Origin of the sequence: Roseofilum halophilum BLCC-M91 (genome assembly GCF_030068445.1) — a bacterium.
Classification (GTDB): Bacteria; Cyanobacteriota; Cyanobacteriia; order Cyanobacteriales; family Desertifilaceae; genus Roseofilum; species Roseofilum halophilum.
Genome location: NZ_JAQPOK010000079.1, coordinates 1 through 94893 on the forward strand (window position 1 = coordinate 1; position 94893 = coordinate 94893).

A 94893-nucleotide genomic window follows, 5' to 3' on the forward strand; every position below is an offset into this window, starting at 1 on the left:
GCGCGGTAATGGGTAATGGGTAATAGGTAATGGGAAAACCATTTTTTACGCTATGCGTGCCCATTCTTCAGGCTTTTCATGGGACAACACTCTCAAGGAACATTTCGATTACTGTACCTCATAACATCGAAAAACGCTGTAATGGAGAGAATACTGTTAATGAGGGTAGAAGTGAGTCCGGCTGTAGTCATAAAGGTATGTTTAAGAGAGAATGTACAGCTTTTTATTTTGCCGGATGGGGGACTGGGAGAATGTTAAGTTAGGTCAAGAGGGTTTTGATATAGAGGCGATCGCAGCGCGGGGTTTGGACTCCGGTTGCTCTTGTATATCCCCGACGTTCATAGAGCCAAATGGCTTCTTGGAGAATGGAGGCGGTTTCGACCCAAATTTGTTGATAGCCTTGAGCTTGAATGCTGGATTCTAAGGTTTGCAGCAGGAAAGAGCCGAGTCCTTGTCCGCGCACGGAGGGTAAAAGATACATTTTGCGAATTTCTACGGCTTTCTCTCCTTTGGAGATGGGATGATAGGCTGCTGTGCCAACCAATTGGCGATCCGATTCTATCACCCAAAATTCTCCCCCGGTTTGCAGATAGGCGCTTTCTACTTCTAGAGCATCGCGATCGGTGTGTTGGGGTTCCCAAGTTAGGCCATATTCGGCTAAAACTGAGCTGATGAGGGTAGCAACGCCTTGGCGATCGCCTGGTTGCCAATCTCGAATTAAATAATTACGGTAAAGCTGTCTCACGGCTGTATAGATTGATATGTTCACCAAAATTTTAAGCGATCATGACTCCCTTAGTTGAAAACTTAATCAAGCTCTATGTTCCTTTAATTGGCTGGACACTATTAGGATGGGGGATTGGCAAATTTCTGATTGGTACTCTCTTACCCAAAAATATTAGCCCTTATCTAGGGAAAGGATTATTTCTGTTTGGTGTGCCCATTAGTATTGTGGCATTTCTGCGGAAAACGGATCTTTCAGGAGGGATTTGGATTGCACCGTTAACGGCTTGGATCGCGATCGCAGTAGGAGCAGCCTTTGCCTGGACTTGGATCGATCTGGGAGTCAGTGATGAGCGCTTGCGATCGATTGCACGGGGGTTAAATCCTGCCCTAGAAGGGCCTCAAAATGCGGCTGTAACCGAGAGTAACTGGAGTGAACCCACCCAAGGCAGTTTTATGCTGGCGATGATGTGTGGCAATACGGGTTACTTGGGATTTCCTTGTGTTTTAGGGTTGGTGGGAGAAGATTATTTTGCCTGGGCTTTATTTTACGATTTGCTGGGATCGGCGATCGCCGTTTATGTGGTTGGGGTTGCCCTTGCTTCCTATTTTGGCAACAGCGATCAGCAACAGGAATCTATTCTACAAAGAACCTTCAAAGCCACCCGCAATAATCCTGCATTTTGGAGCCTCTTATTTGGCTTAGGATTTCGCTATGTTCCCCTTCCGGATACCCTCGAAACCACGTTATATAATGCGGCTTGGACGGTTGTGCGGATTTCTTTGGTGTTAATTGGCATTAAGCTCAGTGAACTCAAAACCCTGGGTAAGCTCAAAAAAGCCTCTACTTGTTTACTCATTAAAATGCTCTTAGTTCCCCTAGTCGTGGGCACAGGATTAATGTTTTTTGGTATTGATGGGCCTCCGCGATTAGTGATGGTGCTACAGATGTCGATGCCTCCTTCGTTTGCTACTTTGGTGATTGCCCAAGCCTACCATCTAGACCAGGATTTGGCCGTTACCAGTTTAGCCCTTGGCTCTGTCGTTTTGTTATGTACCTTGCCCATTTGGGTGTGGTTGTTTGGCGCTTAGAGAGGCGGCTTCATTTGAATATTGTAGGGGAATTCGTAAGCCGAATATAATAAATTATGGACAGATTGGGCAAATTCTAAATTATCGGTTCCTTGTTGTAAATGGTTCCTAAAGTCCTCAAAAACCCTTTGATAATGGGTAACCATCCGGGGAGTTTCGGTGGCACAATCAGCAAGAATAGTGGATTTTCCTTGAGGATCGGTTAAAATGAGTCGTTGCAGATCGTGGTCTAAAAGTAGTTCATAGCCCGTTTTTGCCAACTGTAAGTGAGTCGTTTTACTCTTAATTCCTAAGCCCCAGTGGGTTTCAATCCATCCTCGACCGGCGCAGTGGCCGTCTGTTGTAGCAAATTTGAATCCGACTTGGCTATGAATATCTACATGGGGGTGAGTGAACTCTAGAGTAAAATGGGATTGGGTCAGGTCTAAAGCAGGAATCAGTTTATTGATTACGCTTAAGGCATTGACTCCAGAATCCATCCAACTCGAAATTAAACTATGGGCATGAGGCTTTAAGGCTCCGACCCAATAGGGGTCATAAAAATGGGCAAAAAATCCCGTTATGGGGCCGTAAGTTGTCTCTAATTCGGGTTGATGGTCTAGAAACCACAAGATTTCAGCGCCAAAAGCCGCATGAAAGGCGATCGCCAAGGGAACCTGAGCTTGGGATGCCTGATGGATTAAGGTTTCCCACTCCTCTCTAGAACGGGTGGCGGGTTTTTCTAAGAGGATGGGTTTACCCCAGGATAAGGCTTCTTGCGCTACGGTATAGTGACTGGGAGAACTCGTAGCAATGATAACAGCATCAGGGTGAAGTTGCTCGTACAATTCATGAAGAGTTGTAAAAGCAGGACAATAGGGATAATGATGATTCCAGGTATCGACTTTCTGGCGATCGCGATCGCTCACTCCAACTACCGTCAAGCCTTCTACCTTAGCTAAGGCCGGCCAATAATACTGGGTGACGTTACCCAATCCGATAATCGCTAACCGAAAGATAGAAACTTGAGCCATAAAAATTGAGGACTAAAGATTATGTTGTTTAAGATAGCACTAAGGATACAAAATGTCCGGAATTATTCTGAAATCAACCGTATAATTAAGCTATAATAGGCAACAAGAAACTGCATGATAGGATGGGACTCTATTTAACGCTTTCTCATTAGCCAATCCTCCCTATTTTTCCGTATAGAAACAAACTATGCTTTCCGAACCCTCGAAGCGATCGCCTACAGATATTTTAACCTCTAATCCAGCAGAGTCTTCTGATTGTCTCTCCTTGGTGGTTCTCTTCCATCTCAATCTTGCCTTCTCATCGATTGAGATAGAGCAGCGTCCCCTAGTGGTGGAACGGTGCTATTGGCCAGTTCTCAGATTAGCATCTGAATTGAATCTACCTGTAGCCATTGAAGTGACAGGTTACACTCTAGAAGTGGTGGCTGAACTCGATCCTAGATGGGTAGATCGATTAAGGGGTTTAATTCATGAAGGCAAGTGTGAATTAATTGGCAGTGGATATGCCCAAATTATTGGCCCCATCGTTCCAGATAAAGTGAATACTGCCAATCTCTATTGGGGTCATCAAGTATATCAGAAGCTCTTAGGAATTCGGCCCACAATTGCCTTAGTCAACGAACAAGCTTATTCTGCAAGTTTGGTTTCTCACTACTTAAGGGCAGGATATCAAGCGATCGTTATGGAATGGAATAATCCCTATCGATATCATAGGGAATGGAAACCAGAATGGCGTTATTATCCTCAATATGCCTGTAGTCAAATGGGAGAAAGAATTCCCGTGATTTGGAATAATTCGATCGCGTTTCAAAAATTCCAGCAATATATTCATGGAGACTTGGAAGGGTATGAATATGTGGATGAATATTTGCTTAGTCATCTAGAAGCCAAAGACCGAGTATTGATGTTATATGGAAATGATGCCGAAGTGTTTAATTTCCGTCCCGGTCGGTACGCCACTGAAGCGAGCATTAAAGTTGATGAATGGCAAAAAATCTATGATTTAGTCAACAAATTACAAGCAGATGGTCGATTTGAGTTTATTCCTGTCAGCAACGTATTAGAGCGATTATCATCCTCCCTAGGCGGTCATGATTTATCCTTGGAGTCTTCAGAAGATCCAATTCCCGTCAAGAAACAAAGAAAGTATAATATTACCCGGTGGGCAGTCACGGGGACGGATTTAGAGATTAATAGCCAATGTTGGTCAATTTACAATTATCTCAAAGGTCGAGTCAGTTATACCGATCCAGTTTGGCAGGAGTTATGTTACCTATGGAGTAGCGATTTTCGCACTCATATTACAGCTAAACGCTTGATAGATTATGAACAGAGGTTAAAAACTCTGGCGGATGAGTTAGGAGTCGTGTTTGTGACTCCTCAGTTAAAGTCTGGAAATTGGAATCGTTCTCTACCTCCTCAGCTAAAGGTAGAGCGCCGAAATCGGTGGTTAACGTTGGAGACAGAGAAGATTAAACTACGCCTGAATTGCGATCGCGGATTATGCATCGATCGATTATGGTTTAAGGGGGTTTCGTCGCACTGGTTATGTGGCACATTACACCATGGCTATTATGATGATATTGATTGGGTAGATGAGCATTTTTGTGGACATTTAATCTTTCAGTCTCCTGGAAGTCGGTGTATTGATGATTTAAAACCAGTCGATCCAATAATACAATTTGATGCAGATGAGCAAAAAATCTGGGTGACAGGTCGGATAACAACTGAATTAGGAACGATTCAAAAACAAGTGGGTATCGGGCTAACGTCTGAGCAAGTCGATTTAGGGTATGAGTTGGACTTTCCGAAGGATATCATGGGTTATTTACGCTGTGGATATGTTATGCTAAATCCCCAGGCCTTTGAATTAGACAGTTTATTTTTTGCGACTCATAATGGTGGAAACCAGCTAGAAACGTTTCGGTTAGACGATAAGTCTTTCGATCACCATCGGACAGTTTCTTCAATGGTTTCTTCCATGTGTGGGTTAGGGGTAACGGAGGGAACAGTGATTTTAGGCGATCGTTATCACCAGATCCAGGTGACTCTTGATAAAGCCGAAGCCGCTTTATTGGGTATGGTAACTGCTCAACGGATTGGCAACAGCTATTTTTTCCGTCTGGCTTTTTCGGCTAGGGAAGTAGATGAGACAGCAAAAAAAGATTTATTTTACATCATTGATCCTGATAACAATCCTTCAGTTTATCGCTTATCGATTACCGCTCAATGTTGATCATACATATTCGGATTTCACCAGTATAAAGAATAGCTAAAATTGGAGAGAAAATAGAGATCTGTATACAGACAGACCATCAGCCGTTTTGAAGCGAGCATGATACGCTATGATGGCATCGATCTTGCCTATGCATGAGTAGTGTTGGATATTAAATTATGAAACGGCGGCAGTTTACAAATTTATCTCTATTTTTACTGGGCCTGACTTTGGCAAACTGCGGTCAAAGGCCAGAGTCTCAGACGACAACCAGTAGCGGCGGGGAGAGTGTTCGGATTTGGTGGAGTCAAGGCTTTTATCCAGAGGAAACGGAAGCTATCCGTCAGTTAGTGCAGCAATGGGAGACCGATAGTGGGTTACCTGTGGAACTGACCCTTTATAGTGAAGGGGATATTCTGCAAGAGGCGGAACGGGCGATCGCTGCTGGCAATCCTCCCGATGTTCTGTATAGTCATGATGCTGATTTAACCTTTATTCCTAAACTGGCTTGGAATAATCAGTTGGCGGATGTTTCCGATGTGATTGAAGCCGCCCAATCTTTCTATACTCCCACCGTTCTGAATGCGGTTAAATACTTAAACGAAACGACGGGAGAACGGAGTTATTATTCTGCACCCATCACTCAAACCACTAATCATATCCATTATTGGCAACCGTTGCTCTCTTCTATTCGTGCAGGAGAAGAAGCGATTCCTAAAGATTGGGATGCATTTTGGGAGTTTTGGGAATCAGCCCAAGCTCCCATCAAGAATCAAGGGCAAAGTAATTTTTATAGTATGGGGTTACCCATGTCTGCTTCAGCCTCGGATACCTTCTTTGTGTTCGAGCAATTTTTGGCGGCTTTTGATGTGGAAATTGTCAATCAAGCGGGGGACTTGCAAGTAGACAGCGCCCAAGTCCGTGAGGGAATCATACAAGCACTAGAGGCTTATACCCGGTTTTATAAACAACAATATGTTCCTCCAGAAGCGATTAACTGGGGAAATGCGGATAATAATGTGACTTTTCTGAGTCGTTCCACATTGATGACCATTAATCCGACCCTCTCTATCCCTGGCTCGCAACGACAAGATAAAATCACCTATGAGGAACAACTGTTGACGACTCTTTGGCCCAATAAACCAAATGGCGATCCGATGGATTCAGTGGTTTCGATTAAACAAGTAGTGATTTTTGAATCTTCAAAATATAAGGATGAAGCGAAGCAGTTCTTATCCTATTTGATTGAACCAGACAATCTCAAACTCTATATTCAAGGGTCTCAAGGGCGCTTTTTCCCAGTGATGCCTCAACTGTTGGAAGATCCGTTTTGGCAAGATTCTACCGATCCGCACATTTCAACAGCTTCTCAACAATTTTATCGGACTCGTCCATTTGCACAAGCTTTGAATCCGGCTTATAGTGAGGTGCAAAGCCGAAATGTTTGGGGGAAAGTGATTGCTGAGATGGTGAGTGAGGATTTGTCACCTCAAGATGCCACTAATCGGGCGATCGCAGCGATTAAAACCATTTTTCAGGATTGGCAGTAACTTTCCTGGTACATAGGTACATTAATCCTACTTTTCTTTGAGGCAAGTGTTATGCTCAAGTTTCTCCGAAAAAGTCTCCTGTCTCAGTTGGTGACCTCTTTCTCTCTCTTGTCTTTAGTGACGGTTAGTGTGGTGGCGATCGCTGCCTATATTAGGGCAAGAGATTCCTTGAGAGACTCAGTATATAATCGCTTGCAAGTGGCTACGTCCCTTAAAGAATATCAACTGGATGATTGGGTGCAAACCCAGTATCAAGATGTGCTATTACTGGCTAAATCTCCCACCCTTCTCAACCAAGGGCAATATTTACTCCGTTCAAGCTCTGAAGCTCCCATCCTCATCACCGATTCAGATCCCAAGGATGTCGTTATTGCCCAAGAGCAGTTAAAAAAGTTGGGGTATTATCAAGGGGCGATCGACGGTATTTATGGCAGTGGCACAGAAGCAGCGATCGCCGAGTTTCAGAACGATCAAAACCTAGATCCGGATACCCCCTTAACCTTAAAAGCTCTCAACACCTTAATTGCCTATGAAAGTATTGCTGAAGAATTGGCAAAATTTGCTGAGGTTAAACCCAGTTTACAAGAAATTTCTTTGTTAACTACAGGAGGAATTGTCGCCTTATCGACCAATAAAACCAAAGAGAAAACCTATCAACCATTAGGGACAACCACAACCTATTTTACAGAAGATCAATCCACCAGAGTCGTTCCCACCTTTTATACCTCTCCCATTACCCGACAATCAGCCATTACCTTTGCCACCCCTATCCTCGATCGCTCCGGTCAACGTCTGGGAGTCTTAGCTGTCGATCTCGATCTCCAAGGGATTGATGATATTATTCGCGAAAAAACCGGCTTAGGTGAAACCGGTGCAACCTATCTGATTGGCCGCTTAGGAAATCGCAATGTGTTTATTTCTCAGCAAAGTCTTGAAGCAGAAGAAGAGAGTAGCAACTCGGAAAATCCAGAGCAATTAACAGAAGTCAATAGCTTTGGGATTGAGCAAGCAACTGAAGGCATTGATGGGTTAGGCCTTTATAGAAATTATAAAGGAACTCCAGTAATTGGAGCTTATGTTTGGATGGAAAATCAAAATTTAGCCTTGTTAGCAGAAATGAACCAAGCAGAAGCCTTTGCTCCCGCCCAAAGACTGTTGAAGGAAATTTTGCAAATCGGGTTAAGTGCGGCTTTATTTTTATTGATTATTATATATCTTATTTCCCGTCGCATCACTCAACCGATTTTGGGCATTACAGAAACAGCTCTTCAGGTCAGTGATGGCAATCTAAAATCTCAAGCGCCCGTGCTGACCGAAGATGAGATCGGGACTTTAGCACAAGCGTTTAACCAGATGATTAATCAACTGCAAGAATCCAAAAATGATTTAGAAAATCAGGTGGAATCTGCCACTCAATCTTTACAAGAAACCTTGGCAAACTTAACTTCAATTATTGATAATATTGCTGACGGTCTATTGGTGACGAATACAGAAGGAATAATAACGCAAACAAACCAAGCCCTATTTAAGTTGTTTGACTTAGAAACGGGAAGTTTGGTCAACAGAAAGAGTGAAGATATTTTTGGCGGTGTTTTTTCTGAATTGGGAATCAAGGTTAAACAAAATACCGACAGCATTTTTCAGTCAGAGATTGACTTATCAGAAAATCGGATTGGCAAAATTGTGGCCACAGGAGTTTCCAAAACCGATCCCCAGTTAGGCCAACAATTTTTGGGGTGTGTTTTCTTGGTGAGAGATATTACCGCAGATAAGGAAGTCGATCGGATGAAAACTGAGTTTATTTCGACGGTTTCTCATGAATTGAGAACGCCTTTGACTTCGGTCTTAGGGTTTGCCAAACTGATTAGGAAAAAACTAGAAGAGGTGCTATTACCTAGAGTAGATATCACAGATCAGAAAGTCCAACGGGCAGTCAATCAAGTAAGTACGAACTTAGATATTATTGTTTCTGAAGGCGTGCGGTTAACGGCCTTAATTAATGATGTGTTAGATCTGGCCAAAATGGAAGCTGGTAAAGTCGATTGGAAAGATCAACCGGTGGCGATCGAGAAACTGATAGAACGAGCTACGGTAGCAACGACTTCCTTGTTTAATCAGAATCAAGTTCAATTAGTGGTTGAAGTAGAAGATAATATACCGATCATTCGCGGAGATGAAGACAAATTAATGCAAGTTGTGATTAATTTGATTTCTAATGCTGTTAAGTTTACGGAGCAAGGAAGGGTCACCTGTAAGGCACGAAAACAAGGTGAAACGGTGGTGGTGCAAGTGATAGATACAGGGATTGGGATGTCCGCAGAAGATTTACCTAAAGTGTTCGAGAAGTTTAAGCAAGTGGGGGATACCCTGATTAATAAACCGAAAGGAACCGGATTAGGATTACCGATTTGTAAGGAAATTATTGAGCATCATGGCGGCCATATTTGGGTCGAAAGTGACATAGGTGTGGGGAGTACCTTTGCCTTTTGGTTGCCCATATCAGAAAGTCCTGGGGATATGGGATGGAATCAGTTAGTGCAAAAATTAACTGATTCTCCTGTTGATAACCAGGGGAATGGAGAGCAAAGACAACGGGTGATTTTGGTGGTTGATGATGATGCGAATATTCGAGAGTTCCTGACTCAACATTTGGATATGGAAGGGTATGATGTACGACAAGCGGCGAATGGACAGGAGGCGATCGCCCAAATTAAGCAGCAAAAACCCGATTTAGTGGTTTTAGATGTGATGATGCCAGAGTTGAATGGATTGGATGTGACTGCGATTCTCAAACACGATCCAGAAACCATGCATATTCCCATTCTGATGATTTCGGCTGACGATCGCTCCGAAAGAGGTTATCGTATTGGTGTGGATCAATATCTGACTAAACCTATAAGCTCGGAACAATTTTTACAGAGGGTGCAGACGCTACTGGATCAAAAATACTCATCTAAACGAGTGTTAGTCTTCGATCAACAATCTTCAAATGCACAAACCCTAGCGCAAATCCTCCAATCTCAAGGATATCAAATGAAAACTATGAATACGGAGGATGCGCTATTTGCAGCGAATCCTGATTTGGTTATTACTGATGTGAATATATCTAATACTTCTAGATTAGTAAAAACTTTAAGGTTTCAAAAAGGTAACGATCAAGTCATTGTTTTGTTATTAGAGAATCCCCCTATGCAGAATGAAAATAAAACTGAAGTCATTAATTAATAAGTCAACTCTTAAAAATATAATTCAAGAGTGGCTCGATCTGTTTCCCGGAAATGTAGGAATTTTCGATAAAAACAGAAATTTGTTAATGGGTCGTACTGCTCCTTTCTTCCCTCAAGAATATACGATAAAAGTTGAAGGAGAAGTGATTGGATGGGTGCGTGGAGATGAAGGGAGTTCTGCTGTATCTAGTTTATTAAATTATCTGGTTAATCAGAGTCTTTCTCAAAAAGCGCTGGTCAATGAAACTTTAGAGCGATACAAAGAAATTAATCTCTTATATCGTATTTCTGAGGAGATGAGTGCTTGCTTGGATATGGGAGTGATTGCCGAATTGGTACTCAAAGAAGCACGAGATATTATTGACTCTACCCAGGGTGAAGTCTTATTAGTCGATCCTGAACATCAGCGATTTACAACTCTCGCTCAATTCGGTGATTCTCCTTCACGAGATTTAGCAATTGATGATGGGATCGTCGGTTATGTGTTATCAACGGGGGTGGCTGAAGTCATTAATGATGTGGAAAATGATCCTCGATTAAGTGACACTGAACGCTTCAATCGAGCTTTGATTTGTGCCCCTCTCAAAAGTCGCCATGAGGCTTTTGGGGTGATTTGGATAGGGCATTCTCAACTCACGAGTTATCGAGCAGCAGATTTAAAACTCTTGACAGCACTAGCTTCTCAAACTGCTAATGCGATGGAAAATGCTCGCTTTCATAATTATCAGTTGCAACAGGAGCGAATTAAAAGTAATTTAGAGCGGTATATGTCTCCCCAGTTGGTTAAAGCGATTATTGATAATAAGGAAGAAAGCTTGCTAAAAACTGGGAAAAAAGATCTGGTGATTTTGTTTTCAGATATCCGCAATTTTACGACCCATTGCGAAATGCTGGAGCCGGAAAAAATTGTAGAATATTTAAATATTTATTTCACCCATATGGTCGATGTTATCTTTAGTTATGGGGGAACGGTAAATAAGTTTGTGGGGGATATGATTGTCTGTATGTTTGGCGCACCTGCTCCTTTAGAAGAGAGTGAAAAGAAAGCGATTGAAACGGCGATCGCTATGCAAGAATGTTTACAATCTATACCTGTTCCTTGGATTCGGGACAACTTTAAAACCGGTATCGGAATTAGTTCAGGGGAGGTTGTTGTCGGCAATATTGGCGCTCGCCAGCATGTCGATTATACTGCAATTGGTGATAAAGTAAATACAGGATCGCGATTGCAGGCGATCGCCAAAGGAGGGCAGATTTTAGTCGATCGCACCATTTACGATCGTACAATCGACCAGTTTGATTTTAAGGAGGTAGGATTAGTGAATGTCAAAGGAAAAATGCACACGATCGAAGTCTTTGAGGTTTTATATTAATTATGGACAAAAAAGTTTTAATTGTAGATGATGAACACCATATCAGAATCCTTCTTGAACAAACCCTAGAAGAGTTGGAGGATGAGGGAGTAGAGTTGTTATCCGCAGGAGATGGAGAAACGGCTTTGACTTTGATTGAAGCAGAACAACCGGATTTGGTTTTTTTGGATGTGATGATGCCTAAGATGAACGGTTTTGATGTCTGTTATCAAGTAAAAAAGCAACTGGACTTAAAGAGTGTCTACATTATCATGTTAACGGCAAAAGGTCAAGAGTTTGATAAGAAAAAAGGCGAAGAAGTGGGGGCAAATTTATATATGACGAAACCGTTCGATCCTGATGAGCTGTTAGAAAAAGCCATGGAAATTTTAGGCATAGAATAATCAACTAGCTATGAATTCTTGGCTCTGAATGCAAGTTCGAGAGTAAATCGCTCTCAACTTGCGCCAGAGCGTCTAGGCGCTCTTGGACGATCGCCGGATCGAAATAGGTGGTGGCTAAGATCCAGTAGACTCCATAATGGCGAGCTTCAGAAGCCATTAAAGAGCGATAAAATTGCCCCAATTCTGGATGGGGGAGATGGTTGGCGAGCAGTCCCAGACGCTCGTGGGAACGGGCTTCAATGAGGGCAGAAATCAACAAAGAATCGAGCATTCGTTCGGGTTCAGAGGGTCGAATTTGGGCTTTTAATCCGGCAGCATAGGGAGCAGCAGACAGGGGAGCCAGGGGAATATTGAGGCGCTCTAACCATTGATTGACTTGTTCAAAGTGTTCGAGTTCTTCGCGGGCGATCGCCGTTAGTTTCCTCACCAACACCTGACTGGAGGGATAGCGGAACATGAGGTTGAGAGCGACTCCGGCTGCTTTGCGCTCGCAGTGGGAATGATCGAGGAGGATCGTATTCAGGTTGGCGATCGCCTGTTCTACCCAAGCTTCAGATGTGGGTTGTTGCAGAAATTTAATTTTTGGTAGTTCTTCCATAAGCACTGATAGGATTTTTTTTTAAACTTGCTATCATCAGGGGCGAAGAGTCCTTCGCCCCTACGGGTGATTAGGCTTCGGAAAGGCTGGCGATCGCCTTTTCCACCTCCGCCACTGCCCGATCCACTTCCTCCGCAGACACAATTAACGGAGGCACAAACCGCACCACCTTGGGCCCTGCGGGAACCAATAACACCCCTTGCGCCATGGCGGTTTTGACAATTTCAATGGAAGTTAACGGAGTCTCTGGTTGCAGTTCCATACCATTAATTAAGCCCCATCCGCGCACCTCAGAAATCAGTTGGGGATATTTAGCGGCGATCGCCCGCAAGCCTTTCCGCAATTGCTCGCCCCGCTCTTGTACATTTTGAAGCAACCGATCCTGCTCCACCGTTTGACACACCGTCAGCGCTGCGGCACAAGCAAAGGGGTTACCGCCAAACGTGCTGGCATGATTTCCCGGTTCAAACACATCGCAGAACTGCTTACAGAGCAACGCACCAATGGGAATACCCCCCGCTAACCCCTTAGCTGAAGTAAAGATATCCGGTTCAATACCCAAATTCTCGTAGCCCCAAAGTTTGCCCGTGCGTCCCATTCCCACTTGCACCTCATCCAGAATCAGTAAAATTCCGGTCTGATCGCACAACTGACGCAAGCGTAGGAAATACTCCAATTCTCCCGGACGCACGCCGCCTTCACCCTGTAAGGGTTCGAGTAAAATAGCCGCTACGCGCCGTTCTGAGCTATCCAGGGAGGCGATCGCCTCTTTGACGGCTTCAAAATCGTTATAGGGCACATAGGCAAAGCCCGGAACCAGGGGACTAAACCCTTGTTGATATTTAGCTTGGCCAGTTGCGGTAATGGTGGCTAAAGTTCGACCATGGAAACTGGCTTTTGCCGTCAGGATTACCGGGTCTTCAATATTCAATACCGTATGGGCATATTTGCGGGCCAATTTAATCGCCCCTTCATTAGCTTCTGCACCCGAATTACAGAAAAAAGCGCGATCGGCACAGGAATGCTCGACTAACCATTTCGCTAACGCCCCCTGTTCTTCGATATAGTACAGATTCGATACATGATGGAGCTTGCTAATCTGCTGAGTTACTGTTTCCACCAAAGCAGGATGGCCATGACCCAAGGTACAGGTGGCAATACCGGCCACAAAATCCAAATATTCGCGACCTTGAGTATCCCAAACCAGGCAACCTTTTCCTTGTTTGAGGGCGATCGGAAACCGCCCATAAGTAGACATCACATACTGGTTAAACTCCGATGGATCGTAAGCACTCTCTGTAACCTGGGGTGCATCAGTCGGGGTTAAAGTTTCTGGACTCACAGTTGTTTCCTCTAGCTCAAAAAGACACAGGATTATCAAGGGATTTTTAGTAACATCAGTACCCTAAAGTTAATCCCAAATACTCCATGTTAGCCTTGAAATTCAGTAATCTCTAGTCTCTGTCAATACTTCTTGACAATTAATAGTTAAATTTTGTTAAGACATTGCTTAGAAGGGAGTCCTTGTGGTAGTGTGACTTCAAGTTAAAAGTTCCAAGAGTTTTTTCCTTGCATCAGGAATCCGTTGGGTTTATGCAATATTCCATTGAAAAGAAGGATATAGCTGGGATCGCAATTATTGGTATAGCTTGTCGCTTCCCTGGCGCGAAAGACTACCATCAATTCTGGCAAAACCTAGAGCAAGGAATCAATAGCATTACAGAAATTCCTGAACATCGGTGGAACATTAAAGAATATTACTCGCCTAATCCCCAAACTCCCAACAAAACCATCAGTAAATGGTTAGGGTTAACAGAAGATATAGACCAATTCGATGCTCAATTTTTCGGGATTTCCCCTAGAGAAGCAAGAAACATAGATCCTCAACAGAGAATGATGCTGGAGTTGAGCTGGTCTTGTGTCGAAGATGCGGGTTACTCGCTCTCTCAAGTTTCAGGAAAAGATATAGGTGTTTTTATCGGGGCATGTAGCTATGACTCTATTCTATTAATGAACCAAAATCAAGAGAATGTAGAAGGTCATAGTGGCACGGGAACTTGGACTTGTATGATTCCCAACCGCATCTCTTCATTTTTTAATCTACACGGCCCAAGTATTCCAATAGATACAGCTTGTTCAAGCTCACTGGTCGCTCTTCATTACGCGGTTAAATCCCTCAAAGAATCAGAATGTGAGATGGCGTTAGTCGGTGGGATCAGCGTGTTATTCACCTCAACAACCTACATCCAGATGAGTCAACTGGGAATGTTATCTCCAACCGGACAATGTAGAACCTTTAGTAGTGATGCAGATGGTTATGTTAGGGGAGAAGGAGCAGGAGTTGTTTTATTAAAGCCTTTGACAAAGGCAATAGAAGATGGCGATCGCATTTATGGTGTAATTCAAGGGAGTGCCATTAATCACGGAGGACAAGCGAGAACGATCACATCTCCCAATGTGTATGCTCAAGCTCAAGTCATTCGTTCAGCCTATAGCAGAGCCAATATTTCTCCGAATACAGTTTCTTACATAGAATCCCATGGAACGGGCACACCGTTGGGAGACCCGATAGAAATGAATGCTTTGAAAAGAGCCTACAGACAACTTTATCACCAGTATGGAGTGGAAAAAACGGAGAAACCCTACTGTGGTATAGGAGCAGTAAAAAGCAATATTGGGCACTTAGAAGGAGCAGCAGGAATTGCGGGATTAATCAAAGTCTTATTAGCAATGAAGCACAAAAAGCTTCCCAAAATTGTCAACTTCAAAGAATTAAATCCGCGCATTAGTCTGAAAGATACTCCTTTCTATATCTTAGAGGAAAATCAAGAGTGGAAAAGATTAACCAATCAATCAGGAGAAGAGATTCCTAGACGTGCCGGTTTAAGTTCTTTTGGTATCGGTGGTGTTAATGCTCATATCGTATTAGAAGAACCCCTAGAAGAAGTCAAAATTGAGAGGGTTATAAAGCGTCCGCAACAGATTTTAACCCTCTCAGCTCAGACAGAGGAAGCCCTAAGAGAACTAGCAACAAAATATCAAACTTATTTAGAGTTAAAACCTGAAGCAGCGCTACAAAATATCTGCTTCAGCGCGAATACAGGGCGGACTCATGTTGAAGAAAGACTGGCAATAGTAGCCGAATCAAACAGCGATCTACAGCAAAAATTAGCAGATTTGCTTCAGGGTAATGAGAGCAATGGAGTGGTGAGAGGAAAAGCAGAAAGTCAGGAGAAAAAGATTGCTTTTCTGTTCACAGGGCAGGGGTCTCAATATGTAGACATGGGAAGACAACTCTATGAGACTCAGCCAACGTTTCGGAAAATTCTAGATCGATGCAATGAAATTCTGAAGGAATATCTAGAAGTCCCTCTATTAGAAGCGATCTATTCTCAGCCTAGTTCTTCTTTATTAGACCAAACCGCTTATACTCAACCGGCTTTGTTTGCCCTTGAATACGCCCTAGCGCAGTTATGGGAATCTTGGGGGATGAAACCCAATGGGGTGATGGGTCATAGTGTGGGAGAATATGTGGCAGCTTGTGTGGCAGGGGTTTTTACTCTGGAGGATGGTCTGAAATTAATCGCCATGCGGGGAAGGTTGATGCAACAGTTACCCCCTGGTGGAGAGATGGTGGCAGTGATGGCATCAGCATCTCAAGTTAGGGCGGCTATAAGCGAGTCTAGTGTCCAAGTAACAATTGCAGCTATAAATGGGCCAGAGAGTCTAGTAATTTCCGGGCAAAGTGGGGCGATCGCCACCCTTTGCAGCAAATTAGAAGAACAAGGCGTTAAAACCAAGCATCTACAGGTCTCCCATGGTTTCCATTCCCCGTTGATGGAGCCAATGTTGGCAGAGTTTGAAGCAGTAGCTCAAGAAGTCACCTATAGTCAGCCTCAGATACCCATTATATCAAATGTCACCGGTCAAAAAGTGGGTTCAGACATGGCTACGGCTCAATATTGGGTCAATCATGTCCGACAACCCGTGAAATTTGCCCAGAGTATGACAACTCTCCATGAAGAAGGGTATAAAGTTTTCTTAGAAATTGGCCCCAAACCCATATTGTTAGGAATGGGAAGGCAATGTTTACCAGAAGATGTGGGAGTATGGTTGCCGTCCTTACGTCCGGGAGTAGAAGAATGGCAGCAAATGCTATTAAGCTTAGGGCAATTCTATGTCAAAGGTTTCAATGTAGATTGGTCAGGATTTGACCGCGATTATACCAATCAAAAAGTAGAATTGCCAACTTATCCATTCCAGAGAGAAAGATATTGGATAGAAAAGACTAAAAATCAAGACCGAAATACTAGCCATCAAAGTTCAAATCTACTCAATATAGGCGATCCAGAGGAATTAATTCAAGAGCTGAAGTTATCGGAAGAATTAACCGAAGAGGAAGAGAAGTTATTACCTAAGTTGTTAAATATCTTGAGAGCTAAGTATCAAAAGCATCTGCAAGATCGAGGTGATGTAGTGGGTGACTTTTATGATGAGTTAGCTGCGTTGACAGATGAAGAAGCCATTTTGAACTACATTCCTTTACCAGGGATTATCAAAGGATTTTCATGGGTTCTATTTTTCGCCAAATTAAAAACACAAGAGAAATATCACAAATTAGCATCAACAGCCCAACAAGAGATTAGAAATATAGCTTGGCAGCAAGTTGATTTTTCTGCTTGTCGTAAAGTTCTAGATATTGGTTGTGGCCATGGAACTGATTTAATGGCTTTAGGTCAGAAGTATAATCACTTAGACCTTTGTGGCTATACAATATCAGAAGGGCAAGTAGAATTAGGAAACAAAAAAATTAGTCAATTAAATTTAGAAGAACGGGTAAAAATAGTTAATGGGGATAGTTCTCAGGATGAGTTTCCAGATCGTTACGATTTGATATACGGATTTGAAGTTATTTGTCACATCAAAAAGAAAAAGGAACTCTTTTTAAATATCAAAAATCACTTAAATGATGAGGGTAATTTCGTCATATCAGACTTTATTTCTAATGCCTCATTTAACATTGATTATGATGCTCATTCATCTTATCTGATAACTGAACAAGAGTGGCTATATTTATTATCAGAAAGTCATCTCAAAATCACCCGTTATGTAGATATTAGTAACGAGATTGCTAATGGTTTAGACGATCCTAATTTCCCAGAGAATCTCGACTATGTATGTAGAAAAGGTAATTTAAACGAAAATGCCAGAGTCGGGCTGCAATCTTATGACAACCTCTACAAGATGTTGCGTAGGGGGCTAGTGAGCTATGTAGTCATGACAGCCCAAAAGCAAGACTCATTGTCAGTAGAGGAAATTTACCAGTGGAACCAAGAAATTCTCCAAACCCCCCTACGTTACTCTGATGTTTCATTACAACAGCTTTTCTATGGCATAGAATGGCAAAAGGTAGGCGCTAGAAAACAGCAGAAAAAAAGACTACAGCCCAGAACTTGGATCATCTTCAGCACTTCGGCTTCGCTCAGTGACCAGGATCAAGAGGGTGTAGGGGAAAGGCTGAGAAATATCTGGGAAGAAAGAGGCGATCGCTCTTTCATGGTATTTATGGGGGAAACATACCAGCACAAAGAAACAGGAAGTTGGGAACTGAACCCATCTAATCCAGCCGATTTTGAGCGTTTTTGCCAAGATGCAAAGGCAACTGTGGGGGAAAATCCGAGAATCATTCACTTGTGGAGCCTAGAAGCGACACCTTCTCAACAACTCAGTCAGTCTGCTTTAGAGTTAGCACAAAAGAATGGTTGTGGTAGTGTTTTGCATCTGGTGCAAGCTATGGAAAAATACTGGAAATCATCCTCACCGCAACTGTGGTTAATCACCAAAGCTTCCCAGTCTGTGTTGCCTTCAGAAGAAGTGGCAATAGCCCAAACTCCACTCTGGGGATTAGGAAAAGTCCTATCTCTGGAACATCCTCAATTATGGGGAGGATTAATAGATTTAGATCGGGAATCTTCCACGAATGAAGCGGAAATACTCCTACAGCTCCTAGAAGAAGAACAAGAAGAAGATCGACTGGCGATTCGTAATGGAGAAATCTATGTAGCTCGTTTAGAAAGACAACTCTTAGCAGAATCTAAACCCGTATCCTTGAGTAAGGAAGGAAGTTATTTAATTACTGGGGGAACAGGAGCATTAGGCTTGAATATAGCTCAATGGTTGGTAGATAAAGGATGTCAACATCTAGTATTAATCAGTCGCTCTCAGCCATCAGAGCAAGCACAATTGAGAATTGAGAGTTTACGCAAGCAAGGAGCAGAGGTGGTTGTAACTCAAGCCGATGTATCTGTGCAAAAAGATATGGAGAAGGCATTGAAGCAAGTGCAAGAAACCAGGCCACCTCTGAAAGGAGTAATTCATGCCGCAGGAGTTATCGGATCTGACCTGATTCAGGAGTTGGAACTTTCTCAATTTGAAACCATATTGCGTCCCAAAGTAGTAGGAGGATGGGTGCTACATCAGTTAACTCAGAAGCTTGAGCTAGACTTTTTTGTGAATTTCTCTTCCATTGCCTCAGTATGGGGTTCTAAAGGTCAAGCTCATTATGCAGCAGCTAACCATTTTCTGGATGGATTAACGGATTATCGGCAGTCTATGGGATTACCAACCTATAGCATCAATTGGGGGCCTTGGTCAGGAGGAGGAATGGCAGCAGGAGAGTCCATGAATTGGTTAAACCAAATGGGCGTAAAACCTCTAGAGCCTGAAAAAGCGATCGCGGCTTTGGAGCAAGTATTAGCCAGCCATAGTCCTCAAACCGTAGTCGCAGATATCAATTGGGATGTATTTAAGGAACTCTATGAACTCGGAGGGAAAGGGGCATTTCTGTCGAAAATCTCACGAGACTCAGAAGCAACAGATGGAGAAGGGGCTTCTCAACAGAGATCGGAAGTATTACAAGAACTCGATCGAGCGCCAGAAAGCGAACGGCTCGAAATACTGATCGAGCATCTGCAAACTGATGTCGCTAAGATTATAGGGTTATCGAAATCTAAACTTCCCGATCCCGAATTAGGATTTTTCAGAATGGGAATGGATTCCTTGATGGCGGTTGAGTTAAGAAATAGGTTGATTGCTACTTTTGGTTTCTCGATCAGTACAGCAACCTTGTTTGAAAAGTCTAATATTAAAGATTTAGCGGACTACTTGCTTGCAGAAATTTTCTCAGAAGAGCAAGATGAAGACATTGGGGTTGAAGAGAGTGAAAAGATAACTCCTCCCCAGAAGATGGAAACGGAGTTTGAAGGAGAAATTGATAGTGCGATCGCTTCAGAGTTAGAAGAAATTCAAGCTTTACTGGAGGAAGACTAAAATGAGCATATCCAAAGAAGTGCTTCAAACTTTGAAGGAGATGCGAGGTAAGCTTGAAGCCGTCAATAAAGCCAAAACCGAACCGATCGCCATTGTGGGAATGGCTTGTCGATTTCCTGGAGGAGCGAATGACCCCTCAAAATACTGGAGTTTGTTGCATGATGGCATAGATGCCATTAGCCCCGTTCCTGGCGATCGCTGGGATGTCAGTGCTTATTACGATCCCGATCCAGAAGTTCCAGGGAAAGCTTACACCAAACAAGGGGGCTTTATCGATCGAGTGGATCAGTTCGATCCCTTGTTTTTTGGTATTGCTCCAAGAGAAGCGGTGAGTTTAGACCCCCAGTACAGATTACTTTTGGAAGTCACCTGGGAAGCCCTGGAAAATTCTGGGCAAACCTGGACAAACCTGAAGAATAGTCAGACCAGTGTCTTCATGGGCATCTCCACAGATGACTATTCTGCTGTCATTCTCAAAGAAGCCAAAAGTTACCCGACTCTTGGCAGTAATAGGAGTATTGGTGTCGGTCGTATTTCCCATCTCTTGGGTTTGCAAGGGTCTAATATACAGGTCGATACAGCTTGTTCGAGTTCTTTAGTTGCTGCCCATTTGGCCTGTCAGAGTTTGCGATCGGGAGAATCCAACTTAGCCTTAGTGGGTGGAGTTAATTTAATCTTATCGCCCTTCAGCACGATTGGTCGTTGCCAACTGAGGGCACTATCTCCTGATGGTCGTTGCAAGACGTTTGATGCTTCTGCTAATGGTTATGGTCAGGGAGAAGGATGTGGTGTCCTAGTTTTGAAACGCTTGTCTGATGCAGTGAGTGATGGGGATCTCATTTCCGCCGTTATTCGAGGTTCTGCTATTAATCATGATGGGCCAAGTAGTGGGATGACCGTTCCCAATAGAATGGCTCAGAAAAAGGTGATTCAACAAGCTTTGACCAATGCCAAGTTAGAACCCAATCAAATTAGCTATTTGGAGGCTCACGGTACAGGAACGTCTTTAGGAGACCCCATTGAGATAGAAGCTCTGGCAGAAGTATACGGCAAAAAACGTCCGGCAGATTCCCCTTTAATTGTGGGATCGGTCAAGACCAATTTGGGGCATTTGGAAGCAGCAGCCGGTGTATCATCTTTGATGAAGGTGATTTTAGCTCTTCAGCACCAGGAAATCCCTGCTCATTTGCATTTAAAAGAACCAAATCCCCATGTAGATTGGGATCGATTACCGATCAAAATTCCGACTTCATTAATGCCTTGGTCTGACGAGGGAAAACCCAGAATAGCGGGGGTGAGTTCCTTTGGGATGGGTGGCACGAATGCTCATATAATTTTGGAAGAAGCACCAAGAGAAGGCAACAGTGAAGATGACGTAGAACGTTCAGTTCATCTCTTGACTCTCTCAGCTAAGACAGAAAAGGCTGTAGAAGATTTGGTCGATCGTTATCAAAAGCATTTAGAAACCGATCCAGATTTGGCAGTAGCCGATGTCTGTTATACGGCTAATACCGGAAGAGAACATTTTCAGCATCGACTAGCAGTGATAGCTTCTAAGCCAAAGGAATTAGCAGAAAAGCTATTGGCTTGGAAAACAGGCAAGGAAGTCGTTGGCCTATCTTGTGGGGAATTCGATCGCGGTAGCGCAAGTTCTAAAATAGCTTTCCTATTCACAGGCCAAGGTTCTCAGTATGTGAATATGGGTAAGCAATTGTATGAAACTCAGCCCACGTTCCGTCAAGCTTTAGAACGATGCGACCAAATTTTACAACCCGATCTAGAAGTCCCTCTATTAGAGGTGCTTTACCCTAAAGAGGGAAAAAAGTCAAGTTCTAATTGGTTAGACCAAACCGGTTATACGCAACCGGCTCTGTTTGCAATTGAATATGCTTTATTCAAGTTATGGGAATCTTGGGGAATTAAACCCACTGTGGTAATGGGTCACAGTGTAGGAGAATATGTGGCAGCAACTGTGGCAGGGGTGTTCAGTTTAGAAGAGGGCCTGAAATTAATGGCTATGCGGGGACGGTTGATGCAACAGTTGCCCTCTGGTGGAGAGATGGTGGCAGTAATGGCATCAGAATCTCTAGTGCAAGAGGCGATCGCAGAATATAGCTCCCAAGTAGCCATAGCAGCGATCAATGGGCCGGAAAGTACGGTGATTTCTGGTGCAGGTGAGGCGATCGCCACCATTTGCCGTAAATTAGAAGCAATGGGTATTAAAACCAAACCTCTACAGGTATCCCATGCTTTTCATTCACCCCTGATGGAGCCAATGTTGGCCGAGTTTGCAGCAGTCGCTCAGGAAGTCACCTATCGTCAACCGAAAATAAAGTTCATATCAAATGTAACTGGGCAAAAAGCAGGAAATGAAGTCACGAAGGCAGAATATTGGGTCAATCATATCCGACAACCCGTACAGTTTTATCAAAGTATAAAAACGTTACACGAGCAAGGAAACGTACTGTTCTTAGAAATCGGGCCGAAACCCGTTTTGCTCGGCATGGGCCGTCAAGGTCTACCAGAAGATGTAGGAGTATGGTTGCCCTCATTACGTCCTGGGGTAGAAGAATGGCAACAAATGCTATCGAGCTTAGGACAATTGTATGTCAAAGGGATAACCGTAAATTGGTCAGGATTTGACCAAGATTATACTCGTCAGAAAGTAGCATTGCCCACCTATCCATTCCAGCGAGAACGCTGCTGGGTAGAAATAGATCAACAGAAGGAACCTCAAAAATCAGGGAATATTACTGAGACTTCAGTCGTAAAACTCCTTACTCAAGGAAAAACAGAGGCGATCGCTCAACAACTGGAAAGAGCAGGAAAATTTTCACCAGAACAGCTTAAACTGTTACCCGAACTATTAGAGGTATTAGCTAAACAACATCAAGAACAATTAGCCGCAGTAACCCTCAGAAATGGGTTCTATGAAATTCAATGGAAACCTTTAGATCGATCTGGCTCAACAACAAACCTTCAACCCAGTCATTGGTTAATTTTTGCCGATCGCACAGGGAGAGCTGAAAAATTAGCCCAAAAACTCCAACAACAGGGTCATCAATACAGCTTAGTTTATCGGGGAGAGAGCTATCAAAAACTAGCCGCCGGAAAATATCAACTCAATCCTTCTATTCCCGAAGAATTGGACAAACTGTATCAAGAAGTTCAAGACCAGAATCAACTGCCCTTATCAAAGTTAATTCATTTGTGGAGTTTAGACACTCCAGCATCCAAAGACTTAACCCTTGACACTCTAAAAGAAACCCAAGTATGGGGATGTGGCAGCGTCATGCACCTGGTACAAACATTATTGAAAAACGCCAGCGTCTCCCCACTGTGGTTAGTAACCCGTGGCTCTCAGTCAGTCTTATCCCCAACCGAAAATAATATTACAGGACTAGCCGCTTCACCCCTATGGGGATTAGGTCGAGCAATGTCGATAGAGCATCCCCAATTATGGGGAGGATTAGTAGATTTAGATCCACAAGCGACCGCAGCAGCAGACGAAATAGAAATGCTGTGGCAATTATTAGCGAATGAACCAGAAGAAGATAATCTAGCCGTACGGGGAGAAAAGACCTATGTCGCTCGTCTAGCAAACCAAGAACCTCCAGAATTACCTCAACCCCTATCCTTATCATCAGAGGGGAGTTACTTAATAACAGGAGGATTAGGAGCGTTAGGATTACACACCGCCCAATGGTTGGCAGAAAAGGGAGCTAAAAATATTGTCTTAACTAGCCGCCGCCCGCCTTCAGAAAAAGTCCAAGAATCCATACAACACTTAGAAGAAGTAGGATGCCAAGTTAAAGTCTTGTTAGGGGATGTTTCTCGTGAAGCAGAAATAGCCAAAATTCTGGAACAGATTCAGACCTCAATGCCAAGACTCAAAGGAATCATTCATACAGCAGGAGTGCTTGATGATGGAACAATACAGCAGATGAATTGGGAGCGTTTTGCCCAAGTCATCTCGCCCAAAGTAATAGGAACTTGGAACTTACATCAATTAACTCAAAATCTGCCCTTAGATTTCTTTGTCTGTTTCTCGTCAATCGCGTCCTTAATCGGTTCCCCTGGTCAAGGAAATTATGCGGCAGCCAATGCCTTTATGGATGCTTTAGCGGGTTATCGTCAGAGCATAGGATTATCAGGACTAGCGATTAATTGGGGAGCCTGGGCATCTGAGGGCATGGCTGCGCGTTTAGCAGTGGAACATCAAAATCGCATCCAGAGCAGTGGGGTAAGTGAGATTGCCCCCAAAGAAGGAATGTATGCCTTGGATTTACTGTTAGCAAATCAATCTATCGATCCCCCTCCCGTCCCCCTTAGAAAGGGGGAAGTCAGCGGATGCTGCGCTGTTCCTGGTCAGGTAGGTGTAATAGCTGTAAACTGGTCGGTATTGGCAGAGCATTGGAGTGGTCTTCAAAAAAGTTCGTTACTACGAGAATTATTACAAAAAGAGGAATTAGTAGAACAGGATATACTGAAGCAGAAAGTCAAAGTAGAGATTTTAGCAAAATTAGAGGCAGCATCCCCAGAGGAACGTCAAGAAATTTTAATCGAACACATTCGAGGGCAAGTCGTTCAGGTATTAGGTTTAAGTTCATCCCAATTACCAGAAGTCAATGTAGGGTTTATGGAAATGGGAATGGATTCTTTAATGGCGGTGGAATTAAAAAATAGACTGCAAAATCAACTGGAAACTCATTTACCTGAGACCGTAGCGATGGAATATCCGACAATTGCCAAGCTGTCCCTATATATAGAGGAGTTAATGGAAGGGAAAGGAACAGAAAAGGGGACATTCCCCGATCAACTGAGTCCACCTGATAAATCGGAAATAGAGGGGGATATAGTCCCAGATCTTGAAGATATTTCAGAAGAAGATTTTGAAGCCCTAGCAGCTCAACAACTAGAAAAACTGAAAAATATGCTCTAAAGTTAACCCTATCAGTTAAGGCTAATATTTTATGGAACCGACTGCGAAAAAAGAGGAACTCTCATTATCGAAACAGATGTTTTTAGCTTTAAAACAAGCTGAAGCTAAATTGGAGAGGATGGAGCTATCAAAAAGTGAAGCGATCGCGATCGTCGGTATCGGTTGTCGGTTTCCAGGCAATGCCAACACACCAGAGCTATTCTGGGACTTGTTATCCAATGGTAAAGACTCGGTTAGAGAGATTCCCTTAGACCGTTGGGATATAGAATCTTACTACGACCCCAACCCTGAGACTCCGGGGAAAATGTATATCCGGCACGCAGCATTAGTGGAGCAGGTCGATCGCTTCGATCCGCAATTTTTTGGGATCTCTGGCAAAGAAGCACACAGCCTTGACCCACAGCAACGTTTTATTTTAGAAGTAACTTGGGAAGCTTTAGAAAGAGCGGGTATTAATCCCCAGGAATTAGAAAATACTCAGACCGGAGTGTTTCTGGGTATGGGTCAAAATGATTATGCGAACTTGGGTTTGAGCCAAGTTGAAAAGATTAGCCCTTATGATGCAACCGGAAATGGGTTTTGTTTTGCAGCAGGTCGGTTATCTTACTTTTTAGGATTGCAAGGCCCATCCATGGCAATAGATACAGCTTGTTCATCCTCTTTGGTTGCTATACATGAAGCTTGTCAGAGTCTGCGTCAGGGTGAGTCTAATCTAGCTTTAGCTGGAGGAGTCCAACTCATCCTTTCTCCTCAAGTGACCACTGCACTCTCAAAATTAAAGGCTCTATCACCCGATGGCAAGTGTAAAACGTTTGATGCTGCTGCTGATGGTTATGGTCGGGGAGAAGGATGTGGCATTGTAGTGCTGAAGCGTTTGTCGGATGCACTCAAGGACGGGGACAATATCCAGGCAGTCATTCGAGGTTCTGCTGTTAATCATGATGGGCCGAGTAGCGGACTGACTGTGCCCAATAAACTCGCTCAGGAAAAACTGATTGAGCAAGCTCTGAAAGCAGCCAAAGTAGAACCCGATCGCGTGAGTTATGTGGAAGCTCATGGTACGGGAACGTCCCTGGGAGACCCGATGGAAGTGAGAGCTTTAAGTAGCGTGTTTGGGCCGGGACGCGATCGCCAAAACCCATTGCACATAGCCTCAGTTAAAACGAATATCGGTCATCTAGAAGCTGCTGCTGGAATTGCCGGTGCGATCAAGGTAGTTTTGCAACTGCAACATCAAAAAATCACCCCTAATCTGCATTTTAGCAATCCTAGTCCCTATATTGATTGGGAGAATATCCCCTTAAAAGTCCCGACTCAACTCACCCCTTGGCTCTCATCAGGGGAGAAAAGAGTAGCAGGAGTAAGCTCTTTTGCCATTAGCGGCACAAATGCTCATATTGTTTTAGAAGAAGCCCCAAGAAAAGACAACAGTGAAGATGACGTAAAACGTCCTTTCCATCTCTTGACGCTCTCAGCAAAAACAGAACAAGCCTTAGAAGATTTAGTCAGTCGTTATCAAAACCATTTAGAAAATTATTCAGACTTACCCCTCGCAGATATCTGTTATACGGCTAATACAGGCAGAGCGCACTTTAATCATCGACTAGCCATTCTTGCTTCTGAGCAAAAGGAATTAACAGAAAAACTCGTTGACTGGAAAACTCAGAAAGAAGTCGTTGGCGTATTTTCTGGGCAACTTGATGGGAGTAGCCAAAGTCCGAAAATCGCTTTCCTATGCACAGGTCAAGGTTCCCAGTATGTGAATATGGGCAGGCAACTCTATGAAACTGTGCCAACGTTTCGTCAAGCTTTAGATCGATGCGACCAAATTCTACAAGCTTATCTAGAAGTTCCTCTATTAGAAGTCCTATACCCTAAAGACGCACAAAAGTCAAGTGTATTAGACCAAACCGCTTATACCCAACCGGCTTTGTTTGCCATAGAATACGCCCTAGCGAAGTTATGGGAATCTTGGGGAATTAAACCCAATGCTTTAATGGGTCATAGTGTAGGCGAATATGTGGCAGCAACTCTAGCAGGAGTTTTCAGTTTAGAAGAGGGTCTGAAATTAATCGCCATGCGGGGACGGTTGATGCAACCATTACCCCCTGGTGGTGCAATGGTGTCTTTGTTAGCATCAGAATCTCAAGTCAAAGAAGCTATAAGTGAGTATGATTCACAAGTAACAATTGCAGCTATAAATGGGCCAAAGAGTATAGTAATTTCCGGGGATGGTGGGGCGATCGCAACCCTTTGCAGCAAATTAGAAGCACAAGGCGTTAAAACCAAGCATCTACAGGTCTCCCATGCTTTCCATTCCCCACTCATGGAACCAATGTTAGCAGAATTTGAAGCAGTCGCTCAAGAAGTCACCTATAGTCAGCCTCGGATACCCATCATATCAAATGTCACCGGTCAAAAAGTAGGTTCAGACATGACTACAGCTCAATATTGGGTCAATCATGTCCGACAACCCGTAAAATTTGCCCAGAGTATGAACACTCTAAATGAGCAAGGATATGAATTATTCCTAGAAATTGGCCCAAAGCCCATATTATTAGGAATGGGTCGTCAATGTTTACCAGAAGATAACGGTATTTGGTTACCATCCCTACGTCCTGGAGTAGATGAATGGCAACAGATACTCTCAAGTTTAGGACAGTTGTATGTACGGGGCGCTAAAGTAGATTGGTCAGGGTTTGACCGAGATTATGTTCGTCAGAAAGTCATCTTGCCAACCTATCCATTTCAGAGGGAAAGATATTGGGTAGAAACTGGAAAGTATCAAGCCATCTCTACAACCAAACTTCATCCTCTAATCGATCGAAAATTTCAATCTCCGTTATCAAAAGATATCTTTTTTGAATCTGAGTTTAGCACCCATGCTCTACCCTTTTTAGCAGACCACCGAATATATGAAAAAGTTGTCGTCCCTGGTGCAAGTCACATTTCCTTATTGTTAGGAAGTGCCTCTCTAACCTTTTCTGCAACCGGATGTCAACTGGAAGATATTTTATTTCCCCAAGCCTTAGCCATTCCCGAACAAGGGGCACGAAATGTTCAGGTAGCCTTAACTCCACAGCAAAGCGACTATTCATTTCAAGTCATTAGTTTTGACAGCTCTCATGATAGTGATTCTTGGGCTGTTCATGCTACAGGAAAAATTTCTCCTACTAATGCTTCGCAAAAACAGTCTCTAGAAACCATAGAAGAAATTAAATATCGTTGTCCTGAAAAAATAGAAAGCACAGAAATTTACCAGAATCTTTGGGATAGACAAGTCCAATTACGACAAAGTTTTAGATGGATAGACCAAGTATGGTTAGGAGAGGGAGAAATTCTGTGTCAAATGAAAGTACCTGAGACAATATTAGATGCTCTTAAGTACCAAATACATCCCGCCTTACTTGACTCCTGCTTTCAGTCAGTAGCTGCACTTAACCTCAGTCTTTCTGATGACCAAAATGAAACTTTTGTTCCTTTCAGTATCGAGAAGTTTACTTTTTATCAACGCCCTGAGAATAGTTCGCTTTGGTGTTATACCCGTGGATTGAAAGAAGGATTGTCAGAAGAAAAACTGCTCAAAGCCGAAATACAATTATTTGACCAAACTGGAAAATTAGTAGCTGAGGTCAATGGTTTTGAGGGTAGGAAAGCTAATCCCGAAACTTTACTGAAGAGTCTAGATTCAGATTTAAGTGATTGGTATTATGAAATAAACTGGGAAGCTCAACCTTTAACCGAAACTACAAAATCTGATGGAAATCTCTCAGGTCAATGGTTAGTCTTTTCCCTGACTGATGAATGGGTAGAATCAGTCGGGAAGTATTTACAACAGAGAGGACTTAGCTCTATTTGGGTATCCCCAGGTTTAGAATATCAGCAGTTAGAGGCTCAACATTATCAAATTAATCCCACTGTTGCTGAACACTTCTCCAAACTGCTCCAAGATCATTCTGATATTCAGGGCATTTTGCACTTATGGAGTATCAATGAAACTGATTTATCGGGAACCGTAGATTTACAAACAGCTCAACAACTCGGTTGTGCAACAGCATTACATTTACTGCAAGCCTTGACGAAAGCTGGATTAACCCATACAACGCCGATGTGGTTAGTGACTCAAGGTACTCAGGGTGTATTGGATGCAGCAGAAGTTGTGCAACCCCAACAAGGAAGTTTATGGGGACTAGGGCGTGTGATGAGTCTAGAACACCCAGAATTAAGGTGTGGACGCATAGACTTAGACCCCAAATCTAATTTTTCCGAAATGCTCCCCAGTTTGGTAGATGAAGTATTTTCTCAAAATAATGAAGACCAAATAGCAATTCGTCAGGGAGTTCGTTATGTAGCCCGATTAATCCGACAACAAAAGCCGAAAATTAGCTCAGAAGAAACATTAGGATTAGAAAGTCAACCCGTGGAATTGAAGATGTCTGAATATGGACTGATAGACAACCTCAACTGGCAGGTCATGCAGCGCCATCCTCCACAAGCAAATGAAGTAGAAATTGAAGTCAAAGCCGCCGGTTTAAACTTCCGAGATGTCCTCAATTCCTTGGGTTTACTGAAAGACTATTATGCTCAGGTATTGGGTATTACTGACGTAGCTCAACTTAACTTTGGCTTAGAATGTGTAGGCTCTATTGCATCTGTCGGAAAAAATGTCTCTGAGTGGCAGGTGGGAGATGAAGTGATGGCTATAGTTCACAATGGCTTTAGTAGCTTTGTTACGACTCCTGCTGAGTTAGTCATGGCTAAACCGAAAAATCTGAGCTTTACGGAAGCAGCTACTTTACCCTTGACTTTTGCCACAGCTTATTATGGGTTACAACACTTGGCTAAAATTCAGCCAGGAGAGCGAGTATTAATTCATGCTGCGGCTGGGGGTGTAGGGCAAGCAGCAGTTCAAATTGCCCTCCAAGCAGGAGCCGAAGTATTCGCTACAGCAAGTCCTCCCAAGTGGGAATTTCTCAAGTCTATGGGTGTCAAACACATTATGAATTCCCGTACTTTAGAGTTTGCGGATGAAATGATGAGTCTGACTCAGGGAAAAGGTGTAGATATTGTTTTAAATAGTCTCAATGGAGAATTCATTGATAAGAGTTTTGCAGTTTTAGGGAACAAAGGACGCTTTGTAGAAATTGGCAAAATCGGAATTTGGGAAAAACAAAAGGTGATGGAGACGCGGCCAGATGTTGAATACTTGCCTTTTGATATTGGAGTGACGATCCAACAACAACCTGGTTTAATTGCGGAATTTTCAGAAGCATTGAACCAACAGTGTTCGTCAGGAAAACTTAAGCCACTGTCTTATCAAGTCTTCCCAAGTACAGAAGTGAAAGCAGCTTTCCGATATATGCAACAAGGCAAGCATATCGGGAAAGTGGTCGTTTCTTTGCCAGAGACTGGAGAAGAGCAAAAATCGATCAAACCAGACGCAAGTTATTTAATTACAGGAGGTTTAGGCGCTTTAGGTTTAGAAGTCGCCCAATGGGTGGTATCCGAGGGAGCCAAGCAAATTGTCTTAACCGGGCGTAGATCTCCCAATGAAACTGCACAAAAAATTATCGAGGAGCTAGAAACAGCAGGAGCATCAGTCAAGGTATTGTTAGGTGATGTCTCTACTGAAAAAGATGTAGCTCAAATTTTCCAGCAGATACAGACTTCCTTGTTCCCGCTCAAAGGAGTGATTCATGCTGCGGGAGTATTGGATGATGGCTTAGTGCAAAACCTCAGTTGGCAGCAGTTCACTAAAGTGATGAGACCTAAAGTGCAAGGGACTTGGCATTTGCATCAACTGACCAAAGATTTACCCTTAGATTTCTTTGTCTGTTTCTCATCAATGGCTTCGATGCTGGGGAATTCTGGTCAAGGTAATTATGCGGCTGCCAATGCTTTTATGGATGCGATCGCTCACTATCGTCGTGGCATGGGACTACCTGGGTTGAGTATCAACTGGGGAGCTTGGGCAGCAGGAGGCATGGCAGCTCGTTTAGCCAGCGAACATCAGAATCGAATGGAAACGGTTGGTATAGTTCCTATTAAACCAGAACAGGGAATGCAAGTATTGGAGTCATTGTTATCTGGCGCTCAAACCCAAGTCGGGGTATTCCCCGTTAACTGGTCAAAATTTTTAAGGGAGCTACCGGCTGGGCAAAAAATTCCCTATTTGGAAGCTTTCATTTCATCAGTAACAGAAACTGAGAATACACAACAACTTCTAGAAGAGTTGAAATCTGCTCCACCAGAGGAAGGAGAAAAAATCTTACTCAATTATCTCATCGATAAAACTTCTTCTCTTTTGGGCATGACTACTGCTAAAATAGGAATCAAGCAACCTCTAACGAGTATGGGTGTTGATTCATTGATGGCGGTTGAATTGCGAAACTTATTGCTGAGAGAACTAGAATTCGATCTTCCTCTAGAAAGGATAATTGATGGCATTAGTATTGTCCAAATAGCAAACTTAGTTGGAGAGAAGATTTTGCTCGAACAAATTACGGCTTTAAATAGTTCGCAGGCTCAAGATATAGATCGAGACGAAGAGCGAGAAGAAATCACTTTATAGTTGATAAAGACGAAATTACAAAAAAGCTGATTTGAACAATAAAAAATGGGAGATACTTAAGTTATGAATCTTAAAAAATTATTATATAAAATCTCTAGCCAAGGTATTAAAGTTTGGGCAGAGGGTGATGAACTAAAAGTTAATGCTCCCAAGGGTTCCTTAACAGCAGAAATTAGAGAGGTGTTATCCCAAAATAAGATTGAGTTACTACAATTGCTACAGCAAAGAAGTAGTAGTGTTAATGTTAACTCTATACCTTTAGTGCCCGTTCATAGGGATAGAAACTTTACTCTCTCCTATCAGCAAGAGCGTCTGTGGTCTGTAGCCCAACTCATGCCAGACAATGTAACGCTTAATCTATGTCAAGCAGTGCGGCTTCAAGGTTTAATCAATATTCAATTGCTGCAAAATAGTTGGCAGCAAATTATCGATCGCCATGAGATACTGAGAACGAGTTTTGCTTTAGTTGAAGGGGCTTTAGTTCAGGTGTCTATTCCTAAGCTAGAGGTGAGTATTGTTGTTGAAGATAATTCAAATTTAAGCGAATCTGAAATAGAAGATCTGATTGAGGAAAATATTGCCCAAGAATCTCGACGGTCTTTTGATTTAGCTCAAGCTCCATTATTCAATTTGAAATGGCTCCGGTTTGGCGATACGGATGGCGCTTTGATTTTAGTGTATCATCATATTATTGGTGATGGTTTATCCATTAATTTATTAACTCAGGAACTGCTAACTTTATACGATGCTTCTTTGGAGAAAAAACCATCTCCTTTAACGGATTTGGATATTCAATATGGAGATTATGCTGTTTGGCAGCGACAGTGGTTGCAGGGAGAGGTGTTAGAAAAAGGACTCAATTATTGGCAACAGCAGCTAACTGGTGTTTCGACTTTATATCCAGTACCCGTTGATAATTTGCAACTATCATCGGGCTTTGAAAGTAACCACAAATCTTTTCAAATATCTGCTAGTACCTGGTCTGCGGTTCAACAGTTAAGTAGTGAGTACAGTATTACTCCTGTCGTTGTCTTTCTGTCAGTCTTCTATGTCTTGATAGTTCAGTATTCTCTGAAGTCGGATATTGTTGTTGGTTTGCCCGTTTCAGGTAGAGTGCATCCCAAGCTTCAATCCGCTATTGGTTTCTTTACTGATATTATTTTACTGCGGACTCAGGTTGATGAGCATTTGGAATTTAAGGAATTACTCTCCAGAGTCAAAGAAGTTATGGTAGAAGCTTATGCTAATCAACATATTCCTCTAAATTATGTAGCAGAGTTTGTTGAACACCACACTTATCAACAATATAAGAATTTATTTCAGCTTTTCTTTGACTATATTGATTTTGGCGAAAATGCTCAAAATCATTCTAATTTTAAGGCTACGAAGATCGAGGGCAAATTGCCGACAGATATAGATTTATTTTTCACTTTATTCAAAGTCAATCAAGAGATTAAAGGAGGATTAACTTACAATGCAAACTGGTTTGAAGAGGAGACGATTATAGGTCTAATTGATTCTTACTTATTCATTCTCGAACAATGCCTTGAGACGACCGATCGGAAAGTCACTGAATTAGAACTCTCTCCACAGCTAAAGGTGCATTTCCGAGAGCTGCACAGTCAGTCAAGAAAACAGGTTCTGCTCAAAACTGCCTTAGAATCGATTCCTGAAGTTCAGGACTACGCGATTGTAACTAGGGATAATCAAGATGTGGCTTATGTAGTGGTTGCTGGTGATTTTTCTGTAGAGAAAATAGAGTCATTCCTTCAGGATCGTTTGTCTTCTGAGTTACTTCCTGCTGCTTATGTACCTGTATCTACCTTGCCTCGGACAGAATTAGGTGAAGTGGATGAAGCTGTTTTAGCTGCCATAGAAGTTATGGACGCAGATTTGATTGCCCGTTGGGAAGAAAAACTGCGTTCGTTTAGCGTCTCCGTAGGAGAATCGCACCCAGAAATAGAAGAAGCGGTAGTAATGGTTCAGTATCATCCAGCCCCAGTGATGGGGACGCGGGGACGCGGGGACGCGGGGACGCGGGGACGCGGGGACGCGGGGACGGAGAGAGAGAGAGACACGGGGACGCGGGGACGGGGCGACGCGGAGACAGGGAAAATTGAAATACTACCTGAAAGTTCCTTATCACCAAGCACCTCGCCTTGCCAAGTAGACGAAATTGCTGCATCAGTAGAGTTTGAAACTTGGACAGATTTACTACCGGGAACCGATCGCCCAGCAATTCTGGGTGTTGATGGGAGAAAACCCCTGACTCATGCAGCTCTCAAAGCATTTGTCCAATCTCCACCAGACAACGCTAACCTCAGCCATTTGGGGATTGGTATTACTGAGCGTGTCTGTGCGGCAATGCCCAACGGATCAGAAGCCGCAGTAGCATTCTTGTCTCTAGCACAGCAATGTGTCTTTGCTCCCATCAGCCTATCATTGACAGAAAAACAAGTTCTTTTTGAGTTAGAAGATTTGAGTGCAGTGGCACTGATACTCCAAAGGGGTGAAGCTAACCAAAGGAGTAATGCCAAGTTAAAAGCCTGTGCAGAAAGCTTGGGGGTGCGTGTTATTGAGCTAATCCCCGATCCTTCAGTCTGTGGTGTGTTTACTCTGGAGGAAGTGACGGCTAGTCAGAAGGCAGAACCCACCCCTCACCCCTCCCAGGAGGGGAATAGGAGGGAGAAACCGACTCGCGACCATGTGGCTTTGGTGTTACATACGAGTGGTACAACTAGAAAACCGAAGACAGTCCCCTTAACTCATGGGAATTTGACTGCGGGTTCTCTGACAATAAGTCGGACGATCGCTCTAACTCCAGAAGACACCTGTATCAATATTATGCCCCTGTTCCATATTCACGGTTTGTCGGTGAATATTCTGGCCTCGTTGCTCGCTGGTGCAAGTGTACTCTGCACGCCGGGATTATATGGGACAGAAAATGGGGTAGCTGATTTCTTCCGTTGGCTACAACCCGGTGCAGGAGAAGGAGAGGGACATGGAGACACGGAGACACGGAGACGCGGAGACGCGGAGAATGGAAATGCTACCCCAAATTTCCCTCACCCAGGAGGAAATCAGAGAAATGTGACTTGGTACTCGGCTGTGCCTACCATGCACCAAGCTATTCTTGAATATGCAGAACAGGCGATCGCGCAAACAGGAGCAGCTCCCCAACATTCCCTCCGCTTGATCCGCAACTGTTCCGCCGCCCTACTCCCTGCGATCGCTGAACGCATGGCAAAGGCCTTTAACTGTGAAATCTTGCCGACTTACGCCATGACAGAATCCATGCCCATTTGTAGCCCCCAACTTGGGCAAGGGTTAGCCAAACACGGTTCTGTTGGGCCAGCAGCCGGCCCCCAACTGATTATTGGCGAGGTCAAGGAAAACGATGCAGGTCAACCCACCCTCAATGTACTGCCACCTTACTCTGAAGGGGAAGTCATGGTAAAAGGTGCTTGTGTGACAGCAGGCTACGAGTTGCGGGATTGGATGGATTACAATCCCAACGAAGAAGCTTTTATCGAGGGTTGGTTAAGGACTGGAGATAAGGGATATCTAGATGAAGACGGTTATGTATATCTGGTAGGACGGTTCAAGGAAATTATCAATCGGGCAGGCGAGAAAATCAGCCCGATGCTGGTAGAAGATGTGTTGCAGCGACATCCAGGGGTAGGTCAAGTCGTTGTGTTTGCCGCCCCCCATGAGGTTCTGGGGGAAGTCGTAGGAGCGGCGATCGTACCCGTACCTAACCAACCTCGACCCTCGTTAGCCGCCCTACGTCAGTTTGCCCTGAAGCAAAAAGAACTCGAACTTCAGTGGTTGCCAGAATGCTTAGTGTGGATGAGTGCGATTCCCAAAGGCATGACCGGTAAGCCAGCCCGAATTGGACTGGCCAAACGGTTAGGATTGCCCGTTATGGCTGCTGATGCAACGACAGCTCCGAGAACTTTCGTAGCAACAGAGGGAGCAGATGGCAAGTTTAGCTTGGAAACCATCGATAATTCTCCGGCTCAGACTGAAAATGGCCAGGGGGTTTGTCAGAAGCTCTCAAAGTTAACCGCTTATTTTACCTCGAAAACCAAGAATTTTCCGATCGCTCAGTTGCAACAGTTGGCAGTGCGCGATCGCTTTGGTACTCCCAGCCAAATTTTACCGACTGATTTTGTGCAGTTAGAAGCATTTCCTTTAACACCAGATGGCAAAATAGACCGTAAACGGCTGCGAGAACTCGAACAACCTCAGACAGAGCAATCTCCACTAGCAGCCAATGAAACTCAGCAAAAAATCGCCTCGATTTGGCAAGAGGTGCTTCAGCTAGAAGAAGTCGGAATCACCGATAATTTCTTTGAATTGGGAGGCAAATCAATACTCCTCATCCAGGTCTACAGCAAACTGCGAGAAGCATTTGTCGATCTCAATGTAAAAGTGGTTGACCTGCTGACCTATCCCACCGTAGATTCCTTAAGTCGGTTTATTATCGGCGATCGGGAAGCTCAAGTCAGCAAAAAAAACCCAATCAAACCCTTCAAGCAACATCAAGATAATCGGGATATTGCCATAATTGGCATGTCTGGACGCTTCCCAGGAGCTAAAAACCTAGAAGAATTTTGGGAAAACCTCAAAAATGGTGTAGAGTCTATCTCCTCGTTATCCGATCAACAGTTACTAAAATCTGGAGTCACGACTGAAGCACTGAATGACCCCAATTATGTCAAAGTTAACGCTCGGATTTCGGACATTGATATGTTCGATGCTGACTTCTTTAACTACTCTCGACGAGAAGCGACAGAAATAGACCCACAACAAAGACTTTTCTTAGAATCGGCTTGGGAAGCCATAGAAAATGGGGGTTATAATCCCAAGACTTATCAAGGTTCAATTGGAGTTTACGCCGGTGGTGGAATCCCTAGCTACTTAATCTCTTACATAGGAGAGAAAGATCTGGTCGTAATCAATAAGCGCTCCCTAGAACAACTCTTTGGCAACGACAAAGATTACCTCGCCACCAGAGCCGCTTACAAATTGAACCTCACCGGCCCAGCAATCAACGTTCAAACCGCTTGCTCAACTTCATTAGTGGCAGTTCACTTGGCTTGCCAAAGTTTACTCAGTGGTGAATGTGATATGGCACTAGCCGGTGGTGTCTCCATCCAAGTCCCCCAAGAGGTAGGATACACCTACCAAGAAGGCATGATTTTCTCCCCAGATGGTCATTGCCGACCCTTTGATGCTAACGCTCAGGGGACAGTTTTTGGTAATGGTGTCGGCGTGGTTTTACTCAAGCCCCTCTCTCAAGCGATCGCCGACGGAGATTGTATTCAGGCAGTCATTAAGGGTTCTGCCATTAATAATGATGGCTCTTTCAAATTGGGCTACACAGCACCGAGCGTAGACGGTCAAATCGGTGTTATTTCCAGAGCTTTGGCGATCGCTCGAATTAATCCAGAGACCATTACCTATATAGAAGCTCATGGTACTGGCACAGAATTAGGCGACCCCATTGAACTTGAAGCATTAACCAAAACCTTTTCTGAGCATACCCAGAAAAAGCAATTTTGCGCTGTAGGTTCGGTAAAGAGCAATGTAGGTCACTTGAATACAGCAGCAGGAGTGGTATCCCTAATCAAAACCGTATTAGCTCTCAAACATGGGTTAATACCACCGAGTTTACATTTTAAGCAACCATCACCCCAAATTGATTTTCCCAATAGTCCATTTTACGTCAACACCCATCTGTCTGAATGGAGTAGCAATGGTACTCCTCGCCGAGCCGGGGTAAGTTCTTTTGGTATTGGAGGAACCAATGCTCATCTAGTCCTGGAAGAAGCTCCCAGACAAGGCAACCCTCAAGATCCCTTAGAGCGTTCAGTTCATCTATTAACTCTCTCAGCCAAAACACAAAAAGCTCTTGAAGAGTTAGTCAGTCGTTATTGTGATTACCTAGGAACTCATCCAGAATCGGATCTTGCAGATATTTGTTACACTGCCAATACAGGAAGAGTTCACTTTAACCACAGACTAGCCGTTATAGCCAATAGCCAAACTGAATTAGCCAAAAAACTGCATCAATTCCTAGGAGAAGATGAAGCAACAGGCATCTTTTCCAGAGAATTATCTAAAGAAATTACGGCCACAAAAGTAGCTTTCCTCTTCACAGGTCAAGGTTCCCAATACCTGAACATGGCAAGAAAGCTATATGAACAAGCCCCCGTATTCCGAGCAGCACTGGAGCAATGTAATCAAATTCTAAGTAGTTTAGAAACTTTTCAGGAAAAATCATTACTAGAAATTCTCTATCCAGCAGCTCAAGATCGGCCAAGTTCATCCGTACTAGACCAAACCGCTTATACCCAACCCGCCCTATTTGCCATAGAATACGCTCTCTTCAAATTATGGGAATCATGGGGAATCAAACCCGATGTAATTATGGGTCACAGTGTAGGAGAATATGTAGCAGCAACCGTAGCAGGAGTATTTAGCCTCGAAGATGGCCTCAAACTAATAGCCATGCGGGGACAATTAATGCAAAAGCTACCCTCCGGCGGTAAAATGGTATCTATAATGGCATCAGAATCTCAGGTGACAGAAGCCATAAAAGAATATAGTTCCCAAGTCACCATAGCAGCAGTTAACGGACCAGAAAGTATCGTAATTTCAGGTGAAAGTGCAGCCATAGACCGTATTTGTAGTCTATTTGAATCAAAAGAAGTCACAACCAAACAACTACAAGTATCCCATGCCTTCCATTCCCCATTAATGGAACCAATGCTAACGGAATTTACAGCAGTAGCCAAAGAAATTACCTATAATCAACCGAAAATACCACTCATATCCAACGTTACAGGAAAACAAGCAGACGATAGTATTGCTTCAGCACAATATTGGGTAACTCATGTCCGTCAACCCGTAAAGTTTGTCCAAGGAATACAAACTTTGCACAAACAAGGTGCTACAATCTTCCTAGAAATAGGGCCAAAACCGGTACTGTTAGGTATGGGTCGTCAGTGTCTTATGGGAGAAAAAAAACTATGGCTGCCCAGTTTACGTTCGGGAAAACCAGACTGGTTACAAATGCTCCAAAGTCTGGGAGAATTGTATGTACGGGCAATCAACATTGATTGGTTAGGATTTGATCGGGATTATTACCGTCATAAGGTAGAGTTACCAACCTACCCTTGGCAGCGAAAAAGTTATTGGATAACAGATATTCGACAACGGAAAGCTCAAGAGAAAAAGATGGTAACATCGGCAGAAAAAGTAAAACTTGATGAACTCAATCCCCAGCTAAAGGACAAACCAATGAACGAAGATACAATCTTGCACCCACCCAAACTGAGATTATCAGATCCAGAATCAGTATATCTAGAAAGTGCTGCCCCAACTCTAGAACCTCCAGCCAAAATTGAAGTGCCGCAGTTGGTGGTTCAAGCAAAACCTGCTGATAGGGAATCTGAAAATGTAACCCAATTGAAGAGCCTCGATACCAATCTGGCTCAAATCAAAGAAACCCTCAAAGAAAGTCTGGCAGTAGCTTTGTATGCAGAGATCAGTGAAATCGAAGAAGACCAAAAGTTTGTTGATTTAGGTTTAGACTCCATTGTGGGAGTTGAATGGATAACTGAAATTAATAAAACCTACAATTTCAATCTAAAGGCAACGAAACTATACGATTACCCCACCTTGTTAGATTTGGCACAGTATATCGCTGACAGCCTATCAACTCAGGATAGAAAGATTGATGTCGAGCGATCGCCATCTGCCCCAACTCGAACAGCGATCGGCAAGCCATCTCTACCATCAACTCCCTCCCAGAACAATTTCTCACACATCAAAGAACTTTTGAAACAACAGTTAGCGGAAGCTCTGTATGCGGATATCAGTGAAATTGAAGAAGACCAAAAGTTTGTCGATTTAGGTTTAGATTCTATTGTGGGAGTCGAATGGATAACTGAAATCAATAAAACCTACAATTTAAACATCAAGGCCACAAAACTATACGACTACCCAACCTTATTAGATTTCACAAAGTATATTACCCAGGAACTTGGCGCTACCCAAGGAATCCTTTTACCAAAAGAGTATAAAAAAACCATTCAAAAAGACGATTCACCTAGAAATTCTCAAGAAGACATGGCACAAAAACTACGCTCAATATTGAAGAAAGTGGCAAACAAAGAATTAACCGTCCAGGAAGGAAATCAAATGATTCAACAAATCAAAAATCAAGCAAAAACATAGTACGATCTTTCAGGAAGATTTGATAAATCTATAATAAATCAGGAGTGAAATCATGCAAAAAGTTGGAATTGAAGCCCTAAATATATATGGAGGTTCGGCTAAAATCGATGTGCGAATGTTGGGCGAAGCACGTCAGTTAGACATGACTCGCTTCGATAATCTAATGATGAAAGAAAAGGCAGTAGCGATGCCTTTTGAAGACCCAGTTTCTTATGCCATTAATGCAGCCAAACCCATTATTGATAGCCTCAGCAATCTGGAAAAACAACAAATCAAAATGGTGATAGCTTGTACTGAGTCTGGCATTGATTTTGGTAAATCTATCAGCACTTATGTTCAAGATTATTTGGGGCTAAGTCGTAACTGCCGAATGTTTGAGATTAAGCAAGCTTGCTACGCAGCTACAGCAGGCTTACAGATGGCATTCAATTTAATTTTATCCCAAACCTCTCCAGGGGCTAAAGCTTTAGTTATAGGAACTGATATATCCCGGTTTATTGTCACAAAGGGAAGAGAAGCTATCAACGAAGATTGGTACTTTGCCGAATCAAGTAGTGGTGCTGGAGCAGTCGCTATGTTAGTCAGTGAAGTTCCTAAAATTTTCCAAGCTGATGTAGGATGTAATGGTTACTATGGCTATGAAGTCATGGATACTTGTAGACCTAACCCAGACTCAGAAGCAGGAGATGCAGACTTATCCTTGCTATCCTACCTAGATTGCTGTGAAAATGCCTATCAGCAGTATCAAGATCGGGTAGAAGGAGTAGATTACCAAAAAACTTTTGATTACTTAAACTTTCATACTCCCTTTGGAGGGATGGTAAAAGGCGCTCACCGAAGTATGATGCGTAAGTTGAAAAGAGCCAAACCGGTGGAGATTGAAGAAGACTTTCAAAAACGGGTGATGCCAGGATTAATCTATTGCCAACAAGTAGGAAATATCATGGGAGCAACCGTATTTTTATCCTTAGCTAGTATGATAGACAATGCAGATTTTAGCAAACCTCGACGGATAGGCATATTCTCTTATGGATCGGGTTGTTGTTCAGAATTTTATAGTGGAGTTGTTGCCCCAGAAGCAAAGGAAATTCAAGCTCAACAAAACATTTCATCACAATTAGCAACGCGCTATTCTTTAAGCATGGAAGAATATGAGCAGTTACTGAATTATAGTTCGACAGTTGCCTTTGGCACTAGAAATGTGACTTTAGATTACAAACTCTTTCCTAGTGTATGGAAACAAATTGAAGGCAAAGGTCGCTTAGTGCTGAAACAAATCAAAGACTTTCACCGAGAATATGAATGGGTATAGCTATGGATTATCAAACCCTCAAAATCAGCGATCAAGGCGTTGTACAAAGGATTCAAATCTATCGACCTGAAGCTAACAATAGCATTAATAGTCAGTTAACGATAGAATTGTTATCAGCGTTGCAAGCTGCTGAAGCCGAGGAAGTAGTCAAAGTCATCATACTCGAAGGACTCCCTGATGTCTTTTGTACAGGCATGGATTTTGGAGAAGTAGCAACAGCACAAGAACTCGATCCAAAAGGACGTTATAACGCTTACTACGATATTTTGAAACAAATGTCTCAAAGTAGCAAAGTGATTTTGTCAGTTGTGCGTGGAAAAGTCCAGGCAGGAGGGGTAGGTTTAGTCGCAGCAAGTGATTTAGTTATTGCTGATGAAACGGCAACTTTTGTTTTATCAGAATTATTATTTGGGTTATTACCCGCTTGTGTATTGCCTTTTTTGATTCGTCGAGTGGGGTTTCAAAAAGCCTACCGTTTAGCACTAACAACTCAAACCATCTCAGCCTCAGAAGCTGAGAAGTGGGGATTAATTGATGAATATGGCAGTAGTACGAATCAGTTAATTAGTAAATATATTCGACGTTTAAAGTATTTACCTTCATCAGGGGTGAAAGAGCTAAAAAACTATATTAGTCAGTTATGGATCGTTCAAGCAGAAACTCAAGATTTAGCGGTAAATGAGATTTTTAGACTAATAACAGAACCCACGGTTCAAGAAAAAATTAAACGTTTTCAACAAGAGGGATTATTTCCATGGCAAACCTAAATCTTAATTTGGACGTGGCAAAGAGCAACTCTGATGTAGTCCAACTCGTGGAGTTGGGTAATGGTGTTGTGCAAATCACCATGAGAGATGAAGAGAACTCCAATATCTTTTCTCTGGAAATAATTGAGGGATTATCCAGATGCTTTGAGGCAGTTGCTCAAAACAAAAGTTACAAAGTCGCAATCTTGACCGGTTATGGAAATTATTTTAGTTCCGGAGGAACACAAGAAATACTAATTAGTATTAGCAAAGGAGAAATTAAATGTAGTGATTCCGATTTTTTTAGAATAGCACTAGATTGTCCAATACCCGTAATTGCAGCGATGCAAGGTCATGCGATTGGTGGAGGTTTAGTTCTTGGATTGTATGCAGATTTGGTTGTACTCAGTCAAGAAAGTATTTACACCGCTAATTTCATGAAGTATGGTTTTACTCCGGGTATGGGATGTACCTTCATCGCCCCAGAGAAATTAGGCGCATTAGGGCTAGAAATGATGTACACTGCCCGAAACTATCGAGGGAAGGAGTTAGCTGAACGGGGTGTTTCTTTTCCAGTTGTCCCGAGAAAAGATGTGCTAAAAGTTGCCAAAAAATTAGCCTATGAACTGTCGGAAAAACCGAGACTATCTTTAATAACATTAAAGAAACACTTACAAACAAGAATCAATAAAGAGCTGCCGGAATTCGTAGAGAAAGAAGTGGCTATGCATGACATAACTTTTGGTCAATCAGAGGTGGTCAGTAAAATCGATCAAACTTTTGACGAAATGAAAGGGGTCAGCAGTAAACTTCAAAATTCAAGTCAAGAGCCTATAAGTAACCAGGAGAAAATATTACTTGAATTGCAATCGGGTCAACTTTCCTTGGAAGATGCGGAACAGCTATTGTTAGGAAATCAAGAAGAAGAAAGCACAGATAATCTACAAAGCGAGTCGATCAACTTAGGTAGCTCTGAAGAAATCTTGTCTTTAATGAGTTCAGGAGAAATCTCTTTAGAAACAGCAGAAAAATTATTATTAGAAGCAGTAGAACCAGAAATACTGAACCCTAGTCAGGATGGTGTAGATGATATAGCGAGTACAGATATAGCAATCATTGGCATGTCATGTCGATATCCAGGGGCAAATAACTGGCAAGAATTTTGGGAAAATTTAAAGAATGGAGTGGACAGTGTAACCGAACCTCCTCCTGGAAGATGGCAAGAAAAAAATTGGTATCACCCAGATCCAGAGCATCCAGGTACTTCCTATTCAAAATGTGCTGGTTTTTTAGATGAAATTGATAAATTTGACCCTTTATTCTTTAAGATTTCTCCGGAAGAAGCCCGGTTTGTGGAGCCTCAACAAAGAATATTTTTAGAAGAGGCTTACCACGCTATAGAGGATGCTGGATATGCGAGTGACTCTCTCAAAGGCAAACAGTGTGGAGTATTTGTTGGAGCCTCAACAGGTGATTATATCAATTTATTGTCAAATTCTGGATTAAATACTCATCGGTTTGTACTGACAGGGAATATACTGTCTATTGTACCCGCAAGAATCGCTTATTTCCTTGACTTGAAGGGGCCGGTAGCAGCTATTGATACGTCTTGCTCATCATCATTAGTGGCTGTTCATCAAGCGTGTGAAAGTATACAAAGAGGGGAGAGCGAAATAGCGATCGCTGGAGGCATTAACATTTTATCAACAGCAGACTTACAAATAACGTCAAGTAAGTTTCAAATGATATCTCCTGAAGGACGTTGCAAAACTTTTGATGCTGAAGCATCAGGTATAACTTGGAGTGAAGGTTGCGGTGTTGTTTTATTAAAAAGGTATAGCCAAGCCATTCAAGACAAGGATCATATCTATGGCGTGATCAAGGGAACAGGAGTCAATTATGATGGTAATACTAACGGAATTAGTGCCCCTAGTAGTCAATCTCAAGCGAGTTTAGAAGAAGCAGTTTATCAGAAGTTTGGCATTAACCCAGAAACGATTAGTTATGTAGAAGCTCACGGTACAGCAACACCTCTGGGAGATCCCATAGAAGTAGAAGCTTTAACAGAATCCTTTTCTAAATGGACTAAGAAGAAACAGTTTTGTGCCATCGGATCAGTAAAGACTAATATTGGTCATGGAGCAATGGCTGCTGGGGTTTCTGGTTTGATCAAGACAGCTTTGTGCCTCAAAAACCAAAAATTAGTTCCATCATTACATTTTAATCAAGCCAACCCGCATATTGACTTTGACAATAGCCCTTTTTATGTCAATACAGAATTCAAAGATTGGGAAGTATTAGAAAATCAACCAAGGCGAGCTGCTGTTAGTTCTTTTGGTTTTAGCGGCACTAATGCTCATTTAGTCATAGAAGAAGCTCCCTCTCAAGTTAAAAGTCAGAATGTTGTTGAACGTCCAATTCATCTATTAACTCTTTCAGCGAAAACAGAAAAGGCTCTAGAAGAGTTAGTCAGTAGTTATCAAAATTACTTAGAAACTCATCCTCACTTAGAAATAGCAGATATATGTTATACCGCTTCTACAGGCAGAACCCATTTTAATCATCGACTAGGGGCGATCGCATCCGATCCCAAAGAATTAAGCGAAAAACTGCTTGGGTGGAAAACTCAGGAACAACCAGTAGGAGTATTTTCAGGACAACAAAATAGGAAAAGTCCGAAGATAGCGTTCCTCTTCACAGGGCAAGGTTCCCAGTATGCGAATATGGGAAGAAAACTGTATGAACAAGCACCGACTTTCCGTCAAGCTTTAGAGGAATGTAACCAAATTATACAACCCTATCTGGAAGTCCCTCTATTAGAAGTTATCTACTCGTTAGATACACAAAAGTCAACTTCTGATGTATTAGACCAAACCGCTTATACCCAACCCGCCCTATTTGCCATAGAATACGCCCTCTTCAAATTATGGGAATCATGGGGAGTCAGGCCAGATGTAGTTATGGGTCACAGTGTAGGTGAATATGTAGCGGCAACCGTAGCAGGAGTATTTAGCCTAGAAGATGGTCTCAAACTAATAGCCATGCGGGGACACTTGATGCAAAAGCTACCCTCTGGCGGCAAGATGGTATCTATCAGGGCATCAGAATCTCAGGTAACAGAAGCCATAAAAGAATATAGTTCCCAAGTAACCATAGCAGCAGTTAACGGACCAGAAAGTATAGTAATTTCTGGTGAGAGTGCAGCCATAGCAAAGATTTGTAGTCACTTTGAATCAGAAGGAGTCAAGAGCAAACAACTAGAAGTATCCCATGCTTTTCATTCACAATTGATGGAACCCATGTTGGCAGAGTTTGAAGCTGTAGCGAATCAAATTACTTACAATCAACCAAGGATACCAATAATATCCAACCTTACAGGAACCAAGGCAGACAACAGCATAGCCACAGCACAATATTGGGTGAGTCATGTGCGCCAACCCGTGAAGTTTGCTCAGAGCATGGAAACTTTGCATCAGCAAGAATATAAATTATTCCTAGAAATTGGACCCAAACCCATTTTGTTGGGAATGGGAAGGCAATGTTTACCAGAAGAGGTGGGTGTGTGGTTGCCATCGTTGCGTCCAGGAGTAGAAGAATGGCAACAGATGCTTTCAAGTTTAGGACAGTTATATGTACAAGGAGTCAAAATAGATTGGTTGGGGTTTGACCCAAACTATGTGCGTCAGAAGGTAGTATTGCCAACGTATCCATTCCAACGAGAAAGATATTGGGTAGAGAGCAACAATAATTCCCTGAAAAAACAGTATTTGTCAACCAGCCCAAATATCCACCCCCTATTAGGTCAAAAACTAAATTGTGCCGGTAAGCAAGAAATTTTTGAATCATTACTAGGGGAAAACTCCCCAGCTTACCTTAATCACTACCGCGTCTTTGATCGAGCAATGTTTCCGACAACAGCCTACTTAGAAATGGCTCAAGCTGCCGGAAATTACAAATTGAAGACGACTCATCTGGTTGTAGAAGACCTCATCATCCAGCAGGGATTAAGATTGCCAGTTGGGGAATTGATATCAGCCCAAACTATAATTACTCCATCTGACAACCAAAGCTACCAATTCCAAATCTTTTCTCAACAGGAACAACAGCACCAAGAGGAACCCAAGTGGATACTCCATGCCATAGGAAAAATCCGAACTGCCCCAATCGATACAACTCCAACCCAAGTAGACCTAGAAAAATATAAAGCAGAGTGCAGTCAACCCATAGAAGTAAAACAACATTATCAACAATATCGGCAATTAGGGCTTGATTATGGCAGCAGTTTCCAAGGAATCTACGAGTTATGGTCGGGTGAAAACCAAGCATTGGCTCAGATTAAGTTACCTGAAGAATTGATAGCACAAACAATCGATTATCAGTTCCATCCTGCATTATTAGATGCAGCCTTGCAGGTGATTTATCATGCACTGCCAGAAGTAGAGAGCGATCAAACTTATCTGACAGTAGGGGTAGAGCAGTTCAGAGTATATCGTAGTCCAGGGCTTTCCCTGTGGGCCTATGCATCGGTTTCCACATCGGTGGAAAGTCAAAGAAGTTTAACGGCTCAAGTGAGGCTAGTGAGTCCAGAAGGAGAAATCATTGCCACAGTTGAAGGATTACAAGTAGGGGTGAGACCGATTGACTGGTCAGCTTGGCAGGAAACAATCCAAACAACTTCTGAAACATCTAAGTCAGAATTTGTATTAAAGTTGAAGGCAGCAACACCTGATGAACGTCGCTTGTTGTTAGTCGCTCATATACGCCGTCACTTGGCTCTACTCTTAGGAATCAACGATCCCGAATCTATTTCATTAGAGACCGGATTTTTTGACCTAGGTATGGATTCTTTGACTTCTGTTGAGTTGAGGAATAAGTTGCAGACAGATTTAGATTATTTATTGCCCTCTTCTCTCGCTTTTGACTATCCTAATATTCAGTCCCTAACTGATTACTTAGAAGAAACAGTTATTCTGTCATCAGATGATACAGAATTGACCTCGGAACAACCAGAAGCCTTATTAGATAAGGATTCCTTAGAACTAGAGGTTTCAGAAAGTCTATTTTCTGAAGTTCATCAGCTTTCTGAAGATGAAATCGATCTGGCGGTTGATCAAGCGATCGATCAACTCGATCAACTTCTACAGTGACCTAGTAAATCATATCAAATTAATTACTTTATAATCGACAGTACAGGAGGCATCAAAATGGAGCGCAACTCATCCCAGCAACTCTCAAATGAGCAACGTCTGCTACTAAAACTTAAACAAGCAACTGCAAAAATACAAAAACTTCAAGCAGCAGCGACAGAGCCAATAGCTATTATTGGTATGGGTTGTCGCTTCCCTGGAGGTGCATCGACTCCAGAAGCCTTCTGGGATATTTTACAAAATGGAGTAGATGCGATCGCGGAAGTACCCAAAGACCGATGGAATCTTGATGATTATTACGACCCAAATCCAGACACTCCTGGCAAAATGTACAGTCGCTATGGAGGGTTTATTGACCAAGTACAGGAGTTTGATGCCAATTTTTTTGGTATTTCCCCTAAAGAAACCACCCATCTAGACCCTCAACATAGATTACTCTTAGAAGTCACTTGGGAAGCCCTAGAGCATTCAGGACAGAATCCGCAACAACTTAAAGGGAGTAAAACTGGTGTATTTATTGGTATTTGTGCCAATGACTATACCTCCCGTATATTCAGCCAAGGTCCAGAACAAATTGATGCTTATATGAGTACAGGAAATGCCCACAGCACAGGATCTGGGCGAATTTCCTATATTCTGGGGCTAGTCGGACCTAATTTAGTAGTAGACACAGCCTGCTCCTCTTCATTAGTCAGTATTCATTTAGCCTGTTCGAGTTTAAGGAATCAAGAGTGCAATCTAGCTCTAGCAGGAGGAGTGAATCTATTGCTATCTCCAGAGCTTAGTATTGCCCTGTCTCAGGGGCGTATGTTATCAGAGGATGGTCGGTGCAAGACCTTTGATGCTTCAGCAAATGGTTATGTGCGTGGAGACGGATGTGGGATCATTGTATTGAAGCGCCTCAGTGATGCAGTTGCCAATAAGGATAATATTCTGGCAGTAATTCGGGGAACTGCGATTAATCAAGACGGGCCAAGTAGTGGCTTGACAGTACCTAATGGTCCGTCTCAAGTCGCTGTTATCCGTCAAGCTTTGGCCAATGCAGGAGTAGACCCAGCAGATGTTAGTTATATTGAAGCTCATGGTACAGGAACTTCCTTGGGAGACCCTCAAGAAGTCGAAGCCCTAGGAACAGTATTTGGCAAGAACCACTCTCAAGAGCAACCTTTAATCATTGGTTCAGCCAAGACTAACATTGGTCACACTGAAGGAGCAGCAGGAGTTGCCGGTTTGATGAAATTAGTCCTGCAACTGCAACATCAACAAATTGCACCATCCCTGCATTTTAAAGAGCCTAACCCTTATATTAATTGGTCTCAACACCCTCTACAAGTCTCAACTCAACTTACCCCTTGGCAAACCAATGGAAAAAGTCGCATTACGGGAGTGAGTTCCTTTGGTTTTAGTGGAACTAATGCTCATGCAATCTTAGAAGAAGCCCCCACAGAAGGTAAGAGTGAAGAAAATGTAGAGCGTCCGGTTCATCTATTCACTCTCTCAGCCAAAACTGAAACGGCTCTTGGTGAGTTAGTTAAGAGTTATCAAAATCATCTAAAAGCTCATCCCGAATTAGGGATAGCTGATATCTGCCATACAGCTAATATAGGACGTGCCCAGTTCCACTACAGACTAGCAGTGGTCACCTCAAATCAACAAGAATTAGTTGAAAAACTCCGAGAGTACCAGGAAGGAGAAGAAGTAACCGGAATTTATTCAGGAGAAAGGATAAATAACACCACGGGAGCCAAAATCGCTTTCCTGTTCACAGGACAAGGTTCCCAGTATGTGAACATGGGGCGGCAGTTATATGAACAAGCACCTGCTTTTCGTGAAGCGATTCACCAATGTGAGGAAATTCTGAGTAGTGTCGAAACTTTCCAGGACAACTCCTTACGAGACATTCTCTATTCTGAAACGACAGATAATGCTGGCTCATCGCTGCTAGACCAAACCGCTTATACCCAACCCGTGCTATTTGCTATAGAGTATGCTCTATTTAAACTCTGGCAATCTTGGGGAATAAAACCCGATGTAGTCATGGGTCATAGTGTAGGTGAATATGTGGCAGCAACTGTAGCAGGAGTATTCAGTTTAGAAGATGGCTTGAAACTCATTGCTGCTAGGGGAAGGTTCATGCAGAAATTACCGGCTGGTGGTGGGATGGTTTCAGTTATGGCTTCAGAGTCGAAAGTCCTGGAGACATTGAAGACGATGTCCCTGGGAGAAAAAGTAGCCATAGCAGCCATTAATAGTCCCCAAAGTATCGTAATTTCTGGTGAGTCAGAAGCATTGGGGGCGATCGCCACTAACCTCGAATCAGCCGGAATCAAAACCACACAACTCCAGGTATCCCATGCCTTCCATTCATCATTAATGGAACCCATGTTGGCAGAATTTGAAGCTGTAGCGAATCAAATTACCTACCATCAACCAACGATACCAGTCATATCCAACCTCACAGGAACCAAAGCAGACAACAGCATAGCCACAGCACAATATTGGGTAAGTCATGTACGCCAACCGGTAAGATTTGCTCAAGGAATGAAGGCGTTAAACCAGCAAGGTTGTGAAACATTCCTAGAAATTGGCCCCAAACCAATTTTGTTGGGAATGGGAAGGCAATGTTTACCAGCAGAGGTAGGTGTGTGGTTGCCCTCCTTGCGTCCAGGAGTGGATGAATGGCAACAGATGCTTTCAAGTTTAGGACAGTTATATGTACAGGGAGCCAAAGTAGATTGGTTAGGATTTGACGAAAACTATAACCGAGGGAAAGTAGTCTTGCCGACCTATCCATTCCAAAGAGAAAAATATTGGATAGAAACTAACACTGGCCACCAACAAAAAACGTATTTATCAACAACAAAATATGTGCATCCCTTACTAGGAGAAAAACTAGAACTAGCTAGTCTGGAGAATCAACATCATTTTCAATCATACCTAATGGCTCAATCTCCAGATTACCTGAAGCACCACCAAGTATTTGAGCAGGTTCTATTTCCAGCTACAGGCTACTTAGCAATGGCACTAGCAGTGGGACAAAATCTCTTTAGCTCCCAAGAGCAAGTAGTAGTGTCTGATGTGGTGATAGCGCAAGGGTTGATCCTACCAGAAACTGAAATCAAGAAAGTACAAACAGTAGTCAATGACTTAGAAAATAATAGTTACAAGTTTGAAATATTTAGCAAATCAGAAGCCGAAAGTCAACAGGCACTACAATGGAAATTGCACAGTGAAGGAAAAATCTATTCAGAGCCAATAGTCAAAAGCCCAGCCACAATCGACCTAGAACAATACAAAAAAGACTGTTCTCAAGCAATAGAAATCACAGAGCATTATCAAAAATATAAGTCAATTGGTATAGACTACGGAAGTAGTTTCCAAGGACTTAAACAGTTGTGGAAAGGTCAAGGCAAAGTCCTAGCGAAGGTAGCCTTACCGGAGGAATTAATAGAACAAGCAACAGACTATCAGATACATCCAGCTTTATTAGATGTAGCCCTACAAATCACAGGTCATGGCATGGGCGAAACAGACACAGCAGACATAACCTATCTCCCAGTAGGGATAGAAAAATTGAAACTGTATCGTCAGACAATCAGCCAGGTATGGATGATAGTAGAAGTACCGGAAAATAGCTTAATAGCAGACATTTTTCTGGTAGATAACGAGGGAATCATTGTAGGTGAGCTACAGGGATTAAGGGGAGTAGCCACAACAGCCGATGCCCTACTGAAAAGCCTGGAACCAGATATCAGCCATTGGTATTATCAAATCAACTGGCAAGCCCAAGACCTACCATCAAAAAACCCATCAACAGCAAGCAGCAAATGGTTAGTCTTGGCAGAAGAGACTCAACTATTAGAAGCCCTACAGAACAAAGGTCACGAGTGCATTGGAGTATCACCAGGACAGAGCTATCAGCAACTCAGTCCACAACACTATCAAATCAATCCCACCAGCGAGGAACAACTTCAAAAACTGCTAGAAGAAAATCCAGGGATTACAGGAGTTGTGCATTTGTGGGGAGTGCAAATATTAGAAAACAAAGACAACTTAGAATTAGAGAAAATTCAAGAAAATCTTTGTGGGACAGCGCTCCATTTGGTACACGCAATCCTCAACAGTAAAGTTAATAAAATGCCGCAGCTCTGGTTGGTCACTCAAGGAACTCAAAGCGTTAACAAAGACTCGGAAGTAATTAACCCTGAATATGGAAGTTTATGGGGACTGGGAGGAATAATTACCCTAGAACACCCAGAATTAAAGTGTAAACGCTTCGACTTTGACCCAGAAACAAATATCTATCAAAACCTAGACTTCCTAGTAGATGAACTCTTATCAGAAGATGCAGAAGACAAAATAGCAATACGTCAGGGAAATCGTTATGTTGCCAGACTCGCACAAAAACCACAGCAACCATCAATGAGTTCAGCAGGGCAACCGGTGCAATTAAAACTGTCAGAATACGGAGTGATAGACAACCTCAGTTGGCAGCCAATGCAGCGCTGTCTTCCTGAAGCCAACGAAGTAGAAATTGAAGTAGCGGCAGTGGGGCTAAACTTCCGAGACGTACTCAATGCTTTAGGATTACTCCAAGACTACTATGCTGAATACTTAGGCGTTACCAGTGCCAAACAACTCACTTTCGGATTGGAATGTACGGGCACAATTTCTGCTGTTGGAGCGCAAGTCTCACGGTGGCAAGTAGGGGACGAAGTAATAGTAAACATGCTCCATGACGGCTTCAGCAGCTTCATCACTATCCCAGCTGAGGCTGAGTATCTCACCGCCAAGCCTAAACACATGAGTTTCAGCGAAGCAGCAACCCTACCTCTGACATTTTCGACGGCTTATTACGGGTTGCAACAGTTGGCAAAAATTCAACCGGGAGAGCGAGTATTAATCCATGCCGCAGCAGGAGGAGTAGGGCAAGCCGCAGTACAAATAGCTCAACTGGCGGGAGCAGAAGTATTCGCTACTGCTAGTCCTCCTAAATGGGAATTTCTCAAGTCCCTGGGCATCAAACATATTATGAACTCCCGCACCCTAGATTTTGCTGACCAAATCATGGAGCTTACGGCAGGAGAGGGAGTAGATGTAGTCCTCAACAGCCTCAACGGAGAGTATATTCCCAAGAATTTGGAAATCTTAGCCCCTCAAGGAAGATTTGTGGAAATTGGCAAAATTGGGATTTGGGAGCCACAGCAAGTCCAAGAAAAACGACCAGATGTTAGCTATTTCCCTTTTGATTTAGGAATAGTAACGCAACAACAACCTGACTCGATGGCTCAGGTGTCAGAGGGATTAGCCCACAGATGGAACCAAGGAGAGCTGGTTGCCTTACCTCACAAAGTATTCCCGAGTACACAAATCACAGAAGCCTTCCGGTATATGCAGCAAGCAAAAAATATAGGTAAGGTAGTAATAGAAATGCCACGAGTTTCTCTTAATCCCAAGCCTATCCAACCAGAAGGAAGTTATTTGATTACAGGAGGATTAGGAGCATTAGGATTGGAATTAGCCCAATGGATGGTCAAACAGGGAGCCAAGCATCTAGTCTTGAGCGGGCGTAGCGCTCCTAGTGAAAACGCACAAAAGGCGATCGGGAACTTAGAAACAGCGGGAGCTTCTGTAAGTGTTTTATTAGGAGATATTTCCCGTCAAGAGGATGTCGCCAAAACTTTAGAGACAATCTCAACATCATTACCCCCACTTAAAGGAGTGATTCATGCAGCCGGGGTGTTAGATGACGGATTAGTTCAAAACCTGACTTGGCAGCGGTTTACTAAAGTGATGGCACCCAAGGTGCAAGGAACTTGGCATTTGCATCAACTCACCAAAGATTTGCCCTTGGATTTCTTTGTTTGTTTTTCCTCCATAGCTGCTATTTTGGGGGCTCCTGGTCAAGGCAATTATGCTGCAGCCAATGCTTTTATGGATGCATTAGTTCACTATCGTCGAGGTCTGGGATTACCAGGATTGAGTATCAACTGGGGAGGTTGGGCATCAGTCGGAATGACAGCCCGTTTAGATATTGCCAATCAAAAGCGGCTGGAGAGTAGTGGGGTGACTCTCATAGAAACAGAAAGGGGAATGCAGGCATTGGAGTCATGTTTATCAGACTCTCTCCCTCAAGTAGCAGTGTTGCCCATTAATTGGTCAAAATTTGTCAAGGAACTACCACGGGATCAAAAGACAACATTTATAGAGGATTTGATTGCCACTGAGCCATCATTAAGCCAAAAGTCGGCATTTAGAGAACAATTAGAATCAGCACCGATTTCAGAACGTCAGAAGTTATTAACCCATCAGGTTCGCTCTTTAATCGCCAAAACCTTAGGCTGGACAGATCCGCAACAGATAGGAATGCACCAACCTTTTATTGACTTAGGATTAGATTCTCTGATGACAGTGGAACTGAAAAACAGGTTGGAGTCCAGTTTAGAGGTAACTTTGAGTCCTACATTGTTATTTGACTATCCTACTCTTGAGACGTTGGTCAATTATTTACCTGATGTAATTCCTCTGGAGTTTTCGATCACAGATAACTCGGATAAACAAAGTGATAACTCGTCTGGAGAAGAAATTGATTTTCAAGCCGAAGCCATTTTAGACCCGACCATTGTTGTCAATACTACAGTTAAGCAGAATCTTGTTGAACCTCAGAATATTTTCTTAACAGGAGCAACAGGTTTTATTGGCACTTATTTGCTTGATGAGTTACTGCAAAAAACCTCTGCCAATATATACTGCCTAATTCGTGCTGATGATCCTGATTTAGCTAAACAGAAACTAAAAAATAAACTGGAGTCTTATTGGCTTTGGGATGAAGAAAAGTTTGGCGACCGAGTGATCCCTGTAGTAGGAGATTTATCTAGTAAATCTTTCGGACTATCAACAGAAGAGTTTGACTTCCTGGCCAGTCAGATTGATGTTATCTATCATAGTGGAGCTTGGACTAATCATTTTTACCCCTACACCGTACTCAAACCCACTAATGTTTTGGGAACTCAAGAAGTCTTAAGATTAGCTACTCAAACTCATCTGAAAGCTCTGCATTTTATGTCTACATATGTAACTTTATTGTCATCGAGTAACGATCGAGGTACAGCTATTCTTGAATCCGAACCATTAGGTGAGGAAGCTCATAACCTGACTAATGGTTACTTCCAAAGTAAATGGGTAGCGGAAAAGTTAGTAGCGGCAGGGAGGGATCTAGGAATTCCTACTTGTATATATCGATTAGCAACGATAACAGCAGATGCTAATACTGGTGCTAGTAGAATTGACGATCGAATTTGTCGCTATGTTATGGGTTGTATTGAATTGGGCATAGTGCCAATTTCAGAAGGTGAATTAGAGAACTGGGTTCCTATAAATGAAACAATTCAAGCAATTGTTTACTTGTCTCAGCAAGAAACATCCTTGGAAAAAACCTTTAATTTAGTCAATCATAAATCCACATCTTGGAACCATGTATTTGATTTGATTTGCTCTTTAGTTCCCTCTGTTAAAAAAGTTTCACCACAGGATTGGCAGATAGCTTTATCGGAACATCCCGAAAATCCGCTCTATTCTTACGTTTTTGGAGTGCAGTCTGGAACAGAAAAAATGACAGAACAAGAGGCAGGCATATATTCTGGACTTACTATTGACGATCACAATACTCAGAATGGGTTGCTCGGCAGTGGCATTACCTTTAGCCCTATAGACAAAGCATACCTAGAAAAAATGGTTTCATACTTGAACCAAAGTGGTTTTTTAAGCCTACCGTCTTAGATCTCACTCAGAAAACAAGCTATTTTTCCGAAGTAGCTTGTTTTCTGAATTCTGATAACCTATTTAGGGCTTGCTTTCTGATACAAGATGAGTTAGGATTCAGTTAGATGTCCAGAATAGGTATCTTCTCAAAAAAAACAACAATTAAGGAAGAGAAATGACAGAAAGAACAGAAATGAAAAATAGTATAATTAGCAAAGAATCTCTTGTCGGGATATGGACGCTTATGGATATGAAAACTGTAGATAATGAAGAAAATGTCATTTATTCCTACGGCGAAAATCCCCCAGGCTATCTTATTTATACAAAGGAAGGGTATGTGTCAGTCGCAATGATGAATAAGCATCGCTTGAATCTTGGATTAACTGTACAACATATCATGGATATGGGCTATGGTATAAAGCGCAAGATAAATATGTTTAAGTATATCAAAGCACTTTTTCGATATATTCAGGCAGTGCAACAGTTTGTTTCTTATACAGGTAAATATAAAGTCAGAGATAATAAAGTTATTCACAATCTTGAAATTTGTTCAGTTCCAGATGTAATTGGTGTAGACTTTGAAAGAGCTATTGAGCTTTCAGGAGATAAACTTTTCATGACTGTATTAGAGCCGGACTATACGGTTTATACTACTTGGCAACGTATTTCTGAAGTTTAGACTAACAGGGGAGTTCCAAGACAGCGATAGGATGGTTACGTCCGCTCTGAATCCTATGCGTTACAAATATTAATAAAAGCCTAAGAGTGCAAAGGGAGAGAATTGAAAAGCTAAATGATATGATATGAGTGAGCATTCAATTAAGTGTCTATGATAGGCATCTTCTACAAGTAATTTAAGGAGTAAAAATGACAGAAGAAACAGAAATGACAAATAGTGTAATTACCAAAGAATCTCTTGTCGGAATGTGGAAACTTATCGAGATGAAAACCATAGATAAGGAACAAAACATCATTTATCCCTATGGGAAAGATGCCGTATCCTATATCACATATACGAAGGAGGGATATGTGTCACTTGGACTTATGGGTAAGAATCGCTTGCCTCTTGGATTACCTATAGAAAATATCTTGGATATGGGGTATGGTATAAAACCAAAGTTAAATATATTTCAGTATATCAAAGCAGCTATTCGATATCTTCAGGCAGCGCAACAGTTTGTTTGTTATGTAGGTAAATATGAAGTTAGAGATAATCAAGTTTTTCACAATCTGGAAATTAGTGTAGTTCCAGATGTGATTGGTATGGACTTGCCAAGGACTGTTGAGATTTCAGGAAATCAACTGTCCCTGAATATATTCTATCCGAAGTATACCGTTTATTCTACTTGGCAACGCGTTTCCTAGGACTCACTGAGTAGCAAGCAAATTGATTCTTTCTCACAAGAAGAAAGACAGCTTGAGCTGTAAATTGAAGCCCTTTCACATTGTGTACAGACCTATGCTACAAAATGTCGTGCGGAATGTTGGGCTATAAACTTGAAAGGTGAATCCTCAATATGGGTACAAGTTAAAACCTACATTCATCTGCTAGCATCAACCAGACAGGACAGAACGCTATCTGCTAAAGTCTCCATCGTCTCCTGGCTGATTGCAGGCTCAGAAAAAGGGAAATGCAAAAACATTTTTCCCTCAAAAATTGTAACAGTAGCGCACAACACACCCCCAAATATGGCATTCGCTATAGTTCCACTAAATTCTAAGAGTTCAAATTGACCGAAAACCCTCGAAATATTTACTTGACCAGCATTGGAAATACTCACTGTACTAGGAGCCATATCTAGGCGGTTGAGCGCCGAATCGAACCCCTTCTTCATCATCAAAGCTTGAGAGAAAATATCGCCGCGCTTGATGCTAACTTTCAACTGTTGTCTCAACTCCCGTGCTAATTCCCAGAAGGAGGTATTTGGATCGAGAGTGTGAAATGACATTATGGCGCTAGCCACTTGGCCTAAGTGTTCATGGCCGATCGCTGGTTTTAAGCGTCCGCGCAGATCAACAGCAGACCAACAGGACACAGACGTTTTCTGCCCTGCTCTGATTTTTCTTGCTGTGACAAACATCAGCGCCACACATAAAGCACAATGTACTGTTGTCTTTTCTTGACGACAACGTAAAATCAGCTGCTGGGTAACCTCGGCATCTAACTGTCTATAAACATTGCCAGTACGGCGTAAATCAAGAGGTACAGTCTTCTCAAAACTCAAGCCTTTTGGTCGGTGCAAAGTACTTTTGAAAATAAGTCCCAGCAGAAACAAGAGATTATTGATATTGCCCCTGAAGCCTTTTACTGATGGGGGTAATAACTCATCTATAGGGGGAAGCGACGGTAAGCTGGACATTGGCACGACTGGTTCACCAGAGGCAATTTTTGAGCAGTAAGTCAAGATTTCTGAATATAAGTGGATAGTCGATAGGGCATCACAAATGGCGTGGTTTATTGCGATCATCAGATGGCTAGTACTATTTTCACTTTGCTCCTGTCCTTGCACAAGTACAGCTCGCATCAAAACTTCACTACTCTCAATTTGGGTGTTTAGTTCTTCCCGAAGGGTCTCTTGCCATTGTTCAGGGTGCTGCCTATCCACAACTCGCAAAGGAATCTTTTTAGCACCCGTTTCAAAACGGAGATTATTCACTTCACCAACGATCCGAGAATTAAGCCGAGAGTGACGAGTTTGAACAAGAGCAAGCGCCTGTTCAACAATTTCTTGACTTAAGGGACCCGAAATTCGCCCGATCATCACTATATTTGATGAGCTAGCCAAGCGATTTGATATTTCCATTGCTTGCTCAGATGCACAGAGTTGCCTGTTGTCAATCATGAATATCTCCTCTTCTACCTCTATTCCTTAAAAGACTGTCTGAACTAATACAATAGGCGCTTTTTTCTACTTGAAATTATTGTGAATGATAAAATTTTCCTCTAGGAGAGTATCATACCTTTGGTGTGGTTGCAATCTATTTAGTATAGTGTCAGATCGGAACAATGCCTGTATTTTTTTATGCAAAAAGTGTGAAATGCTCACAACTAAAGCCTGATGTCACTAGACCAGGACGTAGCCCTAGAAATTCTTCCCGGATAATGATCTGAATTAATCTCAACGACAAGATCTGTTAATTGGGAATTTTGAGTCAGGGGAGTAATAAATAGTTCTGGATGTAAACTGCGCCAAAAGTAGTTAACAAATTCTTTAACTTCTGATTCATTCATGCCTGGTTTTCCAGTAGCTATCATTTCTTGTTCGGCTTGTAGTCGCCACTGTTCAGATAGCCGGTAATCTGTGGGATATAAAACCATTAATCGATCTAGACAATCCCAAAGCGGCAAGTATTCATGTAGACGTTGATTCATGTCTTGGGCAAATAGTCGATCTTCTTCAGAATCAATCGGAGAAGGTGCAAAATCAAACCGATCTGGATCAATGGGTTGTACACCTACAAACCAACCTTCAAAGAAGATGATATCTGCATGGGTAATGATTTCTGAATCCGTCCGATCGCCTTCTCCCTGATAAGCCGATTTGTCAAACCGAGGAAATTCTACGGGGTACTGGGAGTTACGACAGCGCTCTAAAACATCAATTCCTAAGTGAATATCGTGAGTCCCTGGAGGGCCTCGACGAATGAAACGGGGGTCTTGGGTTTTCAGAATTTGACGGTCTTCATAGGTTTTATATAAATCATCTAAAGATAAACTTGCCGATGTATAGCCCAGTTTTGCTAAGATCAACTTTAACAGAGTACTTAAAGTCGTCTTTCCAGTTCCCTGGCCCCCTAGAATCCCTTGAATCAGAGGTCGCCTGAGCTGTTTTTGAGATTCCCCTAACCACAGCGCTAAAGGTAACCAAAACTGCCATAAGGTTTGAGACAAAGTTTCTGGTGGAGTATTAGGAAGCACCCGCCGAATCTCCGGGTTTAGCTCCGTGAATAACTCAACTTTTAGAGAGAGTTGGCCTTTTACTGCTTCTGGAGTAAAATCAAAATCCAGGAGTTCATTCATATCCTCTTGCCCTAAATCTTCAAAGAATAACTCTATCATGGACTGATTGTTTTTACTCAACAAACCATTCCCAATGCTATATTCATTCATGAAATCAAAGACTTAATGTCAGTTTCTTTCTTGAAAATAGTAGCAATAACTACAATTTTCTGATTTTCTCCAACCCCCTTGACTCCAGAGACGCGATCGGCTATTCTCCAATCGGAATCCAATATTGAGGTAAAACAATGTCAGGTCAATACAATTGGCAACAAAAAGTCCTTGCCCACATTTGGTTTACTTACTGTCTTGCTATTCCCAAAGCCCACTTTGGCTCTCAAGAATATCTACAGAAATTTGCGACCAAAGCCATTAAAACATATTGTGCTGATGCTCAGATCCGCAAGCTGATTGGTACTTGGCAATTAACTTGGGGATGTGCTATTTATCAAAACAATACTAAAGTCTCGTCCTCTAATGTGAACGACCACACGATGTATGTGGCTAAGAACACAGACAACACAGAGATCGACCAATATGTGATTGCAATAGCAGGAACTAGCCCATTCTCTCTACAAAATATCTTATTGGAAAATGTTAATGTTGGAAATGCTACACCCTGGAATGCGGGTCAACCCTGGAAGAGTGGAGAAACTATCAATCAAGACAATGGTCAACCTGCTGTCTCTGCTGGTATGTGTAAAGCATTGAAAGACTTGACCACCCAGATGTGGGATGGAAATCTCTTACTACTTGATTATCTTAAACAAGTAACAAGCCAAGCCTCTAAACCCGTTGAAATCACAGTGGCTGGTCATAGTTTAGGAGGAGCCATGGCTCCCTCTCTGGCTTTACTATTAGTCGATCGTCAAGCAGAATGGGATGAGAAGAAAACAGCTACAGTAAAAGTGGTAGCTTTAGCTGGATTTTCTCCAGGCAATGAAGCGTTTGCAAATTATTATGATGCGACTCTGGGGGATAAAACTGACCGCCTTTGGAACCAGAGTGACATAGTTCCCAATCTCTGGGAAATTGACGGTATGAGGAAGATTCCAGGAATCTATGAACCTGAGCTACCCTCCAACATTGCTATCTCAGTATTATTGAAGCGTCTAGAACAATTTAGCCAGGCTCAGAACTACACTCAGATCAAACGTTCAGTACCGGGTTTTCCGAGTACCTTTAACCCTTCCTTTGAAATTGAAAACATCTTAAAGAAGAATGTTGTCTTGGACCAGAATGTTGTCTTGGATATGTGTGCAGAGTTTCTTGCTTACCCTGTACTGCTTCAAATTAAAGGTATGCCATTTTTGAGTGATGATTTAGAGAGTAATCTCACGACACTGTTTAAAGCATTTTCTAATGATATTAAAGAAGTTTTTGATGATTTGATCGCGAACGACACAAATACCGAAGATGCATTAAAAGAACGATTAAGTGCATCAATCACTGAATTTACTGGTATAGAGGTTAACCTGTTTTTTGTGCCGGTTTCCGATCGATTGCAGCAGTTATTCTCCCGCGAGGAAATTTTTAGCCTGATCAATTATGTCTTACAATTGTTATATCACCATACCGTGCGCTACAGTGAATACTATGGTTATACTGAAGTAGACCGTAGGAGAGAAGAACTTACGGCTCAAGTTGCTGCTCAACTTGAACAAGAAGAGGCTAAAATTCAACCTGAAAACACCGTAATAGTCAATTATGGTAGTGCGAAAAAAGACGATGTTGACGATCTGTTGCGTGGAGAAGGAAAACTTTTGAAGGGAATGTCAGGCATTATGGAACGCCTCAAACAATCAGGGCACGTTAGTAAGAGTGCCCAACCCGTTATCTTCCTGGTTCAGAAGAAGAAAGATTAACAAATGTAGATATCACCAGTGGAGAAAGGCTCTCACAAGTGCTTGAGGATTTCGATGAGGTAACGATCGCCTCGATAACTGGATGGGACTACTTGGTTGATGCCTTATTTAGGGAAACTGAATAGAGAAATAGGATCACCAGATATTCAACTTTAAACAAATGTGTTATAATGGATGTGTGACACCAGGTTTTACCAACCTTAAAAACTGTATTACATTGACAGGAGTCAAAAATAATGGCTGATGAACCCAAAAAAGTAGTTGTCCTTCAAAGCGATGAAGACTTTGGTGGCGTTCCTGAAACTCTAGTAGAGAAGGACAAGAAGAAAAAGAAAAAGCAACAGGCAGCTTTGAAACCTGTGGAAAAAGTAGCTTTCAAAGCTGCAAAGCAGTTGGATGAAGCTTCAAAAGTATACAGAGATGCTCATGAGAAATCCAACAGCAAGAAAAAGGATGGTTGGCTTAGGGATTTACCCAAAAATTACACCAAGGCCATGTCCAAACTGATGAAGTTTTAGAGTTTTTTTGCACTGTGTCATTACGATTTTATGAAAGAATCTAATGATACTAGGGTTCTGCCAAGAATAGCTTGAGTTATGAGCCTAATCTCGGTTAGGCAGTTGTCTCAGTAACCGAGATTAGGCCCAAAATAGATATAACAGATAAGTCAATTTCACCACTTTACACACAAAAAAGAGGAAACGTTATGGCAATTAAACAAACAGCAAATACAATTATCCTTGAAATGGGATCTGCCGATTCTGATGATATCAAAGATCTCCGCTATGGCGAAGGAAAACTGTTCAAGAAGATTGCGAAGACCATTGAAAACCTCAAAGACGAAGGCCATGTTGAGGAAAATGCCCAGCCGATTATTGTGGTAGTCAAAAAGAAATGATGAGAAGGAAGAATGGGTTTGTTTTAGAACCTTAAGAGAGGTTTGATCGCAAAGATTTGTGGGAACCCTCCCAGGAAGTATTCAATCCATCCGGAAACTATGGTATTCTGTTTGTCGGATGGGTTGGTTTTGATTTCTAAATAGTGACTCTCTCCTTAAGGATGGTTAGCAAAAAAGATATCCCTACACCCCTGATTGCAGGTAAAAGTCGAAAAAAAGTAAAAGTTCTAGACCTGGAGCAACTAGAGTCCCGTCGTGTTTCTCTTTTTTACATCATTAAAAAATTTGTAATCTTTTTTCTACAAGTACAGTTGCGAAAGAGAGCTGGGAAATCAGATAGACAGAAAACAGCAGAACAGTTACGGGAAATATTTGAAGATTTAGGTGGATTTTGGGTAAAGACAGGTCAACTCTTAGCACTCCGTAGCGATCTGTTCCCGGAAGAAATCTGTGATGAATTGGCTCGTCTCCAATTTGAAGCCGTGGGTTTTCCCATGTCAATTGTCCGTTCTACCATTGAATCCCAGTTAGGAGTTCCCCTAGAGCAAATTTTTGACGATTTCGATCCAGAACCCATAGCTGCTGCTTCTATTGCCCAAATTCACACTGCTGTTTTACGCAGTAAAAAAACTCCTGTTGTCGTTAAGGTTCAGCGTCCTGGCTTAGATGAATCCTTTAGGCGGGATCTGGGTTTGATTAAAATTGTCGCTGGTCTATATTCAAAAACCGATCTAGGGAGTTTTCTTCTTTTAGATGAAGCGGTTGCGGAATTGGAGAGAGTTCTTAATGAAGAGTTGGACTATCGTTATGAAGCCTCCAATGCTCGTCGGATGAAAAAAACTCTGAAAGAGCATAAAATAGAAGTTCCTAAAATTTATGATAAATATACTCGGCCCAAAGTTTTGGTCATGGAATATATTCCGGGTGTACTTATGGCTGACTATATTAAAGTTTATCAAACAGACCCAGCAAGATTTCGCCAATGGGAAGAAGAAAACAAAGTCGATCGCGAAATTATAGGGGAAAAACTCTATTTATCCTTATATCGACAAATCTTTGAAGATAACTTATATCATGCTGACCTGCATCCAGGTAATATTATTTTGTTGCGTGACAATAAGTTGGTATTAATTGACATGGGGAGTGTGGGTTCCTTAGATAGTGATTTAAGACTCTATTACTTGAACTATGTTAAAGCCTTAGAAAAAAATGATTTTGCTAAAGCATCTGATTACAATATTCGCATGGGACTAGATATTCCCAAAGCGAATATGCCAAGAGTGAGGGCAGAAATGGCAAAAGCTACAGAAGAATGGGCAGCAAAGTCAAGACTGAAAGGAATAAGCTATAAAGAAAAGTCTTTAGGAGGAGGCACTTCTGAAATTGTAAAGGTAGCTATTAAATACCGTATTCCCAGTAACTGGTCATTCCTGAAAATTACGCGATCGCTCCTAACGCTAGATGGCTCGATGCAATACCTAATTGAAGATTTTGATGCCTTGAAAATCATTAAAAAATATAACAAACAATCGGAGCGCCGCGCTTTCAAGAAAAGCCTAGAGCCAGATAACGTTAGAGCATCAATTAATGAATTCTTTCAGACGATTGATGAATACAATCAAATCATTCTTCCTCAACTGCGACAACGAACCCATGCTTTTGAAATAACAGGGAACTCATTTTCTCTGGCTCTAGGTGTTATAATGCGAACATTTTCTTCGGTATTATTAGGAAGTGCAGTAATCGTCCTGTATACTTTTTTGTATCAAAATCACTTCCAATGGATCAAAAAAATTCACACTCAAGTTGTTAATGATGTTGTTAGCCATATCCCAGTTTTGCCCTACTTGTTGTGGATTTTAATTCTGATCGGAATTTTGTTAGCAGCTAGGATGTTTACTTCTGTGGCAACTATTCTGGAGCGTAAAGACTATGGAGAGAGATTATTATAGAATGATAGAATTCTTAACCAACCCAGTGTAAGTCATCCCATTTATTCAACCTAAAATATAGAGGAAATTAACCCTTATGAGTAACTCACAATCTGTTCTAACCTTTGATGGAATCGATGATTACATTTCAGTTGAGGATCGTCCAAGTTTGCAGATTTCTACTTATACTGTAGAAGTCTGGGTGAAGCCTAATGGCAAACCGAACCAAGCATGGAAAGGGATTGTGGGTAAACCGGGTCGGAATTACCATATCTGGATTCATAATGCTGGATATGTACACCATCGCTTCCATACCAATAAAAGCACTAATGCTGGCGCACCTAATACGCCTAATGGTTCTCTGGCATGGGATCGGTGGAGCCATGTGGCAATTACGAATGATGGGACAACGGCTAAAACTTATATCAATGGGGAGCTGAAAGCAGAAGGTCTGACAGGAGGGACTTTAATTGTTGACAAAACTCCCCTATATGTAGCACGCAGATTAGATGAAGCCAGCGGAAACTATTTCAAGGGACAAATTGCCGATCTTCGGATTTGGAATCAGGTGCGATCGCCAGAAGAAATCAAAAATCGTATGGGTCAACGCCTCACCGGGAATGAATCGGGACTAGTCGCCTATTGGCCCCTAAATGAGGGCAGTGGAACGACAGCAGGAGATAAAACCAGTAATGGTAACCAAGGTACGATTCACGGAGCCACTTGGACACAGGAAAATCTCGACTTTATCACCCCAGCACCAACTGAATCCGCTCTACCCAGCCCGCAAGCGATCGCCAGCTTTAATGGAAGTAACCAATACATAGAAGTTCCCTACAAAAAAGAACTCAACCCCGCTCAATTTACCGTATCCTGTTGGGCAAAAGTAGAAGGAGGACAAGGACAATGGCGATCGCCAGTAACCTGTCGCACGGCGAAAGGCAGCAGTGCATTAGGCGGATACCTTCTCTATGCAGGCAACAATAACAAATGGCAATTTTGGACAGGAAACGGGGGATGGGTGACCCTGCACGGTGCAGAGGTAGTGCTAAACACCTGGACTCATGTCGCCGCAACCTACGACGGCAGCACCATGAAACTTTATATTAATGGAGAACTTTCTGGCAAACCCGTCCAATCCAAAATCCTGATCAACAGCCAACATCCTCTGCGCATAGGTGCAGGAATCACCGAAGGCAATCCCGGATTTTTCTTCAACGGCAAAATCGCTGAAGTACGCCTCTGGGATAGAGCCTGCTCCCAAGAAGAGATCCAGGAATCGATGCACCAGAGACTCAGGGGAGACGAACTGGGATTAATTGCCTACTGGTCCTTAGACCAAGAGAGTGGAACAAGCGCAGAAGATAAAACCGGTAAAGGCAACCCCGGAACCCTTCATGGAGCCACTTGGGAAACTTCAGCGCTACCCCTGACTCCCCCAGAAAAGACAGATTCTGAGCCATCAGCACTCATGTTCGATGGGATCGATGATTATGTCAGCCTACCCATCGAGAGCATTCCAGAAGGCAAAGAAATCACGATTAGTTTCTGGGCAAAAGGAGCCTCTTCTCTTCCCAAACAATGCTCCGTCTTTTTTGCCTATCCAACTCCGAATTTTAACCCATCAAAAGGCAAGATTGTCTATACAGTTAACATCCATTTACCCTGGTCAAATAGCAATATCTACTTTGATTGTGGTTCCGATGGAAACACTTATAACCGCATCTACAAAGCAGCCCAAGCAACGGACTTTAAAGATAAATGGACACATTGGGCATTTACCCTCAATGCCAACACCGGAAAAATGGCCATCTATCTCAATGGAGACCTGTGGTGTGAAGGCAGCAACAAAACCCTCTCCATTCCTAAACCTGGAGAAGTGAAAATCGGCAGTGGTTATGGATTTTACCATGGCAGCCTGAGTGAAGTGCGAGTCTGGGATCGGGAATTGAGTGGGACAGAAGTTAAAGACACCATCTCCACTCGCTTAACGGGTAGGGAACCGGGATTAGTCAGCTACTGGCCCTTAGATGAAGGAACAGGAACAACAGCAGAGGATAAGAGTGGTAATAACCATCACGGCACAATTAATGGAGCCACTTGGGAAACTTCCGGTTTAGAACTCTCACCAGCACCAACAGTAGAACCGTCAGAAACCCCCTCAACTGAGACAACCATTCTCACGTTTGATGGAGTCGATGACTATGTAAATATTCCCAGCAATGCCACTCTAGACGTAACTGATAACTTCACCATTGAAGCCTGGATTAAACCGGAAGTCTTAGGTAAGCGGATTGTAGACAAAACCATTGGGGGTAAAAATGAAGGATTTACCTTCGATACCTACCCGCAAAATCTGCGATTCATTAACAAAGGGATTCTATTCACCAGTCGCACTCCCTTAGAAACAGGCACTTGGCAGCATGTGGCGGTCACCTTCAAACATGAAGCCAACGGAGCCAAACTCTATATCAATGGGGAAGAAGATAATGTGGCTACTCCCAGTCGGGTAGGAACAGTGACAAAATTGCCCGTGCGTCTAGGTTCACAAGCGGATAAATTGGGTAATCTCTTCAAAGGAGAAATGGCAGAAGTGCGGATTTGGAATCGAGTCCGGTCTCCAGAGGAGATTAAAGCCAGTATGAACCAGCGCTTGGCTGGAGCAGAAGAGGGATTAATGGGTTATTGGCCTCTGAATGAAGGTACGGGAACCACCGCAGAGGACAATACGAGCAATGGGAATACAGGAACCGTTCATGGCGGAACTTGGGGAACTTCAGATTTAAGCTTAACTCCAGCTCCAGAACCGGAAACGACTGCTGAAGAGACGGAGGTGGAAGAAGAAGCTCTATCCCCTGCTTCTCTGATGTTTGATGGTCTAGATGACTATGTTGCTATCCCCAATTCTGAGTGGGAAAGTTCAGCATTTTCTGTGGAACTGTGGGCCAAAGCGAGCCAAAAGCAATCCAACTATGTTGGACTGCTGAGTAGCTCGAACGATCCGACTGAGAGTGGTTCATGCCAGATTGATGCCATGGGCGGATTTTATCGCTTGTATCACAGTGATATTCAGGTTCGGATTGCTAAGGTGAATCAAGAATGGCAGCATCTGGTGGTGACTTATGATGGCACGGCTGTGCAAACTTATCTGAATGGGGAGCCACAAAATTTAAAAGCGATTGATGCGATGACCACTGTGTTTAAGGATTATGTTTTGGGTCGAAATCGCAACGGTGATAAATATTTTGCGGGTGAACTTAGTGATGTCCGGATTTGGGATAGGGCATTAACTGCTGATGAAATTCAAGAGGCGATGGGCTACCGTTTGACCGGGGATGAATCGGGGTTAGTTGCCTATTGGCCTTTAGATGAGGGCAAGGGGAGTGCGATCGGCGATCGCACCGGTAATACGCAACCTGGCGTAATGAATGGCGCAACTTGGCAAACGACAGATTTAGATCTCTCCGTTGCCCAGGACGATAGCGATGCTTCACCAGATATCCCCCAAGAACCCGAACCTGCCTCCAAGAAACCAATTCCTGTGGATCGGTCGGTAATTAGTATTACAGTTCTCAAGAGTGATGAAGATTTTGGTGGACGACCCGATACCCTCTATGGCAAGTCCTCTAAATCTAAGAAACGGAAGAAGAAACGGAAAAAGCACTCGAAATTCCTCTCGCCCTACGAGAAGTATGTAAGGGAACTGGCGAAGCGTCAGGATGAAGCAACTCATACTTATGTTGAACGTCACAAGCGTTCTAATCGCAAGAAAAAGGATGGTTGGCTCAAGGATTTTGTCAAAAATTATAGCAAGAGTGTATCCAAGTTGTTCTAAAATCGTTCTAATGCTCATCCTCCCCTGTAGCCTAGGTGACCCAAGACTACAGGGGTTAGTGCTAACCATAAACTTCATCAATCATGACTGAGAACCTTTCTGCCAACCCCAATCTAGAAAAGGCGATCGCTCTTCAGAGCAATGATGAGATTCAAATAAACAATGGTCATCACTTACCTGGAGTTCGTTCCTTTCACATCGTTCAACCCCCAAAAGAACCCATCTCTTCACAAGAGAAGAGTCTGGAATTAGCTGAAACGGTTCAAGATGTTGAAGAAGCAGTCTTAAAATTTGATGGCCAAGATGATTATGTTGATTGTGGGATTGCAGAGTGTTTTAATTTAAGCAATACTCTCACCCTCGAAGTCTGGGTCAAGCTTGGGGCAGTCAAACCTGGAACTCGGTATTATATCGTAGGTCGAGGTTCGCGACAGTATAATTATAGCTATGGATTGCTCTATCTGAAACTGAAGAGTCATCAAGAACAAATTAGATTTCTGTTTGCTAAAGCCCCTGTAGTCTGGGAACCTACGATTAATTTAAGCGATCGCCACTATCATCATCTAGCCTTAGTCGTTGAAAATCAACAAGCCATCCTCTACATCGATGGAGAGTCCCAAGGAACCCAACCCCTATCTGAACAACTTTATCCCAACACAGAGGTTCCCTTGCAAATCGGCCGCTTATTTGGCCAAACTCGATTTCACGGAGAAACGAGTGAAATCCGTCTCTGGAGTACAGCACGAACCTCTAAAGAGATCCGTAAGCATCGGTTTCACCGTCTAACTGGGGATGAACCGGGGTTAGTGGGGTACTGGCAACTTAATGACGGATCGGGAGAAATAGCAGGCGATCGCACCCTCAATAGCAACCCTGGTCAAATTTATGGAGCAACCTGGAAATTCTCCCCATCCTCCCAACTCCCCTTTCTACCCACCTCTTCACCTCAAGCCAAACCCAAGAAATCTAAATCCAAAAGTCAACGACAAACTAAGATTAAAGTCCCCAAAGGCATAGACAGAATTATTCTTTTACGCAGCAAAGACAAATTTGGAGGTAAACCCGATTTTCTCTATGAAAAATCAAGCAAAACCAAGGATAAAAACAAGAAACGTAAAAAGCAATCCAAGGCCTTGAGACCGATAGAAAAGCTAGTCAGACGGTGGGGAAAAGCTCTCTCCAAGATGTAGCTGTTTCATCCAACCGATAAAAAAATGATGGTATCTGTAGGGGCGAAAAATTTTTCGCCCTTACTAGCTTGGCAAGCTTAAAACCGTAGGTTGGGTTGAACGGCAGTGAAACCCAACAAAGTTCGATTGACGTTGGGTTTCGGTTCCTCAACCCAACCTACACTCTTATTACAAATCCGATCAAGTATACCCATCAGGGAGCTAATCGCTGAATGCTGATAGACTAGCGCTCTAGAATACTTAAAATATCTGAAGCTACGCGAGACCAACTATAGTTTATCTCACTTAATTGTCGGCCATTTCGTCCCATATCTTCAGCTAAATCGAGATTTGATAAAAGATAATTAATCGGTTGGGCAAATGCGGCTGGATTTTCATAATCCTTAATGAGCAAGCCATTTTTTTCTGGAATAATGACTTCTGCATTTCCTCCCCGTACCGTAGTCAGAATACATAACCCAGTTGCCATAGCTTCATAATGAACACGAGCTAGAGGTTCTTGCCACTGAGAAGCACAGACAAAAATATCACCTAACAGAAAATAATCTTGAACTCGATCCGGTGAAATAAAGCCAGTTAAACGCACCGCATCTCCTAATTGTTGTGCTTGTTTCTTCAGAGTACGAACATATTCATTTTCTTCATTTTTTCCGTACCACTTACTGCCCACCAATAATAGAATAGCCGAAGGATGCTGTTCCAGAACATCAGGAAAAGCACTCAGTAAAATATGGGGGCCTTTTTTATCCGTCAAACGTCCAACGTAAAGAACTACTTTTCGATCCTCTAAACCCTGTTCAGCCAATAAGCTGGCTCGACGTTCTTGTAAGCCTGAAGCCCATCGAGGCTGGAAGCGTTCTAGATCGACTCCCGCATAAACAGGTTTAAGTTTATGCTCATAACCTGGAAATAAATCCGCGATTCCATCAGCAATAAACTGGCTCACGGTAACCACACCATCGACCCGATCTAGACAGCGATAAGCCAGTTCAGGTGTGATTTTCTTAGCATGAAACATTTCATTATGCATACTCAAAAGAAAACGACTGTGGGGCGCAGCATCAGCCACCATGGGTAAATATTTAGGTCGATTATATAAAATAACCCAATCAAAGGATTCTTGGGCTACAAAATTAGCGACTTCTTGATAATAAGCATCAGAATCTCCTGGTGTTGCTCGCTGATAACGAATACCATTACGAATTTCTTTGTCTTGCAAATTCGGATCGGTTACTGAAACAACTGTAACGTCATGTTCTTTACTTAAGTAAGGTAAAATGCCATCAATATAGGTTTGAATTGCACCCCCACGAATACAAGGTACAGGTAATTTTTCTGTACAAACCAATACAATTTTCATGATCTTGCCAAATCCTACTGTTTATGATAGGTTTTTCCTTGAATTTAGCATTCAATCAAGTACCTATCTATGGAAAAAGTCAAAGTATAGAAACAAGCAAGGTAGGAAAGGTTTAACCTTGTGTGTTCTTAAGATTATCTTTGATAATTAAGATGGTACACTAAAATTACAATCAATCAAGAACTAATATCAAATCTGGTTCATCGACCACAGTTGAGAGGCGATGCCTTCGGAAAGCTTCGCTAACGCTAGGCTACCAATGGTATTATGATATTTAAGTGTACCCCCGTATCTATTCTGGATACCATTAACAAAACATACAACTGGTATATCAATAGCACTAAGTGATATGATGATCCTACGAAGCTAAACTTTAAGATAAAATTATGGATAAAGAGAAAATTCTGAACTTGATTAAACAGTGTACTCGCGAAGTAGCTCCGGAATTGGAAGAAGTGCCCCTAAAGCCAACGGATAGCCTGAAAAATTTAGGGATTGATTCGGTGAATCGGGCGGAAATTATCATGATGGTGATGGAGGATTTATCGTTAAATGTTCCCCGTATAGAGTTGGCTGGCGCTAACAATATTGGCGAACTGGCTGATCTATTTGTGTCGAAATTGGAGGTATAGCCCTAGCAATAGACATAATGGGAGTATCTTGCTGGCTTTTGCACTCTAGCGAGCGAGATGTTCGCAGGAGGCCAAAATCTAAAGCTGGTGGTCTAGGAACTCAGTAATGGTGCAGTTAGCAACTCAGATTAATGTTACTGGAATGGGGATTATAACAGCGATCGCCCAAACCATTCCCGATTTTACCGAATCCCTATGGGCACAGAAAACGGCATTTGGCTATCTGAAACGCCCTGGTCGGGAAGGAGCGGAGCCGTTTTTAGGGGCGGAATTGCCCCATCTAGATATCGAGTCTGCACTTCCTGAGTATCGGGGACTGTTGCGAACCGCGAGTTGGAGTTCCCAAGTGGCAACATTGGCAATGGCTGAAGCTTGGGAGGATGCAAACTTAAATGCGGCGATCGCCTCCGGGATAATTGACCCGCAACGGATCTCTCTGGTGGTGGGTGGCTCTAATTTTCAACAGCGATCGCAAAAGGAACTCTGGCAAAAGTATCAATCTAAACCCCAATTCCTTCGCCCCACCTATGGCTTAACCGTTTGGGATACGGATATGGTGGGCATTTTGTCCCAGTGTTTTCAGATCCGAGGTGAAGGCTATACGGTAGGAGCAGCTTCAGCGAGTGGAGCATTAGCCATTATCCATGCAGCGCGTCAGATTCTCACGGGTGAAGCGGATGTCAGTATTGCCGTAGGAGCGCTGTTTGATTTTTCCGCTTGGGAATGTCAGGGGTTGAGAAATTTGGGAGCGATGGGCAGCGATCGCTTTAAGGATCGGCCCGATTTAGCATGTCGCCCTTTTGACCGAGATCGTGATGGTTTTATTTATGGGGAAGGTTGCGGAGTTTTAGTCCTAGAGCGGGTTGATCTCAGGAAGGTTGATATCCATGGAACTCTCCTAGGATGGGGATTAGCCTTAGATGGTAATCGTTCTCCTGAACCTTCGCAAGCAGGAGAAGAACGGGCGATGCAGGCAGCGTTAAAAATGTCGAATTTGCAACCCGAACAAATCGATTATGTAAATACCCATGGAACCAGCTCTCCCCTTGGCGATCGAACAGAGGTAGCAGCGTTGAAAGGGGTAGGGTTATCCCACTGTTTAGTGAATTCCACCAAATCGTTAACCGGACATTGTTTAACCGGTGCAGGGGTGGTGGAGGCGATCGCCACTTTGCTGCAACTGAAAGCACAGCGCTGCCATGGAACCCACAATCTCATTCATCCCATTGACTCCGATTTAAGGTGGGTTACCGAGGCTTCTATACCGGCAGAAATTGAGTATGCGATCGGTAATAGTTTTGCCTTTGGGGGTATGAATGCGGCGATCGCGTTTGGAAAACCTCTCACTCATCCACAGGGGATAAGAGCAACTGATAGCGGTATAACCCCACCGGAGTAGAGAGGGCGCGGAAATAGTCGGGATCTTGGGGAGAGAGATAAATAGCGGTAATTTGCTCGGCTACAACTTCTTTTGTCTCGGTCAAACGATGGTAAGCTGTCGTAGTTTCCACCTCATTGAGATAAATTTGCCCTTGACTGCGAAACACCTGTTGAGCGACTTCTGTACTGATAAACCGATCGTCACTGGGGGTTTCTGTCGCCCGTCCCGTAACAATGGAGATCAGTTGTTGATCGGAACTCAAGCGGATAATTTGCCGATTGGGATTATCCGGATCGACTTTCACCGATCGCAACACTCCCTCGCCTAAATAAGCACTGGCAATATGGGAGCCATTAAACTCGCGATCGGCCACAATGGGGTTAAAAATCTGATTGAGGGTGTTTCCCCACGACCAACCCTCACCCTGGAAGGGCAATACCCACTCACTCGCGGGTTGAAAGCGCACCTCAAACTCAATCGGTTGATCTAAATATTGCCGATTTCCCTCAAAACCAGGGGTGACCACATCCGGCGCTAAGGGGGCTATCATGTCCTCCAGGGTACTGGTAACTTGCCAAGTTCCTTCCATCCAGTCAGGATAAATTAAGTCCCCTGTAGCCGCCATTACGGGCGGTTTACTGTGCCAATCGGGAAACTGCTGTAGGCGATCGCCCAACGCCCCCGCCCAAACTGGAGAGACAACCATCACCCACAGACACAGAGCGATCGCGATTCCTGTAAAGAGCCGTTTCATAGCGATCGAAATCCCAACCGTGTTAACACCATCTTCATCTGTGCTGGAGTCGTATTTTGAGCATCATCCACAATCATAAACGAATTATTCAAACTGCGGTCAAAATCAACCGCTCATACTGGTATCGCCGATCTTGTAGGTTAGGTTGACAAAAGTTGCCAGCGATTTGGGATGGTGCGTTATGCGGAAATATCATTGATTTGTAACCATTCACATTTTCTGGCCGCATAACACACCCTACCTATGATGGTGTCGCCCCCGTAGGGTGTGTTGCGGCATCGATAATGGAAAAAATCCGTATAATTAATAGTGCGATCGCCGATATTGTAGGTTGGGTTGACAAAAGGAAACCCAACACCCTCGGAACCCAGATTAAATGCGGTAGGATAGACATTGGATAGATTTTGTAGATTGCCGTGAGCGAAACCGTCTATATTGGCGAAAAAGATACTCCTGCTGGCAGAGATCGCGGTATGCCGGACGATCGCGCCAGTCAGGAGATTTGGGCGTGCTTACCCTGGAAGCGTTGTAGGGAAAATTGCAAGGAGAGATGAGCAAAAAACAAAAACTGTTACGGCAAGTTCTGAACAATCCTAAAAATGTTAACTTCAAAGATATGGTGAGCCTGGTTGAAGCATTTGGCTTTACTCTGGATCGGATTAATGGTAGCCACCATATCTTTACCCATCCAGACATTCCTGAACTCGTTAATATTCAGAACGTTAAAGGTAGTGCCAAACCCTATCAAGTCCGGCAATTTTTAACCTTAGTCGAAACCTACAACTTAACTTTAGAGGAGGATGTATGAAAGATTATCATATCAATATTTTCTACAGCGAAGATGATGAAGGATACATTGCTGATATCCCCGATTTGCAATTTTGCTCTGCCTTTGGTGCAACCCCAACTGAAGCCCTCCAGGAATTAGAAATCGCTAAACAGGCATGGCTAGACACAGCGCGATCGCAAGGTAAGCCCGTTCCTCAACCCACCTATCGACCTATTATTTATCAACTCAAAACTGCCTCATGAAACTCACGATACGACAAATTGTCGTCTAGCGCCAACCAGACTTTTGCCCAGCGCCAAGCGCTCTATCCCCCTAAAGAGCCTTTTCATACCGCTCATAAGCCGTTACAATTCGTTGTACCAAAGGATGACGCACCACATCCGATTGGGTCAACTTACAAAACCCAACCCCTTCCACATTCCTTAAAATCTCCTCCGCCACTGCCAAACCCGATCGCTGATGGCCCGGTAAATCCGTTTGCGTCACATCCCCCGTCACCACCATCCGCGATCCAAACCCCAACCGGGTTAGCACCATCTTTATCTGAGCCGGAGTCGTATTCTGAGCCTCATCCACAATAATAAACGAATTATTCAAACTGCGACCGCGCATATACGCCAACGGAGCCACCTCAATCACCCCTCGCTCCATCAAATTTCCAATCTTCTCCGGCTCAATAAACTCATACAGGGCATCATAAAGGGGCCGCAGAAACGGATTCACCTTTTGTTGGAGATCTCCAGGCAAAAACCCCAACTTTTCCCCCGCTTCCACAGCCGGACGAGTTAAAATCAAGCGCTCATACTGATTATCCAGCAGTGCTTTCACCGCCAAAACCGCCGCCAAATAGGTTTTTCCCGTTCCAGCCGGGCCAATACAAAACGTCAAATCCTGAGTTCGCACCGACTCCACATAGCGCTTTTGGGCAAAGGTTTTCGCCCGAATCTCCTCCCCGCGACGGGTACGAGCAAGGACATTTTTCTTCAGATCCTGATGCTCATCCTGCCGGCCCGTATCCAAAGCATGGCGGGCCGTCAGCACATCCACACCAGAGAGCAACTTACCCTTACCCCAGAACTCTTCGAGCGATCGCACCAAAGCCAAACATAACTCCACCTGCTTCCCTGTGCCCGAAATCAGCAACTCCTGACCCCTCAACACCACGGTAGCTCCCGTTTGTCTACTGAGGATTTTCAGGTTCTCGCCCTGAACTCCCGACAATGCGATCGCACTATCGGGACTCGGCAGCTCAATGATTGCCTGTTCATTGCTCATAATCCACCGCAACCCCAGCAAGGGATGGCCAGTCGTTTAGTCCTCATCGGCGATAAGGCCCTTGAACTCGGCGCGGTTCTGGTCGCGATGGTCTTCGGGGTTTACTCCGATCCCGGACTCGAACCTCCTCCTGGTGTCCATGAGACTCGTGGCGATCGCCAGCCACATGGAACCCACCATACACATCCAAATAAACCGACTGTCCCGCAGCCTGAGCCGTCGTTGACAGCACCGTTCGGATCGCCTCTATATTCCGGCCACCTCGACCATACACCTTCGCCTTATCCTTCGGTGAAAACGCCACCCGTATCCACACCAGAGGCTTACTCGTAGACAGCTCACAATCGATCTTCAACTCCTCTGGAAACTCTAGGAACGGATGAACCAGCATCCGCACCAACTCCCAATAATCTGGAGTTGGCGAAGTCGATTGTGTTGTCATCTCATTAGTTTTCTGCAGTTGTTGCTTTGAGTTGTTCAAAGACATTCGCTTTTTCAAGGATATTACGCACAGTATCAGTCGGTTGAGCGCCTTGTTTTAAGCGCCGTACAATTCCCGGCACATCAAGGCGAGTCTCATCCGTTCTCGGATTATAAAACCCCAACTCTTCCAAAGGACGAGCTTCTCGGCGAGTCGTACTCGGCATCGCCACAATCCGATAGCTCACTTCCCGTTTCTTACCAAACCGTTTCAATCGTAACTTAATCATCGCTTTCCTTCAGCACTAAGCTTTTCGATTTTAGACACTCAACTCCTCATCATACCATTTTTTCACCGCTATACCCATAATTAACAATTTAGAACACAAATCCTCTCCGTTCCTCCATGTCTCTGTGGTTCATCCCCCTCACCTCCTGTTCACCTTTTTCAACTCTTCAACCAATAGATGAACCCGTGTTAACGGGTTATTCGAGTCATTCTCCTCTTGCTCTTCCATTAACCGTTTGGCTCCTTTAATAGCACTCTCCTGTTCTGTTTGGAGATGGGGATAATAATCTCTACCTTTTTCTTTTACATAAGATTCATTAGGCTTAAGAATCTCCTGCTTTTTAAATATTCTGTCCACTTTGTCACATACTTGCTCGCTGGTCAATGGACTACTCGTATACTCGAAATGTAGTAAAAACCACAGATCGAAACAGGGAATTGAAAAGATCGGTTCATCATCCTTGGTCATTTTACACGCTTCGTCAAATTCTAGGCGATCGCCATCAAACACGCAATAGAGGCGATCGGGTTTTTCCTTCTCTTGCAACCGCTTCCCTTCTTGCACCACTTTTCTGGCATCACCACTCTTTCCTCCAGACGCTGCCACCACTTCAATCTTAGTTGTCACTAATTGCAGATCTTCTTTCAAAGATTGAAAATATTGATATTCTGTCTTGCCCTCAACCACAATAAGAAAATAGTCTTTTGGCTTTCGATCGCCCTGCTTACGTTTTAATTTATTCTCCGATTTGCCTTTACGCGCCATGATTAAATTTTCAGACCTCCCACAAATGGAATCGCACCATAGCGCCCCAGTAAATACCCTCTTTGCAGAGATTCATCCTCACGGGGACGAAATTCTAGGAGTGAATATAAATGGGTTTTTTGCCGCTCTTTTTCCGTAAACCAAATTTGATCTTGGCGAAACAAATCTTGGTCTAAAAGCGTGGTATCATGGGTAGTAAAGATTAACTGAGCATGATGGGGATTTGTTTCTAGATTATGGAACATTTCTACCAAACTACGGGCTAACGTAGGATGCAGACTCCTTTCGAGTTCATCGATCGCGATGACCTTCCCATCTTGCAACGCTTCAATCCATACGCCCCCCAATTCAAACAGTCTTTGTGTCCCATCAGACTCATCATCGATAGACCAACTTAGTGAAAAAGCCTTACGGGAAGGGGTTCCTTTTTTATAAGGTTGATAAGCAAAACTAATTCTTTCATCTTTAAAGTTGATGTTAGAAATCTCATTATTAGATTGATTTAATAAGTCAACTATTTTTTTCTTAAAGTCTTGATCTGAAATACATTTATGAGCTGTATACTCTCTATGTTTTTTTTTAGAGTCTAGCGTTGTAATTACATTTAGATTCGTCTTAAACCAATTAAATACCTCCAGCAGTTGAGGATGGTTATTTTGAGCTGCATGGGATAAAAACAAGGAATTCGGGCGCACTAAATCCTTAATCCGTTGCTTTTCGCCTTTTAAGCTGGGGAACGACCATTCATAGCCGCGACTGCTAGGATTCAAATCTTGATTTTTAATATTATGTTTGCGAGTAAACCAAGTTTGCGCTCGTTGTTTTGGATAAGCAATTAACCATTCTTCAATCACATGAGTTTTGTATAAACAAACTCCATATTCATAGCGAATACTATTCTGAATGAAAAGAATGTTGAATTCTGTAATGCTATTAGGAAAGACCATACGAAAGGGGGATTGTTCGATTTCATATTCCATCAAAAAAGGCTGAACATCAAATTCATCTCCTTCTTGCATTCGACTAGCGGAATTTATGACAATATTCTGAAGCGTTCTCAGAGCGCGAACTAAATTACTTTTTCCAGAGGCATTGGGGCCATAAATTGCTGTACTCTTGAGCAAGTGTAAATCCTTAGAGTTGGGCGCAGCAAAGGTATGGCTTTCCCAGAAATTATCCACATCCTCAGAAGCCACCAGACTTAAAGTTTGACATTCATTAATTGAGCGATAGTTAGTAACGCTAAACTCGATTAGCATAAAATTCGATATGTCATCTGAATTGTCCGATTATGGAACCCAAGCGGAAAACCCAACTAAGCGTCTGACGAAAGTTGGGTTTCACTGCCGTTCAACCCAACCTACAACTGTCTACAACTGTCCAAAACCCTTCTTCTTCTTTTTCTTCTTCTTCGGCGCTCCACCATAGCCTTGCCAACCCGGAGCCGGAGGTCGGCCGCCCCCAAACATTCCTGGGCCGCCACCGCCTCCAGGGAATCCTGCGGGTAACCCCGGAAACTGCCCCTGTCCCATCTGCTGCATCATCGATCGCATCTTTTGGAAATCACTCACCAGTTTACTCACATCTTTCTCCGAATGGCCCGACCCCTTGGCAATGCGTCGCCGACGACTCGGAGAACTCGACAACAGATCCGGATTCTTACGCTCTTCGGTCGTCATCGAACCAATCATCGCCTCCGATCGCTTCAACTGTACCTCACCCTGTTCCAACTGATCCGCATTCAACTTACCCATCCCTGGAATCATCTTCATCAGACCCCCCAGCGACCCCATACTCTTCATCAGCCGCGTCTGCTTCAGAAAATCCGTAAAATCAAACTGGGCCGAAAGAATCTTCTCCTGCATCTTGGCCGCATCGGCCAAATCCACCTCTTCCTGAGCCTTCTCCACCAGCGTCAGCACATCCCCCATGCCCAAAATCCGGGAAGCCATCCGATCCGGATAAAACGGTTGCAGAGCCTCCACCTTCTCCCCAACCCCAATAAACTTAATCGGTTGTCCCGAAATTCGCCGCACCGACAGAGCCGCACCCCCGCGACTATCCCCATCCATCTTCGTCAGAATCGCCCCCGTAATCCCAATCTGTTCGTGGAACGTATGGGTCAAATTTGCCGCCTCTTGCCCCATCATTGCATCCACCACCAACAGGGTCTCATGGGGATTCACTGCCGCCTTAATATCGGCCAACTCCGTCATCATATCGGCATCAATTTGCAGCCGACCCGCCGTATCAATAATGACCGTATCCGCACCATCCTCTCTCGCCGCTTCCACCCCTTGCCGGGCAATCTCCACCGGATTGGCATCCGACCCCAGCTCAAACACCGGCACATCAATCTGTTTACCCAAAGTAATCAACTGATCGATCGCCGCCGGACGATACACATCTGTTGCCACCAAATAACACGAGCGCTCCTGCTTCCGCAAATACAAGGCCAACTTCGCCGAAGCCGTCGTTTTCCCCGTTCCTTGCAACCCCGCCATCAATACCACCGTCAAACCGGGTTCAATGTGCGCTAGGGGGGCATTCTCTCCCCCCATCACCGCCACCAGCTCATCATGCACAATCTTGATAAACTGCTGATCCGGGCGCACCCCGCTCACCACTTCCGCCCCTTGGGCCTTGGATTCCACCTCAGCAATAAAATTCTTCACCACTTGCAGATTTACATCCGCTTCCAACAAGGCACGACGGACTTCCCGCAGGGCTTCCTTAATATTGGTCTGACTAATTTTGTCTTGTCCCCGGAGGCTTTTCCAGGCAGACTCTAGGCGATCGGCGAGGGCATCAAACATATACTAATGATCTATTCACTCAGGTTAAGCATTCAATTTAGGCGCGATGGAAACGCAATGCGCCCATAGCTGACCTGAGAGCATTTTAGCGGAGGGTTTGGTTGGCTTGCAATCGGGGCGATCGCCAATTTCTCCCAATCTCAGCATTCATATATCATAAAATAACTTATTTGTCAATATCAAAACCAGCAACTTTAAAAAAACCTTGGGATTTAGGTAAAATTGCTCTAAAATTAAACCCTAAAAACAAACCCTAAAAAACCTGTTAATCTGTAACTTCGGGTGCTTCCTATCCTAAACATTGAAGATCCAAACCCTATGCTCTTAACCAAGTCCCATGTCATTCCCACAACCCACACAACAGAACGCACCATTGGGCGTAACTACCAAGGGTTAATCCTCCTCCTCCTCATTACCCTCGGCTTGATAGGGGGGATTGGTACTCGGTTAGTACATCTGCAACTGATCCAAGGCAAAACCTACGAGCAAGAAGCCAAAAACAACCGGATTCGGGTGATTCCTAAACACCCCGGAAGAGGTAAAATTCTCGATCGCCATGGCAAAATTCTGGCCGGTAGTAGTCTGTCCCACTCCGTCTACCTTTGGCCCCTCGCCAGCCGGAAAACCGAATGGCCCACCACCCTCAAACGGCTCTCGGAAATCCTCAACATTCCTGAATCGGAAATCCAAAGCCGTCTCGATCAAGCCGAATATAGCTCTCCCTACTTGTTGCGGATTGCCAGAGGACTCACCCCCGAAGAAGTCACTGCCCTAGCCGAATATAGCCGGGAACTTGAAGGTATAGAAGTCGATGTGGAAGCAGCGCGAGAATATCCTTATAAAGAAGTCGCTTCCCATGTTTTAGGCTATACCGGAGAAATCAACGAAGAAGACTTAGAGAAAACAGAAAATGAAGGCTATCGCCTCGGCGATATTGTCGGGCAAATGGGCATTGAAGCCGCCCTAGAAGAAGAATTGCGGGGAGGATGGGGCGGTCGAGAAGTAGAAGTAGACAGCAAAGGGCAAGTGGTACGCATCCTCGACCATAAAGCCGCTCAAGCGGGGGATGATGTGCGCTTAACCCTGGATTTAGACCTGCAAATGGCGGCAGAAGCAGCACTAGGGAATACGAAAGGGGCGATCGTGGCCATGAATCCCCAAAATGGCGAAGTCCTAGCCATGGCTAGTAATCCCAAATTTGACCCCAACATCTTCTCTGGACGCATTAGCGAAGAACAATGGAAAGAAGTACAAGGTAAAGACCATCCCTTCGTTAACCGCGCCATACAAGGCTTTCCCCCCGCTTCTACCTTCAAAATTGTCACCACCGCAGCAGCGATCGAATCCGGGATCTTCTCCCCCTACACCGTTTTGGGAACCTATCCCTATGTTCAGGTTGGCGGAATTAAATTCTGGGACTGGAACCGGGCCGGGTTTGGGCCATTAGACTTCACAGGAGCCATGGCCTGGAGTAGTGATACCTTTTTCTATCAAATTGCCCAAGGCATTGGCGGCGAAATCCTAATTGACTGGACAAGACGATTTGGATTTGGGCGCAAAACAGGGATTGAACTACACCGAGAAGAAGCCGCCGGATTGGTCGCCGATGATGCTTGGAAGCGAGAAAATATCGGCTATGAGTGGTTTGCCGGAGATACGGTGAATATGTCGATTGGCCAAGGGTTTTTATTGTCTTCTCCTCTACAAGTCGCCGTTATGTTTGCAGTGGTGGCCAATGGGGGAGATTTAGTGAAACCTCACTTGGTGAAACAAGAGGGAGAAGACCATATTTGGCGCGAGTCTTTAGGTCTAAGTCCCATTACAGTTCAAATCTTGCAAGATGGCCTGCGTCAAGTGGTGAGTGCGGGAACGGGAGGGGTAATGAATAGCCTTTCGTTACCCATTAATGCGGGTAAGACGGGGACGGCTGAAGATCCCCCCCGTTTATCCCATGCTTGGTATGGGGGCTATGCTCCTTTAAACAATCCGGAAGTGGTAATTGTGGCGTTCGGGGAAAACTCTGGAGGAGGTGGCGGTAAATTTGCTGCGCCAAAAGTACGTCAGGTGATGCAAGCCTATTTTGAACTCAAGAAACAGCGTCAAGCCCAGTAATACCATTTCTATTTGATTTTGCCACAATTGAGCCGAAGTCTAATCCTTTGGCTTGGTTGGCTTTTTCGGCTGCTTGTTTGGCCTGTTCTAGTAGGGTTTACCTATTACCCATTACCCATTACCCATTACCCATTACCGCGCGAAGCGCTGTAAGCTATTTCAGCACTTTTTCTAAAGAATCTTTCAAAGTTGAGTATTTAAACTCAAACCCAGCATCTAAGGTTTTCTTCGGTAAAACTTTTTGCCCTTCTAGCACCACTTTCGCCCCATCTCCTAAAAGCGCATCTAAAACAAAACTGGGTACAGGTAGCCAACTGGGTCGATTGAGAATATTGCCCAGGGTTGCAGCCAGATCGTTCATCCGCACTGGGTTAGGTGCAGTGGCGTTAAATGGGCCTTGCATTTGGGGTTGACGCAGAGCAACACCAATTAAACTCACCAGGTCATCAATATCGATCCAAGAGAACCACTGTTGACCGCTACCAATGGGCCCACCTGCAAACATCTTAAAGGGGGGAATCATTTTGGCAACGGCTCCCCCATCTCCTACGACAATGCCAAATCGCAAGATCGCACACCTGACTCCATATTGGCTCACTGCTTGGGCGCTCTGTTCCCATTCCACACACAACTGGCCGAGAAAATCATTTCCAGCTCCAGAGCTTTCATCAAACTCAGCCGTTTCACTGGTTCCGTAATAGCCAACGGCCGAAGTGTTCACCAACACTTGGGGTTTGGGGTCAGCCATGGCAATGGCTTCCACCAATTTTTGTGTCCCCAAAATCCGACTATCGCGCAAGATTTGTTTACGCTGTGGAGTCCATCGTTCTTCGGCAATGGGTGCGCCCGCTAAATTCACTACGGCATCACATCCAGCAATTTTACCTTGCCATGGGCCCCCCTCGGTCACCGAATACCCCACAATTTCCACCCCAGAGGGCCAGATGCGTTTGGCTTTATCCGGATTCCGAGTTAATACTAAAACTTGCTCTTTTTCAGCCATCAGCCGTTGGACTAGGGCTAGTCCTACAAATCCGGTTGCCCCTGTAATTGCTATTTTCATAGGATTCAATGCACAATTAATAAAACTTCACAATTTCCTGGTTGTAGTTATTGTAGTTCAACCCGCGCAAATGTTGAAGAGTTCGACAGAATAAATACAGTTTAAAATGCGTAATTTTAAGGTTACCGATCGCCTCGCGAATGGGGAAGAGTGTCCCAAAGTTGTAGAATAATTTTAAGGAAGAGATAAAGTTTAGCCAAATTGAACACCCGTAAAATATCGGAAGACAGGAGCCGATTTACGGTTTAAAATAAGAGTTACTATATGTAAATAACTGAAAGAATTTCAGTTTTTAGCGCAGGAGTGAGAGAGCAAAACGATAAAAATCTAGGGGAGCCGACCTTATGAACTCTACACTTAAGATTCATCCAATATCAATTTTATGTTTATTATCCGCGATCGCCGGTCTCTGCTGGCTTGTACCCATCAACCCGCCAGCAGTAGAGGCGAATGACTCTTCTACTCCCATCAGTTATTTGGCGTTTGGCCGGTGATCTGGGAGAGGGAGATAGGGTAATGGGGAGATCGTCAATTACCCATTACCCATTACCCATTACCCATTACCCATTCTAAGTAGATGCCACCTGACTTGAGGTAATGGCGCTCACCCGTCCAGCATCGACTAAAGCTTGATAAATCATGGCTGCGGTTTCGGCGCGGGTTGCTTCATCATTGGGTCGCAAGCGATTAGCATTAGGATAGTTAACCACTAATAACTTTTGCAAAGCTCTGGCGATCGCCCCTTGTGCATAGCTCGGAATCTGATCCCGGTCTTCAAAAATACTCAACGCAGCCGAGTCACCAACGCCCAAATCCAAACCATTCACCAGAGAAACCAACACATCCGAGCGTTTCACATTAGCGCTCGGATTAAACGTATCGGCGGAAACTCCGGATAAAAAGCCCGCTCGATAGGCTTGTTGAATCGCATCAGCGGCCCAAAAATCGGCCGCCACATCCTTAAAGTTGACCGGATCGCGTTTGGGTTGAGGATTAAACACTTTCACCAATAGAGCCGCATATTGGGCGCGATTAATGGAACTATCGGGCCGGAATGTGCCATCTTGAAAGCCGCTAATTAAATCTTGCTCTAGCAATCCAGTCACAAAGGGGCCAGCCCAGTGACCGACTAAATCGGTAAAGGAATCGGTGGTACTCGAAGAACTGCCGGTTCCGGGGACAATATAGCGAGAATTAATCGGATCGGCTTCTCCGGTTGCGACTAAGGACTGATAGAGAATAGCGGCCATTTCTGCACGGGTGATGTCTCGTCGGGGATTGAGTAATCCCAGGTCGGGATAATTGACAATCATGCCTTTAACGGTTGCCGTAGCCACTTTGGTGGTGGCGTAATTGGGAATATAAGTGCGATCGCGGAACACAAATAAGGCGCTACTATCGCCCCCGGTTAACTCTAGCCCACTAATTAAGGCTACAATGGCTTCCGTGCGGGTTAAATTCCGACTGGGGCGAAATGTACCATCGGGATAACCGGATAAAAAGCCCATGCGTGAAGTTTTGGCGATCGCTGCTGCTCCCCAAAACCGACTAGAAATATCCAAAAAGGCGATCGCCGGCCGTTTAAAAGGCAAATTAAACGCCTTAGCCAACAAAGCCGCATACTCAGCACGGGTGAGATTATTATTAGGGCGGAATGTACCATCGGGGAATCCACTAATCACCCCTTTACTGACTAAGGTTTCAATAAATTCTTGTGCCCAATGACCGGCAACATCTCGCAATTGTACGGGTGTGGGAGTCGGGGTGGGAGTCGGGGTTGGGGTCGGTGTCGGTGTTGGACTCGGCCCAGGGGTTGGCGTGGGAGTCGGTGGAGGAGTAATCACATCACTAGCAATAAACTCAATTAACCCTTTCACCCGATTGGGATTCAGTTGATTTCCCGCAGAAATTATCGTCGTAGAAGTAGCATTTTGCAGATCGTATCCCCCATTGCCCTGAAACGTATTACCGCCAGGATCTTGAGCGCTCCCCAAATCGGGAACCGATTGGGAAATCACCGTTAAACCATCTTCGGTATTATTTTCAATCACATTTTGCCGCAGAACTGGACGAGAGCGATTAGAGGCTACAATCCCCGCCCGATTATTACTAATGCGATTACTAATAATCACCGGTGCAGCATCATCACTGACGGCAATCCCATACCCCGTTTGTTCGCAGACATTACTGCGAATTTCCCCCTTAGAATTTTTGGCCATGGAAATGCCATTGGCATCATTCAACCGGAATAGATTGCCCTCAATTAAAGGATTGGCGCTTCCTGTGGCAAATACCCCTTCCCGCTTGGATTGAGTAAACGTATTATTGGCGATCGTTGGGGCGGCTGATTCAATCCAAACGGCGGTTCCACGGCTGAGGGGATTGGTTACACTTACCCCCCGTAATTGGGAATTGGTGTTGAGTCTGAGGGTAATATTTTGACCGGCAAATGTGGGACTAATATAATTGCCACCCCCATTAATGGTAATGCCTTGGCCTTTGTTTCCTTCATTGCCTACAATGGCCACGCCAGAAGGAACCGTCAGGGGAAATATTTCCCCACTGGTGCTATTGTAAGTCCCTGCTGCCAGTTGAATGGTGGTTCCAGAGGGCACATTTTGCAGAGCGCGACTAATGGTTTTGAACGGAGCAGTCGATGCACCAGAATTGCCATCATTACCCGTTGCGGGGTTGACATACAGAATGCTCATAGGTGTCAGGTTAAAGAGTACAGTTAAGAAGTACAGACAACCCTATCGAGGAATCGTCTGGGGTGAATATGGCCATTCTACAGGGGCGATCGCGCTTTAGGGTTGGAAAATTAGGGTATAGGTGCGTACTCTTGCCCATGGTGAAGCGAAAGAAGATCATTTCAATTTAATCCAAAATGGTGACTACTGTTATTTGTCTCAATTTACTGATTTCTGTCTTTTGTCTGTGGTTGGCTTGGCGCATTGGGCGACTGAGGAAGCGATTAGCCCGGATTGCCGATGTTTTGATTATGGCAGAAAAGCGCACCGATCGCGTTCTCTTTGATGCCCCTAATCAAATTATCCGAGGACAACGGGGAACTCGGTGGGCACGACAACGGTATGCTCTGTTGGCTCAACAATGGGCACAGGTGGAAAGATTGTTATCTATTTTAAGCTTAGTTCTGGGAATTTGGCGCAGACGCTCTAGACATCAGCGCCAGGTTAGGTAAGATATGGGGTAAGTCAATGAGCGTACTTGTGGCTCTCATCCCAGGTGATGCACAGTAATGGCTCGTGGAACATGGTTTACTCTGATGAGGATACTGGCAAGGATATGTCTAACAAGCAATCGGGACGGTTTATTGGGGGTTTGTTGTTGGGGACAGCAGTGGGAGTGGTGACGGGAATTTTGATGGCTCCCCGTAGCGGACAACAAACTCGGAAGATTTTGAAAAAGTCGGTTGCTGCACTACCAGATTTAGCCGAAGATATTTCGACAAGTGTGCAGTTTCAGGCCGATCGCCTGGGAGAGTCTACTAAAGATGGTTGGGAAGATACCCTGATTCGACTGCGGGAGGCGATCGCTGCTGGAGTGGAAGCAGGGTTGCGCGAGCAAGAAGGTCGATCCATGGCCTCTCGTCCGTTGCATAATGAAGAAGAGAGTGTAGATCCCGATCCAGATGAGTCTTTTACCCAGGAATTTAAGTCCTCAGAAGGCTCAACTTATAATAATTCCCTGGATTTACCATAGCTTGAGATTTATTTGCCTATTGCCTTTTGCCTTTTTCCTATTGCCTTTTTTTATTTGTGATCGACCCCCTGTTTTGGTTAGGATTATCTATTCTTCTAGTAGCGGTTAGCTTAACAGCCGTATTGATTGTTGCAGTGCCAGCCGTCAAAGAATTGGCTAGAGCGGCTCGTTCTGCGGAAAAATTGTTTGATACTCTGAGCCGGGAATTGCCCCCAACTCTAGAATCTATCCGCTTAACGGGAATTGAAATTAGTGACTTAACGGATGATGTGTCTCAGGGAGTTCAACGAGCCTCGAAAGTAGCCAAACAACTGGATCGGGGCATAGAAACTGCCCGCGAACAAGCTAAAGGGGTACAAGGGACAACCCGCAGTGTGTTTACGGGGCTGAAAGTGGCTTGGAAACGATTCAAACAACCCAACAGTTCTAGTAAAGCAGATGATGCGATCGCCAACACAGATCGCCCCTCCCTCCCCTCAAGCGACAATCAACGCTATGGAAGCACTCGACGCAAATGACGAATCAGAAACTAGGGGTTAAGATTGAGCGCGATCGCTCGTTGCCGATGGAACGAGAGCCAATAGAATGAAAATTTTGCTAGATACGGATATTTGTATTTACACTATCGCCACCCGCGCCAAGAAACCAGGTTTCTGATTTGACCTCGATAGGAGGCAGCATCCCCAGGGAGAAACCCGGTTTCTAAATCTTATGACGGATCAGAAACTAGGGGTTAAGATAGGATCAAGTGAATTGAGTACAACTATGTCAAACTATACGATCGCTTTATCTGAGGAAACTTACCACTCCCTGCTAGAAGTTGTCGAAAAACAAGGCATGACTCCTGAAGCTTGGATAGTGGCTCAACTTCCTAAACCCCAGCCGGAAGAGCCACCTTTATGGGAAAAAATAGATGATTTAATTGGGGCTATTGAGAGTAGCGCAGAGCCTCATCATGAGTTTACGCCAACTGATTTTGGGGAACAGATTGCCAGAAAATTATCTAAACAAGGACTACACAGACCATGATTTTAGTTGACACCGGGCCTCTCATTGCTCTAATTGATAAAAGCCAGGGAGAAGTCCATGTTCGATGTGTGGCAACTTACAAAACCCTAACTGAGCCTCTCTTAACAACATGGCCTTGTTTTACTGAAGCAATGTATTTCTTATTAGAATTACGAGGTTGGTCAGCACAAGCAATCTTATGGAATTTCATCAAGAGAAAAGCTTTATTTCTTTGGAGAAACCCGGTTTCTAAATCCTCGCTAAAAAATCCTGGTAAGTTATAATTTTTGTACCGGCAAATTCCCCTAAAGTTAATAAATCTGCATCTCCTGTAATCAGGAAACTAATCCAAAGATTAGTATCGATAATAACTTTAACGGGCTGATTGTTGAGCATAGATTTCACTTCTTACTGCTTCAACTTCTTGAGTGATTGTATCTAGGGATAGTTCATCCGTTTTGAAAGACTCTAAAAGAGCAGTTAATTTACTATCTAACAATTCTCTAGCCAGTTCTTGACTTAATTGTAGTTTTTCGGGTTCGGGAAGTTGTTTGACCAAGGTTAAAACTTGCTCAAAGTTGAGGGAGAGTTGATATTGAGTTGGAGTCATAGTTTCCGAGGATGGAGGGTACAGCCATATTCTAACTCAAGCGATCGCCACCCGCGCAAAGAAACCGGGTTTCTGAGGGAAGCGGCGATCGCTCCTCACGTCAGTTCATAACTTCATCGAATTGGCAGCTTACGAATACGCACCGAATCATCATTAATCGTAACTGCCGCACCTTCTGTGAGTTCTGTTTCCACAGTAGGTAAAACATCTAGGAGTTTTTGAGTGACTAAATCGGGTTTTACAGAAGACAACCGTAATGTTATTAGGCTAGGGAGTCCGTAGTTGCCGAGAGCAACCAGCATAGAAAAATCTAAGTCTTGGGTTAAAATCACTCTATCTTGTACCCTCGCCAGTTCCAAAATCTCGGCATCAGCAGCAGTCGCAGGTAATAAATCTGTGGTGCGTACTATGTCGTAGCCCTGTGCTTTTAAGGCTGCAACTGTCACAGGAGAAATATGAACATCGGCAATTAAACGTAGATGACTCATGCTGAAGTCAAGGGAACAACGCGATCGGATACTGCCCAGGCTGCATAATTGAGAGCCTGACGAATGTCTTCTTCTTCTAGTTCTGGATATGACTCTAAAATGTCTGGAACAGATAACTGACTAGCGAGTAGCTTGAGGACAAATTCTACAGTGATCCGCATTCCCCGAATCGTTGGTTGTCCAAGGCACACTTCTGGGTTGATAGTAATACGATCTAGATCGGCGATCGCCATGGGACTCCCTCCAGTATATTGAGGTTTCCTCTATTGTGGCATAGAGGCGATCGCCACCCGCGCAAAGAAACCCGGTTTCTAGACCCTATGGCGAATCAGAACCTAGGGGTTAAGATAGGATTGAGCGAATTGAGTATAATTATGTCAAACTATACGATCGCCTTATCTGAGGAAACTTACCACTCCCTGCTAGAAGTTGCCGAAAAACAAGGTGTGACTCCTGAAGCTTGGATAGTGGCTCAACTTCCTAAACCACAGCCGGAAGAGCCTTGGCAGGTGATGTTTGATGCTCTTCAGGAATTCCCAGAGGATCTTCAGATTGAGCGCGATCGCGACCTGAGCAAGTTACAACAACAAAAACTCAAGATCTTTCCAGAAACCACTTTGAATAAAGTCGCAGGATGTCTCAAATACGAAGGAATTCCGAAAACGCTTGACGAGTTAGAAGACGCTATTCGTCAAGGGATTGAGGAACAAGGGAATGATATCAATTGATACTAATATTGTTGTCCGGATTTTGACTCAGGATGATGAACAGCAATATCAAAAGAGTCTGGAGTTACTTCAAAACAACGACGTTTTTATTCCAGACACTGTGATTCTTGAAACGGAATGGGTACTGCGTTTTGCATATAAATTTAATCCGATCCAAATTTGTCAAGCCTTGCGTTATCTTTTGGGCTTACCGAATGTCTATCTAGCCGATCCCGATCTAATTGCCAAAGCATTAGAATGGCATGAAAACGGGTTGGATTTTGCTGATGCCTTGCATCTGAGTAAAAGCCAAAATTGTCAACGTTTGTACAGCTTTGACAGAAAGTTTTTGAAGAAAGCAACCGGATTAACTGATTGTGAGGTTCAGGAGCCTTAAGAATATTCCTCTGTTATCCCCTATTCTACCTCCCTACAGGCGATCGCCACCCGCGCAGAGAAACCGGGTTTCTGGTTTGACCTCGATAGGAGGCAGCATCCCCAGGGAGAAACCCGGTTTCTAGACCCTATGACGAATCAGAACCTAGGGGTATTGGGGCTGAAGACGCTATTCGTCAAGGAATTGAGGAATGAGTGAACACCTAAAACCAGTTGAGTGGGTTGGCAGTTCTCTTGAGGACTTAAAAGACTTCCCAGAAGAGGTTCGGCAAGCGGTTGGGTATGCCCTATATCTAGCTCAATGTGGTGAAAAACATCCATCTGCCAAACCCCTCAAAGGCTTTAAGGGGGCTGGGGTGCTGGAAGTAGTTGAAGATTTTGATGGAGACACTTATCGAGCAGTTTATACCTTAAAATTAGCGGGTGTGGTCTATGTCCTCCATGCGTTTCAAAAGAAGTCAAAACAAGGAATTGCAACGCCTAAGCAGGATATTGAGTTGATCGAGTCTAGGCTTAAACGCGCTAAAGAACATTATTCAGAACATTACACAAATTAGTAGGAAGACTATGAATAAACCCATCGAAATCAAAACCGGAAGTGGCAACATATTTGCAGATTTAGAGTTAGAAAACTCTGAGGAATTACTGGTTAAGGCAGAATTAGCGCACAGAATTAGTAGTATTATCGCTGGCCAAAATATGACTCAAGCTGAAGTAGCAAAGTTGCTAGGGATCGATCGGTCTAAAGTGTCAGCATTAGTCAATGGAAAGCTATCCGGTTTTTCTGCAACCCGGTTATTTCGGTTTTTAAATACATTGGGTCAGGATGTGGAAATCGTAGTGAAACCCAAGTCTTGCACAGAAGCTCAGACACGGGTTGTGGCGTTGTAGGCGATCGCCACCCGCGCAAAGAAACCGGGTTTCTGGCTCAACCTCGATAGGAGGCAGCATCCCTAGGAGCAACCCGGTTTCTAGACCCTATGACGAATCAGAACCTAGGGGTTAAGATTGAGCGCGATCCCTTCTAACTAGGGCTGGTTTCCTTTGCTTTATCACCAACCAAGCGTTGACTCCAACGGGTTTTTAGACCCGGTTGGCGCGACAAAGTGACCACTTCTCTGCCCCTTTCTTCTTGTTTTTTGCGTAAGTCTTCAAATATAGCATTCAAATCATAGTTGAAAGACTTGGCATAGGCTTCACGAATTTGGTGAATTTCTTCTACAATTTCATCTTTCCACATCGACTAATCTCCCATCAGTTCATTGGGGGTACAGAGAACGGGCAGCACATAGCCAAAATCTAAACTAATTTCTGCTAGTTTTCCTTGAATTTGGGCGTTGGCAATATGTTTACAGTTCCAGGTTAACAAATAATCCAAGCCGTGAACTGTTGCGGCAGCGATAATCAAGTTTTTGGTCGATCTAGCAGTGAGATACCCTAAAATGCTGGTTTCGATGTAAACCGTTTCACTCATATCGATAAAGGTTAACTCACTCTATTGTGGCATAGAGGCGATCGCCACCCGCGCAAAGAAACCGGGTTTCTGGTTCGACCTCAATAGGAGGCAGCATCCCCAGGAGAAACCCGGTTTCTAAATCCTCGCTAAAAAATCCTGGTAAGTTATAATTTTTGTACCGGCAAATTCCCCTAAAGTTAATAAATCTGCATCTCCTGTAATCAGGAAATCGGCTTGACTATCTTGAGCTAATGCTAACAAAAAATTATCTTTGGCATCCCGACAAACAGAAACTTCTGATACAATGTCTATAGATACGCCAATAATCCCTAAAAACTCTAGCAGTTCTTGAACCTTCTCTGCTGAAAAATATTTTTGCAGTTTTGGTCTTTGCGTCACCCGATTAATTTCTTCTTTGATTTGCTCGCACAAGACTACTTCAATGCTCTGACTGACGAGTAATTCTTTGAGATTCCCTAATTCCTTGCCAATCAGGAAACTAATCCAAAGATTAGTATCGATAATAACTTTAACGGGCTGATTGTTGAGCATAGATTTCACTTCTTACAGCTTCAACCTCTTGAGTAATTGTCTCTAGGGATAGTTCATCCGTTTTGAAAGACTCTAAAAGGGCAGTTAATTTACTATCTAACAATTCTCTAGCCAGTTCTTGACTTAATTGTAGTTTTTCGGGTTCGGGGAGTTGTTTGACTAAGGTTAAAACTTGCTCAAAGTTGAGGGAGAGTTGATATTGAGTTGGAGTCATAGTTTCGGAGGATGGAGGGTACAACTATATTCTAACTCAAGCGATCGCATCGCCTCGGCGAATGGCTTGCCCTAATGCGAGGATTTCTTCAAAAGCCGGTTCATCTTTGAAAGAGCCGCTAATTTGCTCTAACCAGTTGAGCGATTTTGGATGGTCAATCTGTTGTTGAATTTGAGCAATAGCTGCTTCTACTGCTGCCATGCCCTCTTCTAGTGAAGTGTTGCTTGTCATGGATTGGGAAAAGTAGGGTTTCGCTCCTATTGTAGTGCAAGGCTTGACTCTTTGATAAAGAGGCTTTTGAAGTCATCCCTTGAGTTGAAATCTGGCGATCGCCACCCGCGCAAAGAAACCGGGTTTCTGGTTTGACCTCGATAGGAGACAGCATCCCTAGGACAAACCCGGTTTCTAAATCCTATGACGAATCAGAACCTAGGGGTTAAGATGGAATTGAGCGAATTGAGTACAACTATGTCAAACTATACGATTACTTTATCTGAGAAAACTTACTACTCCCTGCTAGAAGTTGTCGAAAAACAAGGCTTAACTCCTGAAGCTTGGATAGTGGCTCAACTTCCCAAGCCACAGCCGGAAGACCCTTGGCAGGTGATGTTTGATGCTCTTCAGGAATTCCCAGAGGATCTTCAGATTGAGCGCGATCGCTCGTTGCCGATGGAACGAGAGCCAATAGAATGAAAATTTTGCTAGATACGGATATTTGTATTTACACTATTAACCGTAAGAACCCCAAACTGTTGGAACGGTTACGCTCTTATTCCATTGGTGAAGTGGGGATATCAGCAATTACTTATGCCGAGCTACGTTTTGGAGTTGAAAATAGTGGCCGTGCCCAAGAAAATATTGACCGATTAGAACGTTTTCTACTGCCTCTGGAAATTGTCCCATTTGATGAAGCAGCAGGAGTTTGTTATGGACGAGTAAGGACTGAACTTAAAAGAACCGGCTTGATGATTGGCAACAATGATCTGTTGATTGCCAGCCATGCTTTGAGTTTAAATTTGGCGATCGCCACCCGTGCAGAGAAACCCAGTTTCTAGACCCTATGACGAATCAGAAGCTAGAAGTTAAGAGGGGACTCAGGGCTGAACTTAAACGAACCGGCTTGATGATTGGCAACAACGATCTGTTGATTGCCAGCCATGCCTTGAGTTTAAATGTGGCGATCGCGTTCATACAATGAAATTAAACTTTTTTAATCAATAACACTCCCACGCAATAATTTTCTCCACAAGAAAAAAGATATAGGACTACAAAAGAAATTATTTGAAAGACTGCATGGGAACATGCCTACAATATCGGGATTCAGATCTTTAGATTCAATGCAAAGTCTCACTGATGGGTAATGAGGAACATTTTGTCGAACCATCCAATTAAGTTCTAGCAATAATTTTTTTTCGTACTTTTCTACATAATCAAGAAATTGAATATCATACCAAAGCTTGACTTGACTGGCTTTCACTTTCGATCCATCATTGAGTGTGAATTCATCATTTCTAATGCTTCTATTGCTTGTTATTTCATATTGTTTGTAAATGGAAGCTTGAACAGAAAATCCGAATCTACCTTGACTATATTTAGTCCAAATATTATCTATTGCTTGTAGTTTATCCATCGGAAATTTTTCAATTTCTTCTGTACTGAAATGCTCCGTAGATCCTAGATTCATATCTATCCCTAACTTCTGTTGTCTTCTATTTATAGTCTCATACAGAAACTTCCCAACTGGAAATTGTTTTCTAAGCGATGGAGAAACACAAGGTATTCCTTTGCAGTCTCGATAAATAATTATCGCAAGTATCCGACGGGTTGCATGATTAGCACCTTCCCAGTCACCAGAACGTAGTTGACTCTCTAGTTTTACTAAGCTTTCTTGCCTGTCATACTCCCACTTGCAAGAAATCAAAAACCATCCAGATGCAATGAATAATAGGAATATCAGAAATGTCATCGAATTTACCTCATAATTTCTACAGTCAACTATACCTACCCAAATCGTAGCGATTCTGAATCGCCGCTATCACACTGGGGTTGTTATGGTAGGTTGTGCCATCAGGAGCGACATAATTGCCACTTGAATTGACTCGAAACTTTGTCAATACAGTTGTAGCTGTGTTTTTGAAGTACAAATCTTTAGTGTTTCTGTAAAAAACTTCATATTGACCATTTTTTCCTGTAATGTAGCCAACCACAGTGCGATCGCCCGAAGCCGAGTAAGTTGTCATAATATTTCCTCCGTCAAATTCAAAAAGTCCAATCCTAATTAAGTTAGTCAGGATAGGATTTACTTATTTACTCATATTATGTCAACTTACTTTTCCCTTTGCCAACCCTATAATAATTGGATTTAGGGGGGGATTTACAACAGTATTAAAAGCAAAAAAATGGGAAAACATGGAATTTTGTAGCAAAATGGGGGAAACTGTGGGATAATGGGGGGGTAAAAGTACACAAAACTACAACCTAAATTGAGCGGATATGGAGATTCAAGACGCTTTGCGGTGGACGGATGAGTTTATTTTTGCCACAACAGGGCAGCATCTGGACTCCCTGCAACGAGCTATTTTAGAAGGTGTATGGGAACACAAGGGATATAAGGATATTGCCGAGGAATACCACTGTAGCAACGATCATGTGAGAAAGTCGGCATCGGAATTATGGAAACTATTGTCGGATATGTTGGGAGAGGAGGTGAAAAAGAAGAATGTGCGATCGCTCATTGAAAGTCAGCTATTCTCTTATTACGACGATGCAGTACATATTGGCAATAACATAAATATCTGTAACGACCTATACAACCATCCAAAAAAAAACGATCGCCCTCCACCCCCAGCAGCACATCAGAACCGCGCCACAACCTCACTCAAGCACCCGAATATCCGAACCTCCACAACCGCACCGCAGAACTCGCTACCCTCAAGCAATGGATACTCCAAGAAAATAGCCGCATTATTACCTTAACCGGACTCTCTGGAATCGGCAAAACCGCCCTTGCCAGACAACTGGTAGAAGACATCAAAGACAACTTCGAGCTTACTCTGTGGTGCAGTCATCGCCAATTTCCCACCCTCAATACCCTAAAAACCACCCTCCTAGAATTTCTCGCATCATCTTCATCCAACCAAAACCCAGTTATTTTGGAGTCTCTCAGAAATCACCCTTGCTTAATCATCCTCGATGACTTCCACGAAACCTTAACCCCTGGGGAATTTGTCAGTAACTATCGCCCAGAATACCAAACTTATGGTCAATTGCTCCAAGACATCGGACAACTTCCCCACAACAGTTGTCTCGTTTTAATCAGTTGGGAACAACCCCTAGAAATTGCCACCCTAGAAACCGAAAATCCCTACTGTAAAACCTTCCCCGTACCCGGATTAGGCAATTTAGCCACTCAACTACTCCAGCAAAGACAACTGAAAGATCCCAAAAGATGGTTAGATCTCATCCAAATTTACAACGGCAACCCTTTATGGCTGAAGATTATCGCTGCTACAATTCTCGATTTATTTAACGGCAGCGTGCAACAATTCCTCTCCTATCCCACCCTTTTTTTAGGCGATTTAGAACCCATCCTTAAACAACATTATCAACGAATTTCAGAATCGGAAAAAATCCTGCTGCACTGGTTAGCGAACCAAGAGCAACCGGTAGAGATTAGCCAGAAACCGCCAGAGTTGTTATCCGACGCAGATTTCTTAAAAGCGATACAATCTTTACACAAAAGAAGTTTACTGGAAAAATCCTCAGTTTTAACTTTGCAACCGGCGATTAAACAATATGTCAAAAATCAGATTCCATAAAATCTATGAATTCTAAGATACTTCTAGATTGACCTGGCTCTACATTACTTTCTGAGCCAATATGAATATGATGGGGAAAATTGGGCAAATCTGGAAAATCCTTGACCCTATCCCAGCGTTTTTTCAGAATTTCCTTAATTAAAAATGTAGGGAGCAAGATGCTCCCACTCCAGTAATACAGCGTTTTTCGATGTTATGAGGTACAGTAATCGAAATGTTCCTTGAGAGTGTTGTCCCATGAAAAGCCTGAAGAATGGGCACTCTAGCGTAAAAAATGGTTTTCCCATTACCCATTACCCATTACCCATTACCGCG

Annotated in this window: 67 protein-coding genes and 2 pseudogenes; 41 read left to right on the plus strand and 28 right to left on the minus strand. The window is 43.4% G+C overall.

The features are described from left to right. Nucleotides 1-259: 259 nt before the first annotated feature. Nucleotides 260-745, minus strand: a complete 486-nt coding sequence (locus PJF56_RS09745) for a GNAT family N-acetyltransferase (protein ID WP_283762475.1) — start codon at nucleotides 743-745, stop codon at nucleotides 260-262. Nucleotides 746-786: 41 nt separating this feature from the next. On the opposite strand from PJF56_RS09745, the gene PJF56_RS09750 reads away from it, so the two are divergent. Beyond that, nucleotides 787-1815, plus strand: a complete 1029-nt coding sequence (locus PJF56_RS09750; protein ID WP_283762476.1) for an AEC family transporter — start codon at nucleotides 787-789, stop codon at nucleotides 1813-1815. On the opposite strand, the gene PJF56_RS09755 is transcribed toward PJF56_RS09750, so the two are convergent. Beyond that, on the minus strand, nucleotides 1812-2828 hold the full coding sequence (locus PJF56_RS09755) for a Gfo/Idh/MocA family protein (RefSeq protein WP_283762477.1): 1017 nt from the start codon (nucleotides 2826-2828) through the stop codon (nucleotides 1812-1814). The two genes, PJF56_RS09750 and PJF56_RS09755, sit on opposite strands and share 4 nt — an antisense overlap. A gap of 187 nt (nucleotides 2829-3015) precedes the next feature. Here PJF56_RS09755 and PJF56_RS09760 point away from each other — a divergent pair, with 187 nt between their 5' ends. From PJF56_RS09760 to PJF56_RS09780, 5 genes are all read left to right on the plus strand, one after another. Continuing rightward, nucleotides 3016-5064, plus strand: a complete 2049-nt coding sequence (locus tag PJF56_RS09760) for a hypothetical protein (protein WP_283762478.1) — start codon at nucleotides 3016-3018, stop codon at nucleotides 5062-5064. Nucleotides 5065-5222: 158 nt separating this feature from the next. Continuing rightward, entirely contained in the window at nucleotides 5223-6593 is a 1371-nt protein-coding gene (locus PJF56_RS09765) for an ABC transporter substrate-binding protein (protein WP_283762479.1), read from the plus strand. A 51-nt stretch (nucleotides 6594-6644) separates the two neighbouring features. Then, nucleotides 6645-9818 (plus strand): ATP-binding protein, encoded by a 3174-nt coding sequence (locus PJF56_RS09770; protein WP_283762480.1) that lies wholly within the window; start codon nucleotides 6645-6647, stop codon nucleotides 9816-9818. Next, nucleotides 9790-11193, plus strand: a complete 1404-nt coding sequence (locus PJF56_RS09775; protein WP_283762481.1) for an adenylate/guanylate cyclase domain-containing protein — start codon at nucleotides 9790-9792, stop codon at nucleotides 11191-11193. The genes PJF56_RS09770 and PJF56_RS09775 overlap by 29 nt, the downstream gene beginning before the upstream one ends. 2 nt (nucleotides 11194-11195) lie before the next feature. Continuing rightward, the gene (locus PJF56_RS09780; protein WP_283762482.1) at nucleotides 11196-11576 is read left to right on the plus strand and encodes a response regulator transcription factor; all 381 of its coding nucleotides are present in this window, start codon (nucleotides 11196-11198) and stop codon (nucleotides 11574-11576) included. Between the two features lie 4 nt (nucleotides 11577-11580). On the opposite strand, the gene PJF56_RS09785 is transcribed toward PJF56_RS09780, so the two are convergent. Both PJF56_RS09785 and PJF56_RS09790 read right to left on the minus strand, forming a co-directional pair. After that, nucleotides 11581-12180, minus strand: coding sequence for a MiaE family protein (locus PJF56_RS09785; protein ID WP_430540881.1), 600 nt, complete (start codon nucleotides 12178-12180; stop codon nucleotides 11581-11583). 64 nt (nucleotides 12181-12244) lie between these two features. After that, nucleotides 12245-13516 (minus strand): aspartate aminotransferase family protein, encoded by a 1272-nt coding sequence (locus PJF56_RS09790; protein ID WP_283762484.1) that lies wholly within the window; start codon nucleotides 13514-13516, stop codon nucleotides 12245-12247. A gap of 251 nt (nucleotides 13517-13767) precedes the next feature. Here PJF56_RS09790 and PJF56_RS09795 point away from each other — a divergent pair, with 251 nt between their 5' ends. From PJF56_RS09795 to PJF56_RS09840, 10 genes are all read left to right on the plus strand, one after another. Continuing rightward, a complete protein-coding gene (locus PJF56_RS09795; protein ID WP_283762485.1) occupies nucleotides 13768-19503 on the plus strand; it encodes a type I polyketide synthase in 5736 nt (1911 codons plus the stop codon). Between the two features lies 1 nt (nucleotide 19504). After that, on the plus strand, nucleotides 19505-24445 hold the full coding sequence (locus tag PJF56_RS09800) for a type I polyketide synthase (protein WP_283762486.1): 4941 nt from the start codon (nucleotides 19505-19507) through the stop codon (nucleotides 24443-24445). Between the two features lie 31 nt (nucleotides 24446-24476). Then, a complete protein-coding gene (locus PJF56_RS09805; RefSeq protein WP_283762487.1) occupies nucleotides 24477-31016 on the plus strand; it encodes a type I polyketide synthase in 6540 nt (2179 codons plus the stop codon). A gap of 63 nt (nucleotides 31017-31079) precedes the next feature. Then, nucleotides 31080-39263, plus strand: a complete 8184-nt coding sequence (locus tag PJF56_RS09810; protein ID WP_283762488.1) for a type I polyketide synthase — start codon at nucleotides 31080-31082, stop codon at nucleotides 39261-39263. A 52-nt stretch (nucleotides 39264-39315) separates the two neighbouring features. Beyond that, nucleotides 39316-40575 carry a hydroxymethylglutaryl-CoA synthase family protein gene (locus PJF56_RS09815; protein WP_283762489.1) on the plus strand — a complete coding sequence of 420 codons (1260 nt, stop codon included), beginning with the start codon at nucleotides 39316-39318 and terminating at the stop codon, nucleotides 40573-40575. Between the two features lie 2 nt (nucleotides 40576-40577). Beyond that, entirely contained in the window at nucleotides 40578-41342 is a 765-nt protein-coding gene (locus tag PJF56_RS09820; protein WP_283762490.1) for an enoyl-CoA hydratase/isomerase, read from the plus strand. Next, a complete protein-coding gene (locus tag PJF56_RS09825) occupies nucleotides 41330-46468 on the plus strand; it encodes a polyketide synthase (protein ID WP_283762491.1) in 5139 nt (1712 codons plus the stop codon). The genes PJF56_RS09820 and PJF56_RS09825 overlap by 13 nt, the downstream gene beginning before the upstream one ends. A gap of 57 nt (nucleotides 46469-46525) precedes the next feature. Then, the gene (locus PJF56_RS09830) at nucleotides 46526-54247 is read left to right on the plus strand and encodes a type I polyketide synthase (protein WP_283762492.1); all 7722 of its coding nucleotides are present in this window, start codon (nucleotides 46526-46528) and stop codon (nucleotides 54245-54247) included. A gap of 157 nt (nucleotides 54248-54404) precedes the next feature. Beyond that, on the plus strand, nucleotides 54405-54908 hold the full coding sequence (locus tag PJF56_RS09835; RefSeq protein ID WP_283762493.1) for a lipocalin-like domain-containing protein: 504 nt from the start codon (nucleotides 54405-54407) through the stop codon (nucleotides 54906-54908). 188 nt (nucleotides 54909-55096) lie between these two features. Next, nucleotides 55097-55594 carry a lipocalin-like domain-containing protein gene (locus PJF56_RS09840; RefSeq protein WP_283762494.1) on the plus strand — a complete coding sequence of 166 codons (498 nt, stop codon included), beginning with the start codon at nucleotides 55097-55099 and terminating at the stop codon, nucleotides 55592-55594. Between the two features lie 176 nt (nucleotides 55595-55770). Here PJF56_RS09840 and PJF56_RS09845 read toward each other — a convergent pair whose 3' ends face one another. Further along, a complete protein-coding gene (locus PJF56_RS09845; protein WP_283762495.1) occupies nucleotides 55771-57072 on the minus strand; it encodes a phthiocerol/phthiodiolone dimycocerosyl transferase family protein in 1302 nt (433 codons plus the stop codon). A 206-nt stretch (nucleotides 57073-57278) separates the two neighbouring features. Then, nucleotides 57279-58340, minus strand: a complete 1062-nt coding sequence (locus PJF56_RS09850) for a hypothetical protein (RefSeq protein ID WP_283762496.1) — start codon at nucleotides 58338-58340, stop codon at nucleotides 57279-57281. A 137-nt stretch (nucleotides 58341-58477) separates the two neighbouring features. On the opposite strand from PJF56_RS09850, the gene PJF56_RS09855 reads away from it, so the two are divergent. From PJF56_RS09855 to PJF56_RS09880, 6 genes are all read left to right on the plus strand, one after another. After that, complete coding sequence (locus PJF56_RS09855) at nucleotides 58478-60094, plus strand: lipase family protein (RefSeq protein WP_283762497.1); 1617 nt, start codon at nucleotides 58478-58480, stop codon at nucleotides 60092-60094. 236 nt (nucleotides 60095-60330) lie between these two features. Then, a complete protein-coding gene (locus PJF56_RS09860; protein ID WP_283762498.1) occupies nucleotides 60331-60612 on the plus strand; it encodes a DUF6312 domain-containing protein in 282 nt (93 codons plus the stop codon). A 188-nt stretch (nucleotides 60613-60800) separates the two neighbouring features. Then, the gene (locus PJF56_RS09865; RefSeq protein WP_283762499.1) at nucleotides 60801-60992 is read left to right on the plus strand and encodes a DUF6200 domain-containing protein; all 192 of its coding nucleotides are present in this window, start codon (nucleotides 60801-60803) and stop codon (nucleotides 60990-60992) included. 161 nt (nucleotides 60993-61153) lie between these two features. Beyond that, nucleotides 61154-62944, plus strand: a complete 1791-nt coding sequence (locus PJF56_RS09870; protein WP_283762500.1) for an ABC1 kinase family protein — start codon at nucleotides 61154-61156, stop codon at nucleotides 62942-62944. A 76-nt stretch (nucleotides 62945-63020) separates the two neighbouring features. After that, nucleotides 63021-66758: a LamG-like jellyroll fold domain-containing protein gene (locus tag PJF56_RS09875; protein WP_283762501.1), complete on the plus strand. Its 3738-nt coding sequence runs from the start codon at nucleotides 63021-63023 to the stop codon at nucleotides 66756-66758. Nucleotides 66759-66841: 83 nt separating this feature from the next. Further along, nucleotides 66842-67948 carry a LamG-like jellyroll fold domain-containing protein gene (locus tag PJF56_RS09880; protein ID WP_283762502.1) on the plus strand — a complete coding sequence of 369 codons (1107 nt, stop codon included), beginning with the start codon at nucleotides 66842-66844 and terminating at the stop codon, nucleotides 67946-67948. A gap of 223 nt (nucleotides 67949-68171) precedes the next feature. Here PJF56_RS09880 and PJF56_RS09885 read toward each other — a convergent pair whose 3' ends face one another. Then, entirely contained in the window at nucleotides 68172-69308 is a 1137-nt protein-coding gene (locus tag PJF56_RS09885; protein WP_283762503.1) for a glycosyltransferase family 4 protein, read from the minus strand. 386 nt (nucleotides 69309-69694) lie between these two features. On the opposite strand from PJF56_RS09885, the gene PJF56_RS09890 reads away from it, so the two are divergent. Both PJF56_RS09890 and PJF56_RS09895 read left to right on the plus strand, forming a co-directional pair. After that, nucleotides 69695-69940 carry an acyl carrier protein gene (locus tag PJF56_RS09890; RefSeq protein ID WP_283762504.1) on the plus strand — a complete coding sequence of 82 codons (246 nt, stop codon included), beginning with the start codon at nucleotides 69695-69697 and terminating at the stop codon, nucleotides 69938-69940. A gap of 106 nt (nucleotides 69941-70046) precedes the next feature. Continuing rightward, a complete protein-coding gene (locus PJF56_RS09895; protein WP_283762505.1) occupies nucleotides 70047-71339 on the plus strand; it encodes a beta-ketoacyl synthase N-terminal-like domain-containing protein in 1293 nt (430 codons plus the stop codon). On the opposite strand, the gene PJF56_RS09900 is transcribed toward PJF56_RS09895, so the two are convergent. Continuing rightward, on the minus strand, nucleotides 71284-72075 hold the full coding sequence (locus PJF56_RS09900; protein ID WP_283762506.1) for a DUF6816 family protein: 792 nt from the start codon (nucleotides 72073-72075) through the stop codon (nucleotides 71284-71286). The genes PJF56_RS09895 and PJF56_RS09900 overlap by 56 nt on opposite strands. Before the next feature lie 2 nt (nucleotides 72076-72077). Beyond that, nucleotides 72078-72173: pseudogene (locus tag PJF56_RS09905) on the minus strand (PhoH family protein); the annotation flags it as partial. Nucleotides 72174-72491: 318 nt separating this feature from the next. On the opposite strand from PJF56_RS09905, the gene PJF56_RS09910 reads away from it, so the two are divergent. Genes PJF56_RS09910 through PJF56_RS09920 form a run of 3 tightly spaced genes read left to right on the plus strand, consistent with a single transcriptional unit; the run spans nucleotide 72492 to nucleotide 73107 of the window. Further along, on the plus strand, nucleotides 72492-72629 hold the full coding sequence (locus tag PJF56_RS09910; protein WP_283762508.1) for a hypothetical protein: 138 nt from the start codon (nucleotides 72492-72494) through the stop codon (nucleotides 72627-72629). Continuing rightward, nucleotides 72626-72883 (plus strand): type II toxin-antitoxin system HicA family toxin, encoded by a 258-nt coding sequence (locus tag PJF56_RS09915; protein WP_283762509.1) that lies wholly within the window; start codon nucleotides 72626-72628, stop codon nucleotides 72881-72883. Before PJF56_RS09910 ends, PJF56_RS09915 begins: the two co-directional genes overlap by 4 nt. Beyond that, nucleotides 72880-73107, plus strand: a complete 228-nt coding sequence (locus PJF56_RS09920) for a type II toxin-antitoxin system HicB family antitoxin (RefSeq protein ID WP_283762510.1) — start codon at nucleotides 72880-72882, stop codon at nucleotides 73105-73107. Before PJF56_RS09915 ends, PJF56_RS09920 begins: the two co-directional genes overlap by 4 nt. Before the next feature lie 70 nt (nucleotides 73108-73177). On the opposite strand, the gene PJF56_RS09925 is transcribed toward PJF56_RS09920, so the two are convergent. The 6 genes from PJF56_RS09925 to ffh all read right to left on the minus strand — a co-directional run bounded on the left by PJF56_RS09925 (nucleotide 73178) and on the right by ffh (nucleotide 78431). Then, entirely contained in the window at nucleotides 73178-74140 is a 963-nt protein-coding gene (locus PJF56_RS09925) for a PhoH family protein (RefSeq protein WP_283762511.1), read from the minus strand. Between the two features lie 43 nt (nucleotides 74141-74183). Then, on the minus strand, nucleotides 74184-74582 hold the full coding sequence (locus PJF56_RS09930) for a KH domain-containing protein (protein ID WP_283762512.1): 399 nt from the start codon (nucleotides 74580-74582) through the stop codon (nucleotides 74184-74186). Nucleotides 74583-74586: 4 nt separating this feature from the next. Then, nucleotides 74587-74850 carry a 30S ribosomal protein S16 gene (gene rpsP / locus PJF56_RS09935; RefSeq protein ID WP_283755013.1) on the minus strand — a complete coding sequence of 88 codons (264 nt, stop codon included), beginning with the start codon at nucleotides 74848-74850 and terminating at the stop codon, nucleotides 74587-74589. Between the two features lie 138 nt (nucleotides 74851-74988). After that, nucleotides 74989-75615: an RloB family protein gene (locus PJF56_RS09940; protein ID WP_283762513.1), complete on the minus strand. Its 627-nt coding sequence runs from the start codon at nucleotides 75613-75615 to the stop codon at nucleotides 74989-74991. 2 nt (nucleotides 75616-75617) lie between these two features. Continuing rightward, nucleotides 75618-76874: an AAA family ATPase gene (locus PJF56_RS09945; protein WP_283762514.1), complete on the minus strand. Its 1257-nt coding sequence runs from the start codon at nucleotides 76872-76874 to the stop codon at nucleotides 75618-75620. A 111-nt stretch (nucleotides 76875-76985) separates the two neighbouring features. Beyond that, the gene (gene ffh / locus PJF56_RS09950) at nucleotides 76986-78431 is read right to left on the minus strand and encodes a signal recognition particle protein (protein ID WP_283762515.1); all 1446 of its coding nucleotides are present in this window, start codon (nucleotides 78429-78431) and stop codon (nucleotides 76986-76988) included. Between the two features lie 318 nt (nucleotides 78432-78749). Between ffh and mrdA the strand changes: the two genes are divergently transcribed. After that, nucleotides 78750-80543: a penicillin-binding protein 2 gene (gene mrdA / locus PJF56_RS09955; protein WP_283762516.1), complete on the plus strand. Its 1794-nt coding sequence runs from the start codon at nucleotides 78750-78752 to the stop codon at nucleotides 80541-80543. Between the two features lie 154 nt (nucleotides 80544-80697). Here mrdA and thyD read toward each other — a convergent pair whose 3' ends face one another. After that, nucleotides 80698-81606, minus strand: a complete 909-nt coding sequence (thyD, locus tag PJF56_RS09960) for a thylakoid membrane protein ThyD (RefSeq protein WP_283762517.1) — start codon at nucleotides 81604-81606, stop codon at nucleotides 80698-80700. Nucleotides 81607-81950: 344 nt separating this feature from the next. On the opposite strand from thyD, the gene PJF56_RS09965 reads away from it, so the two are divergent. Further along, a complete protein-coding gene (locus PJF56_RS09965; protein ID WP_283762518.1) occupies nucleotides 81951-82100 on the plus strand; it encodes a hypothetical protein in 150 nt (49 codons plus the stop codon). A 75-nt stretch (nucleotides 82101-82175) separates the two neighbouring features. Here PJF56_RS09965 and PJF56_RS09970 read toward each other — a convergent pair whose 3' ends face one another. After that, nucleotides 82176-84317, minus strand: coding sequence for an S-layer homology domain-containing protein (locus PJF56_RS09970; protein WP_283762519.1), 2142 nt, complete (start codon nucleotides 84315-84317; stop codon nucleotides 82176-82178). A gap of 176 nt (nucleotides 84318-84493) precedes the next feature. Here PJF56_RS09970 and PJF56_RS09975 point away from each other — a divergent pair, with 176 nt between their 5' ends. The 4 genes from PJF56_RS09975 to PJF56_RS09990 all read left to right on the plus strand — a co-directional run bounded on the left by PJF56_RS09975 (nucleotide 84494) and on the right by PJF56_RS09990 (nucleotide 86358). Further along, complete coding sequence (locus PJF56_RS09975) at nucleotides 84494-84808, plus strand: hypothetical protein (protein WP_283762520.1); 315 nt, start codon at nucleotides 84494-84496, stop codon at nucleotides 84806-84808. A 104-nt stretch (nucleotides 84809-84912) separates the two neighbouring features. Continuing rightward, the gene (locus PJF56_RS09980) at nucleotides 84913-85329 is read left to right on the plus strand and encodes a YtxH domain-containing protein (protein ID WP_283762521.1); all 417 of its coding nucleotides are present in this window, start codon (nucleotides 84913-84915) and stop codon (nucleotides 85327-85329) included. Nucleotides 85330-85385: 56 nt separating this feature from the next. Continuing rightward, entirely contained in the window at nucleotides 85386-85847 is a 462-nt protein-coding gene (locus tag PJF56_RS09985) for a hypothetical protein (RefSeq protein ID WP_283762522.1), read from the plus strand. Nucleotides 85848-86094: 247 nt separating this feature from the next. Beyond that, on the plus strand, nucleotides 86095-86358 hold the full coding sequence (locus tag PJF56_RS09990; RefSeq protein WP_283762523.1) for a hypothetical protein: 264 nt from the start codon (nucleotides 86095-86097) through the stop codon (nucleotides 86356-86358). A 352-nt stretch (nucleotides 86359-86710) separates the two neighbouring features. Here the strand turns inward: PJF56_RS09990 and vap15 (PJF56_RS09995) are convergent, their stop codons facing one another. The 3 genes from vap15 (PJF56_RS09995) to PJF56_RS10005 all read right to left on the minus strand — a co-directional run bounded on the left by vap15 (PJF56_RS09995) (nucleotide 86711) and on the right by PJF56_RS10005 (nucleotide 87668). After that, nucleotides 86711-86947 carry a type II toxin-antitoxin system VapB15 family antitoxin gene (vap15, locus tag PJF56_RS09995; RefSeq protein ID WP_283762524.1) on the minus strand — a complete coding sequence of 79 codons (237 nt, stop codon included), beginning with the start codon at nucleotides 86945-86947 and terminating at the stop codon, nucleotides 86711-86713. A 113-nt stretch (nucleotides 86948-87060) separates the two neighbouring features. Continuing rightward, entirely contained in the window at nucleotides 87061-87435 is a 375-nt protein-coding gene (locus PJF56_RS10000; protein ID WP_283762525.1) for a DUF5615 family PIN-like protein, read from the minus strand. Beyond that, complete coding sequence (locus PJF56_RS10005; RefSeq protein ID WP_283762526.1) at nucleotides 87432-87668, minus strand: DUF433 domain-containing protein; 237 nt, start codon at nucleotides 87666-87668, stop codon at nucleotides 87432-87434. The genes PJF56_RS10000 and PJF56_RS10005 overlap by 4 nt, the downstream gene beginning before the upstream one ends. A 141-nt stretch (nucleotides 87669-87809) precedes the next feature. Between PJF56_RS10005 and PJF56_RS10010 the strand changes: the two genes are divergently transcribed. The 4 genes from PJF56_RS10010 (at nucleotide 87810) to PJF56_RS10025 (ending at nucleotide 89429) form a co-directional block, all read left to right on the plus strand. After that, nucleotides 87810-88163, plus strand: coding sequence for a hypothetical protein (locus PJF56_RS10010; protein WP_283762527.1), 354 nt, complete (start codon nucleotides 87810-87812; stop codon nucleotides 88161-88163). After that, nucleotides 88150-88539, plus strand: coding sequence for a type II toxin-antitoxin system VapC family toxin (locus PJF56_RS10015; RefSeq protein WP_283762528.1), 390 nt, complete (start codon nucleotides 88150-88152; stop codon nucleotides 88537-88539). Before PJF56_RS10010 ends, PJF56_RS10015 begins: the two co-directional genes overlap by 14 nt. A gap of 190 nt (nucleotides 88540-88729) precedes the next feature. Then, a complete protein-coding gene (locus tag PJF56_RS10020; RefSeq protein ID WP_283762529.1) occupies nucleotides 88730-89095 on the plus strand; it encodes a type II toxin-antitoxin system RelE/ParE family toxin in 366 nt (121 codons plus the stop codon). Between the two features lie 10 nt (nucleotides 89096-89105). Further along, nucleotides 89106-89429, plus strand: a complete 324-nt coding sequence (locus PJF56_RS10025; RefSeq protein ID WP_283762530.1) for a helix-turn-helix domain-containing protein — start codon at nucleotides 89106-89108, stop codon at nucleotides 89427-89429. A gap of 133 nt (nucleotides 89430-89562) precedes the next feature. Here PJF56_RS10025 and PJF56_RS10030 read toward each other — a convergent pair whose 3' ends face one another. The 5 genes from PJF56_RS10030 to PJF56_RS10050 form a co-directional block, all read right to left on the minus strand. Beyond that, nucleotides 89563-89778, minus strand: coding sequence for a hypothetical protein (locus PJF56_RS10030; protein WP_283762531.1), 216 nt, complete (start codon nucleotides 89776-89778; stop codon nucleotides 89563-89565). Nucleotides 89779-89781: 3 nt separating this feature from the next. Beyond that, nucleotides 89782-90012, minus strand: coding sequence for a PIN domain-containing protein (locus tag PJF56_RS10035; RefSeq protein WP_283762532.1), 231 nt, complete (start codon nucleotides 90010-90012; stop codon nucleotides 89782-89784). A 117-nt stretch (nucleotides 90013-90129) separates the two neighbouring features. Continuing rightward, nucleotides 90130-90546, minus strand: a complete 417-nt coding sequence (locus PJF56_RS10040; protein WP_283762533.1) for a putative toxin-antitoxin system toxin component, PIN family — start codon at nucleotides 90544-90546, stop codon at nucleotides 90130-90132. Continuing rightward, nucleotides 90524-90760, minus strand: coding sequence for a type II toxin-antitoxin system VapB15 family antitoxin (gene vap15, locus PJF56_RS10045; RefSeq protein ID WP_283762534.1), 237 nt, complete (start codon nucleotides 90758-90760; stop codon nucleotides 90524-90526). The genes PJF56_RS10040 and vap15 (PJF56_RS10045) overlap by 23 nt, the downstream gene beginning before the upstream one ends. A gap of 36 nt (nucleotides 90761-90796) precedes the next feature. Beyond that, the gene (locus PJF56_RS10050; protein WP_283762535.1) at nucleotides 90797-90991 is read right to left on the minus strand and encodes a hypothetical protein; all 195 of its coding nucleotides are present in this window, start codon (nucleotides 90989-90991) and stop codon (nucleotides 90797-90799) included. Between the two features lie 237 nt (nucleotides 90992-91228). On the opposite strand from PJF56_RS10050, the gene PJF56_RS10055 reads away from it, so the two are divergent. The 3 genes from PJF56_RS10055 to PJF56_RS10065 are packed head-to-tail and all read left to right on the plus strand — an operon-like array spanning nucleotide 91229 to nucleotide 91958. After that, nucleotides 91229-91453, plus strand: a complete 225-nt coding sequence (locus PJF56_RS10055; protein ID WP_283762536.1) for an AbrB/MazE/SpoVT family DNA-binding domain-containing protein — start codon at nucleotides 91229-91231, stop codon at nucleotides 91451-91453. Continuing rightward, nucleotides 91450-91815: a type II toxin-antitoxin system VapC family toxin gene (locus tag PJF56_RS10060; RefSeq protein WP_283762537.1), complete on the plus strand. Its 366-nt coding sequence runs from the start codon at nucleotides 91450-91452 to the stop codon at nucleotides 91813-91815. Before PJF56_RS10055 ends, PJF56_RS10060 begins: the two co-directional genes overlap by 4 nt. A gap of 5 nt (nucleotides 91816-91820) precedes the next feature. After that, nucleotides 91821-91958: a PIN domain-containing protein gene (locus PJF56_RS10065; RefSeq protein WP_283762538.1), complete on the plus strand. Its 138-nt coding sequence runs from the start codon at nucleotides 91821-91823 to the stop codon at nucleotides 91956-91958. A gap of 12 nt (nucleotides 91959-91970) precedes the next feature. On the opposite strand, the gene PJF56_RS10070 is transcribed toward PJF56_RS10065, so the two are convergent. After that, on the minus strand, nucleotides 91971-92726 hold the full coding sequence (locus PJF56_RS10070; RefSeq protein ID WP_283762539.1) for a GUN4 domain-containing protein: 756 nt from the start codon (nucleotides 92724-92726) through the stop codon (nucleotides 91971-91973). Nucleotides 92727-92751: 25 nt separating this feature from the next. Next, nucleotides 92752-93000: a hypothetical protein gene (locus PJF56_RS10075; protein WP_283762540.1), complete on the minus strand. Its 249-nt coding sequence runs from the start codon at nucleotides 92998-93000 to the stop codon at nucleotides 92752-92754. Between the two features lie 253 nt (nucleotides 93001-93253). Between PJF56_RS10075 and PJF56_RS22150 the strand changes: the two are divergent. Next, nucleotides 93254-94578, plus strand: a pseudogene (locus PJF56_RS22150) (helix-turn-helix domain-containing protein). Here PJF56_RS22150 and PJF56_RS22155 read toward each other — a convergent pair. Then, the gene (locus tag PJF56_RS22155; RefSeq protein ID WP_347179512.1) at nucleotides 94559-94735 is read right to left on the minus strand and encodes a toxin-antitoxin system TumE family protein; all 177 of its coding nucleotides are present in this window, start codon (nucleotides 94733-94735) and stop codon (nucleotides 94559-94561) included. The pseudogene PJF56_RS22150 and the gene PJF56_RS22155 overlap by 20 nt on opposite strands. Nucleotides 94736-94893: the final 158 nt, after the last annotated feature.

Coding starts and splice junctions, on each gene's coding strand:
- PJF56_RS09750 (WP_283762476.1), top strand. CDS start 787: ATGACTCCCTTAGTTGAAAACTTAATCAAGCTCTATGTTCCTTTAATT.
- PJF56_RS09755 (WP_283762477.1), bottom strand. CDS start 2,828: ATGGCTCAAGTTTCTATCTTTCGGTTAGCGATTATCGGATTGGGTAAC.
- PJF56_RS09760 (WP_283762478.1), top strand. CDS start 3,016: ATGCTTTCCGAACCCTCGAAGCGATCGCCTACAGATATTTTAACCTCT.
- PJF56_RS09765 (WP_283762479.1), top strand. CDS start 5,223: ATGAAACGGCGGCAGTTTACAAATTTATCTCTATTTTTACTGGGCCTG.
- PJF56_RS09770 (WP_283762480.1), top strand. CDS start 6,645: ATGCTCAAGTTTCTCCGAAAAAGTCTCCTGTCTCAGTTGGTGACCTCT.
- PJF56_RS09775 (WP_283762481.1), top strand. CDS start 9,790: ATGAAAATAAAACTGAAGTCATTAATTAATAAGTCAACTCTTAAAAAT.
- PJF56_RS09780 (WP_283762482.1), top strand. CDS start 11,196: ATGGACAAAAAAGTTTTAATTGTAGATGATGAACACCATATCAGAATC.
- PJF56_RS09795 (WP_283762485.1), top strand. CDS start 13,768: ATGCAATATTCCATTGAAAAGAAGGATATAGCTGGGATCGCAATTATT.
- PJF56_RS09800 (WP_283762486.1), top strand. CDS start 19,505: ATGAGCATATCCAAAGAAGTGCTTCAAACTTTGAAGGAGATGCGAGGT.
- PJF56_RS09805 (WP_283762487.1), top strand. CDS start 24,477: ATGGAACCGACTGCGAAAAAAGAGGAACTCTCATTATCGAAACAGATG.
- PJF56_RS09810 (WP_283762488.1), top strand. CDS start 31,080: ATGAATCTTAAAAAATTATTATATAAAATCTCTAGCCAAGGTATTAAA.
- PJF56_RS09815 (WP_283762489.1), top strand. CDS start 39,316: ATGCAAAAAGTTGGAATTGAAGCCCTAAATATATATGGAGGTTCGGCT.
- PJF56_RS09820 (WP_283762490.1), top strand. CDS start 40,578: ATGGATTATCAAACCCTCAAAATCAGCGATCAAGGCGTTGTACAAAGG.
- PJF56_RS09825 (WP_283762491.1), top strand. CDS start 41,330: ATGGCAAACCTAAATCTTAATTTGGACGTGGCAAAGAGCAACTCTGAT.
- PJF56_RS09830 (WP_283762492.1), top strand. CDS start 46,526: ATGGAGCGCAACTCATCCCAGCAACTCTCAAATGAGCAACGTCTGCTA.
- PJF56_RS09835 (WP_283762493.1), top strand. CDS start 54,405: ATGACAGAAAGAACAGAAATGAAAAATAGTATAATTAGCAAAGAATCT.
- PJF56_RS09840 (WP_283762494.1), top strand. CDS start 55,097: ATGACAGAAGAAACAGAAATGACAAATAGTGTAATTACCAAAGAATCT.
- PJF56_RS09845 (WP_283762495.1), bottom strand. CDS start 57,072: ATGATTGACAACAGGCAACTCTGTGCATCTGAGCAAGCAATGGAAATA.
- PJF56_RS09850 (WP_283762496.1), bottom strand. CDS start 58,340: ATGAATGAATATAGCATTGGGAATGGTTTGTTGAGTAAAAACAATCAG.
- PJF56_RS09855 (WP_283762497.1), top strand. CDS start 58,478: ATGTCAGGTCAATACAATTGGCAACAAAAAGTCCTTGCCCACATTTGG.
- PJF56_RS09860 (WP_283762498.1), top strand. CDS start 60,331: ATGGCTGATGAACCCAAAAAAGTAGTTGTCCTTCAAAGCGATGAAGAC.
- PJF56_RS09865 (WP_283762499.1), top strand. CDS start 60,801: ATGGCAATTAAACAAACAGCAAATACAATTATCCTTGAAATGGGATCT.
- PJF56_RS09870 (WP_283762500.1), top strand. CDS start 61,154: ATGGTTAGCAAAAAAGATATCCCTACACCCCTGATTGCAGGTAAAAGT.
- PJF56_RS09875 (WP_283762501.1), top strand. CDS start 63,021: ATGAGTAACTCACAATCTGTTCTAACCTTTGATGGAATCGATGATTAC.
- PJF56_RS09880 (WP_283762502.1), top strand. CDS start 66,842: ATGACTGAGAACCTTTCTGCCAACCCCAATCTAGAAAAGGCGATCGCT.
- PJF56_RS09885 (WP_283762503.1), bottom strand. CDS start 69,308: ATGAAAATTGTATTGGTTTGTACAGAAAAATTACCTGTACCTTGTATT.
- PJF56_RS09890 (WP_283762504.1), top strand. CDS start 69,695: ATGGATAAAGAGAAAATTCTGAACTTGATTAAACAGTGTACTCGCGAA.
- PJF56_RS09895 (WP_283762505.1), top strand. CDS start 70,047: ATGGTGCAGTTAGCAACTCAGATTAATGTTACTGGAATGGGGATTATA.
- PJF56_RS09900 (WP_283762506.1), bottom strand. CDS start 72,075: ATGAAACGGCTCTTTACAGGAATCGCGATCGCTCTGTGTCTGTGGGTG.
- PJF56_RS09915 (WP_283762509.1), top strand. CDS start 72,626: ATGAGCAAAAAACAAAAACTGTTACGGCAAGTTCTGAACAATCCTAAA.
- PJF56_RS09920 (WP_283762510.1), top strand. CDS start 72,880: ATGAAAGATTATCATATCAATATTTTCTACAGCGAAGATGATGAAGGA.
- PJF56_RS09925 (WP_283762511.1), bottom strand. CDS start 74,140: ATGAGCAATGAACAGGCAATCATTGAGCTGCCGAGTCCCGATAGTGCG.
- PJF56_RS09930 (WP_283762512.1), bottom strand. CDS start 74,582: ATGACAACACAATCGACTTCGCCAACTCCAGATTATTGGGAGTTGGTG.
- rpsP (WP_283755013.1), bottom strand. CDS start 74,850: ATGATTAAGTTACGATTGAAACGGTTTGGTAAGAAACGGGAAGTGAGC.
- PJF56_RS09940 (WP_283762513.1), bottom strand. CDS start 75,615: ATGGCGCGTAAAGGCAAATCGGAGAATAAATTAAAACGTAAGCAGGGC.
- PJF56_RS09945 (WP_283762514.1), bottom strand. CDS start 76,874: ATGCTAATCGAGTTTAGCGTTACTAACTATCGCTCAATTAATGAATGT.
- ffh (WP_283762515.1), bottom strand. CDS start 78,431: ATGTTTGATGCCCTCGCCGATCGCCTAGAGTCTGCCTGGAAAAGCCTC.
- mrdA (WP_283762516.1), top strand. CDS start 78,750: ATGCTCTTAACCAAGTCCCATGTCATTCCCACAACCCACACAACAGAA.
- thyD (WP_283762517.1), bottom strand. CDS start 81,606: ATGAAAATAGCAATTACAGGGGCAACCGGATTTGTAGGACTAGCCCTA.
- PJF56_RS09965 (WP_283762518.1), top strand. CDS start 81,951: ATGAACTCTACACTTAAGATTCATCCAATATCAATTTTATGTTTATTA.
- PJF56_RS09970 (WP_283762519.1), bottom strand. CDS start 84,317: ATGAGCATTCTGTATGTCAACCCCGCAACGGGTAATGATGGCAATTCT.
- PJF56_RS09975 (WP_283762520.1), top strand. CDS start 84,494: ATGGTGACTACTGTTATTTGTCTCAATTTACTGATTTCTGTCTTTTGT.
- PJF56_RS09980 (WP_283762521.1), top strand. CDS start 84,913: ATGTCTAACAAGCAATCGGGACGGTTTATTGGGGGTTTGTTGTTGGGG.
- PJF56_RS09990 (WP_283762523.1), top strand. CDS start 86,095: ATGTCAAACTATACGATCGCTTTATCTGAGGAAACTTACCACTCCCTG.
- vap15 (WP_283762524.1), bottom strand. CDS start 86,947: ATGACTCCAACTCAATATCAACTCTCCCTCAACTTTGAGCAAGTTTTA.
- PJF56_RS10000 (WP_283762525.1), bottom strand. CDS start 87,435: ATGAGTCATCTACGTTTAATTGCCGATGTTCATATTTCTCCTGTGACA.
- PJF56_RS10005 (WP_283762526.1), bottom strand. CDS start 87,668: ATGGCGATCGCCGATCTAGATCGTATTACTATCAACCCAGAAGTGTGC.
- PJF56_RS10010 (WP_283762527.1), top strand. CDS start 87,810: ATGTCAAACTATACGATCGCCTTATCTGAGGAAACTTACCACTCCCTG.
- PJF56_RS10015 (WP_283762528.1), top strand. CDS start 88,150: ATGATATCAATTGATACTAATATTGTTGTCCGGATTTTGACTCAGGAT.
- PJF56_RS10020 (WP_283762529.1), top strand. CDS start 88,730: ATGAGTGAACACCTAAAACCAGTTGAGTGGGTTGGCAGTTCTCTTGAG.
- PJF56_RS10025 (WP_283762530.1), top strand. CDS start 89,106: ATGAATAAACCCATCGAAATCAAAACCGGAAGTGGCAACATATTTGCA.
- PJF56_RS10030 (WP_283762531.1), bottom strand. CDS start 89,778: ATGTGGAAAGATGAAATTGTAGAAGAAATTCACCAAATTCGTGAAGCC.
- PJF56_RS10035 (WP_283762532.1), bottom strand. CDS start 90,012: ATGAGTGAAACGGTTTACATCGAAACCAGCATTTTAGGGTATCTCACT.
- PJF56_RS10040 (WP_283762533.1), bottom strand. CDS start 90,546: ATGCTCAACAATCAGCCCGTTAAAGTTATTATCGATACTAATCTTTGG.
- vap15 (WP_283762534.1), bottom strand. CDS start 90,760: ATGACTCCAACTCAATATCAACTCTCCCTCAACTTTGAGCAAGTTTTA.
- PJF56_RS10050 (WP_283762535.1), bottom strand. CDS start 90,991: ATGACAAGCAACACTTCACTAGAAGAGGGCATGGCAGCAGTAGAAGCA.
- PJF56_RS10055 (WP_283762536.1), top strand. CDS start 91,229: ATGTCAAACTATACGATTACTTTATCTGAGAAAACTTACTACTCCCTG.
- PJF56_RS10060 (WP_283762537.1), top strand. CDS start 91,450: ATGAAAATTTTGCTAGATACGGATATTTGTATTTACACTATTAACCGT.
- PJF56_RS10065 (WP_283762538.1), top strand. CDS start 91,821: ATGACGAATCAGAAGCTAGAAGTTAAGAGGGGACTCAGGGCTGAACTT.
- PJF56_RS10070 (WP_283762539.1), bottom strand. CDS start 92,726: ATGACATTTCTGATATTCCTATTATTCATTGCATCTGGATGGTTTTTG.
- PJF56_RS10075 (WP_283762540.1), bottom strand. CDS start 93,000: ATGACAACTTACTCGGCTTCGGGCGATCGCACTGTGGTTGGCTACATT.